131 protein-coding genes and 5 tRNA genes (1 of these 136 only partly in view) are annotated in these 107,478 nt (G+C 64.5%); 99 read left to right on the forward strand and 37 right to left on the reverse strand.

What is annotated here, in order from left to right; all coding sequences use genetic code 11:
• Positions 1-402 precede the first annotated feature (402 nt).
• Positions 403-1,851: a glycoside hydrolase 100 family protein gene (locus KBZ13_RS11880; protein WP_255009408.1), complete on the forward strand. Its 1,449-nt coding sequence runs from the start codon at positions 403-405 to the stop codon at positions 1,849-1,851.
• Positions 1,852-1,962: 111 nt separating this feature from the next.
• On the opposite strand, the gene petD is transcribed toward KBZ13_RS11880, so the two are convergent.
• Positions 1,963-2,445: a cytochrome b6-f complex subunit IV gene (petD, locus tag KBZ13_RS11885; protein WP_255009409.1), complete on the reverse strand. Its 483-nt coding sequence runs from the start codon at positions 2,443-2,445 to the stop codon at positions 1,963-1,965.
• A gap of 73 nt (positions 2,446-2,518) precedes the next feature.
• A complete protein-coding gene (petB, locus tag KBZ13_RS11890) occupies positions 2,519-3,193 on the reverse strand; it encodes a cytochrome b6 (protein ID WP_255009410.1) in 675 nt (224 codons plus the stop codon).
• A 122-nt stretch (positions 3,194-3,315) separates the two neighbouring features.
• Between petB and ctpZ the strand changes: the two genes are divergently transcribed.
• From ctpZ to minC, 3 genes are read left to right on the forward strand one after another with little or no spacing between them, the layout of a single operon-like run.
• Complete coding sequence (ctpZ, locus tag KBZ13_RS11895) at positions 3,316-4,533, forward strand: carboxyl-terminal processing protease CtpZ (protein WP_409995655.1); 1,218 nt, start codon at positions 3,316-3,318, stop codon at positions 4,531-4,533.
• Positions 4,530-5,798, forward strand: a complete 1,269-nt coding sequence (locus tag KBZ13_RS11900) for an HD domain-containing protein (RefSeq protein WP_255009412.1) — start codon at positions 4,530-4,532, stop codon at positions 5,796-5,798. Before ctpZ ends, KBZ13_RS11900 begins: the two co-directional genes overlap by 4 nt.
• A 24-nt stretch (positions 5,799-5,822) precedes the next feature.
• Complete coding sequence (gene minC, locus KBZ13_RS11905) at positions 5,823-6,503, forward strand: septum site-determining protein MinC (RefSeq protein WP_255009413.1); 681 nt, start codon at positions 5,823-5,825, stop codon at positions 6,501-6,503.
• On the opposite strand, the gene KBZ13_RS11910 is transcribed toward minC, so the two are convergent.
• The 3 genes from KBZ13_RS11910 to KBZ13_RS11920 are packed head-to-tail and all read right to left on the reverse strand — an operon-like array spanning position 6,493 to position 8,714.
• On the reverse strand, positions 6,493-7,110 hold the full coding sequence (locus KBZ13_RS11910) for a chromate transporter (RefSeq protein ID WP_255009415.1): 618 nt from the start codon (positions 7,108-7,110) through the stop codon (positions 6,493-6,495). The genes minC and KBZ13_RS11910 overlap by 11 nt on opposite strands.
• Before the next feature lie 5 nt (positions 7,111-7,115).
• Positions 7,116-7,712 (reverse strand): chromate transporter, encoded by a 597-nt coding sequence (locus tag KBZ13_RS11915; RefSeq protein ID WP_255009416.1) that lies wholly within the window; start codon positions 7,710-7,712, stop codon positions 7,116-7,118.
• A gap of 3 nt (positions 7,713-7,715) precedes the next feature.
• Positions 7,716-8,714, reverse strand: coding sequence for a phospholipase D-like domain-containing protein (locus KBZ13_RS11920; protein ID WP_255009417.1), 999 nt, complete (start codon positions 8,712-8,714; stop codon positions 7,716-7,718).
• Between the two features lie 121 nt (positions 8,715-8,835).
• Between KBZ13_RS11920 and minD the strand changes: the two genes are divergently transcribed.
• From minD to KBZ13_RS11945, 5 genes are all read left to right on the forward strand, one after another.
• Positions 8,836-9,648 (forward strand): septum site-determining protein MinD, encoded by an 813-nt coding sequence (minD, locus tag KBZ13_RS11925; protein WP_255009664.1) that lies wholly within the window; start codon positions 8,836-8,838, stop codon positions 9,646-9,648.
• Between the two features lie 5 nt (positions 9,649-9,653).
• Complete coding sequence (gene minE / locus KBZ13_RS11930) at positions 9,654-9,965, forward strand: cell division topological specificity factor MinE (protein ID WP_255009419.1); 312 nt, start codon at positions 9,654-9,656, stop codon at positions 9,963-9,965.
• A gap of 36 nt (positions 9,966-10,001) precedes the next feature.
• Positions 10,002-10,256 carry a response regulator transcription factor gene (locus KBZ13_RS11935; protein ID WP_255009422.1) on the forward strand — a complete coding sequence of 85 codons (255 nt, stop codon included), beginning with the start codon at positions 10,002-10,004 and terminating at the stop codon, positions 10,254-10,256.
• 12 nt (positions 10,257-10,268) lie between these two features.
• Positions 10,269-10,340, forward strand: a tRNA-Thr gene (locus KBZ13_RS11940).
• A 136-nt stretch (positions 10,341-10,476) separates the two neighbouring features.
• A complete protein-coding gene (locus tag KBZ13_RS11945; RefSeq protein WP_255009423.1) occupies positions 10,477-11,211 on the forward strand; it encodes a putative 2OG-Fe(II) oxygenase in 735 nt (244 codons plus the stop codon).
• 23 nt (positions 11,212-11,234) lie between these two features.
• On the opposite strand, the gene KBZ13_RS11950 is transcribed toward KBZ13_RS11945, so the two are convergent.
• A complete protein-coding gene (locus KBZ13_RS11950; protein ID WP_315859629.1) occupies positions 11,235-11,840 on the reverse strand; it encodes a DUF1543 domain-containing protein in 606 nt (201 codons plus the stop codon).
• An 86-nt stretch (positions 11,841-11,926) separates the two neighbouring features.
• Here KBZ13_RS11950 and KBZ13_RS11955 point away from each other — a divergent pair, with 86 nt between their 5' ends.
• A complete protein-coding gene (locus tag KBZ13_RS11955) occupies positions 11,927-12,328 on the forward strand; it encodes a hypothetical protein (RefSeq protein WP_255009424.1) in 402 nt (133 codons plus the stop codon).
• Positions 12,329-12,410: 82 nt separating this feature from the next.
• Here the strand turns inward: KBZ13_RS11955 and KBZ13_RS11960 are convergent, their stop codons facing one another.
• The 5 genes from KBZ13_RS11960 to KBZ13_RS11980 all read right to left on the reverse strand — a co-directional run bounded on the left by KBZ13_RS11960 (position 12,411) and on the right by KBZ13_RS11980 (position 15,891).
• The gene (locus KBZ13_RS11960; protein ID WP_255009426.1) at positions 12,411-12,572 is read right to left on the reverse strand and encodes a hypothetical protein; all 162 of its coding nucleotides are present in this window, start codon (positions 12,570-12,572) and stop codon (positions 12,411-12,413) included.
• Between the two features lie 39 nt (positions 12,573-12,611).
• Positions 12,612-13,214: an L-threonylcarbamoyladenylate synthase gene (locus KBZ13_RS11965; RefSeq protein WP_255009427.1), complete on the reverse strand. Its 603-nt coding sequence runs from the start codon at positions 13,212-13,214 to the stop codon at positions 12,612-12,614.
• Complete coding sequence (gene prmC, locus KBZ13_RS11970) at positions 13,211-14,188, reverse strand: peptide chain release factor N(5)-glutamine methyltransferase (protein WP_255009429.1); 978 nt, start codon at positions 14,186-14,188, stop codon at positions 13,211-13,213. The genes KBZ13_RS11965 and prmC overlap by 4 nt, the downstream gene beginning before the upstream one ends.
• A 21-nt stretch (positions 14,189-14,209) precedes the next feature.
• Complete coding sequence (locus KBZ13_RS11975; RefSeq protein ID WP_255009431.1) at positions 14,210-15,355, reverse strand: DNA-processing protein DprA; 1,146 nt, start codon at positions 15,353-15,355, stop codon at positions 14,210-14,212.
• A 77-nt stretch (positions 15,356-15,432) separates the two neighbouring features.
• On the reverse strand, positions 15,433-15,891 hold the full coding sequence (locus KBZ13_RS11980; RefSeq protein ID WP_255009668.1) for an acyl-CoA thioesterase: 459 nt from the start codon (positions 15,889-15,891) through the stop codon (positions 15,433-15,435).
• A 71-nt stretch (positions 15,892-15,962) separates the two neighbouring features.
• Between KBZ13_RS11980 and KBZ13_RS11985 the strand changes: the two genes are divergently transcribed.
• The gene (locus tag KBZ13_RS11985; RefSeq protein WP_255009432.1) at positions 15,963-16,811 is read left to right on the forward strand and encodes a universal stress protein; all 849 of its coding nucleotides are present in this window, start codon (positions 15,963-15,965) and stop codon (positions 16,809-16,811) included.
• A 26-nt stretch (positions 16,812-16,837) separates the two neighbouring features.
• Here the strand turns inward: KBZ13_RS11985 and psbM are convergent, their stop codons facing one another.
• Complete coding sequence (gene psbM, locus KBZ13_RS11990; protein WP_254940831.1) at positions 16,838-16,942, reverse strand: photosystem II reaction center protein PsbM; 105 nt, start codon at positions 16,940-16,942, stop codon at positions 16,838-16,840.
• 123 nt (positions 16,943-17,065) lie between these two features.
• Complete coding sequence (locus KBZ13_RS11995; protein ID WP_255009434.1) at positions 17,066-17,512, reverse strand: 2Fe-2S iron-sulfur cluster-binding protein; 447 nt, start codon at positions 17,510-17,512, stop codon at positions 17,066-17,068.
• A gap of 259 nt (positions 17,513-17,771) precedes the next feature.
• On the opposite strand from KBZ13_RS11995, the gene psbB reads away from it, so the two are divergent.
• The 14 genes from psbB to KBZ13_RS12065 all read left to right on the forward strand — a co-directional run bounded on the left by psbB (position 17,772) and on the right by KBZ13_RS12065 (position 29,053).
• Positions 17,772-19,331, forward strand: a complete 1,560-nt coding sequence (gene psbB, locus KBZ13_RS12000) for a photosystem II chlorophyll-binding protein CP47 (protein WP_255009436.1) — start codon at positions 17,772-17,774, stop codon at positions 19,329-19,331.
• 24 nt (positions 19,332-19,355) lie between these two features.
• Positions 19,356-19,451 (forward strand): photosystem II reaction center protein T, encoded by a 96-nt coding sequence (locus KBZ13_RS12005; RefSeq protein WP_010314684.1) that lies wholly within the window; start codon positions 19,356-19,358, stop codon positions 19,449-19,451.
• Positions 19,452-19,693: 242 nt separating this feature from the next.
• Positions 19,694-20,200 (forward strand): transcriptional regulator NrdR, encoded by a 507-nt coding sequence (gene nrdR / locus KBZ13_RS12010; RefSeq protein WP_255009438.1) that lies wholly within the window; start codon positions 19,694-19,696, stop codon positions 20,198-20,200.
• A 99-nt stretch (positions 20,201-20,299) separates the two neighbouring features.
• Positions 20,300-21,352 (forward strand): 30S ribosomal protein S1, encoded by a 1,053-nt coding sequence (locus KBZ13_RS12015; RefSeq protein WP_255009440.1) that lies wholly within the window; start codon positions 20,300-20,302, stop codon positions 21,350-21,352.
• A 62-nt stretch (positions 21,353-21,414) separates the two neighbouring features.
• Positions 21,415-22,155: an HAD family hydrolase gene (locus KBZ13_RS12020; RefSeq protein ID WP_315859630.1), complete on the forward strand. Its 741-nt coding sequence runs from the start codon at positions 21,415-21,417 to the stop codon at positions 22,153-22,155.
• 98 nt (positions 22,156-22,253) lie between these two features.
• Complete coding sequence (gene metK, locus KBZ13_RS12025; protein WP_255009443.1) at positions 22,254-23,507, forward strand: methionine adenosyltransferase; 1,254 nt, start codon at positions 22,254-22,256, stop codon at positions 23,505-23,507.
• A gap of 14 nt (positions 23,508-23,521) precedes the next feature.
• Positions 23,522-24,823 carry an FGGY-family carbohydrate kinase gene (locus KBZ13_RS12030; RefSeq protein WP_255009445.1) on the forward strand — a complete coding sequence of 434 codons (1,302 nt, stop codon included), beginning with the start codon at positions 23,522-23,524 and terminating at the stop codon, positions 24,821-24,823.
• 157 nt (positions 24,824-24,980) lie between these two features.
• The gene (locus KBZ13_RS12035; RefSeq protein WP_255009447.1) at positions 24,981-25,262 is read left to right on the forward strand and encodes a DUF2470 domain-containing protein; all 282 of its coding nucleotides are present in this window, start codon (positions 24,981-24,983) and stop codon (positions 25,260-25,262) included.
• A gap of 34 nt (positions 25,263-25,296) precedes the next feature.
• Positions 25,297-25,968, forward strand: coding sequence for a ComF family protein (locus KBZ13_RS12040; RefSeq protein ID WP_255009448.1), 672 nt, complete (start codon positions 25,297-25,299; stop codon positions 25,966-25,968).
• An 8-nt stretch (positions 25,969-25,976) separates the two neighbouring features.
• A tRNA-Phe gene (locus tag KBZ13_RS12045) sits at positions 25,977-26,049 on the forward strand.
• Between the two features lie 105 nt (positions 26,050-26,154).
• The gene (locus KBZ13_RS12050) at positions 26,155-26,448 is read left to right on the forward strand and encodes a hypothetical protein (protein ID WP_255009450.1); all 294 of its coding nucleotides are present in this window, start codon (positions 26,155-26,157) and stop codon (positions 26,446-26,448) included.
• A gap of 251 nt (positions 26,449-26,699) precedes the next feature.
• Complete coding sequence (locus KBZ13_RS12055) at positions 26,700-27,290, forward strand: chromophore lyase CpcT/CpeT (protein ID WP_255009452.1); 591 nt, start codon at positions 26,700-26,702, stop codon at positions 27,288-27,290.
• Positions 27,291-27,395: 105 nt separating this feature from the next.
• The gene (locus tag KBZ13_RS12060) at positions 27,396-28,127 is read left to right on the forward strand and encodes a phycobilisome rod-core linker polypeptide (RefSeq protein ID WP_255009454.1); all 732 of its coding nucleotides are present in this window, start codon (positions 27,396-27,398) and stop codon (positions 28,125-28,127) included.
• Between the two features lie 65 nt (positions 28,128-28,192).
• Positions 28,193-29,053, forward strand: a complete 861-nt coding sequence (locus KBZ13_RS12065; RefSeq protein WP_255009456.1) for a hypothetical protein — start codon at positions 28,193-28,195, stop codon at positions 29,051-29,053.
• Here KBZ13_RS12065 and KBZ13_RS12070 read toward each other — a convergent pair.
• Together KBZ13_RS12070 and KBZ13_RS12075 are read right to left on the reverse strand one after the other, a co-directional pair.
• The gene (locus KBZ13_RS12070; RefSeq protein ID WP_255009458.1) at positions 29,032-29,949 is read right to left on the reverse strand and encodes an NAD-dependent epimerase/dehydratase family protein; all 918 of its coding nucleotides are present in this window, start codon (positions 29,947-29,949) and stop codon (positions 29,032-29,034) included. The two genes, KBZ13_RS12065 and KBZ13_RS12070, sit on opposite strands and share 22 nt — an antisense overlap.
• Before the next feature lie 663 nt (positions 29,950-30,612).
• Positions 30,613-31,029, reverse strand: coding sequence for a hypothetical protein (locus tag KBZ13_RS12075; RefSeq protein ID WP_255009459.1), 417 nt, complete (start codon positions 31,027-31,029; stop codon positions 30,613-30,615).
• Positions 31,030-31,143: 114 nt separating this feature from the next.
• On the opposite strand from KBZ13_RS12075, the gene KBZ13_RS12080 reads away from it, so the two are divergent.
• The gene (locus KBZ13_RS12080; protein ID WP_255009460.1) at positions 31,144-31,617 is read left to right on the forward strand and encodes a hypothetical protein; all 474 of its coding nucleotides are present in this window, start codon (positions 31,144-31,146) and stop codon (positions 31,615-31,617) included.
• Positions 31,618-31,635: 18 nt separating this feature from the next.
• On the opposite strand, the gene KBZ13_RS12085 is transcribed toward KBZ13_RS12080, so the two are convergent.
• The 3 genes from KBZ13_RS12085 to KBZ13_RS12095 are packed head-to-tail and all read right to left on the reverse strand — an operon-like array spanning position 31,636 to position 33,780.
• Complete coding sequence (locus KBZ13_RS12085; protein ID WP_255009462.1) at positions 31,636-32,373, reverse strand: phycoerythrobilin:ferredoxin oxidoreductase; 738 nt, start codon at positions 32,371-32,373, stop codon at positions 31,636-31,638.
• Positions 32,373-33,092, reverse strand: coding sequence for a 15,16-dihydrobiliverdin:ferredoxin oxidoreductase (locus tag KBZ13_RS12090; RefSeq protein ID WP_255009464.1), 720 nt, complete (start codon positions 33,090-33,092; stop codon positions 32,373-32,375). The genes KBZ13_RS12085 and KBZ13_RS12090 overlap by 1 nt, the downstream gene beginning before the upstream one ends.
• Positions 33,085-33,780, reverse strand: coding sequence for a phycobiliprotein lyase (locus KBZ13_RS12095; RefSeq protein WP_255009465.1), 696 nt, complete (start codon positions 33,778-33,780; stop codon positions 33,085-33,087). Before KBZ13_RS12095 ends, KBZ13_RS12090 begins: the two co-directional genes overlap by 8 nt.
• 27 nt (positions 33,781-33,807) lie before the next feature.
• Between KBZ13_RS12095 and KBZ13_RS12100 the strand changes: the two genes are divergently transcribed.
• From KBZ13_RS12100 to KBZ13_RS12120, 5 genes are all read left to right on the forward strand, one after another.
• The gene (locus KBZ13_RS12100) at positions 33,808-34,422 is read left to right on the forward strand and encodes a pentapeptide repeat-containing protein (RefSeq protein ID WP_255009466.1); all 615 of its coding nucleotides are present in this window, start codon (positions 33,808-33,810) and stop codon (positions 34,420-34,422) included.
• A 548-nt stretch (positions 34,423-34,970) separates the two neighbouring features.
• A complete protein-coding gene (gene hemH / locus KBZ13_RS12105) occupies positions 34,971-36,146 on the forward strand; it encodes a ferrochelatase (protein ID WP_255009468.1) in 1,176 nt (391 codons plus the stop codon).
• 646 nt (positions 36,147-36,792) lie between these two features.
• A complete protein-coding gene (gene cpeB / locus KBZ13_RS12110; RefSeq protein WP_255009469.1) occupies positions 36,793-37,353 on the forward strand; it encodes a class 1 C-phycoerythrin subunit beta in 561 nt (186 codons plus the stop codon).
• Positions 37,354-37,407: 54 nt separating this feature from the next.
• Complete coding sequence (locus KBZ13_RS12115; protein ID WP_255009471.1) at positions 37,408-37,902, forward strand: bleomycin hydrolase; 495 nt, start codon at positions 37,408-37,410, stop codon at positions 37,900-37,902.
• Positions 37,903-38,014: 112 nt separating this feature from the next.
• Positions 38,015-38,620 (forward strand): HEAT repeat domain-containing protein, encoded by a 606-nt coding sequence (locus KBZ13_RS12120; protein ID WP_255009473.1) that lies wholly within the window; start codon positions 38,015-38,017, stop codon positions 38,618-38,620.
• Here the strand turns inward: KBZ13_RS12120 and KBZ13_RS12125 are convergent.
• Positions 38,595-39,503, reverse strand: coding sequence for a HEAT repeat domain-containing protein (locus KBZ13_RS12125; RefSeq protein WP_255009474.1), 909 nt, complete (start codon positions 39,501-39,503; stop codon positions 38,595-38,597). The genes KBZ13_RS12120 and KBZ13_RS12125 overlap by 26 nt on opposite strands.
• Before the next feature lie 129 nt (positions 39,504-39,632).
• Here KBZ13_RS12125 and KBZ13_RS12130 point away from each other — a divergent pair, with 129 nt between their 5' ends.
• The 18 genes from KBZ13_RS12130 (at position 39,633) to KBZ13_RS12215 (ending at position 52,490) form a co-directional block, all read left to right on the forward strand.
• A complete protein-coding gene (locus KBZ13_RS12130) occupies positions 39,633-39,908 on the forward strand; it encodes a hypothetical protein (protein WP_255009476.1) in 276 nt (91 codons plus the stop codon).
• 123 nt (positions 39,909-40,031) lie between these two features.
• Entirely contained in the window at positions 40,032-40,646 is a 615-nt protein-coding gene (locus KBZ13_RS12135; protein WP_255009478.1) for a hypothetical protein, read from the forward strand.
• A gap of 93 nt (positions 40,647-40,739) precedes the next feature.
• Positions 40,740-41,186, forward strand: a complete 447-nt coding sequence (locus tag KBZ13_RS12140; protein WP_255009480.1) for a DUF2656 family protein — start codon at positions 40,740-40,742, stop codon at positions 41,184-41,186.
• 9 nt (positions 41,187-41,195) lie between these two features.
• Positions 41,196-42,509 (forward strand): HEAT repeat domain-containing protein, encoded by a 1,314-nt coding sequence (locus KBZ13_RS12145; RefSeq protein ID WP_255009481.1) that lies wholly within the window; start codon positions 41,196-41,198, stop codon positions 42,507-42,509.
• Entirely contained in the window at positions 42,487-42,750 is a 264-nt protein-coding gene (locus tag KBZ13_RS12150; protein ID WP_255009483.1) for a hypothetical protein, read from the forward strand. Before KBZ13_RS12145 ends, KBZ13_RS12150 begins: the two co-directional genes overlap by 23 nt.
• 269 nt (positions 42,751-43,019) lie before the next feature.
• Positions 43,020-43,580, forward strand: coding sequence for a class 1 C-phycoerythrin subunit beta (cpeB, locus tag KBZ13_RS12155; RefSeq protein WP_255009469.1), 561 nt, complete (start codon positions 43,020-43,022; stop codon positions 43,578-43,580).
• Between the two features lie 54 nt (positions 43,581-43,634).
• Entirely contained in the window at positions 43,635-44,129 is a 495-nt protein-coding gene (locus tag KBZ13_RS12160; protein ID WP_255009471.1) for a bleomycin hydrolase, read from the forward strand.
• A gap of 203 nt (positions 44,130-44,332) precedes the next feature.
• Positions 44,333-45,202, forward strand: coding sequence for a phycobilisome linker polypeptide (locus KBZ13_RS12165; RefSeq protein ID WP_255009485.1), 870 nt, complete (start codon positions 44,333-44,335; stop codon positions 45,200-45,202).
• A gap of 33 nt (positions 45,203-45,235) precedes the next feature.
• Positions 45,236-46,714 (forward strand): phycobilisome rod-core linker polypeptide, encoded by a 1,479-nt coding sequence (locus tag KBZ13_RS12170; protein ID WP_255009486.1) that lies wholly within the window; start codon positions 45,236-45,238, stop codon positions 46,712-46,714.
• Positions 46,715-46,845: 131 nt separating this feature from the next.
• Positions 46,846-47,547, forward strand: coding sequence for a phycobilisome rod-core linker polypeptide (locus tag KBZ13_RS12175; protein WP_255009488.1), 702 nt, complete (start codon positions 46,846-46,848; stop codon positions 47,545-47,547).
• Positions 47,548-47,677: 130 nt separating this feature from the next.
• On the forward strand, positions 47,678-48,214 hold the full coding sequence (locus tag KBZ13_RS12180) for a phycobiliprotein lyase (protein ID WP_255009490.1): 537 nt from the start codon (positions 47,678-47,680) through the stop codon (positions 48,212-48,214).
• A 22-nt stretch (positions 48,215-48,236) separates the two neighbouring features.
• On the forward strand, positions 48,237-48,860 hold the full coding sequence (locus KBZ13_RS12185; protein ID WP_255009491.1) for a chromophore lyase CpcT/CpeT: 624 nt from the start codon (positions 48,237-48,239) through the stop codon (positions 48,858-48,860).
• A 20-nt stretch (positions 48,861-48,880) separates the two neighbouring features.
• Complete coding sequence (locus KBZ13_RS12190; protein WP_255009493.1) at positions 48,881-49,174, forward strand: CpeR family transcriptional regulator; 294 nt, start codon at positions 48,881-48,883, stop codon at positions 49,172-49,174.
• A 175-nt stretch (positions 49,175-49,349) separates the two neighbouring features.
• Positions 49,350-49,868 (forward strand): phycocyanin subunit beta, encoded by a 519-nt coding sequence (locus tag KBZ13_RS12195; RefSeq protein WP_255009494.1) that lies wholly within the window; start codon positions 49,350-49,352, stop codon positions 49,866-49,868.
• 45 nt (positions 49,869-49,913) lie between these two features.
• Positions 49,914-50,402 (forward strand): phycocyanin subunit alpha, encoded by a 489-nt coding sequence (cpcA, locus tag KBZ13_RS12200; protein ID WP_255009496.1) that lies wholly within the window; start codon positions 49,914-49,916, stop codon positions 50,400-50,402.
• A 146-nt stretch (positions 50,403-50,548) separates the two neighbouring features.
• Positions 50,549-51,301: a HEAT repeat domain-containing protein gene (locus tag KBZ13_RS12205; protein ID WP_315859631.1), complete on the forward strand. Its 753-nt coding sequence runs from the start codon at positions 50,549-50,551 to the stop codon at positions 51,299-51,301.
• A 23-nt stretch (positions 51,302-51,324) separates the two neighbouring features.
• Positions 51,325-51,978, forward strand: coding sequence for a HEAT repeat domain-containing protein (locus tag KBZ13_RS12210; protein WP_255009499.1), 654 nt, complete (start codon positions 51,325-51,327; stop codon positions 51,976-51,978).
• Between the two features lie 20 nt (positions 51,979-51,998).
• Entirely contained in the window at positions 51,999-52,490 is a 492-nt protein-coding gene (locus tag KBZ13_RS12215) for a low molecular weight protein-tyrosine-phosphatase (protein WP_255009500.1), read from the forward strand.
• A gap of 234 nt (positions 52,491-52,724) precedes the next feature.
• Here KBZ13_RS12215 and KBZ13_RS12220 read toward each other — a convergent pair whose 3' ends face one another.
• Both KBZ13_RS12220 and KBZ13_RS12225 read right to left on the reverse strand, forming a co-directional pair.
• Positions 52,725-54,308: a bifunctional pantoate--beta-alanine ligase/(d)CMP kinase gene (locus KBZ13_RS12220; RefSeq protein WP_409995653.1), complete on the reverse strand. Its 1,584-nt coding sequence runs from the start codon at positions 54,306-54,308 to the stop codon at positions 52,725-52,727.
• Positions 54,309-54,376: 68 nt separating this feature from the next.
• The gene (locus tag KBZ13_RS12225; protein WP_255009502.1) at positions 54,377-54,934 is read right to left on the reverse strand and encodes a septal ring lytic transglycosylase RlpA family protein; all 558 of its coding nucleotides are present in this window, start codon (positions 54,932-54,934) and stop codon (positions 54,377-54,379) included.
• Between the two features lie 401 nt (positions 54,935-55,335).
• Between KBZ13_RS12225 and purM the strand changes: the two genes are divergently transcribed.
• Both purM and KBZ13_RS12235 read left to right on the forward strand, forming a co-directional pair.
• Positions 55,336-56,370, forward strand: coding sequence for a phosphoribosylformylglycinamidine cyclo-ligase (gene purM, locus KBZ13_RS12230; RefSeq protein WP_255009504.1), 1,035 nt, complete (start codon positions 55,336-55,338; stop codon positions 56,368-56,370).
• Positions 56,371-56,491: 121 nt separating this feature from the next.
• Positions 56,492-57,154 (forward strand): hypothetical protein, encoded by a 663-nt coding sequence (locus KBZ13_RS12235; RefSeq protein ID WP_255009506.1) that lies wholly within the window; start codon positions 56,492-56,494, stop codon positions 57,152-57,154.
• A gap of 32 nt (positions 57,155-57,186) precedes the next feature.
• On the opposite strand, the gene KBZ13_RS12240 is transcribed toward KBZ13_RS12235, so the two are convergent.
• Positions 57,187-58,176 carry an aldo/keto reductase gene (locus tag KBZ13_RS12240; RefSeq protein ID WP_255009508.1) on the reverse strand — a complete coding sequence of 330 codons (990 nt, stop codon included), beginning with the start codon at positions 58,174-58,176 and terminating at the stop codon, positions 57,187-57,189.
• 210 nt (positions 58,177-58,386) lie between these two features.
• On the opposite strand from KBZ13_RS12240, the gene KBZ13_RS12245 reads away from it, so the two are divergent.
• Complete coding sequence (locus KBZ13_RS12245) at positions 58,387-58,902, forward strand: hypothetical protein (protein ID WP_255009510.1); 516 nt, start codon at positions 58,387-58,389, stop codon at positions 58,900-58,902.
• 27 nt (positions 58,903-58,929) lie between these two features.
• Here KBZ13_RS12245 and KBZ13_RS12250 read toward each other — a convergent pair.
• Positions 58,930-59,000, reverse strand: a tRNA-Cys gene (locus KBZ13_RS12250).
• Positions 59,001-59,043: 43 nt separating this feature from the next.
• On the opposite strand from KBZ13_RS12250, the gene KBZ13_RS12255 reads away from it, so the two are divergent.
• Both KBZ13_RS12255 and KBZ13_RS12260 read left to right on the forward strand, forming a co-directional pair.
• Complete coding sequence (locus KBZ13_RS12255; RefSeq protein WP_255009512.1) at positions 59,044-60,300, forward strand: lipid-A-disaccharide synthase-related protein; 1,257 nt, start codon at positions 59,044-59,046, stop codon at positions 60,298-60,300.
• Between the two features lie 9 nt (positions 60,301-60,309).
• The gene (locus KBZ13_RS12260) at positions 60,310-60,567 is read left to right on the forward strand and encodes a hypothetical protein (protein ID WP_255009513.1); all 258 of its coding nucleotides are present in this window, start codon (positions 60,310-60,312) and stop codon (positions 60,565-60,567) included.
• An 18-nt stretch (positions 60,568-60,585) separates the two neighbouring features.
• Here KBZ13_RS12260 and KBZ13_RS12265 read toward each other — a convergent pair whose 3' ends face one another.
• The gene (locus KBZ13_RS12265; protein WP_255009515.1) at positions 60,586-61,239 is read right to left on the reverse strand and encodes a ribonuclease D; all 654 of its coding nucleotides are present in this window, start codon (positions 61,237-61,239) and stop codon (positions 60,586-60,588) included.
• Positions 61,240-61,342: 103 nt separating this feature from the next.
• Between KBZ13_RS12265 and KBZ13_RS12270 the strand changes: the two genes are divergently transcribed.
• Entirely contained in the window at positions 61,343-61,897 is a 555-nt protein-coding gene (locus tag KBZ13_RS12270) for a cofactor assembly of complex C subunit B (RefSeq protein WP_255009517.1), read from the forward strand.
• An 11-nt stretch (positions 61,898-61,908) separates the two neighbouring features.
• A complete protein-coding gene (locus KBZ13_RS12275; RefSeq protein WP_255009519.1) occupies positions 61,909-62,712 on the forward strand; it encodes a dehydrogenase in 804 nt (267 codons plus the stop codon).
• On the opposite strand, the gene hemF is transcribed toward KBZ13_RS12275, so the two are convergent.
• The gene (gene hemF / locus KBZ13_RS12280; RefSeq protein ID WP_255009671.1) at positions 62,639-63,616 is read right to left on the reverse strand and encodes an oxygen-dependent coproporphyrinogen oxidase; all 978 of its coding nucleotides are present in this window, start codon (positions 63,614-63,616) and stop codon (positions 62,639-62,641) included. The two genes, KBZ13_RS12275 and hemF, sit on opposite strands and share 74 nt — an antisense overlap.
• A 255-nt stretch (positions 63,617-63,871) precedes the next feature.
• Here hemF and KBZ13_RS12285 point away from each other — a divergent pair, with 255 nt between their 5' ends.
• The 8 genes from KBZ13_RS12285 (at position 63,872) to KBZ13_RS12320 (ending at position 74,425) form a co-directional block, all read left to right on the forward strand.
• Positions 63,872-64,945: an Mrp/NBP35 family ATP-binding protein gene (locus KBZ13_RS12285; protein ID WP_255009520.1), complete on the forward strand. Its 1,074-nt coding sequence runs from the start codon at positions 63,872-63,874 to the stop codon at positions 64,943-64,945.
• Complete coding sequence (rodA, locus tag KBZ13_RS12290) at positions 64,942-66,222, forward strand: rod shape-determining protein RodA (RefSeq protein WP_255009522.1); 1,281 nt, start codon at positions 64,942-64,944, stop codon at positions 66,220-66,222. The genes KBZ13_RS12285 and rodA overlap by 4 nt, the downstream gene beginning before the upstream one ends.
• The gene (locus KBZ13_RS12295) at positions 66,219-67,598 is read left to right on the forward strand and encodes a sensor histidine kinase (protein ID WP_255009524.1); all 1,380 of its coding nucleotides are present in this window, start codon (positions 66,219-66,221) and stop codon (positions 67,596-67,598) included. Before rodA ends, KBZ13_RS12295 begins: the two co-directional genes overlap by 4 nt.
• A gap of 109 nt (positions 67,599-67,707) precedes the next feature.
• Positions 67,708-68,139, forward strand: a complete 432-nt coding sequence (locus KBZ13_RS12300; RefSeq protein WP_255009525.1) for a photosystem I reaction center subunit II PsaD — start codon at positions 67,708-67,710, stop codon at positions 68,137-68,139.
• Between the two features lie 69 nt (positions 68,140-68,208).
• Complete coding sequence (locus tag KBZ13_RS12305) at positions 68,209-69,774, forward strand: anthranilate synthase component I family protein (RefSeq protein WP_255009527.1); 1,566 nt, start codon at positions 68,209-68,211, stop codon at positions 69,772-69,774.
• On the forward strand, positions 69,771-70,928 hold the full coding sequence (gshA, locus tag KBZ13_RS12310; protein ID WP_255009529.1) for a glutamate--cysteine ligase: 1,158 nt from the start codon (positions 69,771-69,773) through the stop codon (positions 70,926-70,928). Before KBZ13_RS12305 ends, gshA begins: the two co-directional genes overlap by 4 nt.
• 31 nt (positions 70,929-70,959) lie before the next feature.
• Positions 70,960-73,941, forward strand: coding sequence for a phosphoenolpyruvate carboxylase (gene ppc / locus KBZ13_RS12315; RefSeq protein ID WP_255009673.1), 2,982 nt, complete (start codon positions 70,960-70,962; stop codon positions 73,939-73,941).
• Positions 73,942-73,948: 7 nt separating this feature from the next.
• A complete protein-coding gene (locus KBZ13_RS12320) occupies positions 73,949-74,425 on the forward strand; it encodes an N-acetyltransferase (protein ID WP_255009531.1) in 477 nt (158 codons plus the stop codon).
• A gap of 5 nt (positions 74,426-74,430) precedes the next feature.
• Here the strand turns inward: KBZ13_RS12320 and KBZ13_RS12325 are convergent.
• Positions 74,431-74,504, reverse strand: a tRNA-Arg gene (locus KBZ13_RS12325).
• A 100-nt stretch (positions 74,505-74,604) separates the two neighbouring features.
• Between KBZ13_RS12325 and recF the strand changes: the two genes are divergently transcribed.
• Positions 74,605-75,708: a DNA replication/repair protein RecF gene (recF, locus tag KBZ13_RS12330; protein WP_255009675.1), complete on the forward strand. Its 1,104-nt coding sequence runs from the start codon at positions 74,605-74,607 to the stop codon at positions 75,706-75,708.
• Between the two features lie 97 nt (positions 75,709-75,805).
• Positions 75,806-76,282 carry an adenosylmethionine decarboxylase gene (gene speD / locus KBZ13_RS12335; protein WP_255009677.1) on the forward strand — a complete coding sequence of 159 codons (477 nt, stop codon included), beginning with the start codon at positions 75,806-75,808 and terminating at the stop codon, positions 76,280-76,282.
• Between the two features lie 4 nt (positions 76,283-76,286).
• Here speD and larE read toward each other — a convergent pair whose 3' ends face one another.
• The gene (gene larE / locus KBZ13_RS12340) at positions 76,287-77,177 is read right to left on the reverse strand and encodes an ATP-dependent sacrificial sulfur transferase LarE (RefSeq protein WP_409995656.1); all 891 of its coding nucleotides are present in this window, start codon (positions 77,175-77,177) and stop codon (positions 76,287-76,289) included.
• 54 nt (positions 77,178-77,231) lie between these two features.
• On the opposite strand from larE, the gene KBZ13_RS12345 reads away from it, so the two are divergent.
• The gene (locus KBZ13_RS12345) at positions 77,232-78,398 is read left to right on the forward strand and encodes a cob(I)yrinic acid a,c-diamide adenosyltransferase (protein ID WP_255009533.1); all 1,167 of its coding nucleotides are present in this window, start codon (positions 77,232-77,234) and stop codon (positions 78,396-78,398) included.
• A gap of 19 nt (positions 78,399-78,417) precedes the next feature.
• Here the strand turns inward: KBZ13_RS12345 and moeB are convergent, their stop codons facing one another.
• Entirely contained in the window at positions 78,418-79,590 is a 1,173-nt protein-coding gene (moeB, locus tag KBZ13_RS12350) for a molybdopterin-synthase adenylyltransferase MoeB (protein ID WP_255009535.1), read from the reverse strand.
• A 44-nt stretch (positions 79,591-79,634) separates the two neighbouring features.
• Positions 79,635-80,129, reverse strand: a complete 495-nt coding sequence (locus KBZ13_RS12355; protein ID WP_255009537.1) for a M67 family metallopeptidase — start codon at positions 80,127-80,129, stop codon at positions 79,635-79,637.
• 106 nt (positions 80,130-80,235) lie between these two features.
• Between KBZ13_RS12355 and KBZ13_RS12360 the strand changes: the two genes are divergently transcribed.
• Positions 80,236-80,616: a CAAD domain-containing protein gene (locus KBZ13_RS12360; protein ID WP_255009538.1), complete on the forward strand. Its 381-nt coding sequence runs from the start codon at positions 80,236-80,238 to the stop codon at positions 80,614-80,616.
• Positions 80,617-80,625: 9 nt separating this feature from the next.
• On the opposite strand, the gene KBZ13_RS12365 is transcribed toward KBZ13_RS12360, so the two are convergent.
• The gene (locus KBZ13_RS12365) at positions 80,626-81,531 is read right to left on the reverse strand and encodes a fructosamine kinase family protein (protein WP_255009540.1); all 906 of its coding nucleotides are present in this window, start codon (positions 81,529-81,531) and stop codon (positions 80,626-80,628) included.
• A 63-nt stretch (positions 81,532-81,594) separates the two neighbouring features.
• Between KBZ13_RS12365 and crtD the strand changes: the two genes are divergently transcribed.
• A complete protein-coding gene (crtD, locus tag KBZ13_RS12370) occupies positions 81,595-83,133 on the forward strand; it encodes a C-3',4' desaturase CrtD (RefSeq protein WP_255009541.1) in 1,539 nt (512 codons plus the stop codon).
• A 13-nt stretch (positions 83,134-83,146) separates the two neighbouring features.
• Here the strand turns inward: crtD and KBZ13_RS12375 are convergent, their stop codons facing one another.
• The gene (locus KBZ13_RS12375; protein ID WP_255009543.1) at positions 83,147-84,007 is read right to left on the reverse strand and encodes a prephenate/arogenate dehydrogenase; all 861 of its coding nucleotides are present in this window, start codon (positions 84,005-84,007) and stop codon (positions 83,147-83,149) included.
• Between the two features lie 42 nt (positions 84,008-84,049).
• Here KBZ13_RS12375 and KBZ13_RS12380 point away from each other — a divergent pair, with 42 nt between their 5' ends.
• The 3 genes from KBZ13_RS12380 (at position 84,050) to KBZ13_RS12390 (ending at position 86,374) form a co-directional block, all read left to right on the forward strand.
• Complete coding sequence (locus KBZ13_RS12380) at positions 84,050-85,510, forward strand: helicase (RefSeq protein ID WP_255009545.1); 1,461 nt, start codon at positions 84,050-84,052, stop codon at positions 85,508-85,510.
• A gap of 134 nt (positions 85,511-85,644) precedes the next feature.
• Positions 85,645-85,890, forward strand: coding sequence for a DUF2839 domain-containing protein (locus KBZ13_RS12385; protein WP_255009553.1), 246 nt, complete (start codon positions 85,645-85,647; stop codon positions 85,888-85,890).
• A gap of 115 nt (positions 85,891-86,005) precedes the next feature.
• Positions 86,006-86,374, forward strand: coding sequence for a DUF1815 family protein (locus KBZ13_RS12390; protein WP_255009555.1), 369 nt, complete (start codon positions 86,006-86,008; stop codon positions 86,372-86,374).
• A gap of 472 nt (positions 86,375-86,846) precedes the next feature.
• Here KBZ13_RS12390 and recA read toward each other — a convergent pair whose 3' ends face one another.
• The 6 genes from recA to ndhN all read right to left on the reverse strand — a co-directional run bounded on the left by recA (position 86,847) and on the right by ndhN (position 92,337).
• Positions 86,847-88,016, reverse strand: a complete 1,170-nt coding sequence (gene recA / locus KBZ13_RS12395; protein WP_255009557.1) for a recombinase RecA — start codon at positions 88,014-88,016, stop codon at positions 86,847-86,849.
• A gap of 151 nt (positions 88,017-88,167) precedes the next feature.
• Complete coding sequence (locus KBZ13_RS12400) at positions 88,168-88,932, reverse strand: HAD family hydrolase (RefSeq protein ID WP_409995654.1); 765 nt, start codon at positions 88,930-88,932, stop codon at positions 88,168-88,170.
• Positions 88,933-88,960: 28 nt separating this feature from the next.
• Positions 88,961-89,032, reverse strand: a tRNA-Gln gene (locus KBZ13_RS12405).
• A 117-nt stretch (positions 89,033-89,149) separates the two neighbouring features.
• On the reverse strand, positions 89,150-90,811 hold the full coding sequence (locus KBZ13_RS12410; RefSeq protein ID WP_255009683.1) for an AAA family ATPase: 1,662 nt from the start codon (positions 90,809-90,811) through the stop codon (positions 89,150-89,152).
• 49 nt (positions 90,812-90,860) lie between these two features.
• Positions 90,861-91,898, reverse strand: a complete 1,038-nt coding sequence (locus tag KBZ13_RS12415; RefSeq protein ID WP_255009559.1) for an LdpA C-terminal domain-containing domain — start codon at positions 91,896-91,898, stop codon at positions 90,861-90,863.
• A complete protein-coding gene (gene ndhN, locus KBZ13_RS12420; protein ID WP_255009561.1) occupies positions 91,876-92,337 on the reverse strand; it encodes an NAD(P)H-quinone oxidoreductase subunit N in 462 nt (153 codons plus the stop codon). Before ndhN ends, KBZ13_RS12415 begins: the two co-directional genes overlap by 23 nt.
• Before the next feature lie 455 nt (positions 92,338-92,792).
• Between ndhN and rplC the strand changes: the two genes are divergently transcribed.
• The 27 genes from rplC to rplM form a co-directional block, all read left to right on the forward strand.
• The gene (gene rplC, locus KBZ13_RS12425) at positions 92,793-93,449 is read left to right on the forward strand and encodes a 50S ribosomal protein L3 (protein WP_255009563.1); all 657 of its coding nucleotides are present in this window, start codon (positions 92,793-92,795) and stop codon (positions 93,447-93,449) included.
• A complete protein-coding gene (gene rplD, locus KBZ13_RS12430; protein WP_255009565.1) occupies positions 93,449-94,084 on the forward strand; it encodes a 50S ribosomal protein L4 in 636 nt (211 codons plus the stop codon). Before rplC ends, rplD begins: the two co-directional genes overlap by 1 nt.
• Entirely contained in the window at positions 94,077-94,379 is a 303-nt protein-coding gene (locus KBZ13_RS12435; RefSeq protein ID WP_255009567.1) for a 50S ribosomal protein L23, read from the forward strand. Before rplD ends, KBZ13_RS12435 begins: the two co-directional genes overlap by 8 nt.
• 15 nt (positions 94,380-94,394) lie before the next feature.
• Positions 94,395-95,258, forward strand: coding sequence for a 50S ribosomal protein L2 (rplB, locus tag KBZ13_RS12440; protein ID WP_255009569.1), 864 nt, complete (start codon positions 94,395-94,397; stop codon positions 95,256-95,258).
• Positions 95,259-95,293: 35 nt separating this feature from the next.
• Positions 95,294-95,569 (forward strand): 30S ribosomal protein S19, encoded by a 276-nt coding sequence (rpsS, locus tag KBZ13_RS12445; protein WP_255009571.1) that lies wholly within the window; start codon positions 95,294-95,296, stop codon positions 95,567-95,569.
• Positions 95,570-95,579: 10 nt separating this feature from the next.
• Positions 95,580-95,939: a 50S ribosomal protein L22 gene (gene rplV, locus KBZ13_RS12450; RefSeq protein WP_255009573.1), complete on the forward strand. Its 360-nt coding sequence runs from the start codon at positions 95,580-95,582 to the stop codon at positions 95,937-95,939.
• 19 nt (positions 95,940-95,958) lie between these two features.
• Positions 95,959-96,687: a 30S ribosomal protein S3 gene (rpsC, locus tag KBZ13_RS12455; RefSeq protein ID WP_255009575.1), complete on the forward strand. Its 729-nt coding sequence runs from the start codon at positions 95,959-95,961 to the stop codon at positions 96,685-96,687.
• Between the two features lie 16 nt (positions 96,688-96,703).
• Positions 96,704-97,165 (forward strand): 50S ribosomal protein L16, encoded by a 462-nt coding sequence (gene rplP / locus KBZ13_RS12460; protein WP_255009577.1) that lies wholly within the window; start codon positions 96,704-96,706, stop codon positions 97,163-97,165.
• 3 nt (positions 97,166-97,168) lie between these two features.
• Positions 97,169-97,381: a 50S ribosomal protein L29 gene (rpmC, locus tag KBZ13_RS12465; RefSeq protein ID WP_255009585.1), complete on the forward strand. Its 213-nt coding sequence runs from the start codon at positions 97,169-97,171 to the stop codon at positions 97,379-97,381.
• A 16-nt stretch (positions 97,382-97,397) separates the two neighbouring features.
• The gene (gene rpsQ / locus KBZ13_RS12470; protein ID WP_255009587.1) at positions 97,398-97,649 is read left to right on the forward strand and encodes a 30S ribosomal protein S17; all 252 of its coding nucleotides are present in this window, start codon (positions 97,398-97,400) and stop codon (positions 97,647-97,649) included.
• 12 nt (positions 97,650-97,661) lie between these two features.
• Positions 97,662-98,027, forward strand: coding sequence for a 50S ribosomal protein L14 (rplN, locus tag KBZ13_RS12475; RefSeq protein ID WP_255009589.1), 366 nt, complete (start codon positions 97,662-97,664; stop codon positions 98,025-98,027).
• Between the two features lies 1 nt (position 98,028).
• Positions 98,029-98,385 carry a 50S ribosomal protein L24 gene (gene rplX / locus KBZ13_RS12480; protein ID WP_255009590.1) on the forward strand — a complete coding sequence of 119 codons (357 nt, stop codon included), beginning with the start codon at positions 98,029-98,031 and terminating at the stop codon, positions 98,383-98,385.
• Between the two features lie 88 nt (positions 98,386-98,473).
• Positions 98,474-99,013: a 50S ribosomal protein L5 gene (gene rplE, locus KBZ13_RS12485; RefSeq protein ID WP_255009591.1), complete on the forward strand. Its 540-nt coding sequence runs from the start codon at positions 98,474-98,476 to the stop codon at positions 99,011-99,013.
• Positions 99,014-99,032: 19 nt separating this feature from the next.
• The gene (gene rpsH, locus KBZ13_RS12490) at positions 99,033-99,434 is read left to right on the forward strand and encodes a 30S ribosomal protein S8 (protein WP_255009592.1); all 402 of its coding nucleotides are present in this window, start codon (positions 99,033-99,035) and stop codon (positions 99,432-99,434) included.
• Between the two features lie 16 nt (positions 99,435-99,450).
• On the forward strand, positions 99,451-99,990 hold the full coding sequence (gene rplF / locus KBZ13_RS12495; protein ID WP_255009595.1) for a 50S ribosomal protein L6: 540 nt from the start codon (positions 99,451-99,453) through the stop codon (positions 99,988-99,990).
• A 32-nt stretch (positions 99,991-100,022) separates the two neighbouring features.
• Positions 100,023-100,388, forward strand: coding sequence for a 50S ribosomal protein L18 (gene rplR, locus KBZ13_RS12500; RefSeq protein ID WP_255009597.1), 366 nt, complete (start codon positions 100,023-100,025; stop codon positions 100,386-100,388).
• A 14-nt stretch (positions 100,389-100,402) separates the two neighbouring features.
• Positions 100,403-101,065: a 30S ribosomal protein S5 gene (rpsE, locus tag KBZ13_RS12505; protein WP_255009598.1), complete on the forward strand. Its 663-nt coding sequence runs from the start codon at positions 100,403-100,405 to the stop codon at positions 101,063-101,065.
• Positions 101,066-101,072: 7 nt separating this feature from the next.
• On the forward strand, positions 101,073-101,528 hold the full coding sequence (rplO, locus tag KBZ13_RS12510; RefSeq protein ID WP_255009600.1) for a 50S ribosomal protein L15: 456 nt from the start codon (positions 101,073-101,075) through the stop codon (positions 101,526-101,528).
• A 90-nt stretch (positions 101,529-101,618) separates the two neighbouring features.
• Positions 101,619-102,938: a preprotein translocase subunit SecY gene (gene secY / locus KBZ13_RS12515; RefSeq protein ID WP_255009602.1), complete on the forward strand. Its 1,320-nt coding sequence runs from the start codon at positions 101,619-101,621 to the stop codon at positions 102,936-102,938.
• Positions 102,935-103,483, forward strand: a complete 549-nt coding sequence (locus KBZ13_RS12520) for an adenylate kinase (protein ID WP_255009604.1) — start codon at positions 102,935-102,937, stop codon at positions 103,481-103,483. Before secY ends, KBZ13_RS12520 begins: the two co-directional genes overlap by 4 nt.
• A 46-nt stretch (positions 103,484-103,529) precedes the next feature.
• Entirely contained in the window at positions 103,530-103,643 is a 114-nt protein-coding gene (gene rpmJ / locus KBZ13_RS12525) for a 50S ribosomal protein L36 (RefSeq protein WP_006173336.1), read from the forward strand.
• A 104-nt stretch (positions 103,644-103,747) separates the two neighbouring features.
• On the forward strand, positions 103,748-104,113 hold the full coding sequence (gene rpsM, locus KBZ13_RS12530) for a 30S ribosomal protein S13 (RefSeq protein ID WP_255009605.1): 366 nt from the start codon (positions 103,748-103,750) through the stop codon (positions 104,111-104,113).
• 63 nt (positions 104,114-104,176) lie between these two features.
• Positions 104,177-104,569, forward strand: coding sequence for a 30S ribosomal protein S11 (rpsK, locus tag KBZ13_RS12535; RefSeq protein ID WP_255009607.1), 393 nt, complete (start codon positions 104,177-104,179; stop codon positions 104,567-104,569).
• A 56-nt stretch (positions 104,570-104,625) separates the two neighbouring features.
• Positions 104,626-105,567 (forward strand): DNA-directed RNA polymerase subunit alpha, encoded by a 942-nt coding sequence (locus KBZ13_RS12540; protein ID WP_255009685.1) that lies wholly within the window; start codon positions 104,626-104,628, stop codon positions 105,565-105,567.
• A gap of 38 nt (positions 105,568-105,605) precedes the next feature.
• A complete protein-coding gene (rplQ, locus tag KBZ13_RS12545; protein ID WP_255009609.1) occupies positions 105,606-105,956 on the forward strand; it encodes a 50S ribosomal protein L17 in 351 nt (116 codons plus the stop codon).
• Entirely contained in the window at positions 105,953-106,891 is a 939-nt protein-coding gene (gene truA, locus KBZ13_RS12550) for a tRNA pseudouridine(38-40) synthase TruA (protein WP_409995657.1), read from the forward strand. Before rplQ ends, truA begins: the two co-directional genes overlap by 4 nt.
• A 178-nt stretch (positions 106,892-107,069) precedes the next feature.
• Positions 107,070-107,478, forward strand: the 5' portion of a protein-coding gene (rplM, locus tag KBZ13_RS12555; protein WP_255009611.1) for a 50S ribosomal protein L13. The gene runs 44 nt beyond the window's last position; the window shows 409 of its 453 coding nt (coding positions 1-409); the start codon lies at positions 107,070-107,072; the stop codon falls past the right edge of the window.

Here is a 107,478-nt window from a genome sequence, read left to right on the forward strand (position 1 = left end):
GGACCTCACACCTTTGCTGCTATTCGGCCACATCTTGCTCCTCCCCTTAGCGCTCAACCCAAACGGATCAGCGCCTTCAGTTCAAAGCAGACATGACGCAGCAAAAGCGTCAGTTCCTAAACTTTTTTGGTTGTCCAGGTGCTCCGTTCGCCCCTCTCAGGGCTTCCGGTTCGGCGGTCTCTCAACCGCCTTTTCAACCTACAACATCGATCGGCTCTCGCCATCCGCTGCTTTCGGCTCCGCGCTCCGCCTCTCGGTGGTGCGCAGTCCAAAACTGTATCACAGGAGTCAGCTAGCCACCATCAAGCCCATAGAAGTCTTGAACAAAGCCCCCAAGTCGCCGCCCACACCCCTTGCCATGCCTAGGTTTTGGAGACAGGGCATTCGCCCGGGGGGATGTGCGTGGCCAGGAGTTTCAGCCAAGAACAGCTGCGCGTTCGGCCCAGCTCGAAGGAAGAGGCGGTGGTGCAACGGGCCCGGGAGCACTTCGAGCGCACGCTGATTCGGGTACGCGGCGAGCTGGCCGGATCAGTGGCGGCCCTGGAGCATCCCCGCAACCACCAGGAACTCAACTACGGCGAGATCTTTCTGCGGGACAACGTGCCCGTGATGATCTACCTGTTGACGCAGGGGCGCTTTGAAATCGTGCGCAACTTTCTGGACCTCTGCCTCGATCTCCAGAGCAGCGCGTACCAGACACGGGGGGTGTTCCCCACCAGCTTCATTGAGCAGAACGGCGAGCTGATCGCGGACTATGGCCAGCGATCGATCGGGCGGATCACCTCGGTGGATGCCAGCCTCTGGTGGCCGGTGCTTTGCTGGCTCTACGTGCGCCGCAGCAAGGACTGGGAGTTCGGGGCGAGCCAGAAGGTGCAGAGGGGGGTTCAGCTTTTGCTGGATCTTGTTCTGCATCCCAGCTTCGAGGGGACGCCGGTGCTGTTCGTACCAGACTGCGCCTTCATGATTGATCGTCCGATGGACGTGTGGGGAGCCCCCCTGGAGGTGGAGGTGCTCCTGTTTGGATGCCTACGCAGTTGTTGCCGTCTCATGGAACTCTGCCAGCAGGGCAGCAAGAGCCGGCTGCTCGAGCAAAGGTTGACGCTGACACGCCAATGGCAGCAGGACCTGCGCATCTACCTGCTCAAGCACTACTGGGTCACCAGCAAGACCATGCAGGTGCTCAGGCGCCGGCCCACCGAGCAGTACGGAGACCACCAGCACGAGAACGAATTCAACGTCCAGCCCCAGGTGATCCCTGACTGGCTTCAGGACTGGCTGGAGAACAGGGGCGGCTACCTGATCGGCAACATGCGTACGGGTCGGCCGGATTTCCGCTTCTACAGCCTCGGCAACAGCCTGGGCTGCCTGTTCGGCGTGCTGGCGCCCCCCCAGCAGCGGGCCCTGTTCCGGCTGGTGCTGCACAACCGCCATCACCTCATGGCCCAGATGCCCATGCGCATCTGCCACCCACCGATGGAGAACGGTGAATGGGCCAACAAGACTGGTGCCGATCCCAAAAACTGGCCCTGGAGTTACCACAATGGCGGCCACTGGCCGAGCCTGCTCTGGTACATGGGCAGCGCGATCCTGCTGCACGAACGGCAACACCCCCAGGCCGACGTCCTGCTGATGGGTCAGATGAAAGCCATGCTCGAGGAGTGCTACTGGTCGCACCTCAACCAGCTGCCACGTCAACAGTGGGCGGAGTACTTCGACGGCCCCACAGGCACCTGGGTGGGGGCACAATCGCGCACCTACCAGACCTGGACCATTGTGGGCTTCCTGCTGCTGCACCACCTGCTGCGGATCCGTCCCGAAGACGTCACTCTGATCAACCTTGAAGAGCTCTGAACGGCAGCGAAGGAGACGATCCCGGGGAGCGCCCGCCGGGAACGAAAAAAGCCGCTACCCATGGCAGCGGCTTGAGAGGTCAACTGGACGTGGCTGCTCCGCTGACGGAGATCAGAACAGCCCGAGGGTGAGTGACTTATCGATCGGAAGGGCGGCGCCAATGCCTAGGTAAATGGTGAACACCGTGCCAAACAGGAAGGCCGCCATGGCCACCGGGCGGCGGAACGGATTGGAGAACTTGTTAAAGCTCTCGATGAAGGGGATCAGCATCAAACCCAGGGGGATCATGGTCTGCAGGGCGATGCCCAGCAGCTTGTTGGGCACCACGCGCAGGATCTGGAACACCGGGTAGAGGTACCACTCGGGCAGAATTTCCAGGGGAGTGGCGAAGGGGTTGGCCTTGTCGCCAAGCATGGCTGGATCAAGTACCGAAAGGCCCACCACACAGGCGATGGTTCCCAGGATCACCACCGGGAAGATGTAGAGGAGATCGTTTGGCCAGGCGGGTTCACCGTAATAGTTGTGTCCCATGCCCTTGGCCAGCTTGGCCCGCAGCTTGGGGTCAGAGAGATCCGGCTTCTTGAGGATGTGCATGGGATGGACTGGTGATGGGGAACGGTGGCTGAAGCGATGAAAAGAACTAAAACCTTGGACCTTGATGGTTGGCTCAGAGGGGTCCGGAAATGCCCTGCTTCCTGATCATCAGGAAGTGCAGGAGCATGAACACCGCCAGAAGCCAAGGCATCACGAAGGTGTGCAGGCTGTAGAAGCGGGTCAGGGTGGATTGGCCGACGCTTTCACCACCCCGCAGCAGTTCGACCATGAAGTCACCCACCACAGGCAGGGCCGCGGGAACACCTGAAACGATGCTGACCGCCCAATAGCCCACCTGATCCCAGGGCAGGGAATAACCGGTGACGCCAAAGGAGACGGTGATCACGGCCATGATCACGCCCGTCACCCAGGTGAGTTCGCGAGGGCGCTTGAATCCACCGGTGAGGTACACGCGGAAGACGTGCAGGATGAGCATCAGCACCATCATGCTGGCGCTCCAGCGATGCACCGAACGGATCAGCCAGCCGAAGCTGACGTCCGTCATGAGGTATTGGACGGAGCTGTAGGCCTCAGCCACGGTGGGCCGGTAATAGAAGGTCATCGCAAATCCAGTGGCGAACTGGATCAGGAAGCAGACCAGGGTGATGCCGCCCAGGCAATAAAAGATATTGACGTGAGGGGGGACGTACTTGGAGGAAATATCGTCTGCGATCTCCTGGATCTCCAGACGCTCCTCGAACCAGTCGTAGATCGGCGAGGACTTTGCGGCAGGTGAGGAATTCGCCATGCAGCGGGGGGCTGGTGTTGCGAGAGTCTACCGATCCACCTGGAGCGCCCGTGAACGCCAAGCGCCCCCGCCACCGGGAAACTCAACCGATTGCAACAGGGGCCTTTTCCGCGCACAAGGGGCTGCTGGCCCTGCTCGTGAGCACGGCACTCGTCCTGAGCCCACTGCTGCTGCGGGCCGGGCCGGCCCTGGCCCTCAGCGATGTCCAGGAGCTGGTAGTGGCCAGCTGGAGCCTGGTGAACCAGAGCTTCGTCGATCCAAGCCGCTTCGATCAGGTCAGATGGCGGCGACTCCGCCAGAAGGCGCTCGAGCGGCCGATCCTCAGCAGCGAGGACGCCTACGCCGCGATCGAGTCGATGCTCGAACCCTTGGGAGATCCCTACACCCGGCTGCTGCGGCCCGCCGACTTCGCCACCCTGCGCTCGAACACCGAAGGCACCGTGACCGGCGTCGGGCTTCAATTGGCCCTCGCTGACGAGGAAGGCTCCATCGTCGTGGTGGCGCCACTGGAGGGATCTCCAGCCCAACGGGCGGGTATCTCAAGCGGCAGCCAGGTGTTGGCCATCGAGGGTCAGGCCGCGAGCGACCTGGGGCTGGAGGCCACAGCCGCCGCCCTTCGGGGTCCAGAGGGCAGTGAGGTGCACCTGAGCCTGGTCAGCCCGGAAGGCCTCCTGCGCGATGTGACCCTCGAGCGCCAGCGGGTGGACCTGCAGCCGGTGCGTTCTCGCCTGCTGGAGGAAGGCGCGCACCGGCTGGGCTACCTGCGCCTGAGTCAGTTCAGCGAAACGGTGCCCGGCTCGTTCCAGGCAGCGATCGAGGCCCTGGAGGCCGCGGGGATGGAGGGGCTGATCCTCGATCTGCGCAACAACTCCGGGGGACTGGTGTCTGCCGGGCTGGCCGTGGCCAATGGCCTGCTGGACAACCAGCCGATCGTGGAGACGATGGACCGGGACGGCCTGGGGATGCCCCAGCAGGCGGGTCCAGGCCAGCTTTTCGGGGGACCGATGCTCACCCTGGTGAACGGGGGCACCGCCAGCGCCAGCGAGATCCTGGCCGGCGCCCTCCAGGACGACGGCCGCTCAGAGCTGCTGGGGAGCCGCACCTTCGGCAAAGGCCTGATCCAAACCCTGATTCCCCTGGGGGACGGCAGCGGCCTGGCGGTGACGGTGGCCCGCTACCAGACCCCGAGCGGACGGGACATCCAGAATCTGGGTATCGAACCGGACCGGCCCCTGGCCAAACCTGAACCGCTCAACCCCGGAGCTCCCGGGGACACCTGGCTGGAGGAGGCCGAACGCCTGCTGATTCAGCGACTCGGCAGCGCCGCCGGGCAGCCATGACACGCCGGACCTACCACGACCCCCTGCATGGGGCCATCTGCCTGGATGGGGAACGTCCTGCCGAGGCCCTCGCCATCCGGCTGATCGACACCGCCCCTTTCCAGCGGCTGCGCCGCATCCGTCAGCTGGGGCCGGCCTTCCTCACCTTCCACGGCGCCGAATCCAGCCGCTTCACCCATTCCCTGGGGGTGCTGCACCTGGCGCGATTGGCCCTGGCCAATCTGAGCCGCTTGGACCCCAGCCTCGAGCAGCACGCTGGGGTGCTGCTGGCGGCGGCCCTGCTCCACGACGTGGGCCATGGGCCCCTGAGCCATTCCGGCGAGGAAATGTTCGGAATGCACCACGAGGAATGGTCAGGAAGCCTGATCCGCAGCCATCCCTCCCTCAGGGATCCCCTCGACGCTTTCGCCCCCGGCAGTGCCGACGCCGTGGCCGACCTGCTCGAGCACGGCCACTACTCCCACCCGGCGATCAAGGCGCTGGTGAGCAGCCAGCTGGACTGCGACCGCCTCGATTACCTGCTCAGGGACAGCTACAGCACGGGCACCAGCTACGGCCGGCTGGATCTCGAGCGAATCCTGGCCGCCCTCACCATTTCCCCCGACGGCGCGCTGGCCCTGCACCCCAAAGGGTTGATGGCCGTGGAGCACTACCTGCTGGTGCGCAACCTGATGTACCGCAGCGTCTACAACCACCGCTTGAACGTGGTCTGCAACTGGCTGCTGGATCTGGCCATCAGCCTGGCGCGCCGGCTGGGACCGAAGGCCGTGGAGGCCGATCAGGTGATGGCCCGCTGGCTCTGGAGCCCTGAGGATCTGGACCTGGGCACCTTCCTGGCCAACGACGACGTCCGCACCGGCTACCACCTGATGCGCTGGCGTGAGGAGGGACCTCCGGAGCTGGCGCAGGTGTGCCGCCGCCTGCTGGATCGGGAGCTGCTCAAGGCCACTGACGTCAGCCGGTTGAGCAGCTCAGAGCGGCTGGAAATGCTGGCCCTGGCAGGACATTTGAGCTCCGTGGATGGCCAGGACCCCGAACTCTGCTGCGGGCTGCAGCAACGGCAAACCCGCGGCTACGACCCCTATAAAGGGGGCCTTCGGCTCTGGAACGGCACCGATCTACAGGCGATCGAGCAGCTCTCCCCCCAGGTGGCAAGCCTCACCCTGCCGGTGGAGCTGGCCTGGCTGATCCATCCACCGGAGGTGAGTGGGCCCTTGCGGCGGGCGGTGGCGGAGCTGATCGGAGCCCGAGTGGGCGCTGCCTAATCTTTGGGCCCCCACGGAGCGGGCATGAGCGCCGTCCTGATTCCCTCCGCCGGCCCGGATCTGCCCCACGTGCTCCGGCTCGGCGCAGCCGATGGTTCCAGCAGTGTCCTTGAGCAGGCGAGCTATGCCCTGGGGGTGGCGCCACCAGCGGGTCCCGTGCTGCTGCAGGCGGGGGAGTGGAGGCTGACCACGGCCACCCTTCGGGCCCTCGATCAGATCCTGGCCGAGTCGGCCTTGGAGCTGAGTGCGCTGCAGGCCCGCAACGGCGCCACCTTGGTGGCGGCGGCGGCCCTGGGGCTGCCCACCGAGCATCTCCCCATCGCCGAGGCAGCGCCGCAAGCCGAGCGTTCTGGACCCAGAAACGCCCTCACGGTGCACCGGGGCACCCTGCGCTCCGGCGATCATCTGCAGGTGGCGGGATCGGTGCTGCTCCTGGGGGATGTCAACCCGGGAGCTCGGATCAGCGCCGGCGACAGCGTACTGGTGTGGGGTCGACTGCGGGGGGTGGCCCACGCAGGCTGCGGCGGCGACAACAGCGCCATAATCACGGCCCTGCAGCTGAGACCTCTTCAACTGCGAATCGCCAGGGCGGTCGCCCGGGGGCCCCAGGACAACCCTCCGGCAGGGTTCACCGAAACCGCCAGGCTGGTGGGCTCCAGCATCGAAATCGAGGCCGCTGATCCCCTCTGGCCCCTCAGCGATTGATCAGCCCAAGCCCCCCCAGCGCCCCCGCAAAGGCCATGAACCAAAGCGGTGAGATCCGGGTGCGCAGCATCAGCACACAGACCAGCAGCGAGACAATCACCCCAGGAGTGTTGGTGTCGGCGGTCTGCAGGATCTTCAGCCCGACGGCGAACAGGATCCCCAGGGTGATCGGCCCAAGGCCTCGCTCAAAGGCCACCCGCCAGGGGGAGTTCTTGAGCTTGTTCCAGCTCAGGCAGGCCACCACCATGAGCAAGGTGGAAGGCAGCAGGATCGCCAGTTCGGCGCCGTAGCCACTCAGCAACGACCACCAGGCACCCTCCCGCCAGGCCGCCCCCATCCCCAACAAGCCCACGATCATCGAGCTCGGGCCCGGGGCCGCCTCCGCCAGGGCGTAGAGGTCGGCGAACTGGGAGGAACTCAGCCAGCAGTACTGCTCGACGCTCAGGTGGTGGTATTCGCTCAACAGGGTGTTACCACCCCCGAGCGAAAACAGCGATAAGGAAAGAAAGGTCCAGAGCACCTGGAGCAGGTTGCCCAGATCGCTGAGCGAGACCGGCGTGCAGGCCGCCAAAGGGAGGGGGAGGGGGAGGGGGAGGGGGAGGGACACGCGGCTCAGGCGGGGCGGTCAGGGATGGCGTTGCTGTTGCGGGGCCAGTACCAGGCCATGGCCAGCGGACCGGCCACCAACACCAATGGGATGAGCTGCACGTGGAACACCACCATCGCCACGAAGGTGACCGCGGCCAGCACCAGGGCCATCGGATCGCGCCAGTACTGGTCGAGGATCTTGAAGCCCATCGAAAGGGCCATGCCGGCCGCCGCCGCCACCACGCCGGCCAGCACCCGGTCCACGGAGGGCAGCTCGTGGAAATGGAAATAGAGCAGACCCACCAGCATCAGGGCCGTGAACGGCAGCAGCAGCATCCCGGCCAGGGCGACGGCGGCCCCCACCAGTCCGCGGAAACTGGCGCCGATGTAGACGGCCATGTTGATCTGGTTGGGCCCCGGAAACAGCCGCGCCACCGTGAGGCCGGTGAGGAAGCTCTCGTTGGTCATCCAGCGGCGCTGCTCCACCACGATGCGCTGGCTCCAGGCCGAGAGCCCGCCGCCGAACGAGGAGAGCGACACCTGCAACATGCCGATGAACAGGGCCCGCAGACCCGGTGGCGGCGCCAGGTCCTGGGGGCCGGTGGGAGCCGGATGGGCCATGGCTCAGTCGTGGACGAAATGGGGATCCGGAGGCAGTTCGCCTTCTTCGTGGAGGGTGGGATCGAGGGGATCAGGGGCGTGGTACTTCTCCGCCTCGGCCCAGTCGGCCTGGAACGTTTCCTTGAGCCGACCCACCACTGCGGGGGCATCGGATTCGATCCCCAATTCCCGGCGCAGGTCGAAGGCGCTGCGGTCGATGTTCATCGATCCGGTCTGGGAGGCGATGCCATCAACAACGATGAGCTTGGCGTGGAGCTTGAGGTGCTTCTGGCGGCGCACCTTCACGCCGTAGCGCTCCATGATCCGCAAGGAGGCGAAGGTGTCGTAGATGTCCCAGTCGCTGATGCCGTGCTTGCCGCCGCAGAGCACCCGCACCTTCACCCCCCGCTCCCGGGCCGTGATGATCCGATCAAGGATCACCGCATCGACGAACTTGGGGTGCTGAATCCAGAGGGATTCCGTGGCTGCATCGACGATGCGGGCCATCTGGCCGCGACTGTGGAAACTGCTCCAGACCAGGCCCACCCCCAGGTCGGGCTGAAAGAACTGGCGGTGCCAATCGGCCTCGAAACCGGCGATCACCTGGGCGACCACGGGGGCGGAGTAGGTGACCACCCCGTAGTCGCGGGTCTCGGTGAAGTATTTATCGGCCAGGTTGAAGGTGGCGATCAGGGCGAACTGCTGGTCCACCACCAAGGACTTTTCGTGGGTGACCGGAAACGCCTCGCTGGTCCAGATCGCCTCGATTCCCCAGCTGTTGAGACGAGCATGGGCCTCATCGTTCCAGCGATCGCCGCCGGAGGTGTGGGGGTTGAGCATCACCCGCACCGTGACCCCGCGCTGATGGGCCCGGAGCAGGGCCTGCTCAATGGCCTCGGACTCGACCTTGAACTGCTTGAGCAGAAGCTGTTCCCGGGCCTGATCGATCAGGGCAACGACGGAATCCACGCCGTCGTCGGGCATGACCAGGAGGGTCTGCTGATGGGGTGTGGACTCAGGCATCACCAAGGGGGGCAGGCTCGACCTTTCTACCGGCATCGGCTGCGGCGGGTCGATGGTCCACTGAGATTGCCCCTTCCCAGCGTGTGGGCCTTAACCTGCACCCACTTCGCTTCCCGTCGCCATCGCCCGCACCCGCTACATCCTGATCTGCTCCGGCAAAGGCGGCGTCGGCAAGACCACGCTGACTGCCAACCTGGGCATTGCCCTGGCCAAACAGGGTCGCAAGACCGCCGTGCTCGATGCGGATTTCGGCCTGCGCAACCTTGATCTGTTGCTGGGTCTGGAAAACAGGATCGTCTACACGGCCCAGGAGGTGCTCGCCGAAACCTGCCGGCTGGAACAGGCACTGGTGAAACACAAGCAGGAGCCCAACCTGGCCCTGTTGCCGGCGGGCAACCCGCGCATGCTCGAGTGGCTCAAGCCCGATGACATGGTCAAAATCGCCAAGTTGCTGGGCGAAGACTTCGAATACGTGCTGATCGATTGCCCGGCGGGCATCGAGGACGGCTTCAAGAATGCGGTGGCCGCGGCCGAAGAAGCGATCGTGGTCACCACCCCAGAGGTCTCAGCGGTGCGGGATGCGGACCGGGTGATCGGGCTGCTCAATACCCATGGCATCAAGCCCATTCAACTGGTGCTGAATCGGGTGCGGCCGAAGATGATGGCCAACCAGGAGATGCTGGCCGTCAGCGATGTGACCGACATCCTGGCCCTCCCGCTGCTGGGGCTGGTGCTCGAGGACGAACAGGTGATCGTCTCCACGAACCGCGGCGAGCCCCTCACCCTCAATGGCGGCCGCTCACCGGCGGCGGTGGCCTACAACAACGTGGCTCGGCGCCTGCAGGGTGAGGAGGTGCCGATGATCGATCCGCTCAAGGAGGGTGGTGGATTGCGCTCGAAGCTCGGCCGGCTGCTGCAAACCAAGATCTTTTGAGCCCGATGACCCTGCTCGACTTCATCAACAAACTGCTCGGGCGGCAGCCGGCCAGCGCCGACACCGCCCGCCAGCGACTGCAACTGGTGCTCGCCCACGACCGCAGCGACCTGAACCCCGAATTGCTGGAGCAGATGCGCCGGGAAATCCTCGAGGTGGTCTCCCGCTATGTGGAGATCGATCTGGAGGAGGGAGATGTGAGCCTGGAAACCGAAGACCGGGTCACCGCCCTGGTGGCCAACCTGCCGATCAAGCGGGCCCGGGCCATCCCCCTGCCCGCACCCGAACCGGTCGAGCCCACACCCTCCCCGGCCTGAGCCTTTGGGTTAGGCCTTGGCATCCCCTGGGAATCCTTGGGAGGCCAACGCCCGATCGCCGTGGTCACCTCCCAACACCGAGCCGCCCCAGGGCCCATCAGTCCAGAGCCGATCACGGCGGCAGAGGGCCGTGTGCTCGGGGCCCTGCTGGAGGGTCTGAGCAACAAGGCGATCGCCGCGCGGCTGTTTCTCAGCCCGCGCACGGTAGAAAGCCACATCTCCCATCTGCTGCTCAAGACCGGTTGCGGCAACCGAACCCAACTGCTCCTCTGGGCCATGGGCGAGCGATAAACTTGCCTCCACGCCGGCTTAGCTCAGTGGTAGAGCAGCGCTTTTGTAAAGCGAAGGCCATCGGTTCAAATCCGTTAGCCGGCTTTTCGTCAGTAGCCACAGAAGCCTGAACGGAACGGCTGCTGGGATTGGGGGTGGGCCCTCTCCGGCAGGAACGTTGCCCCTGAACGCCCGAGCGATCCCGCCCCAGTCGTAATTTCGGCCGAACGGCAGGGCAGGGATGGATGCGAACTCAGAGGTGCTCAGCCTCTTTCCCCGCTACCTGCTCAAGCAACGGCTGAACGAGGGCCTGCTGGCCGATCTGCAACAGCTGGCCAGGGCGGTGCTCAGCGACCCCGGCAGCACCCCGGACGCCTCCGGCAAACTGGCCGGTCAGCTCGCCCTCCAGCGCGAACTGGGGCCCCAGTTTCCACCCATCGCCCAGCTCTGCGCCGAGGTGATCGTGCCGGCCTGCGAGCAGTGGATCCGCCACGTGATCGACCAGCAGCCGCCCCAGGGGCGGGGGCCATGGGTTCCGGGGGGCTACCGGCTTCAGATGATCGATGTGTGGCTGAACCTGCAGCGCGCCGGCGACTACAACCCCATCCATACCCACGGCGGCAGTTTCTCCGGTGTGATCTTCCTGCAGGTGCCGCCCCAGATCACCGGCGAGCGCTTCGACGGCCAACTCTGCTTCCACGGCCCCGAGGAATGGCACATCCAGAGCTTCCGCACCGGCATGGCCCACTACGTGTTGCCCGTGCCTGGCGACCTCTACGTGTTTCCCGCCTGGCAACCCCATTCGGTGGCCCCCTTCAGAGGCGAAGGAGAGCGCTGGTCCCTGGCCTTCAACGTGGTGGCGGTACCCCAGCCCCGGCAGTCGTCTGCGCCCCAACAGCCGTTCCAGACCCAGGCCAACGTCGCTGGCAACGTGTCGCTCTCCAGCCATCGACCCCGGCCGGGTGGCTTTTCCTGATCCCAGCTCACCCGATGGGGGCATCAGGCGCTTGCCTCACGATCAATTCGGCGGTAACCGAACCAATCGGGCACCAGGGGCTGATGGCGGTTCTCCGGGTCCAGGGGCAGGTGCACATGCCAGCCCTGCAGCGACTCCAGCTGCAGGGCATCCTCGACGGCGTGGAGGTCGTCGTTGTGGCGCCCGGCGGCCCCCAGCAGGAGCTGCCGCCGGGCCCTGGCCTTGGCGGACTGGGCACTCGGTGCCACCACCAGGGTGAACTGGTGCAGCTCCGCCAACTGGGTGGGGTCGTAGGCGCCCATGTTCACGAACCAGAGGCGTTCGCTTCCTCCCCAGGGCTCTGGCCGCAGCTCAATGCGATGGCCATCGACGAAGTCGAGTGCCACATAACTGTCGATGTGAAGTCCGCGGCGACGGCCGAACCACTGGCGGCGCAGCTCCGGTATCGCCGCTTCGATCGAAGCGGCCGCCACGAAGCGCACATCGTGGAGTTCGATGTGGCAGCCCTCGCTGCGCCCACCGAGCACCACCAGATAGAGCCGCGTCATCGCTTCGGGGCAGGCGATTGGGATCCTGGCCTGGCGGGAGGGCACCCCCCCCGACGGAATCACGTAGTCGCATCCAGACATGGCTTCAGCCCCCCCACCAGGGCCTGGTGCCGAGCGATTCCGGTAGCCGCCCCTACATTCGTTGCCAAGCGAACAAGCCTCAGAGCATGCGCCTACGCCGCTGGCTGCTGGCCACGATCCTTCTGGGGTCAGCCCCGATGACGGCCATGGCCGCACCGTTCAGCTTCGATCCGGTGTCCTTCGCCGGCTACGCCAATAGCCGTCAGCAGGCCCTTGGCAACGATCTGTTCTTCAAGAACCTGGGCCTCTGCTCGCGCAAGGGCGACAAGGGCTACAACTGCCTGGAGGGGGAGCTGCTCAAACGGGAGCCCGGCAAGTCAGGACGCTCCTTCTGCAAGCTGCGCTTCGTGGGCTACCACCCCAAGACACGGAACATCAATTACCTGATCAAGTCGTGCGAGTACCGCGACGACCGCAGGCGGCTGATCGACCAATCCCAGCAACTGTTGCGCAAGGGTCTTGACACCCTGGAGAACTTCAGCAAGTAACGCCCTCAGGCCACCAGGGCTGGCCAACGTTGGCGCCCAAAAGAGCCACTTCACCCCCCGCCCCCCGATTCGGGCTGGCCCATCAGCCCCGGCGACCCGCCAGGAACCAGGCCCCCAGCGCCAAGACCAACCAGGGGAACAGGCCCTGCAGCTCGAACAGGGGCGTGAGCAGAACGGTCAGCGGCTCGAGCACCAGATGGTTGAGGCCCAGCACCAGAGCCACCAGCAGGGTCAGGATCAGCATCGAGGCGCACCCGGTCGAGACCGCATCGGAGCTGTCAACTCAGACCTCCGGCATCACAGCACCAGGACGGAGCACCTGCCAGCGGTCTCCCTCGCACCAGGCGAGCACCGTGCTCCCCAGCCCAGCGGCGGCGGGCCAGGGCAGCGGCCCCAGCAAGGGCACGGCAGGGAAGGCCCGCTCAGCCTCCTCGGCCGTGAGGCAGGCCGGCGCTCCTGAGGCATTGGCACTGGTGGTGGCCAGGGGACCGCTGAGCCGCAGCAACGCCAGGGCCGAAGGGCAGGCCGGCACCCGCAACCCCAGGCTCCCGCCACCGGGATGGAGCGCCTGGGCGATCGGCCCCTCGGCTGGCAGCACCAGCGTCAGCGCACCGGGCCAGTGCCCCAGGGCCATCTCCCGCCACTGGGGGCGGATCGGCACCGCCAACGCCGCCAGCAATTCCTCGGGATCAGCGCCCATGAGGATCAGGGGTCGATCGGCGGGGCGGTTCTTGAGCCTCCAGAGCAGGGGTGCGGCCAGGGGGCGGCAGGCCAGAGCCGGCAGAGTATCGGTGGGGAAGAGGGCGGCCGAACCGGCGGCCAGGGCTTCGGCCAGCTCGGCGGCCTCAAGCACCCGGCCCTGATCAAAAGCTGGGGAAGATGTCATGGATGGCTTGGGAGCGGGCGCCGGGCGCGGGTGAACCGCCCGTGGCCCTCCAGATCAGGTTCGGTGGTCACCTCCACCAGGCCAGCGGCCGCCAGGAGCGCCGCGACGGCCGGGCCCTGATCGTGGTGGTGCTCCAGCAGCAACCAGCCACCGGGGGCGAGGGCCTGGGAGGCACCGGCGGCGATCCGTCGAATCGAGGCCAGTCCATCGGCACCGCCATCGAGCGCCAGGTGGGGTTCGTGCTCGCGCACCACCGGCTCCAACTGCGCCAGCAGGCCCGTGGGGATGTACGGGGGGTTGCTGACCACCAGATCGAGCTGGCCGGCCAGCGGCTCCAGCGGCGCCCACCACTGCCCTAGCCGCAGCTCCACAGAGGCCGCCCCAGCGGCGCGTTCCAGGTTCAAGCGGACCTGGGCCAGGGCCTCGGGGCTGCAGTCCACGGCATAGCCCCGACTTCCGGGAGGCAGGGCCGCCGCGAGGGCCACCGTCAAACAGCCGGAACCGGTGCCCAGGTCGGCCCAGCGGAGTGGTCCAGGGGGCAGCGCAGCCAAGCAGATGAGGGCCAGATCCACCAGAAGCTCACTCTCCTGACGGGGGATCAGCACCCCCGGTGCCACCCGCAGTTCCAGATCCCGCCACGGGCAGACCCCCACCAGGTACTGCAGGGGTATGGAACGCTGGCGGTGCAGGAGCCAGAGCGCTTCCAACGCCTGGAGCGGACGCACCAGCCTCACCACCCGCTCGGGCTCAAGCCATAGCCGCTGCAAGGCGCTCCAACGCAGGCCGCCGGCCAGATCCAGCAGCCAGTCGAGTTCGGCGCTCTGACCTCCCCCCTCCAGCAGACGGCGGCGCCAGGCCAACAACTCGCTGCCCTGAACCACCGTTGGGACCTCAGGCCCCAGCACCGCAGCGGGCGATGGCACCACGGTGGGCGATGGCGCCGCGGGGGATGGCGACTGGCAAGGGCGATCCATCGAGCCACCCTAGGAAGCGCCTCAGAGAGGCCGCCAGCACAGGCCCGGCTCCGCGATCACCCGCCCGGCCAACTCCAACTCCAACAGGCGGCTGGCCACCTCAGGCGCCGGGCGCCCTAGGCCCTGACAGAGGTCTTCCAGGCTCGCCCCCTGCCCCAACACCTGCAGCACCTCCCCCTGCACGCCGCCGAGGGGGAACCCCGGCCACGCCTGCTCGGCCCGATCAACCGATCGCCCCGCCACTGCAAGGCCCGCCGCTGGCTTCAAGGGCCCAGGACCCAGCTGGCGGATCAGGTCAGCGGGGTCGAGCAGGGCCGAAGCGCCCCTGGCCAGCAGCCGGTTGCTGCCCGCCGCGGAAACCTTTCCCGCATCCGCCGGCACCACCCAGAGCGGAAGCCCCTGGTCCCAGGCGAGGGCCGCCGACTGCAGAGCCCCACTGACCATGGGGCACTCCACCAGCACCACCGCCCGGGCCAGGGCCACCTGCAGGCGGTTGCGGGCGGCGAAGTTGCCTGGGTGCACCCCGGCTCCAGGAAGCTGCTCGGAGATCAGCAGGCCCTGGGCCGCCACCTGCCGTTGCAGCTCCCCGTGATGGCGGGGGTAGATGCGCTCCAAGGGAGTGCCCAGTACCGCCACAGGCCGCCCCCCCTGGGCCAGACAACCCTCGTGGGCCGCCGCATCGATGCCCTCCGCGAGGCCGCTCACCACCGGCCAACCGGCCCCGGCCAGGGCCTTGCCGATGGCCCGTGCCATGACGAGCCCATGGCGGGATGGACGGCGGGTGCCCACCACCGCCACCGCCTGGCGGCGCCGCAACGGCGGCCAGAGGCTGCCGCAGCCCTGCCAGTGGAGCGCCAGCGGGGGCCGATCCAGCTCCAGCAGGGCCCCTGGAAAGGCGGGATCCCCCGGCAGCAACATCCGTGTCGGACGACCGCCCCTGCCAAAGGCACTCAGCGGCTCCTGGCCCAGGCGCCGTCGATAGGCCTCCAGCCTGCCGAGCACAGCGGGCCCCATCCCCGGCACCGCAGCCAGCTCTTCGAGGGGGGTCCCCCAGGCGATCCCCAGGTCACCGCAATGGCGCTCCAGGGCCCTGAGGCGGCTCCAGCCGACACCCGGGCAACCGCGCCAGACGAGCCACCAGAGGCGCCGACACTCACCCCAGCCCATGGGGCTACGGCGCGCCCCCGAACCGAACGGAACGAGCAGAAGATCCCCCAACCGAACCAAAGCAATACATATGTACTCTACGGCTCTTGCTGGCCCTTGGGCCCCCGCCCCAGGCGCTCGATTGCCCGTTCCAGATCCTCCGGCAGGCGCCGCAGCAACCGCCGTGGCGCCGGCGTTGCGCCCGTCGTGGGCAGCTGAACCAGCACCAGTTCCACCCGGGCCTCGGCGGCCACCTCACCGGCGCCATTGAGAAAGGTGCTGTGCCAGGGCAGCCGCAGGCCGCGCCGGGGCTCGATCGTGCTCCACAGTTCGAGCGCCTCACCGTGCAACAGGGCCTGGCGGTAATCGATCGAGAGGGCCACCACCGGCAGCTCGAATCCCCGGGCCGAGAGGTCGCTGTAATCCAGGCCAGCCGCCGCCAACGCCTCCACTCGCGCCTCCTCGAGAAACCCCAGGTAGGCGCCATGCCACATCACCCCGGCGTGGTCGGTGTGCTGGGGGAGCACCCGCCGCCGCAGGCGCCAGCCACGCTTCATGACGTCCTCCTGGTTCGTCAACGGCCCACTTGCGTTTCAGCCATAGGCTGCCAAAGAGCGGTGCCAGCCCCATGTTTCGCAATGTTCTGATCGCCGACTCCGGCAAGGGCCACGTTGAAGAAATGGTGCGCATGCTGAGCGCCATCCCGGTGTTTCGGCAAGCCCGACTCAACCTGCTGCACGTGGTGCCCGAGCAGGCGGGCGAGAACTTCCAGGAGCACTGGCAGAACGCCGCCGGCCTGGTGGCCGAGGCCGTGAAACGACTGGGCCTCGACCCGAGCGAGATCAACACGATCATTCGCCAGGGCGACACCAAGCAAACCGTGCTCAAGGTGGCCGATGAGCTGGACAGCGATCTGATCGTGATGGGCTCCAGGGGCCTGGGGCGCCTGCAGTCGATCCTCAGCAACAGCGCCAGCCAATACGTCTTCCAGCTCTCCACACGGCCGATGTTGCTGGTGCGGGACGACCTCTACGTGCGCCACATCAACCGCGTTGCGGTGGCCATCGACGGCACCGGCGTTGGCGATGACGCCCTGCGCCTGGCCTGCGAGCTGGTCAAGGACATCCCCGGCGGCAGCCTCACCGGGATCCACATCACCCGTCAGGACGTGACCCCCTCCCGCGGGGGCAAAACCCCTGCCGATGAGGTGCTGGAGAAGGCGGTCCAGCGGGCCCGCAGCTTCGGCGTGGAGCTCAAGCCCTTGCACCGCAGCGGCGATGTGGGTCGTACCTTCTGCGCCGCGGCCGAGGAACTCAAGGCCGATCTGGTGGTGATCGCCTCCCAGGACCGTCGCCCTCTGGTGGCCAAGGGGCTGGTGGACATCGACCGGCTCCTGGGCAGCTCCGTGAGCGATTACATCCGTGTCCACGCCCCGACGCCCGTGCTGGTGGTGCGCGAACCCGAGGGCCGCCGCTGACGGGGCAGGCCACCCACGGTGGGGAGTCAGCTCTGACGGCTGCTGGTCTGGATGTAAAGAACGATCAGGAAGACGGCTGGCACCAGAACGAACAGCAGGCTGGCGACGAAGCCGAGATCGTTGGTTTCCATTGCTGTTGACCGGAGCAACGGGACCGTATCACCGGCACCAGGGCGCTTTTGGCCCCGCTTCACCGCTCGTTGCGGTTTGGACGGTCAACCCGCATCACGTCCATCGGATTCAGCCACAGCGGGCTAGGCCGATGGGTCGGTGGCTTCGGCGGACTGGGATTCCTCAACCCCCTCCGGCTCGCTCACCTCGGGCCACTCCGTGGGGCCCTCGGCCAACGGAGCCTGGCGGGCCGCCTCCAGACGGGCGGCGCCATCGGCCAGACCCACCTGGGGCCGTGTCAGCACCGTCACCGATTTCAGCACCAGGGTCTGGCAGGCCAGGCGCCAGTCCTGGGGGCGCTTGCGCAGTTTCTGATCCTCCACTGCCGTGCGGTCGCTCAAGGCGCCAGGGGCAGCTTCGGCCACCACACCCACGAAACAGGTGATGCATTGGCCACAGCCGTTGCAGTTGCCGAGCTTGCCCTTGAGCCCGTAGATCTCCACACCCTGGCGCAGGGCCACATCGCGCAGGTTCTCGCCGGGATAACACTCCACCTCAAGGCCCTCACGAACAAAACGGATCACGGGCATGGCGGCAAGGGCAGGCGAACCGACATTCTGAGACCCCAGGTTGCGATTTGTAACCACCACGGCACGGCGCAGTATCCCCGCAGAAAGGCTCCCGCACGGCCATCGCCATCACGTCACGTTTCAGCTGAGGAGATCGGTGGACCTTGGGTGATCGATACCCCCTACCATCGCCAGCACGGATCGATCCTTCCTTCGCGTCGATCGTTCTGCTGTCGTGGCATCCACCACGCAGCCGTTTGTTTCCCCGGACCTAACCCCCATGGGATTGCCCTGGTATCGGGTGCACACGGTCGTCATCAACGACCCGGGCCGCTTGTTGGCCGTGCACCTCATGCACACCGCTCTGGTAGCTGGCTGGGCCGGCTCCATGGCGCTCTACGAGCTCGCGATCTTCGACCCTTCCGACCAGGTCCTCAACCCCATGTGGCGCCAGGGCATGTTCGTCATGCCCTTCATGGCCCGCCTGGGCGTCACCAGCAGCTGGGGGGGCTGGAGCGTCACCGGTGAAACCGGCTTGGATCCAGGCTTCTGGAGCTTCGAGGGTGTGGCCGCCGCCCACATCGTTTTCAGCGGCCTGCTTTTCCTGGCCGCCATCTGGCACTGGACCTATTGGGATCTGGAGATCTGGCAGGACCCCCGCACCGGTGAACCAGCCCTCGATCTGCCCAAGATCTTCGGCATCCACCTACTGCTGGCCGGTCTGGCCTGCTTCGGTTTCGGTGCCTTCCACCTCACCGGCGTCTTCGGTCCGGGCATGTGGGTCTCGGATCCCTACGGACTGACCGGTCACCTGGAAGCGGTTCAACCGTCCTGGGGTGCTGAGGGGTTCAACCCCTTCAACCCTGGCGGCATCGTGGCCCACCACATCGCCGCCGGCATCGTCGGGATCATCGCCGGCATCTTCCACATCACCACACGGCCACCGGAGCGGCTTTACAAGGCCCTGCGCATGGGCAACATCGAAACGGTGCTGGCCAGCGCCATTGCCGCCGTGTTCTTTGCCGCCTTCATCGTCGCAGGGACCATGTGGTACGGCGCTGCGGCGACGCCTGTGGAGTTGTTCGGGCCCACCCGCTACCAGTGGGATCAGAGCTACTTCAAAACCGAGATCAACCGCCGCGTTCAGACCGCTCTCGACGGAGGAGCCACCAAGGCCGAGGCCTATGGCGCCATCCCTGAAAAGCTGGCCTTCTACGACTACGTCGGCAACAGCCCCGCCAAAGGCGGCCTGTTCCGGGTTGGTCCGATGGTCAACGGTGACGGCCTCCCCACGGGCTGGCTGGGCCACATCAGTTTCACCGACAAAGCAGGCCGTGACCTTGAGGTCCGCAGGCTGCCCAACTTCTTCGAGAACTTCCCTGTGGTTCTCCTCGATCAAGACGGCATCGTGCGCGCCGACATCCCCTTCCGCCGTTCGGAAGCGAAGTACTCCTTCGAGCAGACCGGTGTAACCGCCACCATCTACGGGGGAGCCCTGGGCGGCCAGACCTTCACCGATCCAGCTGATGTCAAGCGGTTGGCCCGCAAGGCCCTGTTGGGTGAAGCGTTCGAATTCGATCGCGAGCGCTACCACTCCGATGGCACCTTCCGCAGCTCACCGCGCGGCTGGTTCACCTTCGGCCATGCCACCTTCGCGCTGCTGTTCTTCTTCGGCCACATCTGGCACGGAGCACGAACCCTCTACCGCGACGTGTTCGCCGGCATCGATCCCGATCTTGGCGAGCAGGTGGAATTCGGTCTGTTCCAGAAACTGGGCGACCGTTCCACCCGGCGCCTTCCCGAGGGCTACGTGCCCCCGGCCGGCACCACCCTCAGTTGATCGCCAGTTCCTCGAGGTAACCCAATGGAGAGCTTCGCCTACATCTTGATCCTCGCCCTTGCGATCTCGACCCTGTTCTTCGCGATCGCGTTCCGCGATCCCCCGAAGATCGGCAAGTGATCCCTGCTTGAGGATCCCCCCAGCCCCCCGCCTGAGCGAGGGGCTTTTTCATGGCCGCCTGCAGCCCGTCCAACGGCCTCCAAGGCCCCGTTGCCCCTGAAACCTCGCCAGGGCTTGGGCGGGGAGATTCCGCCCTGAAGCGGAGCGTTTGGGCGCCGGAACGACGAAACCCATTGCGGCGGAAGTCTTCTCAATTGGCAAATGTCTGTCTAGAATTGTTGAGCTTGCGCGTTAACCAAGGGATGCAATGTCCCTCCTGCCAACACACCGACAGCCGCGTTCTTGAGTCCCGTTCCGCGGACTCAGGCCGAAGTGTGCGGCGACGGCGCGAATGCCTGAACTGTGAGCACCGGTTCACCACCTACGAACGCGTCGAAACGGTTCCGGTCACGGTGATCAAACGCAATGGCAGCCGCGAAACCTTCAACCGCGCCAAGCTCCTCCATGGCCTGCTGAGGGCTTGCGAGAAGACGGGCCTCGAACCGGCCCGCCTGGAGGGCGTCGTCGATGACATCGAAGTGGTGCTGCAGCAACGCAGCGGCCGGGAGGTGAGCAGCGGTGAGATCGGCGAACTGGTGCTCCAGGAACTCAGCGAGATGAGCGAGGTGGCCTATGTGCGCTTCGCCTCCGTCTACCGCCAGTTCAAAGGCGTCAGCGATTTCGTCGCCACCCTCGAAGGCCTGAGCCGCAGGCCCGGCAAATCCCGCAAGGGCTCATCCAACGGCAACACCCTGGCCGCCGTGGGCTGAAGGCCTGTCTGCTTTGTATAGTCAAACGTTCTGCATGCCCTGTCGGCGGACAGGCGCGCGGATTCCTTCGACCTGCCCTAGGCAGTCCGCCAACGCCCCATGACCCTGACCCCTTCCGACACCAGCACCACGGTCGATCTCGACATGGTGATCGAAGACGCGGCCGATCTCGACCTGGCCTTCACGGAAGAGGTTCCCACCGCCGATGACCCCAGCAGCCGTGCGGCGGCCCGTGACAGCGACGGTGTGGGGTTCACCCGCGACGAATTCGCCGCGCTGCTCAGCAAGTACGACTACAACTTCAAACCCGGCGACGTGGTGAAGGGCACCGTGTTCGCCATGGAGCCCAAGGGCGCCATGATCGACATCGGCGCCAAGACCGCCGCCTTCATGCCGATGCCGGAGGTGTCGATCAACCGGGTCGAGGCCCTCAGCGACGTGCTGCAGCCCGGCGAGGTCCGTGAGTTCTTCATCATGAGTGAGGAGAACGAGGACGGCCAGCTGTCGCTCTCGATTCGCCGCATCGAGTACCAGCGGGCCTGGGAGCGCGTGCGTCAGCTCCAGAAGGAAGACGCCACCATCTACAGCGAAGTGTTCGCCACCAACCGGGGCGGTGCCCTGGTGCGGGTGGAAGGCCTGCGGGGCTTCATCCCCGGCAGCCACATCAGCACCCGCAAGCCCAAGGAAGATCTGGTGGCCGACTTCCTGCCCCTCAAGTTCCTGGAGGTGGACGAAGAGCGCAACCGCCTGGTGCTCAGCCATCGCCGCGCCCTGGTGGAGCGCAAGATGAATCGCCTGGAGGTGGGCGAGGTGGTGATCGGCACCGTCCGCGGCATCAAGCCCTACGGCGCCTTCATCGACATCGGCGGCGTCAGCGGCCTGCTGCACATCTCCGAGATCAGCCACGAGCACATCGAGACCCCCCACACGGTGCTCAATGTCAACGATCAGATGAAGGTGATGATCATCGACCTCGACGCCGAGCGCGGTCGGATCTCCCTTTCCACCAAAGCCCTCGAACCCGAACCGGGCGACATGCTCACCGACCCGGCCAAGGTGTTCGAAAAGGCCGAGGAGATGGCCGCCCGCTACAAGCAGATGCTGCTGGAGCAGGCCGAAGAGAACGAGCCCATGGGTGTCACCCTCGACTGACCAGCCGATCCACCTCCCGCACCAACCAATTCCACGCCATGGCGCACCTCCAACTTCGGGGCGTGGATCTAGGTCCAGTGCGAGCTGTGCTGTTCGACAAGGACGGCACCCTCAGCCATAGCGAGCCACTGCTGGTGGAGTTGGGAGCGGCCCGGATTGAGGCGGCCCTGGAACGGGTGTCGATGGAGCGCCAGAGCCCGTTGCGAGATCTCCTGCAGCGCGCCTACGGTCTCAACGATGGCGCGATCGATCCGGCCGGCACAACGGCGGTGGCGTCCAGGGCCCACAATCTGATCTCCACCGCCACGGCCTTCTGCCAGGTGGGCCTGGGCTGGGCGGAGGCTCTCTCCCACAGCGAAGCGGTGTTCGCCCTCAGTGACACCCTGCACGTCCATGGTTCCCGACCCGCCGGCGCCCCCACGGCTGGTTTGGAAAGCCTGTTGACCAGCCTGCAAGCGGCCGGTGTGCGCTGCGGAGTGATCAGCAACGACGAGCGCTCAGGCATTGAGCATTTCCTCGGGTGCCACGGCCTGCAGGATTGTTTCCAGTCGATCTGGAGCGCCGAGCACCGCCCTTGCAAGCCAGATCCAGCGGCCGTTCACGGACTCTGCACCGAACTGGGTGTCGCCCCCTCCGACTGCGCCCTGATCGGCGATGCGGACAGTGATCTGTTGATGGCCGCCCTGGCGGGTGTGCCCCTGGTGATCGGCTTTCAAGGCGGCTGGAGCAGCCGCCCATCCCTGAGCGCCCCGCATCTGCCGCTCGAGCGCTGGTCGGAGCTCACAGTTACCAGTGTGTACTGAAGGCCTGGGTTGCCGCTGATCCAGCCAACCAACCTGAGCACACCACGATCCTTGGGCTGGAGATAGGCTCAGACGCTTCCTACCCGATACCGGTCGGCATGAGTCGTTACGTCTTCACCTCCGAGTCGGTGACCGAAGGGCACCCCGACAAGATCTGTGATCAGATCAGTGACGCCGTGCTCGACGCCCTGCTGGCCCAGGATCCCGCCAGCCGGGTGGCCTGCGAGACCGTGGTCAACACGGGGCTCTGCCTGATCACCGGTGAGGTCACCACCCAGGCCCGGGTCGACTTCAACACCCTGGTGCGGGGTGTGATCGAGCAGATCGGCTACAGCAGCGCCCGGGCCGGCGGCTTCGACGCCCACAGCGCCGCCGTGCTGGTGGCCCTCGACCAGCAGTCCCCGGACATTGCCCAGGGGGTCAACGAGGCCGACGACCACGACGGCGACCCCCTCGACAAGGTGGGCGCGGGCGACCAGGGAATCATGTTCGGCTTCGCCTGCGACGAGACCCCCGAGCTGATGCCGCTGCCGATCAGCCTCGCCCACCGACTGGCCCGCCAGCTGGCCCAGGTGCGCCATGACGGCACCCTGGGCTACCTGCTGCCCGACGGCAAGACCCAGGTCAGCGTCGTCTACGAAGACAACAGGCCCATCTCGATTGACACGATCTTGATCTCCACTCAGCACGTGGCCGAGATCGACGGCATCAGCGATGAGAAAGGCTTGCGGGAGCGCATTTCCGCCGACCTCTGGGTGCATGTGGTGGAACCCGCCACTGCCGACATCGATCTCAAACCGGTGAAGGGCAGCACCCGTTTCCTGGTCAACCCCACCGGCAAGTTCGTGGTCGGGGGGCCCCAGGGAGATGCGGGCCTCACCGGCCGCAAGATCATCGTTGACACCTACGGGGGCTATGCCCGCCACGGTGGCGGCGCCTTCTCCGGCAAGGATCCCACCAAGGTGGACCGCTCCGCCGCCTATGCCGCCCGCTACGTGGCCAAGGCCCTGGTGGCCGCCGGCCTGGCCAGCAAGGTGGAGGTGCAGCTCAGCTACGCCATCGGCGTGGCTCGGCCGGTGAGCATCCTTGTGGAGAGCTTCGGCACCGGCGCCCTTGGCAACGAAGACCTCACCGCCCTGGTTCAGGAACACTTTGACCTGCGCCCCGGGGCGATCATCGCCACCTTCGGCCTGCGCGATCTGCCCCAGCAACGTGGTGGCCGCTTCTATCAGGATGTGGCGGCCTACGGCCACTTCGGACGCCGCGATTTGGATCTGCCCTGGGAGAACGTGGACACCATCGCCGCCAGCTTGAAACAGGCCACGGCCAGCCGGGTGGGCGCTTCCGCCTGAGTCCGCCCGCCCCGGTGGGGGCCTCCCAGGAACCCAGCCCCGATCTGGCCCTGGGCATCGACCTGGGCAGCAGCGGGCTACGGCTGGCCCTGATCGATGCCCAGGGCACCCTGCTGCGCGAACGCAGCGGCGGCTACCCGCTGCCGTTCGAGCAACCCGAAGGCTGGCGCCAAGGGTTGGTGGAGCTGATCGGAACCCTCGAGGAGCCCCTGCGGGCCAGGGTTGGTGCCATCGCCGTCGATGGCACCTCCGGAACCCTGCTGCTCTGCGGCCCTGATGGCAGCACCCGTGGGCCGGCTCTCCCGTACCACCGGGCCTGCGCTGAGCAGGCCGAGGTCCTGGCGTCGCTGGTGTCCGCCGGCAGCCCCGCCGCCAGCGCCAGTGGCAGCCTGGCGCGAGCCTTGAACCTGCTCGGCCGGGAAGGGGCCCTCGATGGCTCCCAACACCTTTTGTTGCGCCATCAGGCCGACTGGCTGATGGGCTGGCTGCTGGGCCACTGGCGTTGGGGCGAAGAAGGCAACAACCTCCGCCTCGGCTGGGATCTGCAGCGCGAGTCCTGGGCGGGCCGAATCGAGCAGCAACCCTGGAGCAGCGCCCTGCCCGAGGTCGTGCCCAGTGGCACCGCCTTGGGGCCCCTGGGCCCTGTGGCATCCGAGCAGCTGGGGCTGCCAGAGACCTGCCAGGTGGTGAGCGGCACGACCGATGCCAATGCGGCTGTGCTGGCCGCCGGCCACGGCCCCGGTGATGGGGTGAGCGTCCTGGGCACCACCTTGGTGCTCAAGCGCTTCGTGGACGCCCCCCTGGAAGGCCCCGGGCTCACCAACCACCGCGTGGGCGGCCGCTGGCTGGTGGGTGGGGCCTCCAATGCCGGTGCCGGCATCCTGCGGCGGTTCTTCACGTCAGAGCAGATCGAACAGCTCAGCCGCCAGATCGATCCCCGCCGCCCCTCGGGCCTGCGGCTACGACCCCTACCCGCCCCCGGCGAGCGCTTCCCCGTGGACGACCCCCAGCTGGAGCCCGTGCTGGAGCCCAGGCCGATCAGCGATGCCCTCTATCTCCAGGCCCTGCTGGAGGGACTGACCGCGATCGAGGCCCAGGGCTGGCGGCGACTGGCGGAGCTGGGGGCCCCGCCGCTGGAGCGGGTGATCAGCCTGGGGGGCGGCGCCCGCAACCCCCAATGGCGCCTGCTGCGTCAGCGAGCCCTGGGGATCCCTGTGCTCAACCGCCCCGGGCTGGCCCCCGCCCTCGGCACAGCCCGCCTGGCCCTGGGAGGGTGGAGGATGGGCCCTTCCTTATTGCCGCAGCGAAGACCATGAACGAACGGTTGCGCACGGTTCTGTCCATGGGTTTGTTCCTGGTGCTGGCCGGCTATGTGGGTTTCAGCGCCCTGCGGCTGGGCCTGCTGCTCTGGCAGCGTTTCGGCGCCGGCTGAACACCACGCCTCAGAATTGTCACCAGCCCCCACCCCTCCCCATGGCCGCCGATCCCCTCACCGCCAGCGTCAGCGATCGCATCTGCCGTCACATGAATGCCGACCACGCCGAGGCGGTGGCCGACTTCGCCCGGCACTACGGCGGCGTCGAAGCCTCCGAGGGCGCCGTGATGACGCGGGTGACCCCGGAGGCGATGGTGCTGGAGGTGGCTGGATCGCGCGTGTCGGTGCCGTTCGATCACACCCTCAGCGACAGCGACGACGCCCACCGCACCTTGGTGGCGATGCTGCGGGCCCTGCCCGCCAAGGGCGGGGAATCCTGAGCGGGTCCCACCCACGCCTTCGGGCGATGCTGCCGTGCTGGCTCAGCTGCTTCAGGGTTGCCTCAATCTGATCATCACCCCCTGCTGCCCCCTCTGTCAGAACCCCCTTGAGCCGGTTGCTTCCGGCCCAGGCCCCTGTGGAGCCTGCCTGCAGCGGCTGAGCCTGCCTCCTGAGGGGCTGCAGGGACATGAACCACTCCCCTGGTGGAGCCTCGGGTTCTATGAGGGCCAACTGCGACGGCTGCTGTTACGCCAGCGGAAGAATCCCTCCCCCGTGGTGATCGCCAGCTTGAGCGAGCGCCTGGCCGAGCCCTGGGCAACAAGCCCGCTCCGCCCCCTGGTGGTGGCGATCCCGAGCTGGAAACGGCAGGGCAACCCCTTGCCCGGCCTGATCAGCCGCAGCCTGGGGTTCGAGCAGGTCACACCGCTGGAGCGGGCCAGGCCCACCCTGGGGCAACACCACCTGGGGAAGCAGCTGCGGGCCCTCAACCAGGACGGGGCGTTCCGCTGCCGACCTGGCGCCGAGCGGCCCGGTCCACTGCTGCGGAGACGTCCGCTGCTGATCGTCGACGACATCCTCACCACGGGGGCCACCGCCTGCGCCGCCGCCACAGCACTGCGTTCGGCCGGTTATCGGGTCGAGGGGTTGCTGTGCCTGGCCCGCACCGCCGAGAAAGGTCGTGATCTAAGATCTGCCCGTCGCTGACGCGGCAGGCCGGGATAGCTCAGTTGGTAGAGCAGGCGATTGAAAATCGCCGTGTCCCCAGTTCAAATCTGGGTCCTGGCATTCTTCGATAACAACACGGAGCCATCATCAGTAACGGACCCTTCCGACGGCAGATCATTGTCTCGTTCGTTTCCATGCATGAGGCCCGCCCTAGACCAAGGGACCATGACAAACGGATATGGTCGTGTTCTGGACTCACAAAGATTGCTTCAACATTCCACGATGCGAACGCCTCCCGATCACCCGCTCAATCAGCAGTTCAACAATGCCGACAGCTACGCAATGGCCTTCGATGCCGCCTGGGAAAAGCTCAATCAACAGACAGCAACCGAAGCCCCAAATCGTGAGGCCAGGCTGCAGCAAGCCATTGACGACCTCAGTGACCATCCATTCGCACTCAGCCAGCCTGAGCTGGCACTCCAGGTTGCCACCTTCCGATTGCGACTGCTGGGTCGCTGAGACACAGTTCTCTAACTCCACAGCTTGGGAGCATCAGTCAGGCGAACCGAAAACCCAACCTTGCTGACTGGCCAACTCCCATCCCGATGGGTCGTCAGCCGCTCACCGAACACAGCCCTCAAAGGCAAGAACAAGGCATCAAGCAACCAGGAAAGCAAGTGTGCATCAATCTACATGAAAAGTAACAGTACGTTGCCTCGGCCTGGCATAATCAAGCCAGAAGAGGCGAAGGATAGACATAAGATCATCCTATGATTAGTTCATCTGGTCGTCTGCTACTGCAGCTCTCGGCGAGCTTTAGCAATCAACGCCAGGCCTTTGCCAACCCGCCTCTGTATGGACACATACTGGTTCGATTCCGGCCCTTGCCTCAGCTGATGCCCGGTTCACTGTTGCTGGAGCAGGCCTACGCCGTCTCTCCATTGCAGCCCTATCGCATACGCGTGCTCACGGTTCAAGCTGATCGCCGTGGCCTTGTGATCATCAATCATGCGATTCGAAACTCCAGACGCTTCTGGGGTGCTGTGGAAGATCCTTGCACACGAGCCTTGATCGAGATGGATGACCTCGAACAATTGGATGGCTGCACCTATATCGTGCAGGAACAGAATGACGGCTTCTTCGGGGAAGTTGAGCCCGGCTGCCGCTGCATCGTTGAACGCCAGGGGGAATCGGCCTATCTAGTGAGCAGCTTCCAGTTGGATGCCCAGAGCATGCAAACCGTAGATCGCGGCCATCATCCCCAAACCCATGAGCAGGTTTGGGGATCGCTTGCAGGGCCTTTCGTCTTTGAACGTGTTGCCGACTTCAGCCATGAGCTGCCCGAAGCCTGGCTGGCCTGATGAGAGAAGCCCGTGGCGCTGGTAAAGCTATGTGAGGATTTCGGCCATTTGCTTTCAAACATTAGTTGAAATACTTACTATTTGCACAGAAAATTTCTGACCAGAATGGGCATTCCGCTGCTTTCATACGAACTCACAACCCAGAATGCCCGAGTGCCTTCATTTTCAATTGGAAATGATGAGTCGGCACGCATTAACTCCAGCTCAACAGAAAAGATTGAGAGTGCCTACCGTCAGATCTTTTTCCACGCCATGAGCATTGATCGTGACCCTCTACTGGAGTCACAGTTTACCAATGGGCAGATCCAAGCCCGCGACTTCGTCCGCGGACTCCTCCTATCCAAACGATTTCGAGATGATTTTTACCAGTGCAACAGTAATTACCGCATTGTAGAGCATGTTATTGGAAGGGTTTTGGGCAGGAACACCTTCGGCATCAATGAACAAATGGCCTGGTCTGTTGTGATTGCAACCAAAGGATTTCAGGGATTTATAGACGCTCTTCTTGATTCACGAGAATATCTTGATGCGTATGGATACGACGAGATCCCCTTCCAACGCTCCAGATCACTACCAGGCAGGAAATCGGGCGAACTACCATTCAACCAGCAAGCGCCACGCTATGGAGCCTACTGGAGAGATGTTACCTATCTGAGAGTACCCTCGACAACTCGCATCGATGGGGAGATCTCAGCAGCGTGGGTGAATGGACAACCACCAAAATTTGCTTTGCGCATCTGGCTGGCCCTAATAGCAGTTGGCAGCCTCGAAATCATTCGAATCTTGCTCACAATTGCTGGATCGATGCTGAGCACCGGAGGAAATGCCGGGAACTGACACTACATATTTTTGGAGGCCTAGATCCTTAGATTCGTGCAATAAGCGGCCCTTCCGTTGAGGCCATGAAGGACCACCTTCCGCACAAGATCTCCATGGCAAGCACAGCGAACCAGAGAAGCGCAGGCGTGGATCGTCAGTGGGATCTGATGCGGAGCAGCTTTGATGGCGACTGGAAGGGGGTGACCACCTGGTATGGGCGCAACGGCGCTGAGATGGATCTCAGCCATGGAGTATCGGATCCCGCAGGTTCGATCTATTCCATACGTTTTTCCGATGACAACACTGGCGTTTGGCATGGCACAGGCTTGCGATTCGCTCCAGGTGGTGAACGCCAATTCCCCCTCAATCGCCATAACTACAATCTAGGAGACCATTGCTGGCATTTCCCTGATACGGCCGGTCAATCCAGCCTTGATATGGACGCAAGCAGCGGGAGCGCTGGCCATGAAGTGAATTTCTTCACGTCCCGCTCCCGATCCATGCTCGTTGCCCTTTATCAACGTGAGGAGGATCACAGCATGATCCTGGATTCCATCGCAGCGACGGCATTTCGCTGCCAGCGGACCACTGCCGATCCCGTTCGGGACGTCACAGAGACACGGCACCATCTCCTTCAGACCATCACAGGCTGGACAGGGATGGAGCAGGAGTTACGTCCCGGCCAATGGCCGGAACACACGCCGCCGAGCCTGCCAGTCGCTGCATTCGATGCCAGCAACTTTCTAAAACATGAAGTGAACGGTTATTTTGCCGATAAACTGATCTGCAGCTTACCGGCGCATTTGCCCCAGGGGCCATTTGATCTACATTTTGGCTGCCTGGTCACCCCAAACAGCTTTGTGCATCTAATTATTGAATACGATCAAGCTCACCATCTCACTCGCTGGGTTGAACGCCGCTATCAACCCACCATCAATGGCTGAGTGAACGAGAAGCCCAGCTCCTTGAGCTTGGCATTGCTTACTTTTGCATTGAGCACACGATCGGTTGTATCCACCGAAAGCCATTTTGCCAGCGGCAGGCCCGCTTGCTCGCACAGGCGATCGGTGAGTTCTTGCCCGCTGCACTGGGTATCATTCACCAGGTTGTAGGTATCGTTAAGGTTGTGTTCAAAAGCAAACGACACTCCGCGAACGATGTCATCGCGATGAATCCAGCAAGGCACATTCTGACCATTGCGTTGCACAAGGCCCCCAGCTGCAGAAAGGAGCATGGCAGGAATGTCACGGCCCGGACCATAGATACCGCCCAAGCGCAAAATGCAAACCTTGATCTGGTCTGAGCGCAAGGACTGGATCATCTCTTCAGCTAATGAAAGCACCTCGTTGACGGGGTGTTGCGTATCAAGCGGCGCAGCTTCATCGGTTAAGGCTCCTCCACGATTGCCATAGACACCACAGCTACTGAGATGCACTAGCTGTAACGGGGTGCTGTCAACTCGTCGCTCCAGTGCATCAATCAAGCACTGGATTCCTCCAAGAAAAGTTTGTCGGTATTGATTCACATCAACTTGAGAACTCCTCGATGGAGCGAATGACACCAGAATCCCATCAAGGTCTTTAACAAAATCGAGGCTGCTGCGGGAATCCGAAGAATCAAAGACCACCGGGGAGTCGACAAGCTCAGCAAGCTGAACCAGGCGTTGGTGGCGTGTGGTGGTTCCCCACAGCCCATGGCCCTCTTGCTTCCAAGCCTTGGCGACAGCTTCACCCACATAGCCACAGCCAAGGATCGCGCGCTGTTCGCCTGAAGGCAGGATGGGGCGCTGCTCTTTGGCAAGCAGCCGATAGAGCGAGGATAGGTCGGGGGAGGCTGTCACAGGAGTCATTACGTTTCGTAAACATTAGCTCACGGAACGTTGCAGTGTGTGTCGGTTTCTACCGTTCACCTCGATCAAAGGGCTTTTGGGCTCCGCCTCGCGTAGAAGGTGACCTGAAGCGCGCTATTCCAATGCCCAACTACCGGATCACAGCGGAGGGGTTGGAGGATTTGCAGGTGGCCTGCTCAGGTTGCAGTGGTGACGCCCTCGCTCTCGCCCTAAGCGAACGCGGCATGGTGCGCTACACCGCAAATCGGCGCAGCGAGGACGGCCTCCATTGGTGGTTTCAAGTGTCCTTCAGTCCCGTAGCTGGAGGCAGTGAAGATCGGACCGTCACCAAGGAGATCAGAGTCGATCGAATCGACGCTTGATGTTCTGACTGACATCACGCGCACCCTCAGCAGGTTGGAGGCATTCCAAAACACGGCACTACGTCACTGCGCCGACATACTCGATTACGACATTGCGCTCAACCTTGTACCCCGCTCTAAGTATATCTGCACCCACTCCCACACCACCATCATCCCCTCCGGCAGTTCCTCTCAGGCTTTACCTGCACCCTCCACATGCACCAGCACACGATTCCAACCGGTCCCATAGAGAACTGATCTCCCATCACTAAAGTCAAGCCAGGCTGGTGTACGTCTTGCGCTATTCAATCAATTAGGCTGCGAGGAAATCCTGCGAGACATCCTGGACTTCTTCGTAATCAATCCCAAGTTCTTGGTTTTCGTCATCAATGAATTCAGATGACTCGAATGAAAGTTCAATAGTTTTTGAACCAGGCAAATGGCGATGAGGAGCCTCGGCTTGGCTTGATGCGCCTAAATTGACGCTTGACTCATGATCATTGAAAATTAAATAGCTTGCAAGGCTTTCAACAATGACGTCGGCATCATTTAATGCTGTTTCACTTGCCTGGAAAGCTGAATCACTGATGCCTTTCATAGTATCATTATCCAGCAAAATGGTTAGTTTTACTAGACGCGACTCTGCTTCTAAAAGGCGTAAAAGCAAGGTCTCACACACTTGACTCAAGGCCTTGACCTGCTCTGCAAGCCTCTGTTGAAAAGGGTCCACGGGGTTGAACGCGGATTCACTCTTAAATGCTACCGTAATTTGGTCACAGGTCCAGCCCCTACCGCTTAGAGTAAGGAGTTCATCCACAAGCCCGGCTGATCAGAGAGCAGACCCATGGCTAAACCCATTGAACAGCGTTCTGTTGACGAGCAACAGAGACGGCTAACAACACTTCTTACCGAGCACTGGGGCGAAAGACTGGAGATCAAGTCAAATCAAGCCCAACTAGTTCTAAGCCTTGAGCCTGATATCCAAGCCACATGGCAATCAGAGGCAGAAAGCCTTGAGCTAAACTCAGATACGAACATCGTATTTGCTTCCGAACAAAATATAAACGGACAACATTTCACCCTCACATACATTGTTGGTGCAGCCCTGAAGGTGGCTGGCGCGCATAGTCCGGATGAACTCTATGAATTACTACTTGGAATAGGCGTTGATTCTAGCCATGCGGCACTGGCAGCGGACAATTGCGAAGGACTGAACCTAGGAATGGCTTGGTCATTTTATCGAGATCGCCACAACCTATTGGTTGCCGTACCACTTATGAATTATGGATTTGCGAAGAGCCTAAACCGCAACCAATAGCCTTTGCAATAGATTCGATCAGCGGTGATCAAATAGGAATCCTTTAATATAATCTTCTGTCCATGATTCACCATAAAATCTTGTAAGCATGCCGCGAGCGGGATCCTTCTCCGCTCGGTAGTCAAGATATTTTAATTGCCCCTCCCTCAACTCTTGCCTCCTCACATCATCCACTGAGACTGCCTCCAGAACGAGTTCAAGGTAGAGGTCTAGATAAGCAACAAAGGCGTCCATTAACGGGCCATCAATCAAAGTATCGCTTTCAGATGTCAGTGGTAGCCGGGTCCAAAGAAAGCATGGTGAGAAATAAGGTTCGGCCTCCTCGGGTATTGGCCCCCCATCAGGGAGGAGGGGGCGAAAATGGTCAAACAAAGGCAAAAGCCTCGCCCAAACAGCCTCAGTGTGAAGGCGGTCACGCTTCAAAACGGGTTGAAGGTCCAAAGCTATGAGGTGACCTCCGGGCAATGTCACCAAGTCGGCCCCAAAAAAAGGTAAATCAAAGCTGGGCTCAGGGCTGATTACCAAGTTCAGCACTTGCGGGCTCGGTTCAGCCACGACGCACGCCGCCCTCGCTTGGCGCAGCTTGGCATTGCGAACTCCCCAACTCGTTGTTGTTACATCAATCGGATTCGAACGGGATCCCGTGGAACCGACCTTCTTTACCATGTCTATCGGAATCGGGTATGGCTCCAGATCAAGTTTCTCGGTGATCCGTGTCACTGCATGATTAAAAAAGGATTCCCAGCGCCAGGTCATCAGTGATTTAAAGAAGTTGACACAAGAGAGGAGAGCGGGAAAAGGAAGGATCGCATGAAACGATTGCTCCATTCCTCGCCGAAATAGCTGGTAAAAAGCCCGTGGGCGGGATCACGCTCAGCACTGTACTGATCGTAAGCCCGCTGCAGGGATTCGACACGCTCAATCTGGTCAGGTGTGCTAAGCGCCTCCAAGTGCATAGCTGAATACGCCTGAATGATCTCAAGAAATGATTGCTCGACCAAAGGGGCGAGCTCAGCAATCGAGCCTCGAGCAAACAGGAGAAATGGTGAAAAATACTGATCAGCGTCATAGAAGCGCATCGCCTCACCAACAGCCAAGCTTGGATGCCTTGCCTGAATGGCTTCCAATCCTGCAAGGTAGCGTTCGGCATAGATCTTGCCCTGCTCTAGAGGCTGGAAGTCCATCACAGCAACCAGCTTGTCTCGAACTGCAAAGCTGAGCAGGTCGATGCCAAGGATCGGTTGATCGCGGCCAAACTCTGGGTAGGCGACCGCATTGAGAACTTGGACGGCATCACCGCCATCAAGTTGGGTCACTCTCCATCGGCGAATACCGGGGGCCTGCCATAGACTGCTCCGAATAACAGCTCCTTTGCGAGAATTGGCCTGATGAGCTAGATCGGAATCCAAGGATAGACGTGTTCCTCCTAAGGCTTCAATCTCCTTAATTAAGATGTCATGGTAACGGTCAAACATTGTCGGAGGCCCCATCCAACTTGATAGTATTCACGTCCGACATCTTAAGTTGATCCCGCCTAACTTCGCTGTCTCGGCGCAAGGCATGAAAAGATCCAATCTCGTGGCATCTGGTTTCAGTAGAGTAGCTTACTAGATTCACCCCACCCATCACCAACGAAGTTCCCACTCGGACACGGGTGTCATCGCTCAAGAACCAACAACGTTCCACCCCAGAATTGCGATCATACTCGGTATGCAGGGACATGACCCCATCATCACTGATGACATAGTGGCTAGCAACCGCCAAGCCTTCAAGGTAGCCAATATCGCGATACATTACACCCCTCGTAACATCACTTGGATCAGGAATATCGACCAGAACAGCAGCACTTCCCTCGGCGAGGTCAATCGACATCGTATTGCTCTGCCAATAGAATCTCGCCCCGCCAGCAGCGCCATCACTCGCAAGCTTGAACTGCTCACAAACACGGCCTACAGAACTATCATCAGGCCCGAAGGGTACGATGACAAGATTTGAACACCCTGACTCATCTTCACTCTCCTCAAAGTGGTGAACAGAGCGGTGAGACAGCCAGGTTCCAGCGCTTTTGGCTAGGAACTCCGCCATTGTACGCGGTGAAGCAGTCTGCATTGCTAATGACACACTCAGATCATCACTTGTTGCATACTGCATGATCGGAAGCATTTTCCTGCAGGATCCTCAGATTTTGTCATGACCCAGAACCTCCGTGCCGCAGCCCTCCAGGGGGCGAATCTACGTGGTCAGAACCTCATAGGCGCCAACCTATGCCGCGCCGATCTACGGGCAGCCGATCTGCGCGGTGCACAGCTGGCCCAGGCACGTCTCAACCAGGCCCGCTATGACGCGGCAACTCGCTGGCCAGAGGGGTTCGACTATCGCCACTCGGGGGCTGTCGGCCCGGGTGCCAACCTCTCTGGTAAGTACCTCTGCACCGCCGACTTACGTGGAATGGATCTCACAGGCTGCAGTATGTTAGGAATATATCTCAGTGGCGCTGACCTGCGCGGTGCCATCCTTGAAGACATCTCCTTTGTCGGCGGCGATCTGCGGCAGGCACGTTTTGGAGGTGCCTTGATGGCACGATGCCGCTTCAGGGACGCAGAGTTGGACGGTTGCGACTTTCGCGGGGCAGACCTACGCGGAGCTGATTTAACCCAGGCCCGCAGCATCAAGGGAGCGGTGTTTTCTGAAGCGCTGGGAAGCGAGGAATGGTCCTCTTCACTGCTGAGTCGGTCTCCCGCGGAACTGGATTGCTGGAATCCACTGGCGCGCTGCACTAGCCGCGACAGCCTCCTCTCGCTGTGAGGCTCAGATCTGGTCATGACGGAACGAACAGCCAGAGGAAAGCCTCCTAAGGAGTGCGTCCTCTGACTCCCCCTGCAGTGAAGTCTCCACAAATCAACCGGCGAGCACCCAGGTGCTGGTGATCAGTGGAATAGATCCAGCTGAGTCCTGTGATGGGGAGATGTTGAGGCGGATCTTCAACAACCCACTACCTTACCGACGCAGTGAGCCACCCAGGATCTCCACAACCTGCATCTGCAACAAAAACCACCGAAGGGATTGGTGAAAAAGGCTTGCTTGGAGGCCTCGATCCGCTCAAGCGCCGTGGCCGCTGCGCTCGGCAGTCCCCAGTCTCCACAGCTGAAGCGTTGCTGGCTCAGGGCCTGGCTCAGCCAGCATCGATCCCGACAAGGGAGGGTTTCTGGGCAGTGGGAGCCGATGGCCGCCACCAAACAGTGGGTCGGCTGCCATGGCGGCGATGGGCGCGAAGACGGATCGATCAGTGCTGGCAAGCTCTGGCGGGCACCAGCAGGGTTACGCTCTGAGCCAATCGATGGACCAATTCGGGTATGGCCAGGATCGGCGTAGTGCTGCTGAACCTCGGTGGGCCTGAGCGCATCGAAGATGTCGGCCCTTTTCTTTACAATCTTTTCGCTGATCCGGAGATCATCCGGCTACCCACGCCCCTACTGCAGAAGCCTCTGGCCTGGCTGATCAGCACCCTGCGCAGCAACAAGTCCAAGGAGGCCTACCGCGCCATCGGCGGTGGCTCTCCACTCCGCCGCATTACAGAACAGCAGGCGCGCGAGCTTCAGAGTGAGCTGCGGCAGCGGGGCATCGAGGCCACCACCTACGTGGCGATGCGTTACTGGCATCCATTCACCGAATCGGCCGTGGGTGACATCAAGGCGGATTCAGTCGATGAGGTGGTGGTGCTCCCCCTTTATCCCCACTTCTCGATCAGCACCAGCGGTTCGAGCTTCCGCGAACTGCAGCGCCTGCGCCAGGCCGATCCCGCCTTCAGCAAATTGCCGATCCGCTGCATCCGCAGCTGGTACGACCATCCCGGCTACGTGCTTGCGATGGCCGAGTTGATTGCCGCTGGGGTGCGCAGCTGCAAGGACCCCGCCTCGGCCCACGTGTTCTTCAGCGCCCATGGAGTGCCCAAAAGCTATGTAGAGGAAGCCGGTGATCCCTATCAGCAGGAGATCGAAGCCTGCTCGAGGCTGGTGTTGGTCAAGCTGGAGGAACTGCTCGGCCATGCAAATCCCTACACCCTGGCTTACCAGAGCCGGGTGGGTCCGGTGGAATGGCTCAAGCCCTACACCGAAGAAGCCTTGGTGCGGCTTGGTGAGGAGGGGGTCCAGGAGTTGGTGGTGGTGCCAATCAGCTTCGTGAGCGAGCACATCGAGACCCTCGAGGAAATCGATATCGAATACCGGGAAATCGCCACTAGAGCCGGCATCAGCAACTTCGTGCGCGTGCCCGCCCTCGACACCTACCCCACCTTCATCAAGGGTCTGGCTGATCTGGTACAACTGGCCCAGGCCGGCCCCGAAGTGAACCTGGATCAGGCCGCCTCCCTGCCCAGCCAGGTGAAGCTCTTCCCCCAGGACAAGTGGGCTTGGGGGTGGAACAACAGCTCGGAGGTCTGGAATGGTCGCCTGGCGATGCTCGGGTTCTCGGCCTTCCTGCTGGAGTTATTGAGTGGCCGAGGTCCGCTTCATGCCCTTGGTTTACTCTAAGAGTTCGCTGAAAAATTCAGGCTGCTCTGCGAAAATGCAGCAGCTAGGGAACAGCTGCTGCTGATAACGGCAATGGAGCAAGGGCTGTTCGGCGTCGATTAAATGGGTAACAAATTCCATGAGGCAACGCAGCCGCCCACGTAGTTGACCCCGTGTACCTGCAGGAGCAGCTCTCCTTCCTTGACCTGGCTCTCCACTGTGCAATGGGGCTTCTTTCCCCCTGGTGAACAGCACACTGGCTCCCTCCAGCAGCCGCTTCTTCCATTCGCTCACCTGGATCGGGTGCACCGCGTGGTCGGCGGCGATCGCCTGGAGAGCCGTGCGGCCACTGATGCCTCCCTGGCGACTCTGGTCTTGAGATTGGGGGCTGTGGGTATGGCGTTTGCTGATGGGCTAAAGCCCCACTAAGGGGCGGGGCCCTGAATCAAAAGTTAACGATGGAGCCTTCCCAGAAAACCCAGGCCATCTCACACCCATGGCGTCGAACCCGGGTTGTTCTTAACATTTTATTCTGTTTTAAGTTTTGTTGGTGGCGGTCCCTGTCCCCGCGGGACAGGGCAAGAGAACTGAAAGAGTCCCTCTCAAGTGGCTGGAACAACCCTCGTTCCCATCACTGCGTCACCACCACTCCATTCTCTCCTCCCCCATGCTCGACGCCTTCTCCCGCGCTGTTGTCAGCGCTGACGCCAAGACAGCCACCATCGGTGGTGCCGAACTGGCCGCCCTGCGCCAATACGTGGCTAATGGCAACAAGCGCCTTGATGCCGTCAACGCGATTGCCAGCAACGCCAGCTGCATCGTTTCCGACGCCGTGTCAGGCATGATCTGCGAAAACACCGGTCTGATCCAGGCTGGTGGCAACTGCTACCCCAACCGCCGCATGGCCTCCTGCCTGCGTGATGGTGAAATCGTTCTTCGCTACATCTCCTACGCCCTGCTGGCCGGCGATGCCTCCGTCCTCGACGACCGCTGCCTCAACGGCCTCAAGGAAACCTACATCGCTCTGGGTGTGCCCCTGCAATCCACTGGTCGGGCCGTGGCGATCATGAAGGCCTCCTCCTGTGCTCACATCAGCGAGACCAACACCAGCGGCACCAATCCAGACGAAACCCGTTTCAACAAGATGCAAACCATCCAGGGCGACTGCTCGGCTGTGGTTTCAGAAGCGGCCAGCTACTTCGATCGCGTCATCAGCGCACTCGGCTGATTCCCTCCCGTCTCTGACTGATCCTTCTCCAACCCATTCGTTTCAAAGTCTCCAATGAAATCTGTTGTCACCACCGTCGTCACAGCTGCTGACGCCGCCGGTCGTTTCCCCACCCAGTCCGACCTGGAAGCGGTCCAAGGTTCAATCCAGCGTTCTGCCGCTCGTCTGGAAGCCGCTGAAAAGCTCGCTGCCGGGCTTGACAAAGTTGTCCAGGAAGCTGGCGATGCTGTCTTCAAGAAGTACCCCTACCTCAAGCAGTCGGGCGAAGCTGCTAGCAACCAAATCAAAACCGACAAGTGCTACCGCGATATCGCTCACTACATGCGTCTGATCAACTACTCCTTGGTGGTTGGCGGCACCGGCCCGATTGATGAGTGGGGCATTGCCGGCGCCCGTGAGGTCTACCGCACCCTCAATCTGCCCACCGCAGCTTATGTGGAGGCCTTCTCCTACACCCGTGAGCGCGCTTGCGCACCGCGCGACATGAGCCCTGAAGCCGCCAAGGAATTCAAGGCTCTGCTCTCCTATGTGATCGAGTCACTCTCCTGATCACAGCGATCCTTCTCAGCGGCCTCTAGCCTGTCTGCACTGCGGCCCCCATGGGGCCGCTTTTTTCTGGCAGACGTTCTGCGCAGCACACGTATCCTTACCCAGCCTCTCCATGCCTCTCGACGACCTGTTCGCTCAACTCCACCATCCCAATCCTCATCAGCGCGACAGGCTGATGCACGAGATCATCGCCAGCGGTGATCAGAGCGTGAAAACACGTCTGCTCGGCCTGCTGGATGCTGAAGATGTGAGCCTGCGTCGGAGTGCGGTTCGTGCCATGGGGGCGATCGGACCATCTGTGGAACCATTACTCCGAGAAAAACTGTCTGAAACCATCGATCCAACCACCAGTGCCAGTTGCTGCAAAGGCATGGCCCAGATCGCCGTCGCCTGGCCGAAGCACTCATTCAGTGAGCAGACGCTCACTCTGCTGGGTCAGAAGTGTCTGGAACCAAATCCAGTGGTCCAGCTCACAGCTGTGATGGCTCTTGGGGAAATGGGATCGTTGGCCCTGCCCGCCTTGGAACGCGCCCTGAACGGAGATGATCTTGCTGTGATCATGGCCACGCTCAATGCCCTTGCCTCAATGAACCACTCTAAAGGCAAAACTCTTGTGACAACATTTATCGCCAATGGCAAGCATCAGGAAGATCCACTGATCCAGCAAGCCGCCAATCAGGCACTTGAACGATTCACAACTCAAGCCTGGCGGGCCTGATATCTCCAGACTCATTGAGCTGCTCGAGCTGGCGGATTGCCAGCGCCATCACAGGCTTGACACTTGGATCCTTCTCCGCAGCAGCAGCCTCTCTAACTTGATCTAGCACTCGAGGATCCTTCTGTTTGACAAGGGCCAATGCTGCCACCCTTCGCACCACCCCCGATGGATCTGACAACCCAATGAGCAGCGAAGGTAAGTACTGAGGATCCAACATATTACCTAGAACTGTCACGACTTCAGCCCTGACATCAGCCGAAGAATCAGAATAACAATTGATCAACAGCACTTTCAGCTCAATGTCCTCGCTGGATCGTACGAGATCAGCCATCACTCCGACCACAGCCGCACGTTGATCCTCGTTCCCATGCTGAAGGGTCTCTTTGATAGGGCCAAGATCCTCAGCACCAATGAAAGAGAGTGCCCAACTGGCCAATCCCTTGACGATGGAACCTGCCCCAGGATCCTGAAGCTGCCTCATCAAGAAAGGAACAGCTTCTGCACCACAACGAGCCATGGCGCCGGCCGCCGAGCCCTGCACAACGGGATCGGGGTCGTGACTGAGCGCCGCATCGAGATCGGGTAAGGCTTCTGGGGCCTCGATCAGGGTCAGCGTCTTGGCAGCAGCGCGGCGAACCGTCACATTCTCATGGCCACGCATCGCCCTGATGAGGAACGGAATCGCTGGACGGCCGATCTCCCCAAGCGTCTCGGCAAAATTAAGGCGGATCAAGCCCCGTGAATCCCCCAATCCCTCCACCACTCGAGCCAAGGCCTCAGGGTCATCGCTGCTGAATTGACCGGAAGCCAGAGCAGAACGAACTTCGGTAAGTAACGCGTCATTTTCCTTGGGAGTGAACTGAGGCGAGATCGTGCCACTCATGCAGAAACCAGGTCTTGTGGAAGCATTCTCAAGCACGCCGCTGCCCCCATGGGAATGGATCACAAGATCTGAAGAGGCCTTGCCGACATGGAAACTCCATCCTAGATAGAAGGACCAACAACTGTCACCATGGTCGCAACCTTGAGCAAGCGGGAACAAGCGGGCCGACAGCGGCCTTGGCAATACCTTGTCCGGTCCATTGTGGAGACGAATCCTGCAGACTCAAAAACGTCAAACAAACATGACGACAATGAACAGCATGCAGAATCTACATTAAATCCAAGCGACGAAAATGCCTTGGCCATGCTCAGCTTAGCCGAACTCCGCAGGAAAGCCTCGGAGCAGGGTATCGACACAGCAAAAAAACTTTCCAGGGCAAAACTCATCGAACTTCTCTCCCGCTAGAAAGTGCAGACTCCTTCGCCTGCGAGCTTCACTAGTCTCGCCCATCCCGGCCAGTGCTGAGTTAAAATTTGACGTAAATTTTTTGGGTGCTAAACTAACAACACAGTGCGATAAAATCAGGCTATGACATCAGCAAATAAACCCAAAGAGTCTGCTGAATATTTACAAACAATTCAATCGCAAGCTCGCTTATTTATCATACCCGATTCATCGCGCATAAGTGGCGAAAGTCGCAGAATCTTGAATGAAACAAACCTGGGGAAACGCTTACTTGAGCCGAATGAGCTCTCCTCAATCTGCGCAGAATCCCAGGCAGAACCTGTGGCAATCCTGACGTTCCAGCATATGATGGATGGGCTCGTTGAGCATGCAAGGCTAAGGATCAAAAAGCAATTTCCGCTGTTGTTCAAGATCAACGGCGCCCTGTACACGCCCGATCGTTCCAAGGCCTGTTGGCGCGACCTTTGGCATTTCCTCAGGATCACCACCTACGGAGCAGCGATCGACGATCTCAGTTTTTGCGATCAGCAAGGCTATGCCGCCACTATGGAGCTCTATCGCCTGTTCAACGTGCCCGTTGACGCCATGGCCGCGGCCCTTGTCGACATGGCCAGCACCTATCGCGAAAGATTGCAATCCGCCCCATCAGCTACAGAGCAGCAGCTGATTGGCGGCTTGGGACACATCCACACATCCCTGCAGCGAGCCCGTCACTTGAGCTGGGAGATGCCTGTGTAGCCATCGTGGTACTGGTCATGAATGACCCCCGAAGGCAATACAAGACGAAGCCCTTCCACAACAGCATAGAATGAGCGCAGACAATCAACGGCCATGGAAACGAAGACAAGCTTCGTGCTCTCGCATAACTTCCAGCTACCGAACGAGAAGTACAATGAGCTACGGGAAGGCTCTTTAGTAGCTCTTCTCTCGCACGGATTGGCCAACGGCATCGCTATCGAAGGGCTTGTTCACCCCCATTGGCGAGCCAAGATCACGGCGCCCCTCGAACCGATCGCTCTGGCACGCCTCCTCGGCCAGTCCCTGAGAAGCGAACGGGTGAAGGCTGGTGAGTCCGATGCTTATACCGTTCTGCTGCTTGGAGGGCGCAAGGATCAGGCCGCTCAGCCAGGATCTCCGTTGCAAGCTGGGATGTGGGGAGTTGATATGGTGGAAACAACAACGCCCCAGGCCTTTCTCAGTGCCCTCTCCTGGGAAGCCATGAAAGCCAGTCGAGCACTCGATGCCGTCTTCGAAGTGTGGGAGCCTGATTGCCAGTGAGTTCAGACCATGTCCGATAACCGCTTCCACAACATCCACCCCGGCCTGGGCAAGGATGAGGCCATCTCCATGCTTTTGAGACCACTTGAGGAACTTGACCTTGATAGTGATCGCTACACGGCAGCGGCACACCTGATCAATTTCCCCGGTGAGGACAGTGAAGCTGCACTGATAGCCTGCCTCAGGGACACTGACACGGCTCAAGCCCAGAGGATTGCTCGACGTAAATCAGTGGAAACTCTGGCCCGATTGGGCTGTCGACAAGCAATCCCCGACATTGTGGAATGCTTAACCAGCAAGGATCCCTACTTAGTTGAGAATGCCAGCTGGGCCCTAGGTCAGCTGGGCGCAGATGATGTTGGCATTCAGGCCAACCTGATCAACCTTTTGGCCGACCCCAGCCAGAGCAGGAGGGTGATCGTGCAGGTTCTCTCACGCCAGCGATGCCAGGCAGCCCTGGCACCCATCTCAGCATTCATGGATGCCGACGACGGCATGCTGGCCACCGCCGCGATCACCGCCCATGCACTGATTTCAGGTAACAGCTCAAACCTGGAAAATCTGGAGCCGTTCCTCTTTCATCCCAATGTGAACGTACGGCGAGGGGTGATCCAGGACCTGATGGACGCCGGTTGGCTGCCAGCCATTCCGACCATCGGACAGGCGCCGGTATCTCCTGTGTTTCGGCTTCGGGGGATCCGACACCTGGCCAACCTGGCAGCGGATGCAGACGCGGCCTCCTTCGGCGTCGCCCCATCCGATGACATCCTGTTGAATGTCATCGACCATCAGATCGATGATCGTCCCCAAACCCTGCGGCTCGTTCATCGCTACGACCAGCCCCAGGAACTTGGAGCACTGGTGCGCGAGCTTTACGGTACCGACTTCGGACGCAGCTACCTGGCGATCGCCACCTTGACGGATCAGTTCGGCAGCAGCGCCTTGCCGACACTGGTGACAAGCTTTGAGGAAGAGGGCTGGAACGACTACGGCGCCCACTACCACCTGATGCATTTGTTTGGTCGACTGGGCGACCCAATGCTGCTGCCTCTGGTGCTGGATGGGCTGAACAACCTGCGACCCCAGTTCCTGAAATCACGCCCGGCAGCCGCCCTGGCCCTGGCGCGACTTCAAGGACCTGAAGCCGGAACTGCTCTTCTGGACCAAGCCGTCAACGCCAGGAGCTGGGAGCTTCGCTACGCCTGTTTGATGGCGATGGAAAGCCTTGGCCTCAGCCCTCCGGAAGCGTGCCTGAGCGATGAGGATCGGCTGGTTGGCCTGCGGGCGAGGCGCTGTCGCCATGCTGTTGGGTCAACTGGCTGATCAACTGGTCAACCCCCCGAATCTCCGGATGCTCGTTCAGGTCTCGGTCAACCTTGGCCTTGGGAAGCTTCAGCTTGTGCCCCATGCTGATCAAGTCCTGCACAAGCCGCTGCCGGTACGCCTGCAGGTCCTCGATGGCAAGCTCAAGCTCTACCTGCCCGTCGGAACTCATTGCGGAGAGGTCGCTGAGGTCTGTCATCAATCATTCCAATGGGCTTGTCCTGCCCATCCTCCATCCTGAGCCCGGCCTGCGGACGGCTGCTTGTTACGAAATCCTATGAGTCCCCACACTCAGGTCCAGGGGGAGCTTCTGAGATTTATGTTCAGTGAGCGATAAAGACGCACTGGTCCAACAAGGCTAGAAACCTTGCTGGCCACAGGGATTGCTCCACGCCTTGGCCTGTTGACATGTCGGATTCGGCACCCAAACAGCTGAGCATCGCAAGTATTCCTCACCAAGGCCAAACCCGCTCGTCTTGTCGCGACTGAGATCTCCCTCTTCAGGAACCCATGCTCGACGCCTTCTCCCGCGCTGTTGTCAGCGCTGACGCCAAGACAGCCACCATCGGTGGTGCCGAACTGGCCGCCCTGCGCCAATACGTGGCTAATGGCAACAAGCGCCTTGATGCCGTCAACGCGATTGCCAGCAACGCCAGCTGCATCGTTTCCGACGCCGTGTCAGGCATGATCTGCGAAAACACCGGTCTGATCCAGGCTGGTGGCAACTGCTACCCCAACCGCCGCATGGCCTCCTGCCTGCGTGATGGTGAAATCGTTCTTCGCTACATCTCCTACGCCCTGCTGGCCGGCGATGCCTCCGTCCTCGACGACCGCTGCCTCAACGGCCTCAAGGAAACCTACATCGCTCTGGGTGTGCCCCTGCAATCCACTGGTCGGGCCGTGGCGATCATGAAGGCCTCCTCCTGTGCTCACATCAGCGAGACCAACACCAGCGGCACCAATCCAGACGAAACCCGTTTCAACAAGATGCAAACCATCCAGGGCGACTGCTCGGCTGTGGTTTCAGAAGCGGCCAGCTACTTCGATCGCGTCATCAGCGCACTCGGCTGATTCCCTCCCGTCTCTGACTGATCCTTCTCCAACCCATTCGTTTCAAAGTCTCCAATGAAATCTGTTGTCACCACCGTCGTCACAGCTGCTGACGCCGCCGGTCGTTTCCCCACCCAGTCCGACCTGGAAGCGGTCCAAGGTTCAATCCAGCGTTCTGCCGCTCGTCTGGAAGCCGCTGAAAAGCTCGCTGCCGGGCTTGACAAAGTTGTCCAGGAAGCTGGCGATGCTGTCTTCAAGAAGTACCCCTACCTCAAGCAGTCGGGCGAAGCTGCTAGCAACCAAATCAAAACCGACAAGTGCTACCGCGATATCGCTCACTACATGCGTCTGATCAACTACTCCTTGGTGGTTGGCGGCACCGGCCCGATTGATGAGTGGGGCATTGCCGGCGCCCGTGAGGTCTACCGCACCCTCAATCTGCCCACCGCAGCTTATGTGGAGGCCTTCTCCTACACCCGTGAGCGCGCTTGCGCACCGCGCGACATGAGCCCTGAAGCCGCCAAGGAATTCAAGGCTCTGCTCTCCTATGTGATCGAGTCACTCTCCTGAACCCCAAGGCGCTGATCAACTACTTCTCCAAAGGCCCCTCACGGGGCCTTTTTTCAAAGCGCTCAAACCTCTATAGGCCTCTTGAGGTAACAGATCACGCACTAAAAGGCAATGGGCAGGAAGCCTTTAGTATGATTTTCAAGACTTAAACCTTGGCACCCGCGGCCCCAGGGTATGCCACCAGTTCCCCGAGCACTCCCAGCATGACTTTTGGACCTGCCTCCTTCCTTGGTGTAGAGCGCTTCACATCTATCAACGCTCAAGAGCATTTCTCTGGTGATGCCAACGCTGACAAGGACGTCATCATCCGAGCCATTTACCGTCAGGTCCTTGGCAATGCCTATGTGATGGAGGAAGAGCGCCAGATCGTAGCCGAGTCGCAGTTCAAGCTTGGCCGCATCAGCGTTCGCGAGTTTGTTCGACTGCTATCCAAAAGTGCAACGTACCAAAGCCGTTTTTTCGATACATGCAGCCGGTATCGCTATATTGAACTCACTTTCAAGCATTTACTTGGGAGAGCTCCAGACAACTTCGAAGAAATGCGGGGCCATAGCGAAATTCTAGATCATTTCGGGTATCAATCGGATATCGATAGCTATATCGACAGCGCCGAATATCAAAATCGATTTGGCGAGGATACAGTTCCTTACCTGCACGGCTGGCAAACCGGTCCTGGAAAGAGTATGCGCGAATTCACCTGGATGTTCCAGCTCACTCGGGGCGCCAGCAGCAGCGATCTCAAGGGAGACGTAGCCGGAATTGCCCCCAAACTTGGTGGTGCCGCTTACCAGAACACGAGCTTCCCGGTGATCAGCCCTGGTAATACAGCTAGCAGCTTCCGGCTTGCACCCCAGAATGGTGTGGGCAAAACCCGAGCAGGGGTTGGAGCGGGCCAGGAAGGCAAAATCTACAAGATTCAGGTGAGCGGATACCGAGCAAACAATGTTCAAAAGTTTTCCCGCTATCGCCAATCCAATCGAGTGTTCTATGTACCGTTCGAGAAACTCTCAGAGCAGTTTCAGCGCATCCACGCTGAAGGCGGAAAAATAGCAAGCGTGACCCCTGTCAATTGATCGATTCACCTGAGTCCTATTCATTATCATCCCATGCCCACCATTAATCGGTATCAGGCTGCGTCTGCCAATCTGATGCAGCCGAACATAGCTCCAACAAGTTTCTGGCCTCAAGCGGGAACAGAGGCCTGCCAGGTTGCAATTCGTGCCGCCTACAAACAGGTTTTTGGAAACATCGGCGTGATGGAGAGTGAGCGGCTATTCACTTCCGAATCCAGGCTAACAAACGGCGAACGATCAATTCGCGAGTTTGTCACTGAGCTTGGTTGCTCAGAACTGTATCGTCGTCGCTTCTTCGAGACATGCTCACCCCACCGTTTTGTAGAGCTTAATTTCAAGCACTTTCTTGGTCGTGCTCCGCAGTCCGAAGCGGAAGTGACAGAACATGTAGAGCTTCTTCAGGGCAAAGGTCTTGAGGAGGAAATCAAAAGTTATACCAACGGCGAAGAATATCTAAACGCTTTTGGAGAAGATACTGTTCCTTATCTGCGTTCAGTGGTAAGCCAAGTCAGTCTTGCTCAGAACAATTACACCAAGATGCTCTTGCTTAAGGGCACCAACAGCAGCAGCGATAACTCCCAACCGAAACGATCACAGACCCTTCCCTACCTTGCCGCGGCGGCAAGGGCTATGTCGGGTTTGAGTTTCGGTCGATACAATCCATCTCCAACGGCTGTTTACAAGCCGATGCGTTCCACCTCAGGGCTCGACACAGCGCCCCTCAGCCCTTCACTCTACGCCGGCTTTGGAGTCTCACAGCAAGATCAAGAACGCTTAGAATGTTTGGTTGGCAGCAGCGCCGAAGATGTCAAGCAAGTGATTCGCGCCGTCTACCGCCAGGTGCTTGGCAATCCACACCTGATGGAAGGGGACATCCCAACTTCGCTTGAATCGCAACTGATTGACGGGAAACTCAGTGTCAGGGCCTTCATCCGTGAGCTCTGTCTCACAGCTCATTATCAACAGCGATTCTTTGCCAAGGCTTCACCCTATCGCTTTGTCGAGTTGCTATTCAAGCAACTGCTTGGCCGTGCTCCAGAAAATCAAGCAGAATTCAGAGTTCCGCTTGACATCGTGATTCGCCAAGGGTATACAGCCACGATTGACCATTTCGTCAACAGCGAAGAATACATCAACAGCTTTGGAGAGAACGTCGTTCCCTATCTTAAAGCCGTAAAGTCTGCGCAAGGCCGCAGCCAAAGCAATTTCAACCGTACGCTTGCACTCGTCAATGGCTTCAGCGGTGGGGACCGTCAAGTCACCAGTTCTCGTCTGCTCAATCAGGTGACTGGAGGAGCCAATCAGATCATTCCACTGCGCTCGACTGCATCCAGTGGATCGATGCAGCCGCCCGGCAAGCGCTACCGAATTGAGGTCACAAGTCAAACCTTCGGGAGTCGTCGTCGTAGGGCGGCAACAACCTATGAGGTTGCTGGAGACCGCATGACGAGTCAACTGAAGTTCATTCACAGCACAAGCGGCCGTATTGTCAGCATCAGTGAGATCGTCTGAGATCCACTGATGCAAGTTTAGTCTCAGCAAAGCAACTTGTTGCTCCCATTCCCCTTCTCACTTGCTCTAAAACAATGTCTCTCTGGATGCAATCCAACCCCACAAGTGAACTCTGGGCGAGTTCAAGCGAAATGGAGCTGGACGATGTCATGCTCTCCGTCTATCGTCAAGTCTTGGGGAATGCTCACGTAACTGAGTCCGATCGGCTGACCACAGCCGAATCTCAGTTGCGGAATCGTGACATTTCCGTCAGGCAATTTGTCGCCGCTGTCGCCCTCTCTGATGCCTACAGGCAACGATTCTTTGACACGAACTCACAGTATCGTTTCATCGAATTGAACTTCAAGCATTTGCTTGGCCGCGCGCCTCGGAATCAGGCCGAAATTGCCGAACACACAGCCATCTACGCAGCTGCCGGCTATGAGGCCGACATTCTTTCCTACATTGAAAGTGACGAATACAGCTCCGTTTTCGGAGACAACATTACCCCTTTCACCCGCACAGATTCGGCCCAGCTCTCCCAAACAAGAGACTTCCTGCGCACGATTAACCAATGCCGCGGTTTTGCCAGCAGCGACCTAGCTCAAAGCCAGCCAAACGCTCGAAGCTTGGCCTCCAACATTGCAGAATCGGCCAATCCTCCGACAGCCACTCGATCGGGCGGAAATCGAAACGGACGCTTCGAAATTGTGATCGACATGCCCCGCAACAGTGCTGTCAACCGACGGGCTGCCCAAGTCATCACTGTTGACTATGCTCAACTCAGCCAGCGAATCAATGTGATCCAGCGCCAGGGTGCTCGCATTCGCACAATCAAGCCTGTCGCCAAGTAAACTCGAGCAGATTCCATCGTGTTGCCACCATGCTAGTCATGGTGGCTTTCTCTTGCATATTGTAAATTCATTAATCTAGGCCTACTCAAAGAATCCCCAGGCTAAACCGAAACTCAAAGACTTGAAGACCTTGGCCGATATCTCAATCTCAGACTTCGTCGAGAGATCCCTTGGAACATGGCATTCCAAGCGCAGTGGTCACAACCTGGCCTTTCGGCATGTCGAGGAGGTCGAATCCACGATTGAAATCATTGCTGAGCCCCATGATTCCGCTGAGTTAATCCAGCTACTGAACTCTAATGAGGTGGACAGCCAAGCAATTACCAGCCCTTTTCGCATGTCTTGGCGCGGGAGTTCCGATTGGGATGAATCAGAAGTCAGCGCTGGTGAATGCCTGCTCGTCCCAGTCCCGGATGGCACAAGAAGCGGAAGGCTGCTCCGAAGCATAGGTTATACAGAAGAAATTCCTGCCGTAGGTCACTATAGACTTGACGACGATGGGGCGTTTACGCTGATTACTCCTTACCAAGGTTCAAGCGCAGAAGAGCGCATCTGGTTTGCCACAAAGGATGTGAGACTGCGAGTATCGTTGATGCGAACTAAGGGCGGCCAAGGTATCGTCCAAGCTTCTTTTTCTTCAGAGATTCGCCAACGGGATGGGAGCTGAGTAGACATAATCAATGATTGAGATGCAGTTGACCGACACCCAAGCCCGTCAGTGTATTCAGCTCATGGTGGGCTCCTTCCGCAATGATCGCCAGTTTGCCACCCACTCCACTGAGGTATCTCATATTCAACTAGCCTTTCGCCCATTCAACGCTCCTGGCTTTGATGGTTGTTGGCTGTACTCAGAACAGGCCTACACCTTTGACCTCTGGCGTCCGTATCGGCAAGGTGTACACCATGTAACACAACTGTCGGATCGGCTCAGAATCGATAACTTCAGTCCACCTGATCCCCTATTTGTAGCAGGTGCGAGCCATGAACCCAGTCTTCTGAAGACCTTGGAGCGGAGCAAGCTGACTGCAAGGCCTGGCTGCGCTATGGAGTTCTTCCCAAAAGACACAGGTGGCTTCCGCGGCCAGCTTGAAGAAGGCTGTCGCTGCATGGTGCCCCGCGACGGCCAGCTCACCTATCTCGTTAGTGAAGTTCTACTTGAAGAAGGCCTATGGCGTAGCCGTGATTTCGGCTGTGACCCAAAGAGCCATGAACAACGCTGGGGTCTCACTGATCGACAGTTTGAGTTTGAGCTCATTGAGAGTTTTGCTCACGAGTTGACACATTCTTTTGATCCTGCCAAGCCACTTCCATGAGTGGAGCCATTCTGCCCCCAATGGCCAAGCAGCGTCTCAGGAGCTGGATACGGAGCCGCCACCTTGTTCTTAAGGGCAACTTCCTGCTCATGGAGTCACTTGAGCAGAACGCCATTGATCGCTTTGCGGAAGCCGTTGAGAGCCTTGATGGACACCTCATCAGCGTGAACACCGACAAGAGTCTTTCCTCAGGAAATCGCACTATCCGCGTGCTTCAAGGCAAGGCCTCAATGCTGAATCAGCACTGGGGTGAGCTACTACAATACTGGGCAGAAAAAGGAGGGTTTTACAGTCGTTTTGACGAGCGTGGGTGACCTTTTGTTAACACCTCCCCCCCTCTGGACCGTGCGCATTAAATAATAGACAGATCGCTTGGCCCCCAGTGCTTGGCATCGGCAAGCCAGCGAAGCCCTTTCCCCTAGCGTTTCGACGTTCTGGAGTTTGTCAGGGTCTTTCACGACACTCCCTCAAAGAATAGGTGCCAACCCCATGTTTGACGCTTTCACAAAGGTTATTGCCCAAGCTGATGCGCGTGGCAGCTTCATCTCTGCTGGCGAACTCGATGCCTTAGCTGCGATGGTTTCAGACAGCAACAAGCGGCTGGATGCAGTCAATCGCATCACAAGCAATTCATCCTCGATCGTCGCCAACGCCGCTCGCGCCCTTTTTGCTGAGCAACCCGGCCTGATCTCACCCGGCGGCAATGCTTACACCAGCCGTCGCATGGCTGCTTGCCTCCGCGACATGGAGATCATCCTGCGTTACGTGACCTATTCCATTTTCAACGGAGACTCCAGCGTTTTGGAGGATCGTTGCCTGAATGGACTGCGCGAGACCTACCTGGCTTTAGGCACCCCTGGCGCCTCGGTTGCGGAAGGTGTCCGCAAGATGAAAGAAGCTGCTCTTGGCATTGTGAACGATCGTGCCGGTATCACCCAGGGTGATTGCACCGCACTTTCTTCTGAAATCGGCACCTACTTTGACAGAGCCGCATCTTCTGTCGCCTAAGGCTCCCATTCAGCTGAACAACCCTTTCTTTCTTTCTCGCTTTCCATGAAATCCCCACTCACAGAAGCCGTCTCCACCGCTGACTCCCAGGCTCGTTTGCTGAGCAACACGGAGATTCAAGCCGCCTTCGGTCGCTTTAGTCGTGCCAAGGCAGGCCTTGAAGCCGCCAAGCAACTGACCGCCAAGGCCGACGCCTTGGTCAACGGGGCCGCCCAGGCGGTTTACACCAAGTTCCCTTACACTACACAGCAGCAGGGACCGAACTACGCTTCAACTACAGAGGGCAAAGCGAAGTGTGCTCGAGACGTTGGCTACTATCTTCGTATGGTGACCTACTGTTTGGTTGCAGGTGGTACAGGTCCAATGGACGACTACCTGATTGCAGGGCTTGACGAGATCAACCGTACTTTTGAGCTCTCTCCCTCCTGGTATGTAGAAGCTCTTCGCTACATCAAATCCAACCATGGTCTGAGTGGCGAAGCTGCAACCGAAGCCAATAACTACCTCGACTATGCGATCAACGCCCTCGTCTGACAAGACATAGACATCGGTGTCTCTCATGGGGGCTTAATGCCCCCATTTTCATGGAACTATTGGGCTCTGGTTAGATGGTGAGGCAAACAGATGCGGAGCCAATAGGAACTCCCATCAGCGAAGCCGAGGCCTTGCGCAGGCTCGGGTTGGTTGACGATGCATCCTCCCGTTACTACGCCGCTTGGTGGCTGGGAAGGCATCGCAGCGACAATCCAAGAACCATCACGTTGTTGCTGGAAGCCCTTCGAGACCGCCACGTTGTTCATCCAGGGCAGGATCTAGATGCAACTGCAGTGGCTAGAAATGCCGCACGAGCCCTTGGAAAACTTGGGCCGGCAGCGCGCCAGGCGATTCCCGATCTGCTCTCTGCGCTCGAGGATGAAGATCCAGGGCTGCGCGAAGCGGCGTCCCGGAGTCTTGGAAACTTAGGTGCCAAGGAGGCTGTTGAGCCACTGGCTCGCCGCCTAAAAGGAGGGCTAACTGGACCCGGACGTTCTCAGAGTGGCACGGCTCGTCTGGTTGAACCATGCGAAGCCATCATTGAGACCCTGGGAGAGCTGGGGGTGGCAAGTCCCGAGGTGCTGGAGGTCATCACTCCCTTTCTCGACCACGAACGTCCGGTGGTGAGCAATGCCGCCGCACGGGCGCTCCTTCAACTCACCGGTCAGCCCTGCTGGGGAGAGAGGCTCGTCGCGATGCTTCGGCACCCACAGTTGCAGGTACGACGATCGGCTCTTCTGGACTTGGGCGCCTGTGGATGGTTACCGGCACTGTTGCCCATCTCCCAGACTCTGGCCGAAAATAGCCTCAAACTGATTGCTCTTCGAGGGCTTGCAGAGGCTGCAGCGGACCCATGCAGCACTGAAGCTGTCCTTGCGGCGATGGATGAGTTGCTGTGAAGACATCCGCATCCCCAGATGAATTGGCAAATCTGATTGCTGCTGTCCAACTGGCCTGCACTGGCGAGGCGCTTCTGGACGCCACCGAAGCCCTCAGCGCCATGGCAGACCCTGGCAGCCTGGATTGTCTGATGGAGATTCTCACTTACAACAACCCAGGAGCAGCCGTGGCAGCCGTGGAGGGGCTGGTCTCGATCGGTGGGCCAGCCGTGGCCCCACTGCTCGCCAATCTGGATCAACACAACTACGGAGCCAGAGCCTGGGCGGTCAGAGCCCTGGCTGGTATCGGCGACGTCCGAGGTCTTGCTGTTTTGGAGCAGGCTCTGGCAGAAGACATGGTGCCAAGCGTGCGACGAGCTGCCGCCTGTGGCCTCGGAAGGCTTCAGCTGCAGGGCCTTGGGCAGGAGCAGCAAGAGGAGGTGATCCATCGCTGTTTCACCTCCCTGGAGATGGGCCTGAGCGATGGGGAGTGGATTGTTCGCTACGCCGTAGTGGTAGGTCTGGAAAAACTCACTCCGGCCCTTCAGTCACCTCCTGGAGACGTCTCTAGGGTGATCGAAAGCCTCGGCGGCCTTGTCAATGAAGAGAAGGAGCCTGTGATGGTGGTAAGAATGCGGGCAGACTTGGCTCTAAGACGGCTGAACGCCAAGCGGCCAGATCGCAACTTGACCAAGTGAAAACTCAGACTCAATTGAACATGACACAGCGTATCCTTTTCGTCTGTTTAGGCAACATTTGTCGATCGCCCGCTGCCGAGGGGATTTTTCTTCATCTGTTGGATTTAACCGAATTCAAGTCTAACTATCTTGTCGATTCTGCAGGGACGGGAGCATGGCACGTCGGAAATGATGCCGACAAGAGAATGCGGGCAGCAGCGGCGAAACGCGGGGTCAACTTACTCAGCAAGGCACGCCAAATCACAGAGGACGATCTCATGAATTTCGATCGGATCCTTACGATGGATCAGGAAAACTTCAAGCAAGTATGCAGAATGGCCGCACAAAGTGGGATTGACCAAGACAAAATTGCCTTAATAGAGCCGATCACCAATCATTGCTGCAAGTTTTCAGCAACAATGATCCCTGATCCCTACTACGGCGACGATAATGGGTTTGAAGATGTGCTCGATCTGCTGGAAGATGCTTGCGCCGGCTTACTTGCTCGCCTCAACGAGAGGAGCCATTCTTAACCATGCTCACCATGGAATGGATCATCATGCCAAAGGCATGATCGCCGCTGCTTAGAGGACGCTTGGATGGACGTCGAATTGTGGAATCGGAAGCGCTTGAATAGTTCAAAGCTGCCGATGAAGAGTTCGCTGTCGTTGTGCTTGATGACATTCCGAGAAGCGCCTTCTGAATTCAACTTGCTTCAAACACTACCGGTGTGGGGGAGTATCCCAGGGCGGCTTCGAAACAAACCGTCAAGATCCTGGCCAAGCTTCCTCCGGGACCCGTTCGCGGAACAGGTCCACCAGGGTCTGGATCACCAACTCAATCGTCATCCCATCGGTGACCAGTTCCTGGGCATCAGGGGCCTGTCGCAGGGGGGCCACCTCCCGGCTGGCATCGGCGTGGTCGCGGCTTGCGATCTGCTCCTCCAGCTCGGCAAGGGGAGGAACCGGGAAGCCCCGCTGCTCAAGATCGAGGGCCCGCCGCCGGGCCCGCTCCTCCACCGTGGCCGTCAGGAACACCTTCAGATCGGCGTGGGGGAACACGGCGGTGCCGATGTCGCGGCCTTCGGCCACCAGCCCCCCCCGTTCGCCCATGGCCTGCTGCTGGCGGGTGAGGGCCGCCCGCACGCAGGCGTGGGCCGCCACCATGGACACCTGAGCGGTGACGTCGGGGCTGCGGATGGCCTCGCTCACGTCATGGCCGTTGATGCACACCCGCTGCTCGCCGCCCGCCGCCGTGCTCAGTTGCAGGTCGAGGCCCTGCAGCAGCGGCTCGATCGCGGCCCCATCGCTGGGATCCACCCCCTGCTGCTGCACCCACCAGGTGAGCGCCCGGTACATGGCCCCCGTGTCGAGGTAGACCAGGCCCATGCGAGCGGCGAAGGCGCGGGTGACCGTGCTCTTGCCCGCTCCGGCGGGTCCATCGATGGCAACGAGGGGCAGGCGGGTCATCAGAACGGTGTGATCGATCAGGCGGCAGCCGCCACAGCGCACGGCCACGGCCAGCAGGCCAAGGCGATCCAATCGGGGCAACGGTGCCAGGCTATGGGGTTGCACCAACTCCACGTACTCCACCTCCAGCTGGGCCCGCCCCAGGGCCTCCCGCACCACCGCCACCAGCGCCTCGCCTGAAACGCCACTGCCCACGCCATTGACCATGTCACCGGCCGCCCGCAGCGCTCCCCGGGCGGCCTCCAGGGCCTGGGGCAAGGCCTGCACCTGCAGGCGCTCCGCAGCGCTGAGGTAGCGGTTGCGGGAGCTGCAGGCCAGACCATCGCTCTCCCGCACGGTGGCGCAACCCTGCACGCGCAAGGGCAGGCCCAGGTCGGCCACCAGGCGCCTGAGAATCACCAACTGCTGCCAATCCTTCTCGCCCAGCATCAGGCGCTCGGGGCGTACCAGGCCCAACAGGCGTGTCACCACCGTGGCCACCCCATCGAAGTGGCCGGGCCGATGGCGACCGCAGAGCACCTCCTGCAGCTCCCGGGGGGGACTGAGCCGTGTGAGTTGGCCCTCCCCCCCCGGGAACAGTTCCTCGACGCTGGGCCTGAACAGGGCATCGGCGCCGGCCTCCCTGGCCAAGCGTTCGTCCGCCTCAAGGGGCCTGGGGTAGCGGCTGAAATCCTCACCTGGTGCGAACTGCAGCGGGTTGACGAACACGCTCACCAGCACCCTGGGCTCCAGGCCAGCAACGGGTCGACGGGCCGCCTCCACCAGGCTGCTGTGCCCCCGGTGCAGGCCCCCCATGGTGGGGACGAAGTGCAGCGGCACCGTTCTCTGGGCCGGCGTAGCGCACCAGTGCAGCAGTTCGACGCGGGTCTGGAGCAGTTGCAAGCGCCCTCAACGGAAAGGCCCACCCGCCAATGTGGCGGATGGGCCTGGGGATCCGTCAAGGCGGAGGTTCAGCGCAGCACTTCGAGCTTCACCTGGGCGACGCCACTGGCGACAACGCCGAGCTGACTGGCAGCACCATGGGCCAGGTCGATTACACGGTTGCCGTGGAACGGGCCGCGGTCGTTGATCCGCACCACAGTGGTGCGACCGTTCCAGAGGTTGGTGACACGCACCTTGGTGCCGAAGGGCAGTGTGCGGTGGGCTGCGGTGAGGGTGCCGGGACGGAACCGTTCACCATTGGCCGTGCGACGGCCGAAGAACCCAGGGCCATACCAGCTGGCCTGACCACTGCTCGTAGCCACAACCCGGGGGGCCACCGGCGCCGGAGCGATCGGCAGGGGCGGGGTGATCGGACGGAGCAGCGGTTCTGCGGCGGGAGCAGGTTCCTGGACCTCACGGATCGCCAGCTTGGTGGTGGCGGCAGGAGCGGCCAACTCTTCGCTGTACTGGGCGGAGGCGATGGCCTCGCCGCTGATCGTGCGGCCCGATTGGGCCATGGCGGGGATCAGAACGCTGCTGCCGGAGAGCAGGAGGGCCAGGGCCCCGAGGGAGGTGGTACGACGCATAACAATCGGAACTCGCCGGGTAAAACAGCAGTTACTGGAAATTCAGTGGGCTGTTGACTGTGGTTGCTCCCTCACGAATAGGAGAGTTTGTGGAGCGAACCAGTCGGCTGAGTTCCTAACGGGAATTGACAACGACGCAAAGTTAACCCGTGAATGCAGTCAAAAAAGTGAGCAGCCGTGGGACCAAGATTGATCAGTATTCATCATCAATTGCCTGATCCCTGCCACCCACAGGCCTGAACACGGCTCCGTCAACCGGAATTGATCAGACAACCGAATCGACCCCATAAGCTCGGCTGATCGCTTGTTGTGCCAATAATGGAATTGTCCACAGTCTGTCGGGAAAGAACGGCGCCCCAGGGGCGATGGCATCGGAGGATCAGGGAAAGGGCGATACCCGCATGGACTACCGCACAGCAGGCGTGGATGTGGTGGCCGGACGGGCCTTCGTGGAACGCATCCGCTCCAGCGTGGACTCCACCCGCCGGCCAGAAGTGCTGGGGGGGCTCGGGGGGTTTGGTGGACTCTGCCGCCTGCCTGCGGGCCTGCGCCGGCCCCTCCTGGTCGCGGGCACCGATGGGGTAGGCACCAAGCTGGAACTGGCCCAGGCCCACGGCCAGCACCACGCGGTGGGGATCGATCTGGTGGCCATGTGCGTCAACGACGTGATCACCACTGGCGCCGAGCCGCTGTTCTTCCTTGACTACATCGCCACCGGCAAGCTCAGCCCCGAGGCCATGGCGGCCGTGGTGGAGGGCATCGCCGACGGCTGCCGGCAGAGCGGCTGTGCGCTCCTGGGGGGCGAAACCGCCGAAATGCCGGGCTTCTATGCACCGGGCCGCTACGACCTGGCCGGGTTCTGCGTGGCCGTCGTCGAGGAGGACGAGCTGATCGACGGCCGCAGCACCCTCGCCGGGGACCGGATCGTGGCGGTGGCCAGCAGTGGCGTCCACAGCAATGGTTTCAGCCTGGTGCGGCGCATCCTTGAGGCCGCCGGCACCGAGGCCACCACCACCCTGCCCCACAGCGGCCGTCCTGTGCTGGAGGCCCTGCTCACCCCCACCCGCCTCTACGGCTCCCTGGTGAGCGCTCTCAAGGCCCAGTCCGTGCCCCTCCATGGCATGGCCCACATCACCGGTGGTGGCCTGCCGGAAAACCTGCCCCGGTGCCTGGGCGGTGGGCTGCGGGCCCGCATCGACCCGAACAGCTGGGAGCGGCCCGAGTTGTTTCAGTGGTTGCAGGAGCAGGGCAGCGTCCCCGAGGACGATCTCTGGAACACCTTCAACCTGGGGGTGGGGTTTTGCCTGGTGGTTCCCGACGGCGCCGAGGGAGCCGCCATGGCCGCCGCCGCCGCCAGCGGCCACGACGCCTGGGTGCTGGGCCAGGTGGAGAACGATCCCGAGGGCCATGGGGCGCTGGTGAGGCTCCCCGGCTGAGGCATCAAGTCCTGCCGAATTCGCCGGGGCACACTATCTATTGCTTAATGTGCGACCCATAGGGATTCACACCCATTCGACGCCGCAGCGACATCCGTTTCATTCTCCATAGGTTCGTTTTTTGACGTCCAGTAATTCATCGCCGGGACGGCTCACCCGCCGCCGCAGTTCCGCAGGCCCGCTTCCCCCCAACCGACCCCAGCGCCCCCGCGAGGCCTTCCCCGGTTCGAGCCGGGGCAATTTCCGGCCCACCTTTCTCACCCTCAGGGACCACGGCAAGGTTTACGTCGCCCACCTGCCCAGGCTCTCCGATGGCCAGTTGGCCAAAGTGGTTGAGGAGGCCCAAGAGGTGCTCGAAAGCCTCAACCGCCGCCTGCAGGAACTGGAGTGCCAGCTCTCGCTCACCTCGGTCGATCGGGAGACCCAGATCCGCGCCTCCACCAAACGCGATGTGACCGAGCGGTTCATCCGCGCCGTGGAGGAGGAGCAGGAGCATCGGCGCAGCAACCCGGGGCTGCCCTCGGCCGCCGGCGAATCGGTGAGCAGCGCCTTCCTCGAAATCGCCCGCCAGCGGCTGCCCATCGTCATCTTCGATTCGCTGCTCCAGGAGGCCCTGGCCGCCTGCGACAACCCAGAGCCCACCGCCAGCCTGGCGCTCTCTGGCCCTCTGGGGCCAGAGTCAGGCCACGGGGCGCCCCTGCTGCGGCAATCCCCGGAGCCTCCGGTGCGGCGGGAAACGATGCCCGTGGTGCTCACCCCAGATCCCTCTGGCCAGGCGCTCTGAGCCAACGGCCCACACCCCTCGCAGGACCCCTTTCAGTCGCTGGAAAAGGGGTTGGCCGGCATCGACGCCCCCAGCCCCGACGACAACCCATCGAGGCGAGAGCTCTCGGCAGCGCTGAGCCGCCAGCTGAGGGCGGCGGCGGCATCTTCCGCCTGGGCCACCGTGCGCAGGCCGGGGATCGGCATGGCGCCATGGCTGCGGCACCAGTTGAGGGCCACCTGGGCGCCTGTGGCTTGGTGCCGATCGGCGATGCGTCCGATCTCCTCGAGCAGCGGCTGGATCCGGGGCCGCAGCCGGCGAAACAGGCTGCCGCGGGGACCCGCCGGTAAGGCCCGCTCCGAGGCCGGGCCCTCGGTGAGCAGCCCCAGGGCAAAGGGGCTGTAGGCGATCAGCTGAATCCCCAGCTCCCGGCAGACCTCCGCCACACCCCCCGGCTGGATCGGCGCCGGAGCGAGCAAGGACAGCTGAACCTGGAGGCTGGCGAGCCGCACCCCCTGCCATTGGAGCCGTTCATGGGCCCAGCGCAGCCGCCGCGGGCCGAAATTGGAAAGGCCCAGGCTGGCCACGGCCCCGTCACTCACCAGCCGGGCCAGACCATCCAGCAGCGGTGCCTCCTGCCAGGGGGCGTAGCGAGCTGTGCTCCAGTGCAACTGCACGCGATCGAGCCGGCCCTGCAAGCGCTCCCGTGAGGCCGCAAAGGGCCGATCGAAGCCGCCCTGGCCCAGGCGCCAGGGGAACGGTGCCAGCTTGGTGGCGAGGGTGAGCTCCTGCCGGCGCTGCTCGGGCAAGGCGGCGGCGAAGGCGCCCAGCAGCGTCTCACTGCGGCCCGCCAGACGGCCCGTTCCATAGGAATCGGCGGTGTCGAAAAAGCGCAGACCGAGCGCCACCGCCCGCAGGAAGGTGGCGCGGAGAGTGGGATCATGGAGCTCCGGCTCATACCCCCAGAGGAAACGGTTGCCCCAGGACCAAGTCCCCACTCCAATCCCGGGTTGCTCGGTGACCAGCCCCGCGCCCGATTCCATCTCCACGCCTGAGCCCGTCGGATCGGACCCCATCCTCTGCCTCCACTGCCTGCGCACAGCCAGCAATGGTCTTCGCTGCCAGGGGATGTGCGTGGCCGATGGGGGCTATTGAGTCCGCACCTGGCGAACCACAATGGGATTACTCCTCAGCCGAACGCGATGGTGACTCCGGGCTCGCCCGTCGGGACAGCGAAGCGGGCGACCAGAACGGTGCACCCGCCTTCAGGCCGCCATGCCTTCGCCTCCCTGGCAGTGGCTGTCCTGCTTGCAGCCCTGGCCCCCCTGGGGCCCTCGTTCGCCGGCGACGGGGCCGAGGGCTTCGGACGCTGGCAGTGGGACGTAGGCAAGTGCGAGCGCAACCTGGAGGGCCAGGAGCCCTCCCGCTGCGGCCGGGTGCAGGTGGACCAGGCCGTCGAAGGGCTGCTCACGATCCGTTTCATCGCCAGTGGCCCGAAGCGGGACGGCAGCAACCTGCTCGTGTTCGTCGGGGTGCTGCCCAAGGGCCAACAACCGATGCGCTGCCGCCAGGGGAAATGCGAGCCGGTGGCTCCGGTGCGCGCCGAGCTGAGCAGCGTCAGCGAGAGCTCCTTCGATGGACGCGGGCTGGCCGAAGGACTGCCCAAGGCGTGGCCCGCCGATGGCAGCTGCCAGGTGGGCCCCAGCGAAGTGAGCTGTGAGGCCAAGGCCCTGAGCGGCGAGCGCTGGCGCGCCCAGGCCAGCTTCTGACCGGAGCGGCCCCAGCCCTCAACGAAGAGGCGGCACCCAGATTCGAACTGGGGGTAAAGGATTTGCAATCCTCTGCCTTACCACTTGGCCATGCCGCCGGTGGGGAGCAAACTCCCTGCAGCGGATCGTATCAGCCATGACATGCCTTCCCGTCTGCTGGTTCTGAGCAACGGCCACGGGGAGGATCAGATCGCCCTTCGCCTCATCCTCGCCCTGCGCCGGCGGCAACCCGAACTGCAGCTGGCCGTGCTGCCCCTGGTGGGTGAAGGAGACGCCTTTGCCGGACTCGAAGCCACGGGAGCGCTGCGAAGGGTTGGCCCCCGCCAGCGCCTGCCCAGCGGCGGCTTCAGCAACCAGAGCTTGCGGGGATTGGGGCGTGATCTGGCGGCGGGTCTGCCGCTGCTGAGCCTGCGCCAATGGAGGCTGGTGCGGCGCTGGGGGGCGAGCGGTCAGCCGCTGCTGGCGGTGGGCGACCTGCTGCCCCTTTTGCTGGCGGGCGCCAGCGGCGCCCCCTTTGGCTTCATCGGCACCCCCAAGAGCGATTACACCTGGCGCAGCGGTCCAGGCCACCAGCTGTTCGCCGATGCCTACCACCGGCTCAAGGGCAGCGAGTGGGATCCCTGGGAATGGGCGCTGATGGGCCAGAGGCGCTGCCGGTTGGTGGCCGTCCGCGACCAGCTCACCGCCCGGGGACTGCGGCGCCACGGGGTGCGGGCCCTGGCCCCGGGAAATCCAATGATGGACGGCCTCGGCGCATCGGCAGACACGCTGCCCCCCAGTGGCGGAGCCAGGCGCGTGCTGCTGCTGATGGGCTCCCGGAGCCCTGAAGCGATCGGCAACCTTCAACGTCTGATCGAGGCCCTGCTGCGCTGCCGGCAGCCCCTGGAGGTGCTGGCGGCCACCGGCGGCCAGCCCGGGGAGGAGGCCATCGCAGCGATCCTGGAACGGCTCGGCCTGGAGCGCAGCCCCCTGCCGAACGGCAGCGGCGCCGTGGCCGCCTGGCGGCATCACCAGCGCCCCCTACGGCTGCTTCTGGGCCCTGGGAAGCTGGCGGATTGGGCCAGGGCCGCCGACCTGGCGGTGGCCACGGCCGGCACCGCCACCGAGCAGGTGGTGGGACTGGGCTGCCCGGCCCTGTCGCTGCCGGGTCCCGGGCCCCAGTTCAAGGCCCCCTTCGCCCGCCGCCAGAGCCGCCTGCTCGGAGGGGCCGTGCGGGTCTGCATGAACGCGGCGGAGCTGGCGGAGGGAGTGGAACATCTGCTGGCCGATGGCGCGCTGAGGGAACGACTGGGAGCCATCGGCCGCCGTCGCATGGGACCACCGGGCGGGAGTGCCCGGATCGCCGCCGCCATCGAGCGGGAGCTGCTGCGGGCTCCGGGTCAAGATGGGACCAGTTGATCCAACGCCATGGCCGCCCCCACCAACCAGGCGTATGCCGCGGCCTATGGCCAGCTGGCCAGCCTGCTGAACATCAGCCTCGCCTCAGCCCGCCGCAGGGTGGATCTGCGGGCGGCCCAGGAAGGTCTGCGGGCGATCGAGGCCAAGATCGAACTCGCCGAGCGGATGGCCGAGGACGCCCGCGCCGGCAGCGCCGCCCACGGCCAGATGCTGAATTCCCTGCTCACCGCCGTCGCGAGCGAGATGAACTACATGGACGAGGACTGACAAGGGGTCGCTCGAACATCAGTGCTCGAACACCGAGCCGAAGCGCCCCCGATCCAGATCCGAAAACACCGGAATGCAGGCGAAGCAACGGCGGGCCAGCTCCAGCCTCCCCTCGCGCTCGAGCATGGCCGCCAAGCGGTCCCGGGCCGCCAGCAGGTAGCGGGCATCGTTGGCGGCGTAGGCCAGCTGGGCCTCACTGAGCTCGTCCACCCGGCCCCAGTCACTGCTCTGGGCCTGCTTGTCGAGCTCCACCCCCACCAGCTCCTGGACCACATCCTTGAGCCCATGGCGCGGGGCGTAGGTGCGGCCCAAGCGGCTGGCGACCTTGGTGCAGAAGATCGGCTGCACGGCGATCCCCAGCCCCTCGGCCAGGGCGGCCACATCGAAGCGGGCGAAGTGGAACACCTTCTCGATCCCGGGCGCTTCCAGCACCTGCTTGAGCAAAGGGGCCTCGCTCTGGCCCCGGGCGATGCGCAGGCAGCAGACGTTGTCCTGGTCGTCGGCGATCTGCACCAGGCAGAGCCGATCGCGGCCATGGATCAGGCCCATCGCCTCGGTGTCCACCGCCAGCGAGCCGGAAGCGGAGAACAGGGCCTGCCACTCCGCGTCGAGGTCACCATCGAAGACGGCGAAGCGGGCGGGCGCGGCGGCGGGGGCGGAGGAGGGAGCCATGGCAGCAAGGCAGTTGCGGCCATGGTGGCAAAGCCTCGTACGAGCCCCCCGCGCCGGCCCGGGGATGTGGGGGAGAATGGGTCCCATCGCGATACCCCACCGCATGGCCCCCACCCTGGCCTCCACCCTGCTGCTGACCTTGCTGATGGCGATAGGCCTGGTGTTCTTCCTGCGGGCCGCCAGCAAGGACCGCACCACCGTGGTGGAGGTGCACTCGCCGCGGCCGCCCCTGGAGGTGCTCGGAGGCCTCAGCCAGTGGCTGCAGGACCGTGGTTGGCAGGCGGAGACCGGCAACCCCGAGCGCCGGTTGCTCAGCTTCACCGGAACCGTGGGAGCCAGCAACGGCCTGGCCCTGCTGCTCTCGCTGCTGGGCGGGGTGGGGGCCGCCAGCCTGGGCCTGGTGCTGCGCCAGCTGCTGCCGGCCCTCGGCTGGTGGCCCCTGCTGCTCACCGCCCTGGGCCCGCTGGCCGGGGTGCTCTACCAGCGGCGGGCCCGCCGCCAGGAACGGGTGGAATTGCGGTTGCTCAGCGCCGATGACGCCCCAGGCAGCACCCTGCGCCTGCGCGCCCACCGCGATGAACTGATCGCCCTCGAGCTGGAACTGGGCCCCCGCCTGGAGCTGGCCAGCGACGGCGCCCTGATGCAATCCCCTATCTGAGAGCCGTCGCCATGAAGTCAGCGATCCATCCCCTTCTCGCCCTCTCCCTGGTGATTGGCGTGGCGACGGGCGCTGTGGCCCAGGCCCCCTATCTCCCCAGCCGCGATCCGCTCACCGGACCGCGCACACCCCTGGCCAAGGACTGGGTGGGCCTAAGGCCCTTGCCCACGGGCACCCCGATCCTGGTGATGGCGGGCCACGCCGATTCCCAGGGCCTCGGCGGTGCCGGTACGCCGGGGGCGGCGGTGGCCCTCGCTCGCTGGGCGCCCATGGACCCCTCGATGACCGACGAGCTCTACTGGAACCTGCAGACGGCCCAGGCCGTGGTGGTCCTCGGCCAACGACGGGGCCTGAACATCCGCTACTACGACCCGCCCTTGCGCAGCATCGCCAGTGGCGACGACCCGCGCACCACCTGGAGCGTGGGTCGTGAGTTCGTGGCCGCCGGAGGTTACGCCATGGAAATCCACTTCGATGCCTACGGACCCGATGGCTACGGCTCCGGCCTAATCCCACCGCTCCAGGCCCAGCCCAGCCGCCTGGATGAAAGCCTGGCCCTGGCTTTTGGCGCCTACCCCTTCTATTACCGGAATGGCCTCGGGGGCCCTAAACGGGGCATCGCCATCCTGGAGATTGGCAAGCTGGAAGGCACCCTGGAGGCCTCCCTGCGCAGCCCCGCCCACCGGCAGGCAGCCCTGGCCGCCATCGCCGAGCGGGTGGTGAGCGCCCTGGAGCAGGGCCTCAGCCAACCGCCTGGTGCGGCCGACAGCGCTCGTCAAGACTGGGGTCGTCCAGCCAGTTCTGGGGCCGAGTGAACAGGTCGGTGAGCAGGGCCTCGCGGCTGCCCGGCTCGGGGACGTAGCCATACTCCCAGCGCACCAGCGGCGGCAACGACATCAGGATCGACTCGGTGCGGCCGTTGGTCTGCAGCCCGAAGATCGTGCCCCGGTCGAACACCAGGTTGAACTCCACGTAGCGACCGCGCCGGTAGAGCTGGAACTGGCGCTCGCGATCGCCGTAGGCCAGATCGTTACGCCGCTCCACGATCGGCACGTAGCTGGGCAGAAAGGCGTTGCCGCAGGCCCCTGCAAGAGCAAACAGCTGCTCCCAGCTGCGGGGCCGGTCGCCTTCGGCCGCTCCAGCCGCCGCCGCCAGACCCTCGGGGTCCTGGCCCTTGTAGAGCCGACCGGCGGGGTCCTGGTAGTCGTAGAAGATGCCGCCCACGCCCCGGGTTTCGCCCCGGTGCTTGAGGAAGAAGTATTCGTCGCACCAGGGCTTGAACACCCGGTAATAGGCCGGATCGACGCTGTCGCAGGCGCCCTTGAGGGTGCGGTGGAAGTGGCGCGCATCCTCCAGGAAAGGGTAAAAGGGAGTGAGGTCAGCCCCGCCGCCGAACCACCACACCGGCCCCGCCTCGAAGTAGCGGTAGTTCAGGTGCACGGTGGGCACGTAGGGGTTGCGGGGGTGCAACACCATCGAAGTGCCGGTGGCGAACCAACGCTGCCCTTGAGCCTCGGGCCGGTGGCTGAGGATGGAGGCAGGCAGGTTGTCCCCCTCCACCTCGGAAAAGTTCACGCCACCCTGCTCGAAGATCCGGCCCTCGCGCATCACCCGCGAGCGCCCGCCGCCCCCCTCGTCGCGGATCCAGCTCTCCTCCTGAAAACGTCCCTCGCCATCGAGGGTCTCCAGGCCCGCGCAGATGCTCTCCTGGAGACCCATCAGCAGGGCCTTGGCCCGCTGGCGCGAATCGGCGGGGGGCGCTTCCGGGGCCGGGGCTCCGGCCGTCACACCCTGTGCTGCCACTGCTGAATCCGCCACTGCAAGCCGCGCCCGTACGGCGCTGGAAACGTGTTCACCTTTCCAGCCTCCCACCCCAGGCCACAAGCCTTCGAGAGGGACTGTCATCGGCTGGGGGCTGCTTCGCCCCGGGGCGCGGCGTCACTCCTAGGATCCAGGCCCTCTCTGCCCCAGTGCATGGCCACCGCTGAACAGGCCCTCAGCGCCCTGGCGCCCCTGAAGGACGCCGGCAGTGGACGCAGCCTGCTGGAGCTGGCCTGGATTGATCAGGTGCGCGCCGAGGGCCAGCGCATGGTCTTCCGCCTTGCCCTGCCGGGCTACGCCAACGCCCAGCGGGAGCGCATCGCCAGCGAAGCCCGCGCGGCCCTGCTGGAGCTCGAGGGTGTCAACGATGTGCAGATCGAACTCGCCCAGGCGCCGGCGGCCCCGATCGGCCAGGCGGGTCATGGTCAGGGGGGAGCAGAGCGCCAGGCGATCCCTGGCGTGAAGCAGGTGATCGCCGTCAGCAGCGGCAAGGGTGGGGTGGGCAAAAGCACCGTGGCCGTCAACCTGGCCTGCGCCCTGGCCAGCTCGGGCCTGCGGGTGGGCCTCCTGGATGCCGACATCTACGGCCCGAATGCACCCACCATGCTGGGGGTGGCCGATCGCACCCCCGAGGTACGTGGCAGCGGTGATCAACAGATGTTGACGCCGGTCGAAGCCTGCGGCATCGCCATGGTCTCGATGGGGTTGTTGATCCAGGAGAACCAACCGGTGATCTGGCGGGGGCCGATGCTCAACGGGATCATCCGCCAGTTCCTCTATCAAGTCGATTGGGGTGAACGGGATGTGCTGGTGGTCGACCTGCCGCCGGGCACCGGTGACGCCCAGCTCTCCCTCGCCCAGGCCGTCCCGATGGCAGGGGTCTTGATTGTGACCACCCCCCAGAAGGTGTCGCTCCAGGATGCCCGCCGCGGGCTGGCGATGTTTCTGCAGCTGGGGGTGCCGGTGCTGGGGGTCGTCGAAAACATGACCGCCTTCATCCCTCCCGACCGCCCCGAGATCAGCTACGCGCTGTTCGGTTCCGGCGGTGGTGCCCTGCTGGCCGAGGAGGCCGGAGTGCCGCTGCTGGCTCAGATCCCCATGGAGTTGGCGGTGGTGGATGGCGGCGATGGCGGTCGGCCCGTGGTGCTGGCCCAGCCCGACTCCGCCAGTGCCCGGGCCTTCCTCGAGCTGGCCCTGGGCCTGCCGATCCCGACGCCGGCCGGATGACCATCCTCAGGATCGGGCGCCGGCGCAGCGTGTTCTCCGCCAGCAAACCCGCCCGCCGCCACGTGCTGGAGGGGGTGGACCTGATCCTCTGGGGCGTCCCCCTGGCGATGACCCTGGTGGCCGGGGTGCTGATCGCCAGCACCCAGCGCCAGGCCGACTACGCCGACTGGTACCAGCACTGGATCACCGCCGCCATCGGCATCGCCCTGGCCCTGCTGCTGCGCCGCCTGCCCCTGGAGCGCCTGGAGCGCTGGCTGAAACCGCTCTATGCCCTGACCGTGGTGAGCCTGCTGGGGGTGCGCTTCGTGGGCACCTCCGCCCTGGGGGCCCAGCGCTGGATCAACATCGCCGGGGTGCACGTGCAGCCCTCGGAGTTCGCCAAGCTGGCGGCGATCCTGCTGCTGGCTGGGGTGCTGGCTCGCTACCCGATCGAGCGGCCCGTCGACCTGAACCGGCCCGCCGCCCTGATCGCCCTGCCCTGGCTGCTGGTGTTCATCCAGCCCGATCTGGGCACCTCGCTGGTGTTCGGAGCCGTGCTGCTGCCGATGCTCTTCTGGGCCGGCATGCCCCTGGCCTGGGTAGTGCTGCTGCTCTCACCTCTGGTGGCGGCGATCCTGGCCGGCGTTCTGCCCCTCGCCCTGGCGGCCTGGGTGCCGCTGATGGGGTTGCTGGCCTGGCGCTCCCTGCCCTGGAAGCGGCTGGGGGTGGTGATCACCCTGGCCGTGCAGGGCCTGTTCGCCCTGCTCACCCCCTACCTCTGGATGCATGGCCTGAAGGACTATCAGAGGGATCGGCTGGTGCTGTTCCTCGATCCCTCCAAGGATCCCCTCGGTGGCGGCTACCACCTGCTGCAAAGCAAGATCGGCATCGGCTCGGGGGGCTTGTTCGGCACCGGCCTGATGCAGGGGCACCTCACCAAGTTGCGCTTCATCCCGGAGCAGCACACCGACTTCATCTTCAGCGCCCTTGGGGAAGAAACAGGCTTCGTCGGCTCGATCCTGCTGGTGATCGGCTACGCCCTGCTCTGCTGGAAGTTGCTGCAGATCGCCGGCCGGGCGCGCACCGATTTCGAATCGTTGGTGGTGGTCGGCATCGGCGCCATGTTGATGTTTCAGGTGGTGGTGAACATCTCGATGACCATCGGCCTGGGGCCCGTCACGGGCATCCCCTTGCCCTGGATGAGTTATGGCCGCTTCGCGATGCTTGTGAACTTCATCTCCCTGGGGCTGTGTGCCTCGGTCCAACACCGCAGCCAGGCGGTCCAGGGGCGCTGGTGAGCGACACCAGCCTGGAGGCCCTGCGCCGATTGCTGGCCGCAGGGGTGCCCCCGGGCCGCTGCGACGAGGATGCCGCGCGCCGCCAGTGGTGGGCGGCCCTGGCCACCCTCCAGGAGGAGCTGTTGCTGCCCCGCCCAGCGATGGAAGGCGTCTGGATCGCCTCCCCCCTACCGGCCCTCCACGAGCCCGAGCTGTTGCGCCAGATGCGGGGCTGGGTCTGGGCCCCTGAGGAACTTGGCACCCTGCTGGGCCACCGAGCGCCGTTGCTGCCGGGGGCCACCCCGGGGCCGGGGGCACCGCTGGCGGCCGGCGAGAGCTGCGAACGGTTGACCCTCGAGGGGCAGGACGGCACCGATCCGTTGCTGCTGGTGATCACCCCAAGGTTGCAGGTCGCTCTGGCCCTGCACGGCCCCCCCGATGGCCGCCAGCTGGTGGTGCGATTCGATCCGGCCACCCTTTCAGCCACCCTCACCCTGCTGGACCAGCGGCTCCGGCGCACCAACCCGGCGGCGGGCCAGAGACTGCGCAAGGCCATCGGTGCCCTTGGTGAACTGCACGGGGATGGGAACTTCGCCTCGACCTTCTGGCCGAGGCTGGCGGAGCGGCTGGCGTCCATGGCCCCGAGCGTCACCCTGCAGCCCATGGTCCATGGGGGCATGGGCGAGACGAACAGGGCCAGCAGCGAACTGGCCCTGCTGGAGGCCCTCACCCATGAGGTGCGCACCCCCCTGGCCACGATCCGCACGCTGATCCGCTCCCTTCTGCACCGCAGCGATCTGCCCGCCCTGGTGCGCCAGCGCCTGCACGCCATCGACGGGGAATGCAGCGAACAGATCGACCGCTTCGGACTGATTTTCCATGCGGCTGAGCTGCAACGGCTCCCCCGCAGCGAGCAGCCCCTGGCCCGCACCGACCTGGCCCAGCTGCTGATCCGTCTGGAGGAGCTCTGGCAGCAGCAGCTGCGGCGCCGCGGCCTGCAGCTCGAGCTGGACATCGCCCCTGGCCTGCCGCCGGTGCTAAGCGATCCAAGCCGGCTGGAGACCATGCTCGGGGGCCTGATCGACCGCTTCAGCCGGCGCCTTCCGGGGGGCGCGACCGTGCAGATCAGTCTCCAGCCGGCAGGCTCGCGCCTCAAGCTGCGGCTCCATGGGGTGGGTCGATCTGAGCTGCCCCAGGCGGCGGTCTCCGGCGACGATGGATCGAGCAGTGAAGCGATCGGGCCGGTGCTGAGCTGGAACCCGGAAACGGGCAGCCTGCAGCTCAGCCGCCAGGCCACCCAGCGGCTGTTCCACAGCCTCGGCGGCCGCCTGACCGAACGGGGCGACCGGGGGCTGACGGTGTTCTTCCCGGTGGCTGGCGCCGGCCCCTCCCGCTGAGGTTTGTTGACGGGTGTGAAGACAGCCCGGCTCGCCTGGGGAGGTGCCAAAACCCAGTGCTAGCTTCCAGCCGAAACGGCCTGCCGACACCCCCACCAAAGGAACAGCCATGACAGCAACGGCGCTGAGCGGTCAACTTCCGAAGTACATCGGCAGCACGGGCGGCTTGCTGAACTCGGCTGAGACCGAGGAGAAGTACGCCATCACCTGGACCAGCTCCAAAGCCCAGGCGTTTGAACTCCCCACCGGCGGTGCCGCCGAGATGAACGAAGGGGAGAACATCATGTATTTCGCGCGCAAGGAGCAGTGCCTGGCCCTCGGCACCCAATTGCGCACCAAGTTCAAGCCCCGCATCGAGGATTACAAGATCTACCGGATCTTCCCAGGAGGCGACACCGAGTACCTCCACCCCAAAGACGGAGTCTTCCCCGAAAAAGTCAACGAAGGTCGTTCGATCGTGGGCCACAACCCCCGTCGCATCGGCGACAACCCCAATCCGGCCAACCTCAAGTTCTCTGGTCGCAACACCTTCGACACCTGATCCTTCGGGTCACCACCTAGAAAGGCGGGGTGCGTGGCGCCCCGTTTTTTTTGCCCGCCCGACACCGAGATGCCCTTCCCTGATCGCACGGCCTTTCTGGAACAGGCGGCGGCAGGGCTCAATTTTCTGCCGGTCTGGAGCTGCTGGCCCGCCGATCTGGAAACCCCCCTCACCACCTGGCTGAAGGTGGGTGCCAGCGCCAGCCATGGCGTGCTCCTGGAGTCGGTGGAAGGGGGCGAGCAGGTGGGCCGCTGGAGCTACGTGGTCAGTGATCCGCTCTGGACCCTGACGGTGCGAGGCGAGCTGGCTGAGCAACGCTGGCGCGATGGGCGGCTGATCGAGCAGCGGGGCAACCCGTTCAACCTGCTGCGCGAATGCCTGGCGCCCTACGCCAGCGCCCCGGTGAGTGGGATGCCGCCCCTGGGTCACCTGTTCGGCTTCTGGGGCTATGAGCTGATCCAGTGGATCGAGCCCAGCGTGCCCATCCACCCCAGCGATCCCGGTGGCCCGCCCGATGGCTGCTGGATGCTGGCGGACAGCCTGCTGGTGTTTGACCAGGTCAAGCGCCAGATCACGGCGGTGGTCTACGGCGACCTCAGCGAAGGCGCCGATCCGGGCGAGGCCCATGACGCCGCCCTTGCCCGGCTGGCTTCCCTGGAGCGGCAGATGCACCAGCCCCTGCCCCCCGGGATCGCCCCCCTGGCCTGGAACCCCACACCGGCACGCGAGCTCCCCAACCAAAGCAACCGCACGCCCGAGGATTTCAAGGCGGCGGTGGCCAGCGCCCGGGAGCACATCGCCGCCGGCGACGTCTTCCAGTTGGTGCTCAGCCAGCGGCTGGAGACCCGGATCGACCGGGATCCCTTCGACCTCTACCGCAGCCTGCGGATGGTGAACCCATCCCCCTACATGGCCTTCTTCAATTTCGGAGGCTGGTACCTGATCGGCTCCAGCCCGGAGGTGATGGTCAAGGCTGAGCCGGGAGAAGGCGGCGTCAAGGCCTCCCTGCGTCCCATCGCCGGCACCCGCCCCCGGGGCGACAGCGACGCCCAGGATCTGGCCTATGAACAAGACCTGCTGGCCGATCCCAAGGAACGGGCCGAGCACGTGATGCTGGTGGACCTGGGGCGCAACGACCTGGGGCGGGTCTGCAGGGCCGGCAGCGTCAAGGTGGTGGAGCTGATGGTGATTGAGCGCTACTCGCACGTGATGCACATCGTCAGCGCCGTGGAGGGCGTACTGGAGAACGGACGCGACATCTGGGATCTGCTGATGGCGGCCTTCCCGGCCGGAACCGTGAGCGGAGCCCCCAAGATCAGGGCCATGCAACTCATCCATGAACTGGAACCCGATGCCCGCGGGCCCTACTCCGGCGTCTACGGCGCCGTCGACCTGGGTGGGGCCCTCAACACCGCCATCACCATCCGCACCATGGTGGTGCAGCCGGCCAGCGAGGGCGGCTGGAGCGTGAAGGTGCAGGCCGGTGCAGGCATCGTGGCCGACTCCCAGCCGGAAGCCGAGTACCAGGAAACGCTCAACAAGGCCCGGGGCCTGCTCAAGGCCCTGGCCTGCCTCGAGTCCGATGCGCCAGCGCCCAAGGCGGCCGTCTCAACCCAGGCAGAGTCAGGACGATGAGCGTCGCTCCGCTGCTCAAGGGCTTCGAGGTGGAGCTCTTCACCGGCCAGAGCGATGGCACGGTCGTGGGAGTGGCTGAGGCGGCGGCCGCCAGCCTGGAGGGTTTCGTGACCGAGCCGGATCACCGCAACCTCGAATACACGACCCCCCCCGATGCCGACTACGGCCACCAGCTCGCCCTGCTGCTGGCCCCACGCCGCGCCCTGCGCGCCTGGCTTGCCGGCCGCGGCCTCACCCTGCTGCCGGGCAGCACCTTGAGCCTCGGGGACAGCCGCCGCTTCGAGCGCTCCGACCCGGCCAACGACTACCACGGCTACATCGAGGCCAGCTACGGCACCCGGGTGGTGACCGCCAGTGTCCACATCAATTTCGGGATCACGGCCATGGAGGAGCTGTTCGCCGCCTGCCGGTTGATCCGCTGCGAGGCGGCCCTGCTGCTGGCCCTCAGCGCCAGTTCGCCCTTCCTCGATGGGCAGGCCACCGGAGCCCATTCCCAGCGTTGGCTGCAGTTCCCGCTCACGCCCCCGCAGGTGCCCCTGTTCCTCTCCCACCAGCACTACATCGACTGGATGCTCCAGGAGCTGGCGGCGGGATCGATGCAGAACGTGCGCCACCTCTGGACCTCCGTGCGCCCCAACGGCGATGACCGGCCCTACGGCCTCAACCGCCTGGAGCTGCGCATCTGCGACCTGATCAGCGACCCTGAAGCGCTGCTGGCAATCACCGCCTTCGCGGAGCTGCGGCTCATGCAACTGCTGGCGGATCCCGCCGCCCACGACCCACTGCGGGCCAGCTGCCTCGATCCAGCGGCCCTGGCCGCCCTGGCCGACCAGAACGACCGGGCCGCGGCCCGCTCCAGCCTGGAGGCTGAACTGTTGGATTGGCGCACGGGGGAGCCGGTGATGGCGCGTTCGTGGATCCAGCGGGAACTCGAAGCGCTCGCCCCCTTAGCCCAGGCGACGGGCCTCACCGCCGTGCTCGCACCGCTGGCGGAGATCCTCAGCCACGGCAACCAGGCCATGCGCTGGTTGGAGAGACAGCGCCAGGGAGAAAGCATCGCCAGCATCCTCAGCGCCGCGATCGCCGAGATGGCCGCCGGGGAAAATGCCCTGGACGCACGCTTGGCGACAGTCGCCGCGCATCCTTTGGGATGATCATGGTGCCTTGCCCACCGTGTCCGCCCCCATGCGGCAGCCCGTGACCCTCCCTGAAGCGAGCACCGCCAGCGTGGCCCAGTCCCCTGCCCCCCAGGTCAGCCGGCTCCTGGGGGAGAGGCTCGAGCTGGTGGAAGACCTGTGGCAGACCGTGCTGCGCAGCGAGTGTCCACCCACCCACGCCGAACGCCTGCTGCGCCTCAAGCGCCTCAGTGACACCAGTGAGCAAGAACTGGAGGGGGAAGCGGCGGCGGCGATCGTCGGCCTGATCAGCGCCATGGACCTCTCCGAGGCGATCTCGGCGGCCCGGGCCTTCTCCCTCTATTTCCAACTGGTCAACATCCTCGAGCAGCACATCGAGGAGGACAGCTACCTGGCGAGCCTCAAGGCCATCCACCAGGAGGTCGACAGCGACCCGTTCATTCCGGCCCTGGCCAACCAGACCGATCCCGCCACCTTCCGGGAGTTGTTCGGTCGGCTGCGGGGGCTCAACCTGCCCCCCGCCACGCTGGAATCCCTGCTGCGGGAGCTAGACATCCGCCTGGTGTTCACCGCCCATCCCACCGAAATCGTGCGCCACACGGTGCGCCACAAGCAGCGGCGGGTGGCGGGGCTGATCCAGCAATTGCAGCACAGCAATCTGCATGAACTGGACGACCAGGGCAGCCTGCGCCTGCAGCTGGAGGAAGAGATCCGGCTGTGGTGGCGCACCGACGAACTGCACCAGTTCAAGCCCTCGGTGCTTGATGAGGTCGACTACGCCCTCCATTACTTCCAGCAGGTGCTGTTTCACGCCCTGCCCCAGCTGCGCCAGCGGCTCCACAGCGCCCTGCAGCTGAGCTACCCCGATGTGATCCCCCCCCGGGACGCCTTCTGCACCTTCGGTTCCTGGGTGGGGGCGGACCGGGATGGCAATCCCTCAGTCACCCCCGAGATCACCTGGCGCACCGCCTGTTACCAGCGGCGGCTGATGCTGGATCGCTACGTCCATGCCGTCAACGACCTGCGCGACCAGCTCAGCATCTCGATGCAGTGGAGTCAGGTGAGCGCACCGCTGCTGGAGTCCCTGGAGATGGACCGGCTGCGCTTTCCGGAGATCTACGAGGCACGGGCTGCCCGCTACCGACTCGAGCCCTACAGGCTCAAACTCAGTTACATCCTCGAGCGCCTGCGTCTCACCCAGGAGCGCAACCAGCAACTGTCCGAAGCAGGCTGGGAATCCCCCTTCGACCCCGCGGGCCAGCCCCCCCTCGGCGGCCTCAGCCCCCAGGCCCCCCAGGAGCTGCACTACGGCGGTGTCGATGAGTTCCGCACCGACCTGGAGCTGATCCGCGACAGCCTCGATGCCACCGGGTTGAGCTGCAAACCGATCCTGACCCTGCTCAGTCAGGTGCACATCTTCGGCTTCACCCTCGCCAGCCTCGACATCCGCCAGGAGAGCACCCGCCACTGCGAAGCCCTCGACGAACTCACCCGCTACCTGCTGCTGCCCAAGCCCTACGGGGAACTGGAGGAAGAGGAACGGATCGGCTGGCTGCTGCAGGAACTCCAGACCCGCCGGCCCCTGGCCCCGGCCTCGGCCCGCTGGTCGGCCGCCAGCGGCGAGACCTTCGCGGTCTTCCGCATGCTCAAGCGCCTGCAGCAGGAGTTCGGGCCCCGCATCTGCGGCACCTACGTGATCTCGATGAATCACACGGTGTCCGACATCCTGGAGGTGCTGCTGCTGGCCAAAGAAGCCGGACTGGTGGACCCCAAGCTCGTCTCCTCCGATCTGCTGGTGGTGCCCCTGTTCGAAACCGTGGAGGATCTGCAGCGGGCACCGGCGGTGATGGAGCGACTCTTCGCCGAGCCCTTCTACCGCCAGCTGCTGGCCAGCAGCAGCCCCGCCGAGCTGCCCCTGCAGGAAGTGATGCTCGGCTACTCCGACAGCAACAAGGACTCGGGCTTCCTCTCCAGCAACTGGGAAATCCACCGGGCCCAGATCGCCCTCCAGCGCCTGGCCACTGACCACGGTGTGGCCCTGCGCATCTTCCACGGCCGCGGTGGCTCCGTCGGCCGGGGCGGCGGTCCCGCCTACCAGGCGATCCTGGCCCAACCCAGCGGCACCCTCAACGGCCGCATCAAGATCACCGAACAGGGGGAGGTGCTGGCCTCCAAGTACTCCCTGCCGGAGCTGGCCCTCTACAACCTGGAAACGGTCACCACGGCGGTGCTGCAGAACAGCCTGGTGAGCACCCACCTCGATGACACCCCCAGCTGGAACGAACTGATGGGCCGCCTGGCGGCCCGCTCCCGCACCCACTACCGCGCCCTGGTGCACGACAACCCCGACCTGGTGGAGTTCTTCCAGCAGGTCACGCCGATCGAGGAGATCAGCAAGCTGCAGATCTCCAGCCGGCCGGCCCGGCGCAAGAGCGGCGCCAAGGACCTCTCCAGCCTGAGGGCGATCCCCTGGGTGTTCGGCTGGACCCAGAGTCGTTTCCTGCTGCCCAGCTGGTACGGCGTCGGGGCGGCCCTGCAGGAGGAAGTGGAGCGGGACGGGGAGCAGGAGGAACTGCTGCGGCTGCTTTACCAGCGCTGGCCCTTCTTCCGGATGCTGATCTCCAAGGTGGAAATGACCCTCTCCAAAGTCGATCTGGATCTGGCCCACCACTACGTGCAGGCCCTCGGGCGCCCCAGCCACCGGGAGTCGTTCGAGCAGATCTTCGAAGCGATCGCAGCTGAATACGTGCTCACCAGGGATCTGGTGCTCACCATCACCGGCCACCGGCGGCTGCTGGATGGCGATCCCGCCCTGCAACTGTCCGTCGATCTGCGCAACCGCACGATCATTCCCCTGGGATTCCTGCAGGTGGCCCTGCTGCGGCGCCTGCGGGACCAGAACCGCCAGCCGCCGATGAGTGAAGGAGCCAGCCCCTCGGCCGACGGCCGCACCTACAGCCGCAGTGAGCTGCTGCGTGGTGCCCTCCTGACCATCAACGGAATTGCCGCCGGCTTGCGCAACACCGGCTGAGGAGCCCTTGATTTCCTTTCGCAGCTCCGTCACCCAACCCCGCCTTCCGGAGGGCTACCGACTGGAGACCACACCCGCCCCGACCGCCCAGGAGCTGGATGCCCTGCTGGTGAGTTGCGGCGACCGATCCCGCCAGAGTGAGCTGATCGAGCGGGTGCTCTCGCGCAGCATCTGGCACCTGCTGGTGCGTGACCCCCAAGGGCAGCTGGTGGGGTTCGTGCGCGCCACCAGCGATCTGGCCCTCAATGCCAACCTCTGGGACCTGTCCGCCGCCCCGGCTGATCCTGCCCGTGCCACGGTGCTGGAGGTTCTGGTGCACGGGGCCCTGAGTCGACTGCGCCGGGAGATGGCGGGCTGCAGCATTTCGCTCTCGGCGCCACCGGAGGCTTTAGAGGCGTTGCGGCGCCATGGCTTCGTGGTGGACCCCGGCGGCATCCGAGCCATGGGGCTCACGCTCACCGATCCGGTGGAGAGCGTGGACTGAACACACGAGCATGGAGGGACTCGAACCCCCGACCCTCAGAATCGGAATCTGATGCTCTATCCAACTGAGCTACATGCCCTCGCCGTGGCCTGGGGCCATGGCTACCGACCGGAAGCAGACCCCCGGGCGATGGGTTTACCTTAACCGCACGCCGCCCCGGACCCATTCGGCTGCATCGCCTGGAGCTGCTGCAGTTCCGCAACTACACCTCCCTCAGCCTGGAGCTGAACTCCCCACGGTTGCTGGTGATCGGTGACAACGGCGAAGGCAAGTCGAATCTGCTGGAGGCGGTGGAGCTGCTGGGGAGCCTGCGCTCCCATCGCTGCAGCCGCGACCAGGATCTGATTCAGCAGGATCAGGGCCAGAGCCGACTGGGCGGCTGGTGCGCCGATGGCGAGCACCTGGAGCTGGAGTTGCGCCGGGTGGGGGGCCGCCAGGCCAGGCGCAACGGCAAGACCCTGGAGCGCCACCTGGATCTGCTGGGCCCCCTGCGCTGTGTGGGCTTCAGCGCCCTCGACCTGGAACTGGTGCGCGGGGAGCCCGCCCTGAGGCGCCAGTGGCTGGATCGGGTGGTGCTGCAACTCGAGCCGATCTACACCGACCTGCTGGCCCGCTACGGGCGCCTGTTGCGCCAGCGCAGCCAGCTGTTGCGCCGGGGCCTGGACCGCTCCCACCGCTCCGAGTTACTGGATGCCTTCGATCAGCAGATGGCCCTGGTGGGCACCCGGCTGCACCGCCGCCGTCGCCGGGCCCTGGCACGGTTGCAGCCCCTGGCGGCCGCCTGGCAGGAACGGCTCAGCGGCGGCCGCGAACGGCTCGAACTCCGCTACCAGCCCGGCAGCCTGCTGGAGGGAGAGGAGGCCGAGGCCCCCTGGCGCGAGGCCCTCGAAGCCCAGCTGCTGGCCCAGCGGGAGGAGGAACTGCGACTGGGCCACTGCGCCGTCGGCCCGCACCGCGATGAGGTGGAGCTGCGCCTGGCGGACCAGCCGGCGCGGCGCTATGGCTCGGCAGGCCAGCAGCGCACCCTGGTGCTCGCCCTCAAGCTGGCCGAGCTCGAGCTGGTGCATCAGCTCTGCGGCGCTCCGCCCCTGCTGCTGCTCGACGACGTGCTGGCCGAACTGGACCCCGGCCGCCAGCAACTGCTGCTGGAGGCGGTCGGTGAGGGCCATCAATGCCTGGTGAGCGCCACCCATCTGGGGGCGTTCAGCGCTGGCTGGCGCAACCGTTCCCAACTGGTTCAGGTGCGAGCCGGAGCGATCGCGACCGAGACGACTCCCCCCTGAGCGCTGGCCTGGCGCACCAGGCCGGACCACAAAGGCAACCCTGCGCGGGTTTTTACGGCCCTGGGCGTTATGGTGATGAGCTGTTCACATGGATCTGATGACCCAGACCCTGCCCAGCCTCCACCCCAACCCGGGATGGAATGGAGCTCCAAGCCCCCTTTCCGAAAGCCCCCAAACCTCCAGTGCCACCGATGCGGTGGGCAAACACTGCATCCTCGAGCTCTACAACTGCAACAGCGAGAAGCTCGACGACGAAGCCTTCCTCAGGACCGCCATCACGACAGCAGCCAAGCGTGCGGGCGCCACACTCCTGAATCTGATCACCCACCGGTTCGAACCGCAGGGGGTGACGGGGCTGGCCCTCCTGGCCGAATCCCATATCTCCATCCACACCTGGCCCGAGTCGGGTTACGCGGCCGTCGATGTGTTCACCTGCGGTGACCACACCATGCCCGAGCGGGCCTGCCATGTGCTCAGCGCCGAGCTGGGGGCCGCCCATCACAAGCTCACCAGCTTCCGGCGGGAAACGCCCCAGTCCTTAGCCGAGGCTGAACGGACCCCTCTCGCCGCCTGAGGCCTCAGAGAGCGGATCTGTCGCGGTTGAGCTTGCCACTCACCAGGCCCTCAAGATCCAGGCTCACCGCTGAGAAACCGAGGCCTGCAAAGGCCTCGACCAACTCTTCGCGCCACCCTGCCGGATCCCCCAACCGCTCCAGCAGCCCATCGAGCTGGTGCCGGGGGACTTCGATCCGGGCGGTTTCCCCCTGGCTGCGCACCCGCAGCTCGGCAATGCCCTGGCCCCGCAGCCAGTCCTCGGCAGCGGCCACCCGCCGCAGCCGCGGGGCGTTGATCGGCTCGCCGTAGGGGAAGCGGGAGGCAAGGCAGGGCTGGGCGGGTTTGTCCCACCAGGGGAAGCCAAGCGCCCGGGAAATCTGGCGCACCGCCTGCTTGTCAAGACCGCATTCCACCAGGGGCGAACGCACCCCCTGCTCGCGGGCGGCGCGGAGGCCCGGGCGGTGATCGCCGAGGTCGTCGAGGTTCACCCCATCGACCACCAGGGCCGCCGCTGCCTCAGGCTGCGCAGCCAGGGCTGCCGCCAGGGGTGCCAAGAGGCCGTGGAGCTCCCGCTTGCAGGCGTAGCAGCGATCCTCCGGGTTAGCGGTGTAGGCCGGATCGTCGAGTTCGGCGGTGGAAATCTCCCGGTGGTGCAGGCCCATCCAGCGGGCCTGCAGGCGGGCCTCCTCGCGCAGGTGCGGCGCCAGGGCCGATGACACACCGGTCACCGCCAGGGCCCGGTCCCCCAACTGTTCCGCCGCCAGGGCCGCCACCAGGGCGCTGTCCACACCGCCGGAATAGGCCACCACCAGCTGGTTCTGGGCCGCGAGCCACAGGCGCAGATCCTGCAGCGCCAGCCCAAGCTGCTCCGGCAGGGTTTCGCCGAGGCGATGGGGGGCAAGAGCGGACTGGATCGGGGCCAACGGGCGGTGGGCGGTCGTTAGGATCCAACGGTAAGGGGCCCGGCGATGACACCGCCCAGCAGCGCTGAGCGCACCGCAGGCACGGGCCGGGGCATCGGTATTCGCACCGCCGCCGGCAGCAACGAGCGCAGCCGCGGCCAACTGCATGTCTATGACGGCGACGGCAAGGGCAAAAGTCAGGCGGCCCTTGGCGTTGTGCTGCGCACCATCGGCCTGGGTATCTGCGAGCAGAAACGCACCCGGGTGCTGTTGCTGCGCTTCCTCAAGGGTCCCGGCCGCGCCTACGACGAGGACTCCGCGATCGAAGCGCTGCAGCAGGGATTCCCCCATCTGATCGACCAGGTGCGCACCGGACGGGGCGACTTCTTCACCGCCGCCGAGGCCACCCGCTTCGATCGCCAGGAGGCCCAACGGGGTTGGGACATCGCCAAGGGCGCCATCGCCAGTGCCCTCTACTCCGTGGTGGTGCTCGACGAGCTTTCGCCTGTGCTTGATCTGGGGCTGCTCGACATCGACGATGTGGTGCGCACCCTGGCCACCAAGCCCGACGACATGGAGGTGATCGTCACGGGCCGCGGCGCCCCCCAGAAGCTGGTGCAGCTGGCGGACCTGCACTCGGAGATGCGCGCCCACCGCCGCGCTGACGGTGATGCCATCGGCTTGGAGGGGATCGAGATCTACACCGGCGAAGGCAAGGGCAAATCCACCAGTGCCCTGGGCAAGGCCCTGCAGGCCATCGGCCGCGGCATCAGCCAGGACAAGAGTCACCGGGTGCTGATCCTGCAGTGGCTCAAGGGCGGCAGCGGCTACACCGAGGACGCGGCCATCGCCGCCCTGCGCGAGAGCTACCCGCATCTGGTCGATCACCTGCGCTCCGGTCGTGATGCCATCGTCTGGCGAGGCCAGCAGCAGCCGATCGACTACGTGGAGGCCGAGCGGGCCTGGGAGATTGCCCGTGCCGCCATCTCCAGCGGGCTCTACAAAACCGTGATTCTCGATGAGATCAACCCCACGGTGGACCTGGAGTTACTGCCCGTGGAGCCGATCGTGCAGACCCTGCTGCGCAAGCCCGCCGAAACCGAGGTGATCCTCACCGGCCGCTGCAAGAACCCCCCCGCCTATTTCGATCTGGCCAGCGTGCACTCGGAAATGGTGTGCCACAAGCACTACGCCGAGCGGGGCGTCGATCTCAAACGCGGCGTCGACTACTGATCCCGCCGTTTGGGCGGATTCAGTAGCGCGAAACCGTTGGGTCCACTTCCTGGCTCCAGGCGTCGATGCCGCCACTCACATTCACACCGTTGATGCCGTGGCGCCCCAGCGCGATCAGGGCCTTGGCGGAGCGGCCACCCATCTTGCAGTGCACATAGAGCCGTTTGCCCGCCGTCAGCTCCCGCACCTGCTCGATCGCCTGGCCCCCCTCAATCTGATCGAGGGGAATCAGCACGGCGCCATCGATCGCGGCAATCGCCACCTCCGGGGGGTTGCGCACATCCAGCAGCAACAGCTCGCTGCGGTCTCCATCCAGCAGCTGCTTGAGCTCGATCACACTGATCGCCTCCAGGGTGCCCGCCTCCTCCTGGCCCGGCGCCGTGCCGCCGACGCCACAGAACTCCTGGTAGTCAATCAGTTTGTCGATCACCGGACGCTCGGGGCTGGGCCGCAGCTTGAGCTCGCGGAACTTCATCTGCAGGGCATCGAAGAGCAGCAACCGGCCGCTGAGGCTGGTGCCGATGCCGGTGAGGATCTTGATCGCTTCGGTGGCCTGGATCAGGCCGATGATCCCCGGCAGCACACCCACCACACCACCCTCGGCGCAGGAGGGCACCAGGCCCGGCGGCGGCGGCTCGGGGAACAGGTCGCGGTAATTGGGGCTTTCGGCATCGAGGTTGAAGACCGTGGCCTGGCCTTCGAAACGGAAGATCGAGCCGTAGACGTTGGGTTTCCCCAGCAACACGCAGGCGTCGTTGACCAGATAACGGGTGGGGAAGTTGTCGGTGCCGTCGCAGACGATGTCGTAGGGGCGGATGATCTCCAGGGCGTTCTCGCTGGTGAGCGCCGTTTCGTAGAGATCCACCTGGCAGTGGGGGTTGATCTCGTGGATGCGGTGCTTGGCCGATTCGATCTTGGGCTTGCCCACCCAACTGGTGCCGTGGATCACCTGACGTTGCAGGTTGCTGGTGTCGACCACGTCGAAATCGACGATGCCAAGGCGGCCCACGCCAGCGGCGGCCAGATAGAGCAGCAACGGTGACCCCAGGCCACCGGTGCCCACGCACAGCACCGAAGCGGCCTTGAGCCGCTTCTGGCCCTCCATCCCCACCTCGGGAAGGATCAGATGGCGCGAGAAGCGGGCCACCTCGTCGGGGCTCAGCTGGATGCCAGTGGTGTCAGGGGGAAGCATGGGCAGGGAGCCGCCGTTGGGGGGCCGTGATCGGTCCGTGCTCCCTACTCTCCCAAATCCCCGACCCCGCCCAAATCCCCGACCCCGCCCATCTGCGCATCAGCCTCCGCAGCGCCATCCAAGCTGAGCCGTCGGGGCTCGTCAGGGGGCTCGGGCAACCACCAGGCCCCCAGCCCACCGCTGGGGCCGGGCCAAGGTGAGCGAATCAGCATCAGCGTCGGTGGGAGCACCCAAGCGCGATCGATGGCCGATGGGATCGCTCCGCCATCGGGGTGACTGTGGGCGCTGCCGATCACCTCGATTTCCCGGAGGCGCGCCCATTTCTGCGCCAGCAACTGCTCCCGGGGGTCGATGGCAAAGCGGTTGCGGCGGCTGGGTGCTGCGGCCGCGTCATCGTCCGTCGGCCCGGGCCCGGCCCCGGGCCAACCCTCGACCCAGACGTTGAGGCAGGGCCAGATGGCCTCAATGGCCAGGGAGGAACCCTGCTGCCGCCCCAGCAGCAGAGCGCAGCCTTCTTCGGGTGCCGCGGCCAGGAGCACGGCCTCAAGCACCGCAGACCAATGTCTGCCAAGCCACAAGCGCTCTGGCACGGCAAGGCTCACCCCGATACCTTAGGGCGCACGACCCAGTTGCCCAATCAGATTCATGAGCGACGAGACAACTGACGTGAAGGAGCCTTCCGTGTTTTCCGCCAGCTCTTCCACCACCGAGGAAGCCGGTGCCGGCTTCACGGAGCGCTACAGCGAAATCCTCGGCAAGGTGAACACCGCCCTCGACCAGGTGGACTGGACCCAGATGGGCCGCGTCGGCAAGGCCGCCGGCATCCTGCTGGCGGTGATTGTCGCCCAGGTGCTGATCAAAGGGGTGCTCGACACCATCAACCTGCTTCCAGTGGTGCCGGGCCTGCTCGAACTGCTGGGCCTGGTGGTGGTGGGCCAATGGAGTTGGCAGAACCTCACCACCAGTGACAAGCGCAGCGCCGTGGTGAGCCGCCTGCAGGGTCTCCGCAGCGAGTACCTGGGCTGAGCGCAGGGCTCAGCCCCACGCCGTCGAATCCCCCATCAACGCGAAGATCCGCCGCTGGGCCTGGCTGCGGTAGCCACCGCCAAAGAGGTTGGCGTGGTTGAGCAGGTGGTACAGGTTGTACAGGCCTGATCGCTCCCCATGACCGTCGGGCAAGGGCCATTCGGCCTCATAACCCGCGAAGAAGCTGCTCGGAAAGCCCCCGAACAGCTGGGCCATGGCCAGATCCACCTCCCGATCGGCGCGGTGAACGGCGGGATCGAACAGGGCTCCCCGACCGGTCGTCAGCGCACCGGCGTTGCCACTCCAGAGATCGCCATGCACCAGGCAGGGCTCAACCGGGTGCCGCGCCAGCCAACGGGGCACCCGCTCCAGCAGCTCCCGGGCCCCCTCGAAACGCTGGCCCTGGCGCTCCGCCCAGGCCAACTGCACCCCCAGACGACGATCGGCGAAAAAGGAGCCCCAATCGGCCAGCCAGCCATTGCGCTGGGGCCCTGAACCGATGAAGTTGTCGCTGGCCCAGCCAAAACCCTCTGAACCGCTCTCCAGGCTGCGGCGGTGCAACCGGGCCAGGCCCGCGCCCAGGGAGCCCCAGGATCCGGCCTGCCCGCCCCCGCCCAGGGGCAGCCAGGTCATCACCAGCAGGGCCTGGTCCTCCCATTCGCCGCAGAGCAGGGGCTCGGGAATCACCAACCCTTCATCGGCCACCGCGGTCAAGGCCGCCAGTCCCTGCTGCTCAGCCAAGAGCACCGGCAGCTGATCGGGGCGGTTGGTCTTGGCGAACAGGCGGCGGCCATCGCCCATCTGCAGGCTCCAGGCGCTGTGGATGCAGCCGCCCCCCACCGGCTGCCACGACATCACTTCCGAGCCCAGCAATGCGGCGATCGCGGCCACGGGCGGCCTGTGGGCTGGCGGCATCGCTGCTGGCTCCGCGCTGACCAACCCAGGCTGCCAGCATGCAAAGGCCCTGTCCTGCCGTGCTTGACGCCTGAGGCCGGTCTCACCGCTGACGCCTGCGACGCTGTGGTGGTGGGGGGCGGGATCGCCGGCCTGACAGCGGCGGCCCTGCTGGCCGAGGCGGGTTTGACTGTGGAGCTGCTGGAGGCCCACCACCAGAGCGGTGGCTGCGCCGGCACCTTCCGCCGCGGCCCCTACACCTTTGATGTGGGCGCCACCCAGGTGGCCGGCCTGGAGCCGGGGGGGATCCATGAGCGGCTTTTTCGGCACCTGGGGGTGGAGCCGCCAGCAGCCAGCCCCCTGGACCCTGGGTGCAGCGTGCTGCTGGCGGGGGAAACCACACCGATCCAGCTCTGGCGAGACCCCCAGCGCTGGGCCCAGGAGAGGCAACGGCAGTTTCCCGGCAGCGAGCGCTTCTGGCGGCTCTGCGGCGCCCTGCACCAGTCGAACTGGGCCTTCAACCAGCGCGATCCGATCCTGCCGCCCCGCAGCCCATGGGATCTGGCCACGGCGCTGGGCGCCCTGGGGCCGGCCCAGCTGGCCAGCGGTCTGCTGAGCGGCGCCACCGTGTTCGACCTGCTGCGGCTCACGGGCTGCGGCGGCGATCAGCGCCTGCGGCGTTTTCTGGATCTGCAGTTGCGGCTCTATTCCCAGGAACCAGCGGAGCGCACCGCCGCCCTCTATGGCGCCACGGTGCTGGCCATGGCCCAGGAGCCCCTTGGTCTCTGGCACCTGCAAGGTTCCATGCAGAGCCTCAGCACGGCGCTTGAGCGGGGCCTGGCCCAGGCGGGCGGGGGCTTGAAGCTCGGCCACAGAGTGAAGCGGCTGAGCCCCCCAGTCCCTGGCCTGGCCCCGGAACTCTGGGTGGTGGAAGGCCACGCCCGCGGGGGCGCCCCGTTCCAGATCGCCGCCCACGACGTGATCTGCACGGCGCCGGTCCAGGCCCTGCCGGAGCTGCTGGGGGAGGCCCTGCCCCAGCAGCTCCGGCGGCGGCTGGCCGGATTCGACGATCCCTCCGGCGCCCTGGTCTTCTACGGGGCGATCGATCGCGATCTTCTGCCCGCTGAACACCCCTTGCACCTGCAGCTCGATTGGGGTGATCCCGGCCCCCTGTTCGTGTCGATCAGCGCGGAGGGGGATGGCCGCGCCCCCGCGGGCCAGGCCACCGTGATCGCCAGCGTGTTCAGCCCCGCCCGCCCCTGGTGCGCGCTGGAGGAGCCTGCCTACCAGGAGCGCAAGCGGGCCGCTCAGCAGGGCATCGAGGCAGGCCTGATCCAGCTCCTCCATCTGCCCCCCGAACCGTTCAGGCACGGGGAGCTGGCCACGCCCCGGGGCTTCCTGCATTGGACGGGCCGGCCCTTCGGATTCGTGGGCGGGCTCGGCCAGGCCCCCAGCCGTTTCGGCCCCTTCGGCCTGGCCAGTCGCAGCCCCCTGGCGGGTCTGTGGCTCTGCGGCGATTCGATTTTTCCCGGAGAGGGCACCGCCGGGGTGAGCCAATCGGCGCTGATGGCCTGCCGCCAGCTGCTGGCCAGCCGCGGCCGATCGCTCACGCTGGCCCGTTGAAGGCTCCCGGGAGTCAGAGGAAGGGGGGGCGAAGCTCCCGGGCCCGGGTGAGAGCGGCCTCGAGCTGGTCGAAGTGCCCCTGCTCCACCAGCGCCTGCAGGGCCGCCAGCTGCTGGCCGTAGGCCGCCAGCGCTTCGCCCAGGGCTTGCCGGTTGTGGGTGGCCATCAGGGTGCCCAGTTCGGGGTTGCCGCCACCCACCCTGGTGGTGTCGGCAAAACCGCTGGAGGCCAGGGCCCGCACCAGTTCAGCCAGCTCCGGATCCGGGGCGGCGCGATCAGCGACCAGCAGCAGGGCGGCACTCACCAGCACCGGTAGATGGGAAATCAGCGCCACCGCCCGGTCGTGGGCGATGGCGGAGCACGTGAGCCAGCGGGCCCCCACCGCCTCCGCCAGGGCCCTCACCTGTTCGAGGGCCTCGGGGTCGGTGGCCTCGGTTGGGGTCGCCACCCAGGGGCGGCCCTGGAACAACGCCGGTTGACCCGCCTCCACACCGGCTTCGGCCGTGCCCGCCATCGGATGGCTCGCGACAAAGCGGGGGCAGCGGGGTTGCCACTGGGCCAGCACCGGAGCCTTGACCGAGCCCACATCCGTGAGCACCGCCTGCCGAGGCAGGGCGTCCAGCAGCGCCTGGGGGGGGTCCAACAGCCGATCAAGGGGAAGGGCCAACACCACCAGGCCGCACCCCTCGAGCACCTGGGGGTCTGTAGCGATGCGGTCGGCCAGACCCCGCTGCCAGGCCCGCTCGGCGGTGGCCTGGCGGTGCACCAGGGCATGGACCGTGGCGCCGCGCGCGCGCAGGTCCAGCGCCAGGGAGCCCCCGATCAACCCCAGGCCCACGATTCCCACGGGCCGATCCCGCCACAACACTGTCATCGCCGGTACGGCCTGCTCGGGCCAGCTTCCTACGATTCGGCCATGTTGGAAGCCCGCGCCCACCACCAACTCAAAGCGCTGCTGCGGCAGGAAGGTGCCGCGCGTTGGCCCCATCACCTGACCCTCAGCCGTCTGGTGGCCCGCAGCCTGCGGCGCGCGGACCAGACCCAGGTGCGCCTGAGCGCCCTCAGCGACCCCAGCTGGCTGGTGGGGTTGCTGGTGCCCCTGGCCCTGAGCGAGGCCCCCGTGGCCCTTGTGCTCAGCGATGAACTGCGCCAGCGGTTGCTGCAACAGGAGCTGCCCCGCCTGAAGGCGGTGGGATTGAACCTGCCCTGCTGGGAAGGGGAGAGCGCCCCACAGGGTGCCCGGCTCTGGCTGCTGAGTCCGGCCGAACTGGCGATGGCCTGGCAGCAGAACCTTCTCGGTGAGCGTCAACTGGTGATCGTGGAGGCGGACGAGCTGGAGCGGGCCCTGCGGCAGTCCCTGGGGATCGTGGTGGAGACCCGCCACTGGGAGTTGCTGCGGCGCAGCCTGCCGGCGGCCGAAGCCAGCCTGCTGGCCCTGCACGAGCGCCTGAGCCGGCGGATCTTCAGCCATCCCTCCAACCCTTCCCTGCAGATCGCCCTCAGCCCGGAGGAGGAGGCGCCCCTGGGGCAGCTACTGCAACTGCTCAGCCCCCTACCACCCCCTTGGCCCAGCTGGCTGGAAAGCCAAGGGCCCGGCTGGACCAGCTGGGCGACGGTGGATCCCCAGCTGCTGCAGTGGACACTGCACCGCCAGCCCCTTGAACCGTTTGAGGTGATGGCGGGGCTGCTGCGCAAGCGCGGGGCCCTGATGATCGGGTCGGAGCTTGGGGGGCCCGGTGGCACCCCCTGGTCGGCGCCGGCCCAGGCGGCCCTGGGTTTTGCTCCGCAGGTGACGGTGCACCTGGGCGATCCCCCGCTGCAGGATCCCCTTCCCATCCATGCGCCCCAGCGACAGGCCCTGCCCAACAGCCCCGACTACGGCGAGCACCTGCTGGAGCACTGCCGCCGGCTGGTGCTGGGCCAGGAGGGGCTCACGGTGGTGTTGATCGATGACGGGCCGTTGCGGCTCGATCTGAGCAGTGCCCTGGCCGCTGAATTCGGCAGCCGCGTGGTGCACCAGACCACGGCTCCAGAGAGCAACGGTGTGCTGTGCTGCGGCTGGGATTGGTGGCTGGAGCACCAGCAACGCCTGCCGGTACCCGGCCAGGTCGTGGTCGCGCTGCTGCCGATCGCCAGCCTGGAAGACCCCCTCACTGCCGCGCGGGTCAGGGCGCTGCGCCTGCGGGGCCGCGACTGGTTCCGTGAGCTGCTGCTGCCCGAAGCCGTCAGTCGACTGCAGCGGGGCGTGGCCGGGCTGCGCCGTGGGGGCGGCAGGCTGGCTTTGCTGGATGGCCGGGTGCGGCGGCGCACCTGGGGCCGCCAGGTGCTGGAGGCTCTGGAGCCCTGGGTGGACCTGCCACGGCTGTTGCCTCGCTGATCGTTGTTGCCGCGCTGATCGGTGTTGCCGCGCTGATGGCCTCAAGGCAACCAACCGCCCTGGAACTTCGCTGCAGAGGCGTTCCAGCCCGTGGCGACCCTTAGCCTGGCCGCGATCCGACAGGGCATGGATGCATGGGTGAGGCCAAACGTCGGGCGGAGCAGGGGCTACCAGCCCGGGAGCGCAAGCAAGCCGCCGCCCCCAAGGACAACTCACCGAGGCTGGTGAGCTGGTTGCCGTTCAGCCAACGGCAAGCAAGCCGCTTCGTGGAGGTGTCCACCAAGGGGGCCTGGTATGGAATCGCTGCCCTGGCCATTTTCTGGGTGACCGTGCGCTTCATCGGCCCGGCCGCAGGCTGGTGGAGCCTGGCCGACGGCTGACGGGATTCAGCCGACGACGGCCCCGCGGCAGGACAGGGTCCAAAGACAATGAGTATTTCTACGCGCACCAATCGGAAGAAATCATTAACGTCTGTTCACTGCCCCTGTTCTACCGATGTTTCCCCGACTTGCTGAGCACTATCGCTCCGTCGTTCAGGATCTGGTGATGAGCCTCCAGGCCTTGGCTGTCAGCCTCCAGGGCCAGGGCTTTTCGGCCACCTGCTACGTCTGCGGAGATGGCGCCCAGGGCCAGGGTGCCTCCTTCGTGGCCGCCCTGGGCGAGGGGCACATGGTGCGCTTCCTGGTCTCCGACTTCGGCATCAGCTGGGTGGAATCCCGCAACGGCCATGAGTTGGTGAAGCTGGAGGGTGCCGACGCCATTGAGGAATTGCAGCGCCTGGCCACCTTCCTCCAGCCCGAATCCACCGCCAGCAGCGCGGCCTCGCTTCAGGCCCCGGGCGCCACTGCCGCAACGGGCAGCTGAACCAACGTTCATCGTTCATCTTTTCCACAACCCGAATCCCTAGCAGCGTCAACTCGCCTGCACGAACATCGGCTTGGCTGCCTTTTGGCTGGGCTGGGGCACCTGTCAGCACCTTCCCCAATCAGCCGCAGGCAGGGCGTAACGGCCGCTTGAGCCGCTGGGGCCGAAGCTGGCGAGCGGCATCGACACCGCACCTCCCATCAACGCAGCCCTACGGCCCCCAGGCCTTAGTCAAGGGAAATCCCTACGGTTCAGGCGGCAGAGCTTGGAAGGATTCCTTCCTGGCTCGAGCCAATCGATCAGCCCCAGCTGATCGTCACCTCCGGGATGACACCCAGACCATCTCCACGCCAGCTCAGGCCCTCCCTGAGCGCGTCCCGTCCAGGCCAGGGCCCGATAGCAACGGCCGCAGCCTAGCCCACACACAACTCCAAGGGCCGTGGAAGGCCCTCATACTTGCCTGCTGTGGCGCTTAACCGGCCTGGGCCAGCAGCTCCTCATCATCCTCCGGCACGGGCATGGCGGCCAGCTTGGCGGCGGCCGCCGCCAAGGGCTTCATCGAGTTGGCGGTGACGTCCGCCCCTTCGGTGAGCTTGCGGCGCAACAGGGCTTCGATCACCTCCTTCTGCTCGGGGTTCTGCTCCAGCCAGCCGATGGTGTTGTCGCGGCCTTGGCCGATGTTGTCGCCCTCGTAGCTGTACCAGGCACCCTTGCGCACCACCACGCCAGTTTCCTCGGCCAGATCGAGCAGGCAGCCCAGGATGCTGATGCCGCGGCCGAACAGGATGTCGAACTCGGCGATGCGGAAGGGGGGCGCCACCTTGTTCTTGGCCACCTTCACCTTGGCGCGGATGCCGTATTCCTCGGTGCCACGTTTGAGGGTCTGGATGCGGCGGATGTCGAGGCGCACCGAGGCGTAGAACTTGAGGGCGTTGCCGCCGGTGGTGGTCTCAGGGTTGCCGTAGGTGACGCCGATCTTCTGGCGCAGCTGGTTGAGGAAGATCACGGTGCAACCGGATTTGCCGATATTGCCGGTGATCTTGCGCATCGCCTGGCTCATCAGCCGGGCCTGGCCGCCCACCGACAGATCCCCCATCTCCCCTTCGATCTCCGCCCGGGGGGTGAGGGCTGCCACCGAGTCGACCACGACGATGTCGACGGCGGCGGAGCGCACCAGCTGGTCGACAATCTCCAGAGCCATTTCACCGGTGTCCGGCTGGGACACCAACAGGTTCTCAATGTCGACGCCCAGGGCGGCGGCATAGACCGGATCCAGGGCGTGCTCCGCATCCACGAAGGCGGCTACACCGCCGCGCTTCTGCACTTCGGCGATGGCGTGGAGGGTGAGGGTGGTCTTGCCGGAGCTTTCCGGGCCATAGACCTCCACCACCCGGCCCTTGGGATAGCCACCACCCAGGGCCAGATCGAGGGTGAGGGCACCGGTGGAGAAGGTTTCCACCCGCATGCGGGAGGCATCCCCCAGACGCATGATCGAGCCCTTGCCGAAATTGCGCTCGATCTGGTTGAGCACCAGACCCAGTGCCTTGTCGCGCTCGCCGGCTCGGGCCTCGGCGGCCTTGGCCTCAGGCCCTCTGGCGTCTCCGGCCCGGGCGGAGGTGGTCTTGGGGAAATCAGCAGGCATGGTCTGGGTGGTCAGCGATGGAACGGGCCGCGGAGCAGGCCCCAGGCGGGGCAAGTTGGCAGGCCCCCCAGCGGGGCTGTGGCGGCTTCACGGAAGCCAGTGCCACCGTTCCCGCCTGCCGTATCGGCTAGTACAGGCGTACCCTAGCGGATCAGGGCCAGGCCGCCAAGGGGGCCGCCAGTCGCTCCGGCTCCAGCAGTGCGATCCCCTCCGGCAGGTCCTGCCGATCACCCGGCCCCAGGTACCCCCAGGACACCAGGAAGCAGCGCACCCGCTCCAGGCCAGGGGTGGCCCGCACCGCCTCAAGCGTGGGCCGGCGATCCTCGATGAACCAGAGCGGACGCCCGCTGGCGGAGAGGCGCAGCAGCACCTCCGGCTTGCTGCCGTGCTCATGGCCGAACACCTGCAGCGGTTCCATCCCGAAGCCCTCCAGCAGCTCCCGGGCGAAGGCCGCCCCCTTGGTGGTGAGCACGAGCCAGTCGGCACCTTCCGCCGCCAGGGCGCCCAGCCGCTCCGCCAGGCCAGGGAACGGCCGGTGCAGGGCCAGCCAGGCGCCGCGATCAGCGGCGATGGCCGAGCGGCGCACCCGCTCCAGGGCCGCCTGCAAGCGCTCGGGCTCCCAGCCCCGGCGCGCCAGCGCCCCGCTCAACCAGCGGTCGTAGGAGCCAAGGGCCAGCTCCAGATCGAAACCGGGACAAGCCAACTCAGCGGCCACCAGCACCATCTCCCAGCCCTTGTGGATCAGGGGCCGCAGGCGAACGAAGGCGGGTGGCGCCTGCTCGCTCACCGCCAGCTCGGGATCCAATTCGCAGGCCGCCCGGCAGGCACTCCACCAGTACTCGCTCATTCCGTCCACCAGAACCCCGTCGAAATCGAAGACCAGCAGTGGGCCGCTCCGGGGGTGAGCTGGGGTCACGGGAGGACCACGCACAGGGGGTTGAAAACTGGGCCGCTAGGATTCGAACCTAGGAATGGCGGGACCAAAACCCGCTGCCTTACCACTTGGCGACGGCCCATCGCACCAGCGCAATGCTGAGCGCCTAGCTAGTTACCCACAGCGGGTCGCCCTCCGTCAATCTCCGTTCAGGCCGCCTGCTGATGGCCGGCTTCGGCCCATCAGGGCGCTCCCGGACTCAGGCCGGGAACACCCGCAACCGCCGCGTGGGGCCGCTGCCGAATTCCGCCCAGCGCAGGCGGTAGCGGCCCACCAGTTCGGCCTGCTGGCTGCGCACCCGATCGTTGCGAGGCAGCAGCTCCACCGGCCGGCCCTGGGGCAACACCACCTGCTCCACCGCCAGCCGGCATTCCTCCATCGCTCCGTGGCTGTCATCGAACTGGGCCGCCGGGGCGCTCTGAAGCACCTGGCTGGGGTGGTGGCGCAGGAGGCGCTCGAAGGCCCGCTGGATCTGGTGCAGGCTGTCGGACTTGATCACCAGGATCGGAACGCCGTGGAGCTGGGCCAGCCGTCGCACCTCGGGATCCCGCCCCAGCTGCTGACGGATGCTCAGCACCGCGTCCGCGTGCTCCACCGCCTCTGCCCGGACCACCGAATAGAGCTGGCCGCGCATCGCCTGGTCCACCAGGTGTTCGCTCAGGCCGCAGCAGAACAACCGCAGGGGCCCAGCGCTCCCGCGCTCGGGATCTCGCACGGCTGATTCGTAGGCCAGGGGAGCGGACTCGAACGGAGCCGGCATGGGCACCGGCACCAGGGCAGGGCGGGGTCGGGGCCCTGGCGGACTGGTCGGGCGCGATCGCGCCGGGCGAGGGGGTGGATCGAGCCCGGGAGTCCCGCCGAGATCCACCAGCCGCAGCCGCCCATCGGGGGCCAGTTCGCGCACCTGGGGCCGAGGGGGCTGTCCCCGCAACAGGAGATCCACGGTGCGGGCCACCTCCCGGTGCACCAGCCAGTGGCTGCGGGCATGCATCTCCACCGCCAGGGGGAAGGTGGGCTCGGCGCAGCGCTCCAGCACGGATTTCTGCGAACCCCGACGACGGGCCTCCTCATCCCCGAGGGTGACCGATTGGATGCCGCCCACCAGATCGCTCAAGGTGGGGTTCTTGATCAGGTTGGCCAGCTCGTTGCCGTGGGCCGTGGCCACCAGCATCACGCCCCGTTCGGCGATCGTGCGGGCGGCCTGGGCCTCGAGTTCGGTGCCGATCTCATCGATCACGATCACCTCAGGCATGTGGTTCTCCACCGCCTCGATCATCACCTGGTGCTGCAGCTCCGGCCGCGCCACCTGCATGCGCCTGGCCCGCCCGATCGCGGGATGCGGAATGTCGCCATCGCCGGCGATCTCATTGCTGGTGTCGATGACCACCACCCGCCGCTCCAGCTCATCGGCCAGCACCCGGGCGATCTCCCGCAGGGCCGTGGTCTTGCCCACCCCGGGGCGCCCCATCAGCAGCAGTGACTGCCCTGTGTCCAGCAGATCCCTGACCATGGCCACGGTGCCGTAGACCGCCCGACCCACCCGGCAGGTGAGACCCACCACCTCACCGCCCCGGTTGCGGATGGCGCTGATGCGGTGCAGGGTGCGCTCGATCCCGGCCCGGTTGTCGCCGCCGAAGCGGCCGAGCCGCTCCACCACAGCCGCCAGATCCCCGCGCTCGATCGGGCGCTCCCCCAGGGTCAGCGCCCGGCCGGGATAACGGGCTTCGGGCACGCGGCCCAGATCGAGCACCACCTCCAGCAACTGCTCCCGACGGGCCGGCTCCGCCAGGGCCAGCTGCAGCCCCTCGGGCAGCACCTCCAGCAGACGATCCAGATCGTCGGTGATCCGCTGGGGCGCGATCAGGGGGCTGGGATCTGGAATCGGGGCGTTCAAGGGCCCAGCCTCGGGGTCAGGGATTCGCTCCATCCTGGGTCCGCCAGGGATCGAGCAGCGAGCGAGCCATGGCCAGGGCTTCCGCCACCAGCTCCCGATCGGCCAGCAGTCCCGTTCCCCGTTCCTGGGCGCGCTGCAACAGCGGTTGGAGCAGGCGGCGGGCCACCCCCCCGAAGGCCACGCCGGCCACCGCGGGGCGCAACCCCTGGCGCCGCACCTGAGCCAGGCTGGTGGCGTTGGTGCCACCGGCCAGCTGAAGCGGACCGGGGGGGGCGATCGCCCGCAGTTCCCGCAACAGCCTGACGGCGGCATGGGCGCTGCCGGCCCCCAGATCGCCGCTCATCGGCCGCCCATCCAGCTGCCAGAGGGGACGGAAGCCAAGGGCACGCAGCGCCATGAACCGGCCCCAGAGTTCATCAGCGAGGGCCCCGGGCGCCCCCGGCCCCACCAGATCCTCCAGGCCACAGCTCACCGCCAGCCGCTTGAACACAAGGCCGGAGGCCTTGACCTGGGCCAGACGATCAGTGAAGGCCCGCCCCCGACCGGGGCGGGTGTGGATCTCCACGGCCTCCGGCCGCAGCTCCGCCAGCAAGGGCGCCACCGCTTCGGGAGCCAACTGGTGGTTTCGTTCCTCGATCAGGCCAAGGGGACAAACCGGCAGGCAACGGCCACAGCCATAGCAGCGCTGCTGCAGCACAGCGCCACGCTCACCGATGGCCAGGGCCGGGCAAACCCGCTGGCAGGGCCTTGGGCACTCCGGCGGGCAGCGCTCCGGATCGAACCAGGCCTTGCGGAAATGGGGATCGGCCCCATCGCTGAGGCTCACCATCAACCAGGGCTGCATGGCGCCCCGCTCAGCCGCCCAGGCCATCCCCCGTCGGGCGGCCGCCGCCACGGCCCCATCGGCGGCCACATCGATGCAATCGACCCCCGCCAGCGCATAGATGCCGCAGAGGTCCTCGATCGCGGGCAGGTCCTGGTTGCTGGCTCCGCAGATCAATTTGACCCAGTGACCGGCCGCCAGCGCCTGCTCAGGCAGCAACGAGTTGCTCAAGGGGCTGCCAGCGCAGGCTGCGGGCACCCCCCATTTCCACCACCATGTGCAGGCCAGGCACCGTGCGGGTCAGCTGGATCAGGGAACGCAGTTCAGCGTTGGAGAGCACCTGACCTTCCAGAAGCCAGAGCACGATCGGGGCCTCACCTTCCAGCAGGGCACCGAGCTGGGGCATCACCCTCTGCACCTCGCCCACCGCGGCCCCCTTGCCAACGCTGTGGTGACCGAGATGGGGGGGACGGATGCCGTGCAGTTCCAGGAGGTAGGCCTGGGGATCACCGAGCCCCCGGGCCGAGGTGATCTGGGCCCGGTAGCCCGCCGCCCGCAGCCGACGCAACAGGCGCGTTTCGGCACCGCCTTCGAGGGGTGCATGGACCGCCAGGGCTCCAAAACGCTCCAACTCCTGGCGAAATCCGCGGCCTGAAAGCAACAGGGGCATCGGGGCAGACCTCGAGATGGCGTCAGTTTGACAGTTAAGACCCTGAACCTGGCGGGTGGTCGATGAGGGATGGTTCAGGCCCATAGGGTATGTTGTTTGCTTGTGCAACCGTTCTGTGCCCGTCCGCTAGCCGGGCCTCCAGCGCGCTGCACCAGGTCGTCATTGGTGACGACCTTCCCTGGCCAAGTACGTTCTCTCCCCTTGGATTCATCCGAGCGGAGTCCGTCGGGAAACTGTCGAATGCGCCCAATGGCACGGCCGATCTTTGATCGGTGAGCGCCCAAGGGTCCGGTTCCTCAAGTCCCAGCCTGCTGTTTCGCCTCCCGCTAGCCAACCGGATTCCTCCTTCACGGGATGGCCCCGGTTCCGTCTGCGTTCGATCGAATCAGCCCACATCCTTCGCCGTCCCTTCGGACCTGGCGATCGGTGGTTCCGCTGGCGTTTTTCATCCTCCTATGTCCATCGGCATCCTCGGGAAGAAATTGGGCATGTCCCAATTCTTCGACGATGCAGGCAGATCCATCCCGGTCACCGTGATCGAGGCGGGTCCCTGCCGCATCACCCAACTCAAGAGCACCGGCACCGACGGCTACGTCGCCGTGCAGGTCGGCTTTGGCGACATCCGCGAAAAGCTGGTGAACCAGCCTGCCAGGGGCCACCTGGCCAAATCCGGCAGCGAGCCCCTGCGCCATCTGCGCGAATACCGCGTCGACAGCGTCGATGGCCTGGAGCTGGGCTCCTCCATCACCGTCGCCGCGTTTGAAGCCGGCCAGAAGATCGATGTCAGCGGCGACACCATGGGCCGCGGCTTCACCGGTCTGCAGAAGCGCCACGGCTTCAGCCGTGGCCCCATGAGCCACGGTTCAAAGAACCACCGCGAGCCTGGTTCGATCGGCGCCGGCACCACGCCCGGCCGGGTCTACCCCGGCAAGCGCATGGCGGGCCGCTACGGCGGCAAGCAGATCACCACCCGAGGTCTGACGATCCTGAAGGTGGACACCGAGCGCAACCTGCTGGTGGTCAAAGGCTCGGTGCCCGGCAAGCCCGGCAGCCTGCTGAACATCTCCCCCGCCAAGCGGGTGGGTACCAAGCCTGCCAACGGAGGGAAGTGATGGCTGACATTCAGATTCGCGACTGGCAGGGCAAGGAGGCCGGCAAGGCCAGCCTTGAGCTCCGGGTCGCCAAGGAATCGAGCGCCAACGCTCTGGTGCACCGCGCCGTCGTTCGCCAGCTGGCCCATGCCCGCCAGGGCACGGCCAGCACCCTCACCCGCTCCGAAGTGCGTGGTGGTGGCCGCAAGCCCTACAAGCAGAAAGGCACGGGCCGGGCCCGCCAGGGTTCGATCCGCACCCCCCTGCGCCCCGGTGGTGGCGTGACCTTCGGGCCCAAGCCCCGCACCTACACCAAGGCGATGAACCGCAAGGAGCGTCGCCTCGCCCTGCGCACCGCCCTGGTGAGCCGCCTCGAGAATCTCGTGGTGGTCAAAGGCTTCGCCGCAGACCTCGAAACCCCCAAAACCAAGGAGATCACCGCTGCCCTGCAGCGTCTCGGCATCGCCGAGGGCTCCAAGGTGTTGCTGGTGCTCGATGGCGCCAGCGAGGTGGTGCGCCGTTCGGTGCGCAACCTCGAAACCGTCAAGTTGATCGCCGCCGATCAGCTCAACGTGTTCGATCTGCTCCACGCCAACACCTTGGTGGTGAGCGAAGAAGCCCTCGCAAAGATTCAGGAGGTCTACGGCGATGACTGAGCGTTTCGCAGGTCGGCTCGCGGATGTCATCCGCCGGCCGCTGATCACCGAGAAGGCCACCCGCGCCCTCGAGCAGAACCAGTACACCTTCGAGGTGGATCACCGGGCCGCCAAACCCGACATCAAGGCCGCCGTCGAACAGCTGTTCGACGTGCGTGTCATCGGCATCAGCACCATGAACCCTCCCCGGCGCGCGCGCCGGGTGGGCCGTTTCGCCGGCAAGCGTGCCCAGGTGAAAAAGGCGGTGGTGCGCCTGGCCGAAGGCAACGCCATCCAGCTTTTCCCTGAGTCCTGAGGGGTCTGAACCGTTATGGCAATCCGTAAGTACCGCCCCTACACCCCCGGCACCCGCACCCGGGTGGCGAGCGACTTCAGTGAAGTCACCGAGCGCAAGCCCGAGCGCAGCCTTGTTGAGGCCAAGCACCGGCGCAAGGGCCGCAACAACCGCGGCGTGATCACCTGCCGCCACCGCGGCGGCGGCCACAAGCGCCTATACCGCATGGTCGACTTCCGCCGTGACAAGCACGGCGTGGCCGCCAAAGTGGCGGCTATTCACTACGACCCGCACCGCAACGCGCGCCTGGCGCTGCTCTTCTACGTCGATGGCGAGAAGCGGTACATCCTGGCCCCCGCAGGGGTTGAGCTTGGCCAGCAGGTGATTTCCGGGCCCGAGGCCCCGATCGAAACCGGCAACGCCCTGCCCCTCTCGGCGATCCCCCTGGGCTCCAGCGTCCACAACGTCGAGCTCTATGCCGGCCGCGGTGGACAGATGGTGCGCACCGCCGGAGCCAGTGCCCAGGTGATGGCCAAAGAAGGCGACTATGTCGCCCTCAAGCTGCCCTCCACCGAAGTGCGTCTGGTGCGCCGGGAGTGCTACGCCACCCTCGGCGAAGTCGGCAACGCCGAAGTGCGCAACACCAGCCTCGGCAAGGCCGGCCGCAAGCGCTGGCTCGGCCGTCGCCCCCAGGTGCGCGGCAGCGTCATGAACCCCTGCGACCACCCCCACGGTGGTGGCGAGGGTCGGGCACCGATCGGCCGCTCCGGTCCGGTCACCCCCTGGGGCAAACCCGCCCTGGGCCTCAAGACCCGCAAACGCAACAAACCCAGCAACCGGTTCGTGCTCCGGAAGCGTCGCCGCACCTCCAAGCGGAGCCGTGGCGGACGGGATTCCTGATGCTCACCACCGTTTTGTTGTCTGCTTAAACCGCCATGGGACGTTCACTCAAAAAAGGTCCGTTTGTGGCCGACAGCCTGCTCCGCAAGGTCGAGGCCCAGAACACCGCCGGTGACAAGGGTGTGATCAAGACCTGGTCACGCGCTTCCACCATCCTGCCGATGATGATCGGCCACACCATTGCCGTTCACAACGGCAAAGCCCATGTTCCCGTCTACGTGACGGAGCAGATGGTGGGTCACAAGCTTGGGGAGTTCGCCCCCACGCGCACCTTCCGGGGCCACATCAAGGACAAGAAAGGTGCCCGTTAAGGATCGACTTATGGCCAATTCCACCCCCACCACCCAAGCCCTTGCCCACGGCCGCTACATCCGCGGATCCGTATCCAAGGTGCGTCGTGTGCTCGATCAGATCCGTGGCCGGTCCTACCGGGAAGCGCTGATCCTGCTTGAGTTCATGCCCTACCGCTCCACGGGCCCCATCACCAAGGTGTTGCGGTCCGCCGTGGCGAATGCGGAGCACAACCTGGGGCTCGACCCCGCCAGCCTGGTGGTGAGCCAGGCCACGGCGGACATGGGCCCCTCCCTGAAGCGGTTCCGGCCGCGCGCCCAGGGCCGTGCCTACGCGATCAAGAAACAAACCTGCCACATCAGCATTGCTGTGGCAGCCACCACCGCCTGACCCCCGAGGACACCGCCCGATGGGACACAAGATCCATCCAACCGGCCTGCGCCTGGGGATCACCCAGGACCACCGCTCCCGTTGGTACGCCCCCAGCAAGACCTATCCGATCCTTCTTCAGGAGGACGACCGGATTCGCACCTTCATCCACAAGAAGTACGCCAGCGCCGGCATCAGCGATGTGCTGATCGCCCGTAAGGCCGACCAACTCGAGGTCGAACTCAAGACGGCACGCCCCGGCGTACTGGTGGGCCGCCAGGGCAGCGGCATCGAAGACCTGCGCGCCGGCATCCAGAAAACCATCGGCGATACCCACCGTCAGGTGCGCATCAACGTGGTGGAAGTGGAGCGGGTCGACGCCGACGCCTACCTGCTGGCCGAATACATCGCCCAGCAGCTGGAGAAGCGCGTGGCCTTCCGCCGTGTGCTGCGCATGACCGTTCAGCGCGCCCAGCGGGCTGGGGTCCTGGGGCTGAAGATCCAGGTGAGCGGCCGCCTCAACGGGGCTGAGATCGCCCGTACGGAATGGACTCGCGAAGGCCGTGTGCCCCTGCACACCCTCCGCGCCGACATCGACTACGCCACCAAGGTGGCCACCACCACCTACGGGGTGCTGGGCATCAAGGTTTGGGTCTTCAAAGGTGAAATCCTCCCCGGGCAGCAGGAACAACTGCCCGTGGGTGCCGGTCCCAAGCGCAGGGCCAGCCGGCGGCCCCAACAGTTCGAAGACCGCTCCAACGAGGAGTGATCAGGAGACCTGAACCATGCTGAGTCCAAAACGCGTCAAATTCCGCAAACAGCAACGGGGCCGCATGTGCGGCGTCGCCACCCGAGGCAACACCGTTGCCTTCGGTCAGTTTGCCCTTCAAGCCCAGGAGTGCGGGTGGATCACCTCCCGCCAGATCGAGGCCAGCCGGCGTGCCATGAGCCGCAGCGTCAAACGGGGCGGAAAGATCTGGATCCGGATCTTCCCCGACAAGCCCGTGACCATGCGCGCTGCCGAAACCCGCATGGGTTCCGGTAAGGGCAACCCGGAGTTCTGGGTGGCCGTGATCAAACCGGGGCGCATTCTCTTTGAGATGGGCGGTCCCGAGATCACCGAAACGATTGCCCGGGAGGCCATGCGCCTGGCGCAGTACAAACTGCCGATCAAGACCAAGTTTCTGACCCTGGCCGACCAGGAGGCGGAAACCACCTCGGTCCCCGTTCAACCCGTGGAGGCCTGACCCATGGCACGCCCCGACATCGCCGACCTGCGCAAACTCAGCGACGGCGAACTCAACGAGCAGATCGACGGCACCCGCCGCGAACTGTTCGACCTGCGCTTCCAGCAGGCCACCCGCCGACTGGAGCAACCCCACCGTTTCAAGCTGGCCCGCATCAAGCTGGCCCAGCTTCAGACGGTGCAGGCGGAGCGCAAGCGCTCCACCGTCTCCACCTGATACCCCCCTCGATCCCATGGCACTCAAGGAAAGGGTCGGCACCGTCGTCAGCGACAAGATGGACAAAACGGTGGTGGTGGCGGTGGAAAACCGCTTCCCCCACCCCATCTACCAAAAGACCGTCAGCCGCACCACCCGCTACAAGGCCCACGATGAAGCCAACGCCTGCCGCGTCGGCGATCGGGTTCGGATCACCGAAACCCGACCGCTCAGCCGCACCAAGCGCTGGACCGTGGCCGAAGTTCTTACCCCCAACGGCGCCAGCTGAGGAGTTCTCAAAATGATTCAGCAGGAAACCTACCTAAACGTCGCTGACAACAGTGGCGCCAAGCGCATTCAGTGCATCCGGGTGCTCGGCACCAACCGTCGCTACGCCCACGTGGGCGATGTGATTGTGGCCGCCGTCAAAGACGCCATGCCCAACATGGGCGTCAAGAAATCGGATGTAGTGAAAGCAGTGGTGGTGCGCACCAGGGCCACCCTCCGTCGTGACACGGGCAATTCGATCCGCTTCGACGACAACGCCGCGGTGATCCTCGGCAACGACAACAACCCCAAGGGCACCCGCGTCTTCGGTCCCGTCGCCCGCGAACTGCGGGAGCGGAACTTCACCAAGATCGTGTCCCTCGCTCCGGAGGTGATCTGAGATGGCTACCGCCACCGTCAAAGCCAAGCCCACCCAGCGCATCAAGTTGCGCATCCGCAAAGGCGACACCGTCCAGGTGATCGCCGGCAAGGACAAGGGCAAGACCGGTGAGGTGCTCCGCACCCTGCCTAACGAAAACCGCGTGATTGTGCAGGGCATCAACCTGCGCACCCGTCACGTCAAGCCCACCCAGGAGGGCGAAAGCGGCCGCATCGTCACCGAGGAGGCCTCCGTGCATGCCTCGAATGTGATGCTGTACTCCACCAACAAAAAGGTGGCCAGCCGGGTGGAGATCGTCGTCGACAAGGACGGCTCCAAGAAACGCCGCCTCAAAAAGACCGGCGAACTGATCGACTGAACGCCAGACCCCCCACCCTCCCTCTTTCCCCTCCCGCGTCCCTGTCCGCCTTCTGACCACGCCCAGAAGCGCACCCCTTCCCCCCGTCATGTCACTGAAACAGCGCTACCGGGAGACGATCCAGCCCAAGTTGCTCAAGGATCTCGATCTCTCCAACGTCCACGAAGTCCCCAAGGTGCTGAAAGTCACCGTCAACCGGGGCCTCGGTGAAGCCGCCCAGAATGCCAAGGCCCTCGAGGCCTCCATTGCCGAACTGGCCACCATCACCGGCCAGAAGGTGGTGGTGACCCGGGCGAAGAAGGCGATCGCCGCCTTCAAAATCCGCCAGGGCATGCCGATCGGCGTGGCCGTCACCCTCCGGGGTGAGCGGATGTACGCCTTCCTGGAGCGCCTGATCCACCTGGCGTTGCCGCGCATCCGCGACTTCCGTGGCGTCAGCCCCAAGAGTTTCGACGGCCGGGGGAACTACACCCTGGGGGTTCGGGAACAGATCATCTTCCCTGAAATCTCCTACGACAAGATCGACGCCATCCGCGGCATGGACATCACCATCGTGACCAGTGCCCGTAACGACGAAGAGGGCCGGGCCCTCCTCCGCGAGATGGGAATGCCGTTCCGCAGCAACTGAGCCCTCTTCGGACCCGACCATGGCCAACCACGACCCAATTTCAGACCTGCTCACCCGCATCCGCAATGCGAGTGAGAAGAAGCACGAGAACACCAAGGTTCCCGCTTCGCGCATGGCGCTCAGCATCGCCAAGGTGCTGCAGCAGGAAGGCTTCATCGCCGAGATCAGCGAAGAGGGCGAAGGGGTGCAAAGCCACCTCGTCCTCCAGCTGAAGTACAGCGGTAAGCACCGGCAGCCCACCATCCGCCGCGTGCAGCGGGTGAGCAAGCCCGGCCTGCGCATCTACAAGAACACCCGCCAGCTCCCCAAGGTGCTGGGCGGACTCGGAGTGGCCATCATCTCCACCTCAAAAGGTGTGATGAGCGACCGTGACGCCCGCAAGCAGGGTGTCGGCGGCGAAGTGCTCTGCTACGTCTATTGACCTGGGAGATTGATTCATGTCACGCATAGGTAAAGCCCCGATCCCCGTCCCCGCCAAGGTGACCGTCAGCCTCAATGGCTTGGCCGTCACCGTGAAGGGGCCCAAAGGTGAGTTGTCCCGCACCCTCCCCGATGGGGTGTTGATCAGCCAGGAGGATTCCTCCGTGGTGGTGGCTCCCGCCAACACGAGTCGCCGCTCCCGGGAGCGCCACGGCCTCAGCCGCACCCTCGTCGCCAACATGGTCGAGGGGGTCAGCCAGGGGTTCACACGCAAACTGGAAATCATCGGGGTGGGCTACCGGGCCCAGCTCAAGGGCCGCAACCTTGTGGTCCTGGCGGGCTACAGCCACCCGGTGGAGATGGTCCCCCCCGATGGGATCACCTTCGCCGTGGAGAACAACACCCAGGTGTTCGTCTCCGGAGCCGACAAGGAGCTGGTGGGCAACGAAGCCGCCAAAGTGCGCGCCATTCGTCCTCCCGAGCCCTACAAGGGCAAGGGCATCAAGTACGAGGGCGAGCGGATCCTCCGCAAAGCCGGCAAGACCGGTAAGAAATGAGGTCGATCTGACCGCCCCCACCCCGTACCGCCATGTCCTCCCTTTCCCGCAAACAGCAGACCCAGAAACGGCACCGCCGCCTGCGTCGCCATCTCACAGGCACGGCCCAACGTCCGCGTCTGGCCGTGTTCCGCTCGAACAACCACATCTACGCCCAGGTCATCGACGACGACGCCCAGAACACCCTGGCCGCCGCCTCGACCCTCGACAAGGATCTGCGCATCGCCCTCACCACCAGCAACACCACCGATGCCTCCGTGGCCGTTGGTGAGTTGGTGGCCAAGCGTGCCCTCGCCCAGGGCATCCAGCAGGTGGTCTTCGATCGCGGTGGCAACCTGTACCACGGCCGGGTGAAGGCCCTGGCTGACGCCGCCCGGGAAGCGGGCCTTCAGTTCTGATCCCTGCTCTCACCATGACCGAAACCAACAACCAGATTCAGTCCAACGACATCCCGGCGGCGGCCGACGTTCCTGCGGCGGCCGAAGGCCAGCATGAACAGCGGCGCGGTGGCGGCGGTGGCCGCAACGAGGGCAGGGGCGGTGACCGCAAGGGCGGTGGCCGGGGCCGCGACAACCGACGCGGTCAGGAACGCGACTCCGAATGGCAGGAGCGTGTGGTTCAGATCCGCCGGGTCTCCAAGACCGTCAAGGGCGGCAAGAAGATGAGCTTCCGGGCCATCGTCGTGGTCGGCAACGAGCGCGGTCAGGTGGGCGTGGGCGTCGGCAAGGCCGGTGACGTCATCGGCGCCGTTCGCAAGGGCGTGGCCGACGGCAAGAAGCATCTGGTGAAGGTGCCCCTCACCCGTCACAGCTCGATCCCCACCCTCAGCCGCGGGGGTGACGGTGCCGCCAGCGTGTTGATCCGTCCCGCTGCCCCGGGCACCGGGGTGATCGCCGGCGGCTCGATCCGCACGGTGCTGGAGCTGGCGGGGATCAAGAACATCCTGGCCAAGCGCCTGGGCAGCAAGACCCCCCTCAACAACGCCCGCGCCGCCATGGACGCCCTCCAGGCGCTTCGCACCCACAAGGAGACCGCCAAGGAGCGCGGCATCTCCCTCGAGCAGATCTACTCCTGAGTCCGCCATGACCAACCTCCGTCTCGATACCCTCAAGCCCCAGGTCGGGGCCCGTCGCCGCAAGACACGCAAAGGTCGCGGCATCGCCGCCGGCCAGGGCGCCAGCTGCGGCTTCGGCATGCGCGGCCAGAAATCCCGCTCCGGCAGCCCCACCCGGCCGGGCTTCGAGGGGGGCCAGATGCCCCTCTACCGCCGTCTGCCCAAGCTCAAGCACTTCCCCCTGGTGAACCAGAAGCAGTTCACGGTGCTGAACGTCTCCAAGCTGTCGGAGCTCAAGGCCGGCACCACGGTGAACCTGGATCTGCTGGTCAAAGAAGGGCTGGTCACCAGTCCCAAGCATCCCCTGAAGATCCTCGGCAACGGCGACCTCAAGGTGAAGCTCACCGTCCAGGCGGCGGCCTTCACCGCCAGCGCCCGCGAGAAGATCGAAGCCTCGGGCGGCAGCTGCGAGATCATCGACTGACCCGTCCCTCGGGCACCCCGGTGATCCCTTCCGCATCCAGCCCCTAGGCCAGGCCGTCCGTCCTCGTCATCCCCTCGACTGCGACAAGCCATGCTCATCAGCCGGGGGAGAAACCCCAGTGCCGGGGAAATCCTCACCCAGATGGTCCAGGCCAAAGGCCTCCGCGACCGGGTGCTGATCACGCTCGGATTGCTGTTGATGGTCCGTCTGGGCATCTACGTGCCCATGCCCGGCATCGATCGGGTGGCCTTTCAGGAATTCATCTCCAGGGGCGGCCAGTTGATCGGCTTCCTCGACATCTTCACCGGCGGCGGTCTCTCCACCCTGGGGGTCTTCGCCCTGGGGATCCTGCCGTTCATCAATGCCTCGATCATCATCCAGCTGCTCACGGCGGCCATCCCCAGCCTTGAGGAGCTGCAGAAGAACGAAGGCGAGGCCGGACGCCGCAAGCTCGCCCAGATCACCCGCTACGTGGCCCTGGGCTGGGGCATCCTGCAGAGCACGGTGTTCGCGCTCATCCTCAAGCAGTACGCCCTGCCGGGACTGAGCGAACCGGTGTTCGTGATTCAGACCGCCCTGGCCCTGGTGACCGGCTCGATGGTGGTGATGTGGGTGAGTGAGGTGATCACCGAACGGGGCATCGGCCAGGGAGCCTCCCTGGTGATCTTCGTCAACATCGTGGCCACCCTGCCCAAGGCCCTCGGCTCCACGATCGAACTGGCCCAGAGCGGCGACCGCAGCACCGTGGGCGGCATCGTGATGCTGGTACTGGTGTTCCTGATCACGATCGTCGGGATCATCTTCGTGCAGGAGGGCTACCGGCGCATCCCGATCATCAGCGCCAAGCGCCAGGTGGGACAGACCAGCAGCCTGGCGGCCCGCCAGAGCTACCTGCCCCTGAAGCTCAACGCCGGTGGCGTGATGCCGATCATCTTCGCTTCGGCGGTGATCTTCCTCCCCCTGACCATTGCCAACGTGACCCGCTCCCCCTGGCTGATCCAGGCGGCGAGTTACCTCAACCCCAACAGCAGCACCCCCTGGCTCTACGCCCTGGTGTTCTTCGCCCTGATCTGCGGTTTCTCCTTTTTCTACGCCACGCTCACCGTCAACCCCCTCGACATCGCCACCAACCTCAAGCGCAGTGGTGTGGCCGTGCCCGGGGTGCGGCCGGGTTCGGCCACGGCCCTCTATCTCTCAGGGGTTCAGAATCGGCTCACACTCCTGGGGGCACTGTTCCTGGGGTCGGTGGCGATCATCCCCTCGGCCGTGGAGGGGGCCACCCAGGTGCGCACTTTCCAGGGCCTCGGTGCCACCTCGCTGCTGATCCTGGTGGGTGTGGCGATCGACACGGCCAAACAGGTCCAGACCTACGTGATTTCCCAGCGCTACGAAGGCATGGTGCGCCAATGACCCAACGCATTCTGTTTCTCGGCCCCCCCGGGGCCGGCAAGGGCACCCAGGCCCAACTCCTCTGCGCCTCCCGCGGGCTGCTGCATCTCTCCACCGGCGACCTGCTGCGAGGAGAGGTCAAAGCCGGCACGGCCCTGGGCCAGGAGGCCGAGGCCGTGATGGCCCGCGGCGAACTGGTCAGCGACCAGCTGGTGCTGGCGATCGTGCGTGGCCGCCTGAGCGGCCACCAAGGCGGCTGGCTGTTGGATGGCTTCCCCCGCAACCTGACCCAGGCCGAAGCGCTGGAAACCCTGCTCACCGAACTGGCTCAGCCGATCGAACGGGTGGTGCTGATGGAGCTCGACGACGACCTGCTGCTGCAACGGCTGCTGGGGCGTGGTCGCGCTGACGACAACGAAGCCGTGATCCGTCATCGCCTCTCGGTCTACGCCGAGCAGACGGCACCCCTGATCGAGCACTACAACCAGCAAGGTTTGCTGGTTGCCGTGGAATCCAGCGGCACGGTGGAGGCGATTGCCGAGCGCATCAGCGCCGCCCTGGATTGACCCGTGTGGTAGGGTCGCTGTTTGGAAATTCGGAGAGTCCACCACCATGAAGGTGCGTGCCTCAGTCAAGAAAATGTGCGACAAGTGCCGGGTGATTCGTCGCCACGGCCGGGTGATGGTCATCTGCACCAACCCCAAGCACAAACAGCGTCAGGGCTGACCAGGCCCCGACCCACCGCCCCCCCTGGGCGGCGGATTCACCCCCTGGGGTGCGTCCAACGGCCTGATCCCAGGCCACCCCTTGCTCAACTGATCGTTTCTTTCGTGGCTCGGATTGCCGGCGTCGACATCCCTCGTGACAAGAGGGTCGAGATTGCTCTCACCTACATCTATGGCGTCGGGCTGACCCGGGCCCAGAAGATCCTGGCCAAGACCGGGGTCAACCCCGACATCCGCGTCAAAGACCTTGACGACGCCGATGTCCAGAAGCTGCGGGTCGCCGCCGAGGGCTTCACCCTCGAGGGTGACCTGCGCCGTCAGGAGGGCATGGCTCTCAAGCGGCTCCAGGACATCGGCTGCCTCCGTGGTCGTCGGCACCGCATGGGCCTTCCGGTCCGTGGTCAGCGCACCCGCACCAACGCCCGCACCCGCCGTGGCGCCCGCAAGACCGTGGCCGGCAAGAAGAAGTAAGCCGTCCTCCGAACCCCCATCGGGGCATTCCTCCTCCCCCTTCCCTTTCCCAGGCCCCCCTCCATGGCGAAGCCAGCCAAAAAATCCGGCGCGAAGAAGACGAAGCGCAACGTGCCCAATGGTGTGGCCCACATCCAGAGCACCTTCAACAACACCATCGTCTCGATCACCGACACCTCGGGCGAAGTGATCTCCTGGTCCTCGGCAGGGGCCAGTGGCTTCAAGGGCGCCCGCAAAGGCACCCCCTTCGCTGCCCAGACGGCCGCGGAAGCGGCAGCCCGGCGGGCCCTTGAGCAGGGCATGCGCCAGATCGAAGTGCTCGTTCGCGGCCCCGGCTCAGGGCGTGAAACCGCCATCCGCGCTCTGCAGGTGGCCGGCCTGGAGATCACCCTGATCCGCGACGTCACACCTCTGCCCCACAACGGTTGCAGGCGAGCCAAGCGCCGTCGCGTCTGATCGTCCACATCCGGCCCGTCGAGGCCCGCTTCCCCCACCCTCTCGAGCTTCGCACCGTGCTGCAGTACCAGATCGATCGGACCGAACACCAGATCGCCGACGACCGTTCCCAGACCGGCGTGTTCGTGATCGGCCCCCTCGACCGGGGCCATGCGATCACCCTCGGCAATGCTTTGCGCCGTGCCCTGATGGGCGGCCTTGAGGGCAGCGCCATCACCGCCGTCCGCATCGCTGGCGTCAACCACGAATACGCCACCGTGCCCGGTGTCCGGGAAGACGTGCTCGACATCCTGCTCAACTGCAAGGAAATCGCCGTCAACAGCCGCAGCCGTGACCTGGAGATCGGTCGTCTGGTGGCCACCGGTCCGGCCACCGTCACGGCCAACGACCTGCAGTTCTCCCCCCAGGTCCAGGTGATCGATGGCCAGCGCGTGATCGCCACCGTCGCCGAGGGCCACAGCCTTGAGCTGGAGGTTCACGTCGAGCGCGGTGTCGGCTACCGCCCGGTGGACCGTCACCACGAAGACGTCAGTGCCATCGACCTGCTCCAGATCGACGCGGTGTTCATGCCCGTGCGTCGTGTCAACTACACGGTCGATGAAACGGCCGTGGGCGAAGGCGGATCCGCCCGCGAGCGCCTGCGCCTGGAGATCCACACCGATGGCTCGGTCACCCCTGACGACGCCATGGCCCAGGCGGCCAACGAACTGATCGGCCTGTTCCAGCCCCTGGCCACCCTCAGCCTGGTGGATGAGCCCGGCGGCCTCGAACCCGAGCCCTCGGCCGAAGCCCAGATTCCCCTGGAGGAGCTGAACCTGTCCGTTCGCGCCTACAACTGCCTCAAGCGGGCCCAGGTGAACTCTGTTTCCGATCTGATGGGCTTCAGCTACGAGGATCTGCTGGAGATCAAGAACTTCGGCTCCAAGTCGGCCGATGAGGTGATCGAAGCGCTTGAGCGCATCGGCATCTCCCTGCCCCAGAGCCGCACCAGCGCCTGATCGGCGGCCCAACGTTTCCCTTCCCCAGCCTCAGAACCATGCGACACCAGTGCCGAGTCCCCCTGCTGGGACGCCCCGCCGACCAACGCAAGGCGTTGCTCCGTGGTCTGACCACCCAACTGATCCGCGAAGGCCGGGTGACCACCACCAAGGCCCGTGCTAAGGCGTTGCGCAATGAGACCGAGCGCATGATCACCCTGGCCAAGGAAGGCAGCCTCTCGGCCCGCCGCCGCGCCATCGGCTACATCTTCGACAAGCAACTGGTGCACGCCCTGTTCGACAAGGCCCAGGAGCGCTACGGCGAGCGCAACGGCGGCTACACCCGCATCATCCGCACCGTGCCCCGCCGCGGCGACAACGCCGAAATGGCGATCATCGAGCTGGTCTGAGCACCCAGGACGTCAGCCCTCAGCCAGCGGCCGAGGCTCCGGCCCTGCGCAGGATCGCCCTCTGCCTTCAGTACGACGGAGCCCCCTACTGCGGTTGGCAGCGCCAACCCATCGGACTTGGTGTCCAGCAGGTGCTCGAAGAGGCGATGTCCCGCTTGGATCCAGAAGGTCCGGCGCGTGTGTTCGCCGCTGGTCGCACCGACGCGGGCGTCCATGCCGCCGCCCAGGTGGTCCATTTCGACTGCGCCGGACCAATCCCCGCCCAGCGCTGGCCTGCTGCCCTCAACGGTCGTCTGCCGGCCAGCATCCGAGTCCAGGCGGCGGCGGCCGTGGGCTCCGACTGGCATGCGTGCTTCAGCGCCGAGCACCGGCGCTACCGCTACACGATCCACAACTCCCGCAGGGCCAATCTGTTTATGGCGCCCTTCAGCTGGCACCGCTACCAGGTGAGGCTGGATGAGCAGGCCATGCTCGCCTGCCTGCGGGGCCTGCTCGGCCACCACGACTTCGCCGCCTTCCAGCGAGCAGGCAGCAGCCGCCCCCACACCCGCACCACGGTTCAGGAGGTGAGCCTGGAGCGCCAGGGTGATCTGATCGTGACCGAAATCCAGGCCAGCGGCTTCCTCTACGGCATGGTTCGCCTGCTGATGGGCCAACTGGTGGCGGTGGGTGAAGGAAGGCTCCCCGCCCGTGAGTTCGAGCGCCGCTGGCGCCAGCGGGCCCGCGGCGAGGTCAAAGAAGCGGCTCCACCCCAGGGCCTCTGCCTGCTGCGGGTGGGCTACCCCGAGCCCGTATTCCCAAAAGCTGCGTGGTATGATTGCCAACCGCGGTATCTGCTGGAAATCCCTGATCCACCGGAGCTTTTGCCCCGTCTGCCGGAGCCTCTGAGCCGGCAGAACCATGGACCAGAGCCGGGGAGCGATCCCCACTCCTGAGTGCCTTCGATCCCCCATCTCTCTTCCTGGAGTGTGCCTTGATTCAGGGCCGCCCCGACGGAGGGGTAGGGTCAACAGAGTCGCGTTTGCGGTCCCTGGTCCCCAGGCGCCCTGCCGTCACTCCCTGTCCAGCCCCATCCACCGGGATGGTGCGCTACCGATCCGGCCAACCGGTGCGATGAACAAGACCCTCGTTCCCCAGATTGATTCCCTCGAGCGCCAGTGGTTTCTGGTGGACGCAGCGGATCAGACCCTCGGCCGCCTGGCCAGTGAAGTGGCCCAGGTGCTGCGGGGTAAGAACAACCCCAACTTCACCCCCCACCTCGATACCGGTGACTTCGTCGTCATCATCAACGCCGACAAGATCCGGGTCAGTGGCAACAAGGCCAACCAGAAGATCTACCGCCGCCATTCCGGCCGTCCGGGCGGCATGAAGACCGAGAGCTTCGAAGCCCTCCATGCCCGGCTGCCCGAGCGGGTGGTCGAAAAGGCGATCAAGGGCATGCTTCCCCACAACGCCCTCGGTCGTCAGCTGTTCCGCAAGCTAAAGGTCTACAAGGGCACTGATCATCCCCACGCTGCCCAGC

It is taken from the genome of Cyanobium sp. ATX 6F1, assembly GCF_024346315.1.
GTDB lineage: Bacteria > Cyanobacteriota > Cyanobacteriia > PCC-6307 > Cyanobiaceae > ATX-6F1.

Bases quoted from the DNA above. Each gene is read 5' to 3' on its own strand.
- petD (WP_255009409.1), bottom strand. From the start codon at position 2,445: ATGCACATCCTCAAGAAGCCGGATCTCTCTGACCCCAAGCTGCGGGCC.
- petB (WP_255009410.1), bottom strand. From the start codon at position 3,193: ATGGCGAATTCCTCACCTGCCGCAAAGTCCTCGCCGATCTACGACTGG.
- KBZ13_RS11900 (WP_255009412.1), top strand. From the start codon at position 4,530: ATGACACGCCGGACCTACCACGACCCCCTGCATGGGGCCATCTGCCTG.
- minC (WP_255009413.1), top strand. From the start codon at position 5,823: ATGAGCGCCGTCCTGATTCCCTCCGCCGGCCCGGATCTGCCCCACGTG.
- KBZ13_RS11915 (WP_255009416.1), bottom strand. From the start codon at position 7,712: ATGGCCCATCCGGCTCCCACCGGCCCCCAGGACCTGGCGCCGCCACCG.
- KBZ13_RS11920 (WP_255009417.1), bottom strand. From the start codon at position 8,714: ATGCCTGAGTCCACACCCCATCAGCAGACCCTCCTGGTCATGCCCGAC.
- minE (WP_255009419.1), top strand. From the start codon at position 9,654: ATGACCCTGCTCGACTTCATCAACAAACTGCTCGGGCGGCAGCCGGCC.
- KBZ13_RS11945 (WP_255009423.1), top strand. From the start codon at position 10,477: ATGGATGCGAACTCAGAGGTGCTCAGCCTCTTTCCCCGCTACCTGCTC.
- KBZ13_RS11950 (WP_315859629.1), bottom strand. From the start codon at position 11,840: ATGTCTGGATGCGACTACGTGATTCCGTCGGGGGGGGTGCCCTCCCGC.
- KBZ13_RS11955 (WP_255009424.1), top strand. From the start codon at position 11,927: ATGCGCCTACGCCGCTGGCTGCTGGCCACGATCCTTCTGGGGTCAGCC.
- KBZ13_RS11960 (WP_255009426.1), bottom strand. From the start codon at position 12,572: ATGCTGATCCTGACCCTGCTGGTGGCTCTGGTGCTGGGCCTCAACCAT.
- KBZ13_RS11965 (WP_255009427.1), bottom strand. From the start codon at position 13,214: ATGACATCTTCCCCAGCTTTTGATCAGGGCCGGGTGCTTGAGGCCGCC.
- prmC (WP_255009429.1), bottom strand. From the start codon at position 14,188: ATGGATCGCCCTTGCCAGTCGCCATCCCCCGCGGCGCCATCGCCCACC.
- KBZ13_RS11975 (WP_255009431.1), bottom strand. From the start codon at position 15,355: ATGGGCTGGGGTGAGTGTCGGCGCCTCTGGTGGCTCGTCTGGCGCGGT.
- KBZ13_RS11980 (WP_255009668.1), bottom strand. From the start codon at position 15,891: ATGAAGCGTGGCTGGCGCCTGCGGCGGCGGGTGCTCCCCCAGCACACC.
- KBZ13_RS11985 (WP_255009432.1), top strand. From the start codon at position 15,963: ATGTTTCGCAATGTTCTGATCGCCGACTCCGGCAAGGGCCACGTTGAA.
- psbM (WP_254940831.1), bottom strand. From the start codon at position 16,942: ATGGAAACCAACGATCTCGGCTTCGTCGCCAGCCTGCTGTTCGTTCTG.
- KBZ13_RS11995 (WP_255009434.1), bottom strand. From the start codon at position 17,512: ATGCCCGTGATCCGTTTTGTTCGTGAGGGCCTTGAGGTGGAGTGTTAT.
- psbB (WP_255009436.1), top strand. From the start codon at position 17,772: ATGGGATTGCCCTGGTATCGGGTGCACACGGTCGTCATCAACGACCCG.
- KBZ13_RS12005 (WP_010314684.1), top strand. From the start codon at position 19,356: ATGGAGAGCTTCGCCTACATCTTGATCCTCGCCCTTGCGATCTCGACC.
- nrdR (WP_255009438.1), top strand. From the start codon at position 19,694: ATGCAATGTCCCTCCTGCCAACACACCGACAGCCGCGTTCTTGAGTCC.
- KBZ13_RS12015 (WP_255009440.1), top strand. From the start codon at position 20,300: ATGACCCTGACCCCTTCCGACACCAGCACCACGGTCGATCTCGACATG.
- metK (WP_255009443.1), top strand. From the start codon at position 22,254: ATGAGTCGTTACGTCTTCACCTCCGAGTCGGTGACCGAAGGGCACCCC.
- KBZ13_RS12035 (WP_255009447.1), top strand. From the start codon at position 24,981: ATGGCCGCCGATCCCCTCACCGCCAGCGTCAGCGATCGCATCTGCCGT.
- KBZ13_RS12050 (WP_255009450.1), top strand. From the start codon at position 26,155: ATGACAAACGGATATGGTCGTGTTCTGGACTCACAAAGATTGCTTCAA.
- KBZ13_RS12055 (WP_255009452.1), top strand. From the start codon at position 26,700: ATGATTAGTTCATCTGGTCGTCTGCTACTGCAGCTCTCGGCGAGCTTT.
- KBZ13_RS12060 (WP_255009454.1), top strand. From the start codon at position 27,396: ATGGGCATTCCGCTGCTTTCATACGAACTCACAACCCAGAATGCCCGA.
- KBZ13_RS12065 (WP_255009456.1), top strand. From the start codon at position 28,193: ATGAAGGACCACCTTCCGCACAAGATCTCCATGGCAAGCACAGCGAAC.
- KBZ13_RS12080 (WP_255009460.1), top strand. From the start codon at position 31,144: ATGGCTAAACCCATTGAACAGCGTTCTGTTGACGAGCAACAGAGACGG.
- KBZ13_RS12085 (WP_255009462.1), bottom strand. From the start codon at position 32,373: ATGACCTGGCGCTGGGAATCCTTTTTTAATCATGCAGTGACACGGATC.
- KBZ13_RS12090 (WP_255009464.1), bottom strand. From the start codon at position 33,092: ATGTTTGACCGTTACCATGACATCTTAATTAAGGAGATTGAAGCCTTA.
- KBZ13_RS12095 (WP_255009465.1), bottom strand. From the start codon at position 33,780: ATGCTTCCGATCATGCAGTATGCAACAAGTGATGATCTGAGTGTGTCA.
- KBZ13_RS12100 (WP_255009466.1), top strand. From the start codon at position 33,808: ATGACCCAGAACCTCCGTGCCGCAGCCCTCCAGGGGGCGAATCTACGT.
- hemH (WP_255009468.1), top strand. From the start codon at position 34,971: ATGGCCAGGATCGGCGTAGTGCTGCTGAACCTCGGTGGGCCTGAGCGC.
- cpeB (WP_255009469.1), top strand. From the start codon at position 36,793: ATGCTCGACGCCTTCTCCCGCGCTGTTGTCAGCGCTGACGCCAAGACA.
- KBZ13_RS12115 (WP_255009471.1), top strand. From the start codon at position 37,408: ATGAAATCTGTTGTCACCACCGTCGTCACAGCTGCTGACGCCGCCGGT.
- KBZ13_RS12120 (WP_255009473.1), top strand. From the start codon at position 38,015: ATGCCTCTCGACGACCTGTTCGCTCAACTCCACCATCCCAATCCTCAT.
- KBZ13_RS12125 (WP_255009474.1), bottom strand. From the start codon at position 39,503: ATGAGTGGCACGATCTCGCCTCAGTTCACTCCCAAGGAAAATGACGCG.
- KBZ13_RS12130 (WP_255009476.1), top strand. From the start codon at position 39,633: ATGGTCGCAACCTTGAGCAAGCGGGAACAAGCGGGCCGACAGCGGCCT.
- KBZ13_RS12135 (WP_255009478.1), top strand. From the start codon at position 40,032: ATGACATCAGCAAATAAACCCAAAGAGTCTGCTGAATATTTACAAACA.
- KBZ13_RS12140 (WP_255009480.1), top strand. From the start codon at position 40,740: ATGGAAACGAAGACAAGCTTCGTGCTCTCGCATAACTTCCAGCTACCG.
- KBZ13_RS12145 (WP_255009481.1), top strand. From the start codon at position 41,196: ATGTCCGATAACCGCTTCCACAACATCCACCCCGGCCTGGGCAAGGAT.
- KBZ13_RS12150 (WP_255009483.1), top strand. From the start codon at position 42,487: ATGCTGTTGGGTCAACTGGCTGATCAACTGGTCAACCCCCCGAATCTC.
- cpeB (WP_255009469.1), top strand. From the start codon at position 43,020: ATGCTCGACGCCTTCTCCCGCGCTGTTGTCAGCGCTGACGCCAAGACA.
- KBZ13_RS12160 (WP_255009471.1), top strand. From the start codon at position 43,635: ATGAAATCTGTTGTCACCACCGTCGTCACAGCTGCTGACGCCGCCGGT.
- KBZ13_RS12165 (WP_255009485.1), top strand. From the start codon at position 44,333: ATGACTTTTGGACCTGCCTCCTTCCTTGGTGTAGAGCGCTTCACATCT.
- KBZ13_RS12170 (WP_255009486.1), top strand. From the start codon at position 45,236: ATGCCCACCATTAATCGGTATCAGGCTGCGTCTGCCAATCTGATGCAG.
- KBZ13_RS12175 (WP_255009488.1), top strand. From the start codon at position 46,846: ATGGAGCTGGACGATGTCATGCTCTCCGTCTATCGTCAAGTCTTGGGG.
- KBZ13_RS12185 (WP_255009491.1), top strand. From the start codon at position 48,237: ATGCAGTTGACCGACACCCAAGCCCGTCAGTGTATTCAGCTCATGGTG.
- KBZ13_RS12190 (WP_255009493.1), top strand. From the start codon at position 48,881: ATGGCCAAGCAGCGTCTCAGGAGCTGGATACGGAGCCGCCACCTTGTT.
- KBZ13_RS12195 (WP_255009494.1), top strand. From the start codon at position 49,350: ATGTTTGACGCTTTCACAAAGGTTATTGCCCAAGCTGATGCGCGTGGC.
- cpcA (WP_255009496.1), top strand. From the start codon at position 49,914: ATGAAATCCCCACTCACAGAAGCCGTCTCCACCGCTGACTCCCAGGCT.
- KBZ13_RS12215 (WP_255009500.1), top strand. From the start codon at position 51,999: ATGACACAGCGTATCCTTTTCGTCTGTTTAGGCAACATTTGTCGATCG.
- KBZ13_RS12225 (WP_255009502.1), bottom strand. From the start codon at position 54,934: ATGCGTCGTACCACCTCCCTCGGGGCCCTGGCCCTCCTGCTCTCCGGC.
- purM (WP_255009504.1), top strand. From the start codon at position 55,336: ATGGACTACCGCACAGCAGGCGTGGATGTGGTGGCCGGACGGGCCTTC.
- KBZ13_RS12240 (WP_255009508.1), bottom strand. From the start codon at position 58,176: ATGGAATCGGGCGCGGGGCTGGTCACCGAGCAACCCGGGATTGGAGTG.
- KBZ13_RS12255 (WP_255009512.1), top strand. From the start codon at position 59,044: ATGCCTTCCCGTCTGCTGGTTCTGAGCAACGGCCACGGGGAGGATCAG.
- KBZ13_RS12260 (WP_255009513.1), top strand. From the start codon at position 60,310: ATGGCCGCCCCCACCAACCAGGCGTATGCCGCGGCCTATGGCCAGCTG.
- KBZ13_RS12265 (WP_255009515.1), bottom strand. From the start codon at position 61,239: ATGGCTCCCTCCTCCGCCCCCGCCGCCGCGCCCGCCCGCTTCGCCGTC.
- KBZ13_RS12270 (WP_255009517.1), top strand. From the start codon at position 61,343: ATGGCCCCCACCCTGGCCTCCACCCTGCTGCTGACCTTGCTGATGGCG.
- KBZ13_RS12275 (WP_255009519.1), top strand. From the start codon at position 61,909: ATGAAGTCAGCGATCCATCCCCTTCTCGCCCTCTCCCTGGTGATTGGC.
- hemF (WP_255009671.1), bottom strand. From the start codon at position 63,616: ATGGGTCTCCAGGAGAGCATCTGCGCGGGCCTGGAGACCCTCGATGGC.
- KBZ13_RS12285 (WP_255009520.1), top strand. From the start codon at position 63,872: ATGGCCACCGCTGAACAGGCCCTCAGCGCCCTGGCGCCCCTGAAGGAC.
- rodA (WP_255009522.1), top strand. From the start codon at position 64,942: ATGACCATCCTCAGGATCGGGCGCCGGCGCAGCGTGTTCTCCGCCAGC.
- KBZ13_RS12300 (WP_255009525.1), top strand. From the start codon at position 67,708: ATGACAGCAACGGCGCTGAGCGGTCAACTTCCGAAGTACATCGGCAGC.
- KBZ13_RS12305 (WP_255009527.1), top strand. From the start codon at position 68,209: ATGCCCTTCCCTGATCGCACGGCCTTTCTGGAACAGGCGGCGGCAGGG.
- gshA (WP_255009529.1), top strand. From the start codon at position 69,771: ATGAGCGTCGCTCCGCTGCTCAAGGGCTTCGAGGTGGAGCTCTTCACC.
- ppc (WP_255009673.1), top strand. From the start codon at position 70,960: ATGCGGCAGCCCGTGACCCTCCCTGAAGCGAGCACCGCCAGCGTGGCC.
- speD (WP_255009677.1), top strand. From the start codon at position 75,806: ATGACCCAGACCCTGCCCAGCCTCCACCCCAACCCGGGATGGAATGGA.
- KBZ13_RS12345 (WP_255009533.1), top strand. From the start codon at position 77,232: ATGACACCGCCCAGCAGCGCTGAGCGCACCGCAGGCACGGGCCGGGGC.
- moeB (WP_255009535.1), bottom strand. From the start codon at position 79,590: ATGCTTCCCCCTGACACCACTGGCATCCAGCTGAGCCCCGACGAGGTG.
- KBZ13_RS12360 (WP_255009538.1), top strand. From the start codon at position 80,236: ATGAGCGACGAGACAACTGACGTGAAGGAGCCTTCCGTGTTTTCCGCC.
- KBZ13_RS12365 (WP_255009540.1), bottom strand. From the start codon at position 81,531: ATGCCGCCAGCCCACAGGCCGCCCGTGGCCGCGATCGCCGCATTGCTG.
- KBZ13_RS12375 (WP_255009543.1), bottom strand. From the start codon at position 84,007: ATGACAGTGTTGTGGCGGGATCGGCCCGTGGGAATCGTGGGCCTGGGG.
- KBZ13_RS12380 (WP_255009545.1), top strand. From the start codon at position 84,050: ATGTTGGAAGCCCGCGCCCACCACCAACTCAAAGCGCTGCTGCGGCAG.
- KBZ13_RS12385 (WP_255009553.1), top strand. From the start codon at position 85,645: ATGGGTGAGGCCAAACGTCGGGCGGAGCAGGGGCTACCAGCCCGGGAG.
- KBZ13_RS12390 (WP_255009555.1), top strand. From the start codon at position 86,006: ATGTTTCCCCGACTTGCTGAGCACTATCGCTCCGTCGTTCAGGATCTG.
- recA (WP_255009557.1), bottom strand. From the start codon at position 88,016: ATGCCTGCTGATTTCCCCAAGACCACCTCCGCCCGGGCCGGAGACGCC.
- ndhN (WP_255009561.1), bottom strand. From the start codon at position 92,337: ATGCCCCTGTTGCTTTCAGGCCGCGGATTTCGCCAGGAGTTGGAGCGT.
- rplC (WP_255009563.1), top strand. From the start codon at position 92,793: ATGTCCATCGGCATCCTCGGGAAGAAATTGGGCATGTCCCAATTCTTC.
- rplD (WP_255009565.1), top strand. From the start codon at position 93,449: ATGGCTGACATTCAGATTCGCGACTGGCAGGGCAAGGAGGCCGGCAAG.
- KBZ13_RS12435 (WP_255009567.1), top strand. From the start codon at position 94,077: ATGACTGAGCGTTTCGCAGGTCGGCTCGCGGATGTCATCCGCCGGCCG.
- rplB (WP_255009569.1), top strand. From the start codon at position 94,395: ATGGCAATCCGTAAGTACCGCCCCTACACCCCCGGCACCCGCACCCGG.
- rpsS (WP_255009571.1), top strand. From the start codon at position 95,294: ATGGGACGTTCACTCAAAAAAGGTCCGTTTGTGGCCGACAGCCTGCTC.
- rplV (WP_255009573.1), top strand. From the start codon at position 95,580: ATGGCCAATTCCACCCCCACCACCCAAGCCCTTGCCCACGGCCGCTAC.
- rpsC (WP_255009575.1), top strand. From the start codon at position 95,959: ATGGGACACAAGATCCATCCAACCGGCCTGCGCCTGGGGATCACCCAG.
- rplP (WP_255009577.1), top strand. From the start codon at position 96,704: ATGCTGAGTCCAAAACGCGTCAAATTCCGCAAACAGCAACGGGGCCGC.
- rpmC (WP_255009585.1), top strand. From the start codon at position 97,169: ATGGCACGCCCCGACATCGCCGACCTGCGCAAACTCAGCGACGGCGAA.
- rpsQ (WP_255009587.1), top strand. From the start codon at position 97,398: ATGGCACTCAAGGAAAGGGTCGGCACCGTCGTCAGCGACAAGATGGAC.
- rplN (WP_255009589.1), top strand. From the start codon at position 97,662: ATGATTCAGCAGGAAACCTACCTAAACGTCGCTGACAACAGTGGCGCC.
- rplX (WP_255009590.1), top strand. From the start codon at position 98,029: ATGGCTACCGCCACCGTCAAAGCCAAGCCCACCCAGCGCATCAAGTTG.
- rplE (WP_255009591.1), top strand. From the start codon at position 98,474: ATGTCACTGAAACAGCGCTACCGGGAGACGATCCAGCCCAAGTTGCTC.
- rpsH (WP_255009592.1), top strand. From the start codon at position 99,033: ATGGCCAACCACGACCCAATTTCAGACCTGCTCACCCGCATCCGCAAT.
- rplF (WP_255009595.1), top strand. From the start codon at position 99,451: ATGTCACGCATAGGTAAAGCCCCGATCCCCGTCCCCGCCAAGGTGACC.
- rplR (WP_255009597.1), top strand. From the start codon at position 100,023: ATGTCCTCCCTTTCCCGCAAACAGCAGACCCAGAAACGGCACCGCCGC.
- rpsE (WP_255009598.1), top strand. From the start codon at position 100,403: ATGACCGAAACCAACAACCAGATTCAGTCCAACGACATCCCGGCGGCG.
- rplO (WP_255009600.1), top strand. From the start codon at position 101,073: ATGACCAACCTCCGTCTCGATACCCTCAAGCCCCAGGTCGGGGCCCGT.
- secY (WP_255009602.1), top strand. From the start codon at position 101,619: ATGCTCATCAGCCGGGGGAGAAACCCCAGTGCCGGGGAAATCCTCACC.
- KBZ13_RS12520 (WP_255009604.1), top strand. From the start codon at position 102,935: ATGACCCAACGCATTCTGTTTCTCGGCCCCCCCGGGGCCGGCAAGGGC.
- rpmJ (WP_006173336.1), top strand. From the start codon at position 103,530: ATGAAGGTGCGTGCCTCAGTCAAGAAAATGTGCGACAAGTGCCGGGTG.
- rpsK (WP_255009607.1), top strand. From the start codon at position 104,177: ATGGCGAAGCCAGCCAAAAAATCCGGCGCGAAGAAGACGAAGCGCAAC.
- rplQ (WP_255009609.1), top strand. From the start codon at position 105,606: ATGCGACACCAGTGCCGAGTCCCCCTGCTGGGACGCCCCGCCGACCAA.